The sequence below is a fragment of the Pseudomonas sp. NPDC089743 genome (assembly GCF_044748785.1).
Classification (GTDB): domain Bacteria; phylum Pseudomonadota; class Gammaproteobacteria; order Pseudomonadales; family Pseudomonadaceae; genus Aquipseudomonas; species Aquipseudomonas putida_X.
Map to the genome: position 1 here is coordinate 1 of NZ_JBIVGS010000017.1, position 96,388 is coordinate 96,388.

General features: G+C 59.6%; 93 protein-coding genes, 3 tRNA genes and 3 pseudogenes. 59 read left to right on the forward strand and 40 right to left on the reverse strand.

Translation table 11 applies throughout. The annotated features are described in order from the left end of the window. Positions 1-263: 263 nt before the first annotated feature. Positions 264-668 (forward strand): hypothetical protein, encoded by a 405-nt coding sequence (locus ACIPZC_RS22150; RefSeq protein WP_400629561.1) that lies wholly within the window; start codon positions 264-266, stop codon positions 666-668. Positions 669-685: 17 nt separating this feature from the next. Here ACIPZC_RS22150 and ACIPZC_RS22155 read toward each other — a convergent pair whose 3' ends face one another. The 5 genes from ACIPZC_RS22155 to ACIPZC_RS22175 form a co-directional block, all read right to left on the reverse strand. Then, a complete protein-coding gene (locus ACIPZC_RS22155; protein WP_400629563.1) occupies positions 686-973 on the reverse strand; it encodes a hypothetical protein in 288 nt (95 codons plus the stop codon). A gap of 163 nt (positions 974-1,136) precedes the next feature. After that, positions 1,137-1,433 carry a hypothetical protein gene (locus ACIPZC_RS22160; protein WP_267817010.1) on the reverse strand — a complete coding sequence of 99 codons (297 nt, stop codon included), beginning with the start codon at positions 1,431-1,433 and terminating at the stop codon, positions 1,137-1,139. A 335-nt stretch (positions 1,434-1,768) separates the two neighbouring features. Beyond that, entirely contained in the window at positions 1,769-1,978 is a 210-nt protein-coding gene (locus ACIPZC_RS22165; RefSeq protein ID WP_267817012.1) for a hypothetical protein, read from the reverse strand. Beyond that, positions 1,972-3,246 (reverse strand): translesion error-prone DNA polymerase V subunit UmuC, encoded by a 1,275-nt coding sequence (umuC, locus tag ACIPZC_RS22170; RefSeq protein ID WP_400629565.1) that lies wholly within the window; start codon positions 3,244-3,246, stop codon positions 1,972-1,974. Before umuC ends, ACIPZC_RS22165 begins: the two co-directional genes overlap by 7 nt. After that, the gene (locus ACIPZC_RS22175) at positions 3,236-3,664 is read right to left on the reverse strand and encodes a LexA family transcriptional regulator (protein WP_241805353.1); all 429 of its coding nucleotides are present in this window, start codon (positions 3,662-3,664) and stop codon (positions 3,236-3,238) included. The genes umuC and ACIPZC_RS22175 overlap by 11 nt, the downstream gene beginning before the upstream one ends. A 102-nt stretch (positions 3,665-3,766) precedes the next feature. Between ACIPZC_RS22175 and ACIPZC_RS22180 the strand changes: the two genes are divergently transcribed. Next, the gene (locus tag ACIPZC_RS22180; RefSeq protein ID WP_400629686.1) at positions 3,767-4,456 is read left to right on the forward strand and encodes an SOS response-associated peptidase family protein; all 690 of its coding nucleotides are present in this window, start codon (positions 3,767-3,769) and stop codon (positions 4,454-4,456) included. 239 nt (positions 4,457-4,695) lie between these two features. On the opposite strand, the gene ACIPZC_RS22185 is transcribed toward ACIPZC_RS22180, so the two are convergent. Together ACIPZC_RS22185 and sohB are read right to left on the reverse strand one after the other, a co-directional pair. Next, a tRNA-Cys gene (locus ACIPZC_RS22185) sits at positions 4,696-4,769 on the reverse strand. A gap of 152 nt (positions 4,770-4,921) precedes the next feature. Further along, on the reverse strand, positions 4,922-5,941 hold the full coding sequence (gene sohB, locus ACIPZC_RS22190; protein WP_400629567.1) for a protease SohB: 1,020 nt from the start codon (positions 5,939-5,941) through the stop codon (positions 4,922-4,924). A 197-nt stretch (positions 5,942-6,138) separates the two neighbouring features. Between sohB and ACIPZC_RS22195 the strand changes: the two genes are divergently transcribed. From ACIPZC_RS22195 to ACIPZC_RS22210, 4 genes are all read left to right on the forward strand, one after another. Beyond that, positions 6,139-6,849 (forward strand): histidine phosphatase family protein, encoded by a 711-nt coding sequence (locus ACIPZC_RS22195; protein WP_241805355.1) that lies wholly within the window; start codon positions 6,139-6,141, stop codon positions 6,847-6,849. 55 nt (positions 6,850-6,904) lie between these two features. Beyond that, positions 6,905-7,222: an SCP2 sterol-binding domain-containing protein gene (locus tag ACIPZC_RS22200; RefSeq protein ID WP_241805356.1), complete on the forward strand. Its 318-nt coding sequence runs from the start codon at positions 6,905-6,907 to the stop codon at positions 7,220-7,222. 192 nt (positions 7,223-7,414) lie between these two features. Then, positions 7,415-8,482, forward strand: a complete 1,068-nt coding sequence (locus tag ACIPZC_RS22205; protein WP_400629570.1) for a phosphotransferase family protein — start codon at positions 7,415-7,417, stop codon at positions 8,480-8,482. A 23-nt stretch (positions 8,483-8,505) separates the two neighbouring features. Beyond that, positions 8,506-9,273 (forward strand): SDR family oxidoreductase, encoded by a 768-nt coding sequence (locus ACIPZC_RS22210; protein ID WP_267817049.1) that lies wholly within the window; start codon positions 8,506-8,508, stop codon positions 9,271-9,273. Here ACIPZC_RS22210 and ACIPZC_RS22215 read toward each other — a convergent pair whose 3' ends face one another. Both ACIPZC_RS22215 and ACIPZC_RS22220 read right to left on the reverse strand, forming a co-directional pair. Further along, on the reverse strand, positions 9,274-10,095 hold the full coding sequence (locus ACIPZC_RS22215; RefSeq protein ID WP_400629572.1) for a class I SAM-dependent methyltransferase: 822 nt from the start codon (positions 10,093-10,095) through the stop codon (positions 9,274-9,276). Between the two features lie 91 nt (positions 10,096-10,186). Then, positions 10,187-10,537 carry a hypothetical protein gene (locus tag ACIPZC_RS22220; protein ID WP_267817053.1) on the reverse strand — a complete coding sequence of 117 codons (351 nt, stop codon included), beginning with the start codon at positions 10,535-10,537 and terminating at the stop codon, positions 10,187-10,189. 112 nt (positions 10,538-10,649) lie between these two features. On the opposite strand from ACIPZC_RS22220, the gene ACIPZC_RS22225 reads away from it, so the two are divergent. Further along, on the forward strand, positions 10,650-10,952 hold the full coding sequence (locus ACIPZC_RS22225; RefSeq protein WP_241805361.1) for an RcnB family protein: 303 nt from the start codon (positions 10,650-10,652) through the stop codon (positions 10,950-10,952). A 1-nt stretch (position 10,953) separates the two neighbouring features. Here the strand turns inward: ACIPZC_RS22225 and ACIPZC_RS22230 are convergent, their stop codons facing one another. After that, positions 10,954-12,114 (reverse strand): GGDEF domain-containing protein, encoded by a 1,161-nt coding sequence (locus ACIPZC_RS22230; protein ID WP_400629575.1) that lies wholly within the window; start codon positions 12,112-12,114, stop codon positions 10,954-10,956. Positions 12,115-12,338: 224 nt separating this feature from the next. On the opposite strand from ACIPZC_RS22230, the gene ACIPZC_RS22235 reads away from it, so the two are divergent. The 4 genes from ACIPZC_RS22235 (at position 12,339) to ACIPZC_RS22250 (ending at position 16,527) form a co-directional block, all read left to right on the forward strand. Next, positions 12,339-12,518, forward strand: a complete 180-nt coding sequence (locus ACIPZC_RS22235) for a hypothetical protein (protein WP_241805453.1) — start codon at positions 12,339-12,341, stop codon at positions 12,516-12,518. Positions 12,519-12,569: 51 nt separating this feature from the next. Continuing rightward, the gene (locus ACIPZC_RS22240) at positions 12,570-12,956 is read left to right on the forward strand and encodes a glycine zipper domain-containing protein (RefSeq protein ID WP_267817057.1); all 387 of its coding nucleotides are present in this window, start codon (positions 12,570-12,572) and stop codon (positions 12,954-12,956) included. A gap of 191 nt (positions 12,957-13,147) precedes the next feature. Further along, positions 13,148-14,977 carry an SLC13 family permease gene (locus tag ACIPZC_RS22245; RefSeq protein ID WP_400629577.1) on the forward strand — a complete coding sequence of 610 codons (1,830 nt, stop codon included), beginning with the start codon at positions 13,148-13,150 and terminating at the stop codon, positions 14,975-14,977. A 125-nt stretch (positions 14,978-15,102) separates the two neighbouring features. After that, positions 15,103-16,527, forward strand: coding sequence for a GGDEF domain-containing protein (locus tag ACIPZC_RS22250; protein WP_241805364.1), 1,425 nt, complete (start codon positions 15,103-15,105; stop codon positions 16,525-16,527). A gap of 1 nt (position 16,528) precedes the next feature. Here the strand turns inward: ACIPZC_RS22250 and ACIPZC_RS22255 are convergent, their stop codons facing one another. Further along, complete coding sequence (locus ACIPZC_RS22255; RefSeq protein ID WP_400629688.1) at positions 16,529-17,290, reverse strand: sulfite exporter TauE/SafE family protein; 762 nt, start codon at positions 17,288-17,290, stop codon at positions 16,529-16,531. Between the two features lie 100 nt (positions 17,291-17,390). On the opposite strand from ACIPZC_RS22255, the gene ACIPZC_RS22260 reads away from it, so the two are divergent. Then, on the forward strand, positions 17,391-18,311 hold the full coding sequence (locus tag ACIPZC_RS22260; protein ID WP_400629580.1) for a LysR family transcriptional regulator: 921 nt from the start codon (positions 17,391-17,393) through the stop codon (positions 18,309-18,311). Positions 18,312-18,427: 116 nt separating this feature from the next. Here the strand turns inward: ACIPZC_RS22260 and ACIPZC_RS22265 are convergent, their stop codons facing one another. Beyond that, on the reverse strand, positions 18,428-18,622 hold the full coding sequence (locus ACIPZC_RS22265) for a hypothetical protein (RefSeq protein ID WP_196996614.1): 195 nt from the start codon (positions 18,620-18,622) through the stop codon (positions 18,428-18,430). A gap of 194 nt (positions 18,623-18,816) precedes the next feature. After that, a complete protein-coding gene (locus ACIPZC_RS22270; protein WP_400629582.1) occupies positions 18,817-19,077 on the reverse strand; it encodes a hypothetical protein in 261 nt (86 codons plus the stop codon). Positions 19,078-19,396: 319 nt separating this feature from the next. On the opposite strand from ACIPZC_RS22270, the gene ACIPZC_RS22275 reads away from it, so the two are divergent. Then, positions 19,397-19,582, forward strand: coding sequence for a hypothetical protein (locus ACIPZC_RS22275; protein ID WP_241805367.1), 186 nt, complete (start codon positions 19,397-19,399; stop codon positions 19,580-19,582). A 159-nt stretch (positions 19,583-19,741) separates the two neighbouring features. Here ACIPZC_RS22275 and arfB read toward each other — a convergent pair whose 3' ends face one another. The 5 genes and pseudogenes from arfB to vasI all read right to left on the reverse strand — a co-directional run bounded on the left by arfB (position 19,742) and on the right by vasI (position 28,133). Continuing rightward, positions 19,742-20,155 carry an alternative ribosome rescue aminoacyl-tRNA hydrolase ArfB gene (gene arfB / locus ACIPZC_RS22280; protein WP_400629584.1) on the reverse strand — a complete coding sequence of 138 codons (414 nt, stop codon included), beginning with the start codon at positions 20,153-20,155 and terminating at the stop codon, positions 19,742-19,744. Positions 20,156-21,534: 1,379 nt separating this feature from the next. Beyond that, complete coding sequence (locus ACIPZC_RS22285; protein ID WP_400629586.1) at positions 21,535-22,407, reverse strand: hypothetical protein; 873 nt, start codon at positions 22,405-22,407, stop codon at positions 21,535-21,537. A gap of 35 nt (positions 22,408-22,442) precedes the next feature. Further along, positions 22,443-26,048: a type VI secretion system membrane subunit TssM gene (gene tssM / locus ACIPZC_RS22290; protein ID WP_400629588.1), complete on the reverse strand. Its 3,606-nt coding sequence runs from the start codon at positions 26,046-26,048 to the stop codon at positions 22,443-22,445. Next, a pseudogene (tssA, locus tag ACIPZC_RS22295) lies at positions 26,045-27,513 on the reverse strand (type VI secretion system protein TssA). Before tssA ends, tssM begins: the two are co-directional and overlap by 4 nt. Further along, the gene (vasI, locus tag ACIPZC_RS22300) at positions 27,501-28,133 is read right to left on the reverse strand and encodes a type VI secretion system-associated protein VasI (protein ID WP_400629690.1); all 633 of its coding nucleotides are present in this window, start codon (positions 28,131-28,133) and stop codon (positions 27,501-27,503) included. The pseudogene tssA and the gene vasI overlap by 13 nt, the downstream one beginning before the upstream one ends. Positions 28,134-28,468: 335 nt before the next feature. Between vasI and tssB the strand changes: the two genes are divergently transcribed. The 24 genes and pseudogenes from tssB (at position 28,469) to ACIPZC_RS22420 (ending at position 51,474) form a co-directional block, all read left to right on the forward strand. Then, positions 28,469-28,972 (forward strand): type VI secretion system contractile sheath small subunit, encoded by a 504-nt coding sequence (gene tssB / locus ACIPZC_RS22305; protein ID WP_241805372.1) that lies wholly within the window; start codon positions 28,469-28,471, stop codon positions 28,970-28,972. Between the two features lie 17 nt (positions 28,973-28,989). Further along, positions 28,990-30,480 (forward strand): type VI secretion system contractile sheath large subunit, encoded by a 1,491-nt coding sequence (gene tssC, locus ACIPZC_RS22310; RefSeq protein WP_400629591.1) that lies wholly within the window; start codon positions 28,990-28,992, stop codon positions 30,478-30,480. Beyond that, the gene (tssE, locus tag ACIPZC_RS22315) at positions 30,477-30,887 is read left to right on the forward strand and encodes a type VI secretion system baseplate subunit TssE (RefSeq protein ID WP_241805374.1); all 411 of its coding nucleotides are present in this window, start codon (positions 30,477-30,479) and stop codon (positions 30,885-30,887) included. The genes tssC and tssE overlap by 4 nt, the downstream gene beginning before the upstream one ends. Before the next feature lie 3 nt (positions 30,888-30,890). Then, positions 30,891-32,657, forward strand: coding sequence for a type VI secretion system baseplate subunit TssF (gene tssF, locus ACIPZC_RS22320; protein WP_400629593.1), 1,767 nt, complete (start codon positions 30,891-30,893; stop codon positions 32,655-32,657). After that, on the forward strand, positions 32,621-33,637 hold the full coding sequence (gene tssG / locus ACIPZC_RS22325) for a type VI secretion system baseplate subunit TssG (protein WP_267817111.1): 1,017 nt from the start codon (positions 32,621-32,623) through the stop codon (positions 33,635-33,637). Before tssF ends, tssG begins: the two co-directional genes overlap by 37 nt. Continuing rightward, the gene (locus tag ACIPZC_RS22330; RefSeq protein ID WP_400629596.1) at positions 33,634-34,191 is read left to right on the forward strand and encodes an FHA domain-containing protein; all 558 of its coding nucleotides are present in this window, start codon (positions 33,634-33,636) and stop codon (positions 34,189-34,191) included. Before tssG ends, ACIPZC_RS22330 begins: the two co-directional genes overlap by 4 nt. Beyond that, a complete protein-coding gene (gene tssJ, locus ACIPZC_RS22335; RefSeq protein ID WP_400629598.1) occupies positions 34,188-34,982 on the forward strand; it encodes a type VI secretion system lipoprotein TssJ in 795 nt (264 codons plus the stop codon). Before ACIPZC_RS22330 ends, tssJ begins: the two co-directional genes overlap by 4 nt. A gap of 52 nt (positions 34,983-35,034) precedes the next feature. Continuing rightward, positions 35,035-36,372 (forward strand): type VI secretion system baseplate subunit TssK, encoded by a 1,338-nt coding sequence (tssK, locus tag ACIPZC_RS22340; protein WP_241805379.1) that lies wholly within the window; start codon positions 35,035-35,037, stop codon positions 36,370-36,372. A gap of 1 nt (position 36,373) precedes the next feature. Further along, positions 36,374-37,222: a type IVB secretion system protein IcmH/DotU gene (icmH, locus tag ACIPZC_RS22345; RefSeq protein WP_400629601.1), complete on the forward strand. Its 849-nt coding sequence runs from the start codon at positions 36,374-36,376 to the stop codon at positions 37,220-37,222. Positions 37,223-37,357: 135 nt separating this feature from the next. Beyond that, entirely contained in the window at positions 37,358-37,882 is a 525-nt protein-coding gene (locus ACIPZC_RS22350) for an Hcp family type VI secretion system effector (protein ID WP_267817120.1), read from the forward strand. Between the two features lie 72 nt (positions 37,883-37,954). Continuing rightward, positions 37,955-39,940, forward strand: a complete 1,986-nt coding sequence (locus ACIPZC_RS22355) for a type VI secretion system Vgr family protein (RefSeq protein WP_400629603.1) — start codon at positions 37,955-37,957, stop codon at positions 39,938-39,940. A gap of 46 nt (positions 39,941-39,986) precedes the next feature. Next, a complete protein-coding gene (locus ACIPZC_RS22360) occupies positions 39,987-40,418 on the forward strand; it encodes a DcrB-related protein (protein ID WP_400629605.1) in 432 nt (143 codons plus the stop codon). 53 nt (positions 40,419-40,471) lie between these two features. Continuing rightward, a complete protein-coding gene (locus tag ACIPZC_RS22365; protein WP_400629607.1) occupies positions 40,472-45,055 on the forward strand; it encodes an RHS repeat-associated core domain-containing protein in 4,584 nt (1,527 codons plus the stop codon). 6 nt (positions 45,056-45,061) lie between these two features. Continuing rightward, positions 45,062-45,556 carry a hypothetical protein gene (locus ACIPZC_RS22370; protein ID WP_400629609.1) on the forward strand — a complete coding sequence of 165 codons (495 nt, stop codon included), beginning with the start codon at positions 45,062-45,064 and terminating at the stop codon, positions 45,554-45,556. Between the two features lie 1,126 nt (positions 45,557-46,682). Continuing rightward, a complete protein-coding gene (locus ACIPZC_RS22375; protein ID WP_400629611.1) occupies positions 46,683-47,267 on the forward strand; it encodes an imm11 family protein in 585 nt (194 codons plus the stop codon). Positions 47,268-47,531: 264 nt separating this feature from the next. Continuing rightward, entirely contained in the window at positions 47,532-47,648 is a 117-nt protein-coding gene (locus ACIPZC_RS22380) for a hypothetical protein (RefSeq protein ID WP_400629692.1), read from the forward strand. Between the two features lie 154 nt (positions 47,649-47,802). After that, complete coding sequence (locus ACIPZC_RS22385) at positions 47,803-48,264, forward strand: hypothetical protein (RefSeq protein WP_400629613.1); 462 nt, start codon at positions 47,803-47,805, stop codon at positions 48,262-48,264. Between the two features lie 26 nt (positions 48,265-48,290). Continuing rightward, positions 48,291-48,782, forward strand: a complete 492-nt coding sequence (locus ACIPZC_RS22390; protein WP_400629615.1) for a hypothetical protein — start codon at positions 48,291-48,293, stop codon at positions 48,780-48,782. After that, on the forward strand, positions 48,739-49,287 hold the full coding sequence (locus ACIPZC_RS22395; protein WP_400629617.1) for an RHS repeat-associated core domain-containing protein: 549 nt from the start codon (positions 48,739-48,741) through the stop codon (positions 49,285-49,287). Before ACIPZC_RS22390 ends, ACIPZC_RS22395 begins: the two co-directional genes overlap by 44 nt. A 21-nt stretch (positions 49,288-49,308) precedes the next feature. Beyond that, positions 49,309-49,881, forward strand: coding sequence for a DUF4303 domain-containing protein (locus ACIPZC_RS22400; RefSeq protein WP_400629619.1), 573 nt, complete (start codon positions 49,309-49,311; stop codon positions 49,879-49,881). Positions 49,882-50,096: 215 nt separating this feature from the next. Further along, positions 50,097-50,279 (forward strand): annotated as a pseudogene (locus ACIPZC_RS22405) (RHS repeat-associated core domain-containing protein); the annotation flags it as partial. Between the two features lie 38 nt (positions 50,280-50,317). Next, complete coding sequence (locus ACIPZC_RS22410; RefSeq protein WP_400629621.1) at positions 50,318-50,611, forward strand: hypothetical protein; 294 nt, start codon at positions 50,318-50,320, stop codon at positions 50,609-50,611. A gap of 35 nt (positions 50,612-50,646) precedes the next feature. Then, on the forward strand, positions 50,647-51,114 hold the full coding sequence (gene imm9 / locus ACIPZC_RS22415) for an Imm9 family immunity protein (RefSeq protein ID WP_400629623.1): 468 nt from the start codon (positions 50,647-50,649) through the stop codon (positions 51,112-51,114). A gap of 117 nt (positions 51,115-51,231) precedes the next feature. After that, positions 51,232-51,474, forward strand: a complete 243-nt coding sequence (locus ACIPZC_RS22420) for an RHS repeat domain-containing protein (RefSeq protein ID WP_400629625.1) — start codon at positions 51,232-51,234, stop codon at positions 51,472-51,474. A gap of 291 nt (positions 51,475-51,765) precedes the next feature. Here the strand turns inward: ACIPZC_RS22420 and ACIPZC_RS22425 are convergent. From ACIPZC_RS22425 to ACIPZC_RS22465, 9 genes are all read right to left on the reverse strand, one after another. Further along, a tRNA-Gly gene (locus tag ACIPZC_RS22425) sits at positions 51,766-51,841 on the reverse strand. A 63-nt stretch (positions 51,842-51,904) separates the two neighbouring features. Next, positions 51,905-52,465, reverse strand: coding sequence for a CDP-diacylglycerol--glycerol-3-phosphate 3-phosphatidyltransferase (gene pgsA, locus ACIPZC_RS22430; protein ID WP_174142233.1), 561 nt, complete (start codon positions 52,463-52,465; stop codon positions 51,905-51,907). 33 nt (positions 52,466-52,498) lie between these two features. Further along, complete coding sequence (gene uvrC, locus ACIPZC_RS22435) at positions 52,499-54,322, reverse strand: excinuclease ABC subunit UvrC (RefSeq protein ID WP_241805391.1); 1,824 nt, start codon at positions 54,320-54,322, stop codon at positions 52,499-52,501. Between the two features lie 5 nt (positions 54,323-54,327). Then, positions 54,328-54,966 carry a UvrY/SirA/GacA family response regulator transcription factor gene (gene uvrY / locus ACIPZC_RS22440; protein ID WP_012315215.1) on the reverse strand — a complete coding sequence of 213 codons (639 nt, stop codon included), beginning with the start codon at positions 54,964-54,966 and terminating at the stop codon, positions 54,328-54,330. Between the two features lie 63 nt (positions 54,967-55,029). Further along, positions 55,030-55,419 (reverse strand): helix-turn-helix domain-containing protein, encoded by a 390-nt coding sequence (locus ACIPZC_RS22445; protein WP_241805392.1) that lies wholly within the window; start codon positions 55,417-55,419, stop codon positions 55,030-55,032. A gap of 179 nt (positions 55,420-55,598) precedes the next feature. Then, positions 55,599-56,030, reverse strand: a complete 432-nt coding sequence (locus tag ACIPZC_RS22450) for a GNAT family N-acetyltransferase (protein ID WP_400629628.1) — start codon at positions 56,028-56,030, stop codon at positions 55,599-55,601. Positions 56,031-56,157: 127 nt separating this feature from the next. Continuing rightward, positions 56,158-56,853 carry a glutathione S-transferase N-terminal domain-containing protein gene (locus ACIPZC_RS22455; RefSeq protein ID WP_400629630.1) on the reverse strand — a complete coding sequence of 232 codons (696 nt, stop codon included), beginning with the start codon at positions 56,851-56,853 and terminating at the stop codon, positions 56,158-56,160. Between the two features lie 73 nt (positions 56,854-56,926). Then, positions 56,927-57,427, reverse strand: coding sequence for a PaaI family thioesterase (locus tag ACIPZC_RS22460; protein WP_400629632.1), 501 nt, complete (start codon positions 57,425-57,427; stop codon positions 56,927-56,929). A gap of 99 nt (positions 57,428-57,526) precedes the next feature. After that, the gene (locus tag ACIPZC_RS22465) at positions 57,527-58,909 is read right to left on the reverse strand and encodes an amino acid permease (protein WP_400629634.1); all 1,383 of its coding nucleotides are present in this window, start codon (positions 58,907-58,909) and stop codon (positions 57,527-57,529) included. A gap of 254 nt (positions 58,910-59,163) precedes the next feature. Here ACIPZC_RS22465 and ACIPZC_RS22470 point away from each other — a divergent pair, with 254 nt between their 5' ends. Together ACIPZC_RS22470 and ACIPZC_RS22475 are read left to right on the forward strand one after the other, a co-directional pair. Beyond that, on the forward strand, positions 59,164-60,060 hold the full coding sequence (locus tag ACIPZC_RS22470; RefSeq protein WP_267817167.1) for a LysR substrate-binding domain-containing protein: 897 nt from the start codon (positions 59,164-59,166) through the stop codon (positions 60,058-60,060). A 105-nt stretch (positions 60,061-60,165) separates the two neighbouring features. Further along, positions 60,166-61,410 (forward strand): aspartate aminotransferase family protein, encoded by a 1,245-nt coding sequence (locus ACIPZC_RS22475; protein WP_400629636.1) that lies wholly within the window; start codon positions 60,166-60,168, stop codon positions 61,408-61,410. A 3-nt stretch (positions 61,411-61,413) separates the two neighbouring features. On the opposite strand, the gene ACIPZC_RS22480 is transcribed toward ACIPZC_RS22475, so the two are convergent. Next, positions 61,414-61,716, reverse strand: coding sequence for a hypothetical protein (locus ACIPZC_RS22480; RefSeq protein WP_241805399.1), 303 nt, complete (start codon positions 61,714-61,716; stop codon positions 61,414-61,416). A 139-nt stretch (positions 61,717-61,855) separates the two neighbouring features. Between ACIPZC_RS22480 and ACIPZC_RS22485 the strand changes: the two genes are divergently transcribed. Further along, positions 61,856-62,281, forward strand: coding sequence for a hypothetical protein (locus tag ACIPZC_RS22485; RefSeq protein ID WP_349975098.1), 426 nt, complete (start codon positions 61,856-61,858; stop codon positions 62,279-62,281). A gap of 73 nt (positions 62,282-62,354) precedes the next feature. Next, on the forward strand, positions 62,355-64,466 hold the full coding sequence (gene fusA, locus ACIPZC_RS22490; protein WP_241805401.1) for an elongation factor G: 2,112 nt from the start codon (positions 62,355-62,357) through the stop codon (positions 64,464-64,466). A 178-nt stretch (positions 64,467-64,644) separates the two neighbouring features. Here fusA and ACIPZC_RS22495 read toward each other — a convergent pair whose 3' ends face one another. Both ACIPZC_RS22495 and ACIPZC_RS22500 read right to left on the reverse strand, forming a co-directional pair. Continuing rightward, positions 64,645-66,087, reverse strand: a complete 1,443-nt coding sequence (locus ACIPZC_RS22495) for a SulP family inorganic anion transporter (protein WP_400629639.1) — start codon at positions 66,085-66,087, stop codon at positions 64,645-64,647. A gap of 103 nt (positions 66,088-66,190) precedes the next feature. Beyond that, a complete protein-coding gene (locus tag ACIPZC_RS22500) occupies positions 66,191-67,345 on the reverse strand; it encodes a hypothetical protein (protein WP_267817175.1) in 1,155 nt (384 codons plus the stop codon). A gap of 141 nt (positions 67,346-67,486) precedes the next feature. Between ACIPZC_RS22500 and ACIPZC_RS22505 the strand changes: the two genes are divergently transcribed. From ACIPZC_RS22505 to ACIPZC_RS22525, 5 genes are all read left to right on the forward strand, one after another. Further along, entirely contained in the window at positions 67,487-68,221 is a 735-nt protein-coding gene (locus ACIPZC_RS22505) for a secretin N-terminal domain-containing protein (protein WP_400629694.1), read from the forward strand. Positions 68,222-68,714: 493 nt separating this feature from the next. Next, positions 68,715-70,040, forward strand: coding sequence for an isocitrate lyase (aceA, locus tag ACIPZC_RS22510; RefSeq protein ID WP_012315229.1), 1,326 nt, complete (start codon positions 68,715-68,717; stop codon positions 70,038-70,040). A 393-nt stretch (positions 70,041-70,433) separates the two neighbouring features. Then, entirely contained in the window at positions 70,434-72,191 is a 1,758-nt protein-coding gene (locus tag ACIPZC_RS22515; protein WP_400629642.1) for an OPT family oligopeptide transporter, read from the forward strand. 394 nt (positions 72,192-72,585) lie between these two features. Beyond that, positions 72,586-72,828 carry a hypothetical protein gene (locus ACIPZC_RS22520; RefSeq protein WP_349975102.1) on the forward strand — a complete coding sequence of 81 codons (243 nt, stop codon included), beginning with the start codon at positions 72,586-72,588 and terminating at the stop codon, positions 72,826-72,828. 151 nt (positions 72,829-72,979) lie between these two features. Continuing rightward, positions 72,980-73,279, forward strand: a complete 300-nt coding sequence (locus ACIPZC_RS22525; RefSeq protein ID WP_400629644.1) for a DUF3077 domain-containing protein — start codon at positions 72,980-72,982, stop codon at positions 73,277-73,279. 97 nt (positions 73,280-73,376) lie between these two features. Here ACIPZC_RS22525 and ACIPZC_RS22530 read toward each other — a convergent pair. Next, positions 73,377-73,464: transfer RNA gene (locus ACIPZC_RS22530), tRNA-Ser, on the reverse strand. A 133-nt stretch (positions 73,465-73,597) separates the two neighbouring features. Between ACIPZC_RS22530 and ACIPZC_RS22535 the strand changes: the two genes are divergently transcribed. From ACIPZC_RS22535 to ACIPZC_RS22570, 8 genes are all read left to right on the forward strand, one after another. Beyond that, the gene (locus ACIPZC_RS22535; protein WP_241805411.1) at positions 73,598-74,269 is read left to right on the forward strand and encodes a Bax inhibitor-1/YccA family protein; all 672 of its coding nucleotides are present in this window, start codon (positions 73,598-73,600) and stop codon (positions 74,267-74,269) included. 223 nt (positions 74,270-74,492) lie between these two features. Next, a complete protein-coding gene (locus ACIPZC_RS22540) occupies positions 74,493-75,872 on the forward strand; it encodes a nucleobase:cation symporter-2 family protein (protein ID WP_241805412.1) in 1,380 nt (459 codons plus the stop codon). A gap of 85 nt (positions 75,873-75,957) precedes the next feature. Next, positions 75,958-76,350: a sulfurtransferase complex subunit TusD gene (gene tusD / locus ACIPZC_RS22545; protein ID WP_400629647.1), complete on the forward strand. Its 393-nt coding sequence runs from the start codon at positions 75,958-75,960 to the stop codon at positions 76,348-76,350. A gap of 1 nt (position 76,351) precedes the next feature. Beyond that, positions 76,352-76,711 (forward strand): sulfurtransferase complex subunit TusC, encoded by a 360-nt coding sequence (gene tusC, locus ACIPZC_RS22550; protein ID WP_241805414.1) that lies wholly within the window; start codon positions 76,352-76,354, stop codon positions 76,709-76,711. After that, positions 76,711-77,007 carry a sulfurtransferase complex subunit TusB gene (tusB, locus tag ACIPZC_RS22555; protein ID WP_400629649.1) on the forward strand — a complete coding sequence of 99 codons (297 nt, stop codon included), beginning with the start codon at positions 76,711-76,713 and terminating at the stop codon, positions 77,005-77,007. The genes tusC and tusB overlap by 1 nt, the downstream gene beginning before the upstream one ends. Next, complete coding sequence (locus ACIPZC_RS22560) at positions 77,004-77,339, forward strand: TusE/DsrC/DsvC family sulfur relay protein (RefSeq protein WP_400629651.1); 336 nt, start codon at positions 77,004-77,006, stop codon at positions 77,337-77,339. The genes tusB and ACIPZC_RS22560 overlap by 4 nt, the downstream gene beginning before the upstream one ends. After that, positions 77,336-78,340 carry a glycosyl transferase family protein gene (locus ACIPZC_RS22565; protein WP_400629653.1) on the forward strand — a complete coding sequence of 335 codons (1,005 nt, stop codon included), beginning with the start codon at positions 77,336-77,338 and terminating at the stop codon, positions 78,338-78,340. Before ACIPZC_RS22560 ends, ACIPZC_RS22565 begins: the two co-directional genes overlap by 4 nt. Positions 78,341-78,432: 92 nt before the next feature. Next, positions 78,433-79,389, forward strand: a complete 957-nt coding sequence (locus ACIPZC_RS22570) for a glutathione S-transferase family protein (protein ID WP_400629655.1) — start codon at positions 78,433-78,435, stop codon at positions 79,387-79,389. 31 nt (positions 79,390-79,420) lie between these two features. Here the strand turns inward: ACIPZC_RS22570 and cysG are convergent, their stop codons facing one another. The 6 genes and pseudogenes from cysG to ACIPZC_RS22600 form a co-directional block, all read right to left on the reverse strand. Beyond that, positions 79,421-80,815 carry a siroheme synthase CysG gene (gene cysG, locus ACIPZC_RS22575; protein WP_400629657.1) on the reverse strand — a complete coding sequence of 465 codons (1,395 nt, stop codon included), beginning with the start codon at positions 80,813-80,815 and terminating at the stop codon, positions 79,421-79,423. Further along, on the reverse strand, positions 80,816-82,096 hold the full coding sequence (serS, locus tag ACIPZC_RS22580; protein ID WP_267817204.1) for a serine--tRNA ligase: 1,281 nt from the start codon (positions 82,094-82,096) through the stop codon (positions 80,816-80,818). 41 nt (positions 82,097-82,137) lie between these two features. Next, positions 82,138-82,287, reverse strand: a pseudogene (locus ACIPZC_RS22585) (fluoride efflux transporter CrcB); the annotation flags it as partial. Between the two features lie 47 nt (positions 82,288-82,334). Then, positions 82,335-83,660, reverse strand: a complete 1,326-nt coding sequence (locus ACIPZC_RS22590; protein ID WP_400629659.1) for a replication-associated recombination protein A — start codon at positions 83,658-83,660, stop codon at positions 82,335-82,337. A 12-nt stretch (positions 83,661-83,672) separates the two neighbouring features. Further along, entirely contained in the window at positions 83,673-84,308 is a 636-nt protein-coding gene (gene lolA / locus ACIPZC_RS22595) for an outer membrane lipoprotein chaperone LolA (RefSeq protein ID WP_241805422.1), read from the reverse strand. Between the two features lie 63 nt (positions 84,309-84,371). Continuing rightward, positions 84,372-86,837 (reverse strand): DNA translocase FtsK, encoded by a 2,466-nt coding sequence (locus ACIPZC_RS22600; RefSeq protein ID WP_400629661.1) that lies wholly within the window; start codon positions 86,835-86,837, stop codon positions 84,372-84,374. A gap of 382 nt (positions 86,838-87,219) precedes the next feature. Between ACIPZC_RS22600 and aat the strand changes: the two genes are divergently transcribed. The 3 genes from aat (at position 87,220) to infA (ending at position 88,985) form a co-directional block, all read left to right on the forward strand. Further along, positions 87,220-87,900, forward strand: a complete 681-nt coding sequence (gene aat / locus ACIPZC_RS22605; protein ID WP_400629663.1) for a leucyl/phenylalanyl-tRNA--protein transferase — start codon at positions 87,220-87,222, stop codon at positions 87,898-87,900. A 56-nt stretch (positions 87,901-87,956) separates the two neighbouring features. Continuing rightward, positions 87,957-88,664, forward strand: coding sequence for an arginyltransferase (locus ACIPZC_RS22610; protein ID WP_046788264.1), 708 nt, complete (start codon positions 87,957-87,959; stop codon positions 88,662-88,664). Positions 88,665-88,766: 102 nt separating this feature from the next. Next, complete coding sequence (infA, locus tag ACIPZC_RS22615; RefSeq protein ID WP_002553999.1) at positions 88,767-88,985, forward strand: translation initiation factor IF-1; 219 nt, start codon at positions 88,767-88,769, stop codon at positions 88,983-88,985. Positions 88,986-89,066: 81 nt separating this feature from the next. On the opposite strand, the gene clpA is transcribed toward infA, so the two are convergent. Together clpA and clpS are read right to left on the reverse strand one after the other, a co-directional pair. Beyond that, the gene (gene clpA, locus ACIPZC_RS22620) at positions 89,067-91,337 is read right to left on the reverse strand and encodes an ATP-dependent Clp protease ATP-binding subunit ClpA (protein ID WP_400629666.1); all 2,271 of its coding nucleotides are present in this window, start codon (positions 91,335-91,337) and stop codon (positions 89,067-89,069) included. Positions 91,338-91,367: 30 nt separating this feature from the next. After that, the gene (gene clpS / locus ACIPZC_RS22625; RefSeq protein WP_241805425.1) at positions 91,368-91,730 is read right to left on the reverse strand and encodes an ATP-dependent Clp protease adapter ClpS; all 363 of its coding nucleotides are present in this window, start codon (positions 91,728-91,730) and stop codon (positions 91,368-91,370) included. A 230-nt stretch (positions 91,731-91,960) separates the two neighbouring features. Between clpS and cspD the strand changes: the two genes are divergently transcribed. Beyond that, positions 91,961-92,212: a cold shock domain-containing protein CspD gene (gene cspD / locus ACIPZC_RS22630; RefSeq protein ID WP_241805426.1), complete on the forward strand. Its 252-nt coding sequence runs from the start codon at positions 91,961-91,963 to the stop codon at positions 92,210-92,212. A gap of 69 nt (positions 92,213-92,281) precedes the next feature. On the opposite strand, the gene icd is transcribed toward cspD, so the two are convergent. After that, positions 92,282-93,538 carry an NADP-dependent isocitrate dehydrogenase gene (gene icd, locus ACIPZC_RS22635; protein WP_241805427.1) on the reverse strand — a complete coding sequence of 419 codons (1,257 nt, stop codon included), beginning with the start codon at positions 93,536-93,538 and terminating at the stop codon, positions 92,282-92,284. Between the two features lie 416 nt (positions 93,539-93,954). On the opposite strand from icd, the gene ACIPZC_RS22640 reads away from it, so the two are divergent. After that, positions 93,955-96,180, forward strand: a complete 2,226-nt coding sequence (locus ACIPZC_RS22640; RefSeq protein ID WP_241805428.1) for an NADP-dependent isocitrate dehydrogenase — start codon at positions 93,955-93,957, stop codon at positions 96,178-96,180. Positions 96,181-96,388: the final 208 nt, after the last annotated feature.

The window sequence follows — 96,388 nt, forward strand, 5'->3', positions numbered from 1 at the left end:
AAACTCAACGTTAGCCAAGAACCACGATGACCATCCTCTTTCGCCCGCAGGGCGCCTTCGGCTGGTTCAGTTACACCACTTCCCGGGACACGATCGTTTTCTTTTTCTGGCGGGCCTAATACCGCCGGACGCTGAATGCCAACCGTCACGCATCCTCACCCTCACTCCGTAGCTGCTCGGTTTCGGAAATCTTTGGCCCCGAGGAAACAACCGACTCCCAGGCCGTCGCGCGCCACAGCGGGTGATCAGCTAAGGTACGACCCTTGGTCATCTTTTTGTACTACTCAGTACATTTCATGGGTAAAATCCGCTTCCGCCCGGGAATTGCCCTACAAACCTACGATCTGGTTATGGAGTGTATTGAGACGATGCAAACGGATTCAAATCGCCTGATGACCGCTCTGGAGCGCAAAATGCTGCTTGAGAGTTTCAGCATCAGCGCTACCCGGATTGAGGAGCAGTTGAAGTACATCGTTTGCGGGCAATCCACATCAGCCGAGCTAGAACGACTGCTTGGCCCGTATGAGAACTGCGAGAGCCGGGGGGAGCTGAGATTGCTTCGGTGGGCGTTTGTCTACACAGAAGAGGGCCTGGGCCTGAGCGACCCTCAAGTGCTCACGGTGGCCATCGACGCAAAGGGCTGTGTCACTGATTTTGCACTCGTGTAGCGCCAGACCTTAAGGACTTATTCACGAACGCCCTGACGCTCTGAATGATATCTACTTCTCAATCGCGGGTTCAATTTATTGCTCGCGCCTCTCAACTGGGGCGCCTCCAGAACCCTGAGATTCTGGGCATCGGCGAACTCCATCCAGTAATCGAACGCCTCACGGTGGCTGCGGCAGGTATCGTACCAATCGATGCTATCGATTTGCCCATAGGCGATCTTGGTCATCGTATCAGCCGTCAACTCGCTGAGCCTTTTGAGCGCTTGGTACGCATGATACTGGCGCTCTTGATTATCAGTGTCCATGAGAATTCACCCGCAAGTCCATGTTTCTTATCAGTACTACTTACACCGACTAGCACACCTGTCTGGTGTTTCTTACTGCTGGTGAAATCCCGACGAACGTATCACTTCTCCTCTCGCTCGAACTGACTCTTGACTGCCAACGTAAGCACCGCAGCGGGAGGCCTTACCCGGTCTTTGAGCGCTCCGACTGACTAATCTCTCCGGCCGCGATCCGACGGGCGCGCCCCACACCCCAGGCCAGCGCTCTGGTCATGGATTCACCGGGACGTGAATCGAATGCCTCCTCATGAAGGGCCATGCCGCCTGAGGCATACACCCCGATGAACATCTGCGTGTTACCTGTGCGCGACAGTCGCACCTGCACATCTATGAATGTTCCGTCATCGAGTCTTTCGTCATGAGTCCTACTGTGAAGCGTCGGGTCAGCCCAAGCCCAGAAAACTTCACCGCGTATCCTCATGGCGCTCTCCTAATACTTTGGTCTTATTCGGATGGTGTATTGCCACCATAGCCAAAGCCCGGCGCTAAGCAACCGAGTACCACCGGTTTGTGATTTGAATCGGACAATCGGTTGTAATCGTCTCCCCGCCATTCACTACCGTGATATGGCGGGCACGGAGCATCAGGCATAGACCGTGCGATCGACCTGGGCATGGAGGCGCTCAAGCCTTGGCGCGGCATCACCTGCCACCTGCTCAAAGGGGGTCGGCATCGACTGCATCACCATCGAACGGGCGAAGACGGTTTGCAAACCGATACAAGAACGGCCTATAGCCCCCAGTCGCTTCGAGCGCCTCACGCTACCTCTTCACGCTCAAACAGTGCCCATAGCCGAGCAGACTCGGCGAACTCCAGCATCTCGACGAGCTGGTCTGCATCAACGTCGCTGCGCCGGTGCGCGGCAATCGCGAGTTCAGCAAGCACAGCTGCTCGACCATCGGGATCGGCCACCAGAGCCGATTGGTCATTGAGTTCGGCCAACCAGGCCGTTGGCAGCCTCAACATTTGACCGTCCACAACTGGTCGATCCGCGTCGTATAGGATTGGCTCATCATCTCCCTCCTCATTGCCCAGTCCGGTGTCGCCGGCACACTGGCGGCGCGCATCGTCCCCCTCCCCCAGCGCTCGTTGATGCCATCCATCACCTGCATCAACCGGTCACATGCCACCGATTGCTTCAGCGCAAACAAGTCCCCTGAAAACTCACCTGATTGCCGCAGGTCCATCAGCAGCACCTCTGCCTTGCTGTAGCGAAAACCGGGCCTGAAGATACGGCCAACCGCTTCTGTGGCTAATCGGGTCATCAACAGCGTGTCGCAGGTGGGGTATGGAAGTTCAACCAAAGCCCCCTGTGCGTGGTGCGCCTCATCCGGGTTGAACATGCCGGTGCGGACGCTGACGCGCATGCGCTTGCACACCGAACCCTGGGCCCGAAGTTTTTCTGCAGCCCGACCGACATAGGTGGCCACCGCCTGCTTGATGGGCGCCAGCTCAGTCAGCCGCTTGCCGAACATCCGGCTGCAGCAGATCTCCTGCTTCGGCGGCTCAGCCTCATCCAACTCCAGGCAAGGCGTGCCAGCCAACTCGCGGGCAGTTTTTTCGACCACCACACTGAATTTCTGTCGCAGCGTCCAGGCATCAGCCTTGGCCAGATCCATCGCCGTGTGAATGCCCATCGCTTCAAGGTGGGCAGTCATACGGCGGCCCACTCCCCACACCTCTTTCACCTTGGTATTGCGTAGCACCCAATCGCGCTTGAACGGCTCGGTAATATCGACCACCCCGCCAGTCTGGGCTTGCAAGCGCTTGGCCATGTGATTGGCAAGCTTGGCCAAGGTCTTTGTGCCGGCGATTCCAACCCCCACAGGTATGCCGGTGCACTGGAAGATCCTGGACCTGAGCTTTCGCCCGAACTGGGTCAGGTTTTCCTGAATCCCGGACAGGTCAGCGAAGCACTCGTCGATGCTGTAGATCTCGGCGGCAGGCACCATCGACTCGATCAGGGACATGACGCGCTCGCTCATGTCGCCGTAAAGCGCGTAATTACTGCTAAAGGCCATGATGCCGTGCCGACGCAGCTTGTCCTTGGCCTGAAAGTACGGCTCGCCCATCTTCACGAATGGCTTGGCGTCGTATGACCTGGCGATCACGCACCCATCATTGTTGCTCAACACAACGATCGGGGTCTTGGCCAGGTCGGGCCGGAATACTCGCTCGCAGCTCGCGTAAAACGAGTTGCAATCGATGAGTGCGAAAACTTGGTCACTGCGCATGGTCGCGAACGCTGTAACGCACAACGCCCCATATGACCAGATCATCGCCTTCCATGATGTACCGCGGCGGGTAGGCCGGGTTTTCCGACTTGAGGATCACCACGCCGTCGCGACGATGCAGGCGCTTGCAGACCGGCTCGCTGTTTACCGCGGCAATCACCACGTCGCCGTGCTCGGCCTCACGGCCGCGATCTACGATGACAATGTCGCCAGAGTAAATCCCCGCCCCTTGCATGCTGTCGCCCTCCACTTTCACCAGATACACATGGGGCGCGCGGAGGTCGAACAGCTCATCAAGGGAGATATGGCCTTCCAGATGGTCCGCTGCCGGGGATGGAAATCCGGCCGGCACATGAAATGAATAGAGCGGTAGCGGCTCGGTAGTGCCAGATGGCGTACCCAAAATTGTGATGGTCATAATGGTGAGCCTGATGAATACTGTATGTGTATACAGTAAATCCGGCATCGGCCGCTCGGTCAATCCTGGGCGATGAAAATTCTGACGGGCGAGAGGTGGGCAATGTGCGGACGGTACTCGATCTACGAATCGATGGATCACTACCTGCGCCAGCTATCGCTGGACCTGGTCGTGATAAATGGCTATGACCACGAGCCAATAAGCCGTTACAACGTGGCGCCCTCCACCCGCGTCGAGGTCATACGCCAGGTAGACGGGGGGCTGAGCGTGGATCGGGTGAAGTGGGGGTGGTCGCCATTTTGGGCGAAGGGGAAGCGCCCCGACCCGATCAATGCTCGTGCTGAGACGGTCGTGACGGGGAAGTTCTTCAGAGACCTGTGGCCAGCCGGTAGAGCCCTGGCGCCAGCGAACGGGTGGTTCGAGTGGATACCCGACCCAGCAGAGCCAAAGCGGAAACAACCGATGTACATCACGAGCGCGGATGGCGCCCCGCTTTACTTCGCTGCGCTCGCTGAAGTGCACCAGGGCACTGAGCCGGACGAGCGCGACGGGTTCGTGATCGTCACGGCCGCGGCAGACCAGGGGCTGATCGACATCCATGACAGAAAGCCCTTGGTGCTGACGCCAGAGACCGCTCTAGAATGGCTGGCCCCTACCACGTCGCCTGAGCGCGCTGCAGCGATCGTGAAGACAGGATGCCGCCCGGCTGAGGATTTCAGGTGGTACCCGGTGGGCAAGGCCGTGGGGAATGTACGTCATCAGGGCGCTGAGTTGATACGGCCGATTCAGTGAAGAGGCGGTAAATTCTTTGCGCGGGCTTTAGCTGTCGCGCGAAGGTGGTGGTCGGTTACTGTCTGAAACAACGACTCGCAGACCTTGGTCAGTTTATCGAGGCGCTGCTGGAACGGCGAAAGCTGCACGGTGTGCGTAACTCATGCCTCATCACCATGACTCAAGCCTGCGGAAACGATCAGGTTTCTAACGCCCAAAGAAAAACCCCGCAGACGTTAATCTGCGGGGCTTTCGAATGGTGGAGGCCGAGGTCGGAATCGAACCGGCGTAGACGGATTTGCAATCCGGAGCATAACCACTTTGCTACTCGGCCTCAAAGTTCGGATCTAGTTGCTTACGCTTCTATCTCCTTGAAACGTAGAACCTTTTTCAAAGTTTGCTGCGTTTCGATGGGCGCCATTATGTCTGCATTCATTCAACCTTGCAACCCCCTGAACAGAAAAAATATTCAAGAGGTTCAAGGTGTTAGCGCAAGCGGCCAAGTTTGCTCCACAACCCTACCACGGCGTTCTCCACCGCACCGCTCGCCGCCATGCCGATTCGCTCCTGAAGGCTTTTGCGTTCGGCATAGTGCACATGGAACAGGTTGGCGTTGCGAGCGCGCTCGCTGAGGTACTCGTCGCTGGTCTGCAACTGGTCCACCAGCTTGCGATTCAGCGCGGCGACACCCAGCCAGACTTCGCCGGTGGCCACTTCGTCGATGTGCAACTGCGGGCGATAGCGGGCGACGAAATCCTTGAAGAGCTGGTGGGTAATGTCCAGGTCTTCCTGGAACTTCTCGCGCCCCTTCTCGGTGTTCTCGCCGAACACGGTCAGGGTGCGCTTGTACTCACCGGCAGTCAGCACTTCGAAATCGATATTGTGCTTCTTCAGCAGGCGGTTGACGTTGGGCAACTGCGCCACCACGCCGATCGAACCGAGCACGGCAAACGGCGCGCTGACGATTTTCTCGCCGATACAGGCCATCATGTAACCACCGCTGGCGGCCACCTTGTCGATGCACACGGTCAGCGGGATGCCGGCCTGGCGGATGCGCGCCAGCTGCGAGGCCGCAAGGCCGTAGCTGTGCACCAGGCCACCACCGCTTTCCAGGCGCAGTACCACCTCGTCACGCGGCGTGGCGAGGGTCAGCAGTGCCGTGATTTCGTTGCGCAGGCTTTCGGTGGCGGACGCCTTGATGTCGCCATCGAAGTCGAGCACGAACACCCGGCCTTTCTCTTCGACCTTGCCTTTTTTCTGCTGTTTTTCCGCTTTGGCCTGCTGCTTGCGCAGGGCATTGAGCTGGGCCTTGTCGAGCAGGCCGGATTCCAGACGCTCGCGCAACTCTTTGTAGAACTCGTTTAGGCGGGTAACCTGCAACTGCCCGCCAGCCTTGCGCCGCCCCTTGCCGCGCAAGCCGGCGATGGCAGACAGCACCACCAGGATGGCAATCACCAGGGTGGCGGTTTTAGCGAGAAAGCTTGCGTATTCGGCAAGAAACTCCACGTTGACTCCTTATGAACCTGCGCCTGTACGGCGCGAAACTTTAGCAAGCATACCGGTGCGCCCGTGGCGCTGCCAGCTGCGGTAAACGCTGGCAACACAGTTCAAACGACCTTTTCAAACGCTTGTATGTTTTTTCGTTGACAGCCCGTGTGGCGCATCCTAACCTCGCAGCAACCTTCAAGCGGCCGGATACCTTCGTGGGCAACCTCTACCTCATCCGACATGGCCAAGCCTCATTCGGCGCAGACGACTATGATGTGCTGTCGCCGGTGGGCGTGCGGCAAAGCCAGGCACTGGGTGAGCACCTTGCCCGGCTGGACCTGCGCCTGGACCGATGCGTGGCGGGTGACCTGCGCCGCCAGCAAGACACTGCGCGGCTGGCGCTGGAGGCGTTGCACGCCAATGGCTGCGCAGTGCCCGCCATTGAGACCGACCCTGCGTTCAATGAGTTCGATGCCGACGGTGTTATCCGTGCCCTGCTGCCCGGCTTGCTGGCCGAAGAGCCACAGGCCCTGCACATCCTGCGCAATGGCGCGCAGAACCGCAGCGAATTCCAGCGCCTGTTCGCCGTGATGGTGCAGCGCTGGCACGACGGCGAACAGGCCGACGACGGTCTGGAAACCTGGCAAGCGTTCACCACGCGAGTCCAGGGTGGTTTGCAACGTGTGCTGGACAGCGCCGGCAGTGGTGACAACATCGCGGTGTTCACCTCAGGAGGCACCATTGCCGCCCTGCTTCACCTGACTACTGGAATTACCCCCAGCCAGGCCTTCTCGCTGAACTGGCAGATCATCAACACGTCGCTCAGCCAGCTGAAGTTCCGCGGCCGCGACGTGGCACTGGCTTCCTTCAACAACCAGGCCCACGTGCAGTTGTTGAAGGTGCCGGAGCTCATTACCTACAGATGAGCCCGGCTTGTTGTGTCCCGATCAGGGACGTAAATCACTCAATAAGGAATACGCCATGACCTCCGTAGCTGATGCCGTGAAAAAGATGCAAGAGAAGTTCAATCCGTCTGCAGCCGAAGGCCTGGACCTGGTGTTCGGCTTCGACATCACCGACGAAGACAAGAAATACGCCCTGATCGTCAAGGACGGTACCTGCGACCTGCAGGAAGGCGAGAACCCGAACGCCAACTGCACCCTGGTGATGGACAGCGACACCCTCAAGGGCATCGTCAGCGGCGAGACCGACGGCATGCAGGCGTTCATGAGCGGCAAGCTTCGCGTTGAAGGCGACATGATGCTGTCGATGAAACTCAGCGAGCTGTTCCCTTCCTGAGTGATGGGCGCACCGCGCGAGACGAAAACCGAAGCCAGACCGGCTTCGGTTTTTTTTTGCCCGCCGTGGCGTATTCGGTGCAGTGATCGGCCGGCAACACGCAAACCTATAGGGCACCTGGCACGCTTGTTCCAATGCCTCGAGGCCATTAGATTAGCCAATAATCCTTGCGATCGATAATAAGGTAAACGCATGACGCTCACCGATCAGTCCACTCAGGTACGCCCCGGCGAAGAACTCGACGCGGCCGTCATCGATCCTTATCTGAAGGCCAACATCGCCGGCCTCGAGGGCACACCACGCATCAGCCAGTTCCCCGGGGGAGCCTCCAACCTGACCTATCTGGTGGCTTACCCAGGCCGTGAGTTCGTGCTGCGGCGCCCGCCTTTTGGCCAGAAAGCCAAGTCGGCCCACGACATGGGCCGTGAGTTCCGCATCCTCAACCAGCTCAACAGCGGCTTTCCTTATTGCCCCAAGGCCTACGCCCACTGCACCGATGAAACGGTGATCGGCGCCGAGTTCTATGTGATGGAGCAGGTGAAGGGCATCATCCTGCGTTCGGACATTCCCGCCGAACTGAACCTGGATGCCAGCCGTACCGAGGCCCTCTGCAAAAGCTTCATCGACCGCCTGGTAGAGCTGCATCAAGTCGACTACCAGGCCTGCGGCCTCGCCGACCTGGGCAAGCCTGAGGGCTACGTGCAGCGCCAGATCGAAGGCTGGACCAGCCGCTACGAAAAAGCCCTGACACCCGATGCGCCGCGTTGGGAGCAGGTCATTGCCTGGCTGCGCGAAAAGATGCCGGCCGACCACCCTCGCCCAGGCATCGTGCACAACGACTACCGCTTCGACAACGTGATCCTCGATGCCGAAAACCCCATGCGCATCATTGGCGTACTGGACTGGGAGATGGCCACCATCGGCGACCCACTGATGGACTTGGGCAACAGCCTGGCCTACTGGATCGAGGCGAGCGACCCGGCGCCGGTGCAACTGATGCGGCGCCAGCCGAGCAATGCCCAGGGCATGCTGACCCGCCGCCAGTTCGTCGATTACTACGCCGAGCGTGCGGGCATCCGCCTGGACAACTTCGATTACTACTATTGCTATGGCCTGTTCCGCCTGGCGGGCATCGTGCAGCAGATCTACTACCGCTTCTACCACGGCCAGACCCAGGACAAGCGCTTCGCCCAGTTCATTCACATGAACCGGCTGCTGGAGCAGATGAGCCTGCAGGTAATAGCCAAGTCCACGCTCTGACGACAGACAACAAGGAAAACAGCATGTCCAAGACCCACCTGTTCGACCTCGATGGCAAGATCGCTTTCGTCTCCGGCGCCAGCCGCGGCATTGGCGAGGCCATCGCGCACCTGCTGGCCCAGCAAGGTGCTCACGTGATCGTTTCCAGCCGCAAGCTCGAGGGCTGCCAGCAGGTGGCCGATGCGATCATCGCCGCAGGCGGCAAGGCCACCGCAGTGGCCTGCCACATCGGCGAACTGGAACAGATCCAGCAGGTTTTCGCCGGTATCCGCGAACAGTTCGGCCGCCTGGACGTGCTGGTCAACAACGCCGCCACCAACCCGCAGTTCTGCAACGTGCTGGACACCGACGCGGGCGCCTTCCAGAAGACCGTCGACGTCAATATCCGTGGCTATTTCTTCATGTCCGTCGAAGCCGGCAAGCTGATGCGTGAAAACGGCGGCGGCAGCATCATCAACGTGGCGTCGATCAATGGGGTTTCGCCAGGGCATTTCCAGGGGATCTACTCGGTGACCAAGGCTGCGGTGATCAACATGACCAAGGTCTTCGCCAAGGAGTGCGCGCAGTTCGGCATCCGCTGCAATGCCTTGCTGCCTGGCCTGACCGACACAAAGTTCGCCTCGGCGCTGGTGAAAAACGACGCCATCCTCAACGCCGCACTGCAGCAGATTCCGCTCAAACGCGTGGCCGACCCCAAGGAAATGGCCGGCGCCGTGCTGTACCTGGCCAGCGATGCCTCCAGTTACACCACCGGTACAGCGCTTAATGTCGACGGAGGCTACCTGTCCTGATCAGGCCTTGATCGCCTGCAGGGTGTAACTCAGCGGCAAGCGCTCAGGCTCCCGGCGCAGGCGCCATTCGCCGTCGGCGCCTTTGTCCATCTGGCCCGGTAACGCCTCCCAGGGGATGCTCTGGTGCTCGACCAGTGCCGTCAGTTGCAGCCCTTGCGCCAGCAGGGCACTGACGACTTCGCCCAGACCATGGTTCCACTCATGGGTTTCGGTCTGGGTGAGGCGTTGATCGCTGTCGACGTAAGTCTGGTCGCTGTGACAAACCGTCGGCGCTTCGTGCTCGAAGTAGGAATATTCCAGTTGCAGCCGGTCCTGATGGTCTTCATTGACGGCCATCAGCATCGGGTGGCCATCGCGCAGAAACAGCCGACCGCCAGGTTTGAGCAAGGCCGCCACTGCCCGGGCCCAAGGCTCGATGCGCGGTAGCCAGCACAATGCACCGATTCCGGTGTAGACCAGGTCGAAGGTGCCTGCCTGCAGTACCTGATCGGCCTCGTAGACATCGGCTTCTACGTAGTCGATGGCTGTGTTGCAACGCCCGGCAAGGCGCCGCGCCTGCATTAGCGAGGCTGCCGAATAATCCAGCCCGCACACCAGCGCGCCCAAACGCGCCAGCGACAAGGTGTCGGTGCCGATATGGCATTGCAGGTGAGCGGTGCGCAGGCCCTGAATATCGCCAAGGCGTGGCAGGTCGAAGCGTACAGTTTGGGAAAGGTGTGCCGGCTGCTGGACCAACTGCTCGACCTCGTAGTCCTTCGAGGCAGCATGCAGCGGCGCGCGCTCATCCCAGCTGGCGCGGTTGAATTGATGTGATCGGTCCATGCTGTACGTCCTTGTCGTTTGAGTTGCGGCCATCGGCACCTTGCCGAGCGTGCCCACGCAGGCGCCGGCAAAGCCCCTAATCCTGCAAGCGTTACAGGCAGGTAGCCGCCGCCGCCCGCCGCTGCAGGGCCACGCCGTCATTCTTCTGCGCGTAGTAATCCACCCGCGTGCCGCCCGCTTGAGGATAGACATCCACGAACGACTCCGCCTCGCGGGTATACACCGTCAGCCCACCTTGCTTGCGCGGCTGCAGATAGCCGCTGGCGTCGTCCCCGAACACATCCTCTTTCTGCCAACTGAACTGGATGCACTGGGCCACCAACTCCGGCGCCTTTTGCGAATCGAGCTGTGCAGTCGGCTTGCCACCACGGGCCGTATCCATGGTCGCTGAAGCACAACCGACCAATACCAGCGCCGCAGCCATCGGCAGAATTGCTCGCATGTTCCATCCTCGGGACAAAAAGAAGGCGACTCTAGCACTGCGCAGCATCGCGAGTGAATTGTCGGATGGGAGCTGTTGTCGCAGATAAGGCATGCCATCTCAGGAGATTGAAATGAAAGTCCCTCGCCTTTTGCCTTCGCTGCTACTCGCCACCCTGCCCTGCCTGCCAATGATGGCGTCAGCCGCACCCTCGGCTCAAGAGAGCGTTACCGCACCAGAAACCCATAACCGCGAACTCAAAGTGGGCGACAAGGCCCCCGACCAGTACAAACGCGACGAAGCAGCCGTGGCCGACTGGAAAGCCAAGGGCCTGCCAGCACCGGAGAAAGAAAGCCACTGGGTACGCATGGGCGACCACTATGTGCTGGTGCAGATCACCAATGGCGTGGTGCTGGCCATCCACCCGGCGTCCTGACTCAACTGGCAGCGGTCAACGCCGCCATGTACACCGTGTTGCGCCCGGCTGCCTTGGCCTGATACAGCGCCGCGTCAGCCTGGGCAAGCAGGCTCGCGGTAGTGTCGTGCGGGCCAGGCACGCCGCACCACAGCCCCACACTGAAGCGCAGCGTGATCTGGTCCCCGGCGAAGTGCGCCGGGCTGAGGGCAATGGCCTCCCTCAGGCCCTGCAGAGCTGCCATCGCGGCATTACGATCGGCTTGCGGCAACAGCAGCAGGAACTCCTCCCCCCCATAGCGGCCCAGACTGTCGCGGTGACGCAGGCGCTGCTCCAACTGCCGAACGCAATGGCATAACACCTCGTCCCCGGCCAGGTGCCCGTACAGGTCATTGATACGCTTGAAATGGTCGAGGTCGATCATCGCCACGGCCAAGCTGCTGCGCTCGCCACGGGCGCGGTCCAGCTCGACGGCAAAGCGCTCGAGAATCGCCCGACGGTTATAGGTGCCCGTCAGTACATCGCGCAAAGCCAGTTGCTTCAACCGCGATTCGCTGCGTTCCTTGGCCATCAGCACCAGGCCAATGGAGTACATCATCACCGTTACCGTACCGATAGCGACGGAAATGCTCTGCTTGAGGTTACTGCTGTCGTAGCGCATTTCCACGGCAGTGCCATTGATCACTGCCACCGCCCGCATGCCCAGCCCCACCAGGCTGACAAGGGCGCCAATCTGAAGCAACAGGTGCGCCCTGCCCGGCCGCTCCACATGGCGCCGCACCCAGTACAGGATCAGCGTGCACTGCAGCATCAGCACCAGCGTCGCCAGCAGCATGCGCGGCTCCACGGTGTCGAGCAGCAGCATCAGGCCCACCAACATGCAGACGGGAATGATGAAGACCTGCCGCCAGGGCACAGCCTGCTCGCGCACGCGAAACAGGCTGGCCGAATAGAAAGCCAGGGCCAATGAAAGCAGGCTGTTACCCACCCCATAGCTGAGCCACAGCGGGGCGTGACCATAGACGGTGTAGCAAACGTAGGCCAACGCATGGGCGAGCAAGCCGCAAGCGGTAAGCCAGAGGTTGTCGTGGCGATTGGACCGGCCGACCAGCAACAGGCAGAACGCCAGGATGGTCGCGACCAGTGCAACGGCGGCGAACAGCGTGGGTGTATGGGCGATCATCATGATTCACCGTGTGGCAGATGGCCGTCTTCTTTGCGGCCTGTGCGCAAGTCTAAGCGCGCTGCCACAGCCGAGCCATGACCGAGCGGGACAGAACAGCTGCCGGCAAGCACGCCATTGATCGTCACCGCAGCAAAAAATTGTCCGCTCAGGAAACCAAACGGATCGATCGCAGTCTCAGCATGTGCCCCGTAAACCTAAGCGGATCAAGGACCTATATCGTGATGACCCGCCTTGCAAGTTTTTCTCTGATCGCCACTTTTCTATTGGTTGCCGGCTGCCACCATCATCACTACCACGATGACGAGGGTGGATGGCGCGATGGCGACCGTGATCACCGTCACCATCAGCGGCATGACCGAGACGATGATGATCGCCGCTACCGTGACCGCAACTACCGCTGACACTACTTTGCACCCCATTCTTAACCTGATGAATTTCCGAGGCTCCCTATCATGCGTCTGACTTTGCCTTCCCTTGCCCTTGGCCTGATGCTGTGCCAAGGCGCTTTCGCCGGTGACGGTACTGCCGCCATTGGCGGTGGCCTGGGTGGCGTCCTGGGTAATGTCGTCGGCCAACAGCTCGGTGGCAGCACGGGTGCAGCAGTCGGCGCAGGCCTTGGCGGCGCCGCGGGCAGCGCGGTGGCTGCGCGCAAAGGCAATCGCACCGAAGCCGCCATCGGCGGCGGCCTGGGCTCGGCGGGCGGTTCGCTGTTGGGCGGCAAGGTCGGCGGCTCGGCCGGCTCGACCATCGGCGCCGGCCTGGGCGGCGCGGCAGGTGGCGCCATTGGCAACCACCTGGGTGACAACAACGGCAAGAAGCATCGCCGGCACCGTCACTGATTCAGCACAGCCTTTGCGGGGCCGGCTTGCCGGCTCCTGCTTTCCGGGCCTCATCGTTCCCGCAAGCTCCAGCGCCTGAACAAGGCAGCCCCCTCCACGCTGACCCTCATCAACACCCTCTTCACCACAAGCTGCCACACTGAATGCTACTGTCTTTCGTGCCCCCTTGAGTGAAGGAACACCCCCGCCCCATGAACCAGGAACTGCTCTGGGTCCTCGGCCTGTTGGCTGTCGTCATCGTGCTCTTCGTCATCAACCGACCACGCATGGACGTCGTCGCGCTGATGGTGATTCTCGCCCTGCCCCTGTCGGGCATCCTCACCGTGCAGCAGGCCTTGGCCGGCTTCAGCGACCCCAACGTGGTATTGATCGCAGCCTTGTTCGTGATCGGCGAAGGGCTGGTGCGGACCGGCATCGCTTACCGCATCGGCGAATGGATGAGCGACCGGGCCGGCAATAGCGAGGCACGCCTGCTGGTGTTGCTGATGGTATCGGTGGCCGGGCTGGGCTCGGTGATGAGTTCGACAGGCGTGGTCGCGATCTTTATCCCGGTGGTGTTGAGCATCGCCGCACGCCTGCAGATTTCGCCCAGCCGCCTGATGATGCCGCTGAGCTTTGCAGGCCTGATCAGCGGCATGCTCAGCCTGGTGGCCACACCGCCCAACGTGGTGGTGCACAGCGAGCTGGTGCGCCACGGCGAGCAAGGTTTCAGCTTCTTCAGCTTCACGCCCTTCGGCCTGGTGGTGCTGGTGCTGGGGATCGGCTACATGCTGCTGACACGCCACTGGCTCAATGGCGAAATACGCAAGGACGGCCGAGTGGAAAGCCGCCGTACCCTGCTCGACCTGGTGCTGGACTACAAGCTCAACGGCCGGGAGCGGCGCCTGCGTATTCGCCCGCGCTCCCCGCTGATCGGCCATACCCTCGGCGAGTTGGAGCTGCGCACCCGGCATGGCGCCAACGTGATTGGCATCGAACGCCAGCACAAATTCACCACCAGGGTGATCGCCGCCGATTCGAGCACCGTCCTGCAGCAGGGCGATGTGCTGCTGCTCGACCTGTTCGCCAATCGCGACGACCTGCGCAACCTGTGCCAGACCATGCAGCTGGAACCGTTGCACTTCAAGGCCGCGTATTTCATCGACCAGTCCCAGGAGCTGGGCATGGCCGAAGTGTCCCTGCCGCCCGGCTCGCAACTGGTGGGTAAAAGTATCCTCAGCCTCGCCTTTCGTACCCGCTACGGCCTTAACGTGGTGGGCTTGCGCCGTGAGCAGAAGGCGATCGACGAGCGCCTGGTAGAAGAGCCCCTGCGCCTGGGCGACACGCTGCTGGTTGTCGGCCCGTGGAAGGCGGTGCGCCAGTTGCAAAGCCAGCCAAAGGACTTCCTGGTACTGAGCTTGCCTGCCGAAATCGACCAAGTGGCACCGGCCCGTACCCGGGCACCCTATGCCCTGATCAGCCTGGCGGTGATGGTCGGGCTGATGGTCAGCGGCGTGGTACCCAATGTGATCGCCGCGTTGATCGGCTGCCTATTGATGGGGGCCGGGCGTTGCATCGATATGAACAGCGCCTACCGCGCCGTTCACTGGCCAAGCCTGATATTGATCGTCGGCATGCTGCCCTTCGCCCAGGCGCTGCAGCAGACCGGAGGCATCGACCTGGCAGTGGGCGGGCTGGTCAGCCTGTTGGGCGACGCCGGGCCGATCGCCATGCTCGTCTGCCTGTTCATGGTCACAGCGGTGATCGGCCTGTTCATTTCCAATACGGCGACCGCAGTACTGATGGCACCCGTGGCGATCAGCACCGCGGCCCAGCTGGGCCTGTCGCCGTATCCGTTCGCCATGATCGTGGCCCTGGCCGCATCGGCGGCGTTCATGACCCCGGTTTCCTCGCCGGTGAATACCCTGGTGCTCGGCCCGGGCCAGTACCGCTTCGCCGACTTCGTCAAGGTTGGTGTGCCCTTCACTGTGCTGGTGATGCTGGTAGCAGTGGTAATGGTGCCGTGGTTCTACGGTCTATGAAGCGAGAGGTTATTGGCCGTTATCCTGCGTGATCGCGGCAGATTGACATGAAGCGGCCCCTGGAAACACACTGACACGTTATCGCTCCAGGTGCCCTAGGCCGTTGTCCTGGATTTCGTCTCCGCTTGTCGGTCGAGCCTATGGTTTATTCAGCCAAATCGCGCGTGTTGCCCTATGTCGCTCTGTTCGGCCTGACCTTCGCCCTGGCCCTGGGCGGCATCCTGGCGCGGCCGATCGAGTCCTTGTCGTTGTTCTGGCCCGTCAATGCAGTACTGACCGGCGTGCTCTTGCGCTACCCGCGCCAGGCCACCCTGCTGGGGTTCACCTTGGTCTGGCTGGGCATGGTCGCCGCCGACCTGGCCTGCGGCAGCGCCTGGCCGCCTGCGCTGTGGCTCAACCTGTGCAACCTGAGCGTCATAGTGACCGTGTGGCTACTGCTATCACGCTTGCCGCGCCTGCACCGGCGCATGCGCAGCCCGCGTGGGGTGCTCAGTGTATTCGGCGCCTGCGCGGCCGGTGCGACGGTGGCAGCGAGCCTGGCCTGTGCCATGGCTACCCCCTGGTTCGAGCAATCGGTGCGCGCCACCTGGCTGGCCTGGTTCAGCGAACAATTCTCGACGGCGGTGCTGCTCCTGCCGGTCCTACTGACGGCACCCTCCACACGGGCACTGGTGCGCAGCAGCGCCCAGGCGGTAGCCATGGCACCTTTATTGGTGCTGCTGGCCTCGCTGGCCTTCAGCATCGCCTTCGGCGGGCCGGGCGCGATTGCCTTCCCGATCGCGGCACTGCTGTGGTGTGCATGGACCTACTCACCGTTTCTGGTTTCGCTGCTGACCCTGATTGCCGGGAGCACGCTGATCGTCGCGGTGGCGCAGAACCTGATGCACTTCAGCGTGCCGCAAAGCGAGCTTGGGGTCACCACACTGATGTCGGCTCGCCTGGGCATCGCCATGCTGATCCTCGGGCCACTGGTGGTCGCCTGTGTTAGCCAGACCAATCGCAGCCTGCTTGCGCGCCTGGCGCATCAGGCCACCATCGATCACCTGACCGGCGCGCTGACCCGCAGCGCCTTCAGCCGCCGCGCCAACGCCCTGCTCGACAGCCGGCAAAAACATGCACAGGCGCTACCGCTGACCTTGATGATGCTCGATATCGACCATTTCAAGTCGATCAACGACCGCCACGGCCACGGCGTGGGCGATCAAGTGCTTCGCCTGTTCGCCCGGACCCTGCAAGACCAGTTGCACGGTGGCGAGCTGCTGGCGCGCATGGGCGGTGAGGAGTTTGTGGTACTGCTGCCAGGCCTGGCACCGGAGCGCGCCAGCTTCACCGCCGAACGCCTGCGCAGAGCAGTCCAGGACCTGCACCTGGCACAGGGCGACGGGCGCCTGCAGATCACCGTCAGTATCGGCCTGGACGGCTGCGCCGGGCACGAGCCGGCGCCGAACCTGGACGACCTGCTGGCCCGTGCGGACCAGGCGCTGTACCGCGCCAAGGCCTACGGCCGCAATCGTGTCGAAGTGGCGAAGGCGCAGCGCCAGGTGATTTGACTCAGCCTATCAGCAAGTCCCAGGACAGCTTGGCGATCAGCACGCACAGCAAGACCAGGAACAGCCCGCGCACAAAGCCTGCGCCCTTGCGCACGGCCAGCCAGGTCCCGGTCAGCGCTCCAAGCACGTTGCATGCGGCCATGGGCAAAGCAATGGCATAGAGCACATTGCCCGAGGGCACGAAGAACACCAGCGCCGCGAGGTTGGTGGCGATGTTGACCACCTTGGCCGATGCCGAAGCGTGCAGGAAGTCCAACGCGAAAAAGCGAATGAACAGGAAGATCAGGAAGCTGCCGGTACCCGGCCCGAACAGGCCGTCGTAGAAACCGATGGCGCCACCGATCAGTACCGCCAGGCATTGCTCCTTGCGGCCGATCTTTGCCGGCGCGTGCAAGGTGCCGAAATCTTTCTTGCAAAAGGTGTAGATCGCCATCAGCACGATCAGCACCAGCACGGCTGGCCGCATCACGCTGGGCGGCACCAGCGACACCGTGGCGGCCCCTGCAAACGACATGATGAACGCACTGAGCGCCGCCGGCACGATCAACCCCCAGTCCAGGGTGACCTTGCGAATGAACGAGCGCGCCGCGAACGCCGTGCCGCATACCGATGCCAGTTTGTTGCTGCCCAGCAAGGCCGCAGGGTGCGCCGTGGGCAGTACATTGAACAGTGCCGGAATCTGAATGAGCCCACCACCTCCGACCGCAGCATCGATGAGGCCGGCGGCAAAAGCGAACAGGGAGAGTACGGCGATATCCATGATGGCGCGGGTTCCAGGCAGTGAAAGCAGACTGCAAGGCTAATCAAAATGGCGCGCCTGTGTTGAAATGCCACATTGCGAAAACTGCAACCAGGAGACACCCATGGCATTGAACATGCTGCGCGAAATTCAGGCGTTCGTCAGCGTCGCGCACAAACGCAGCTTCGTCGCCGCCGCGCGCGCCCTGGGCCGCTCGCCCAGCGCCGTTACACGGGCGGTGCAGGCCCTGGAAGACAACACCGGGTGCAAGTTGCTCAACCGCAACGCCAACGCGGTGACCCTGACCGATGCCGGCGAGCGACTACTCCCCCATGCCGAGCGCTTGCTTGATGTGCAACGTGATGCCGCGGATGAATTGGCCGCACTCAGTGGCAGCGCCCAAGGCTGGATCCGCTTCGGCGTGCCGCAACTGCTTGGCGAACACGTGCTGCCCGGTGTGCTGGCGGCGTTTTCCCAGCGCCACCCACAGGTAACGCTGGACGTGCACTACCGTGACGAGGCGCTCGACCCATTGCTGGGCAAGCTTGATTTCGTGGTGCGCGGCGCGTTTCCACAATCAAGCGAGCTGATCGGTTATCCGCTGTGGCGCTACCAGCGCCATCTCTATGCCAGCCCGGACTACCTGGCGCGCCATGGCATGCCCAAGCGGCCAGAGGATCTGGCTGACCATTCGCTGATCCTGCATACCGCCCCGCGTATTCTCAAGGCCTGGCACTTTTCCCGCGACGGCCGAATTACCAGCCTGCGCCCCCATCCAAGGCTGCGACTGAGTTCAGGCGATGCGGTCTATCACAGTACGCTGGCCGGTGCCGGCATTGCCCGCTTGGCCGACTGGGTGGGCGAAGCACAAGTCAGCGCCGGCCGTTTGGTACGTGTTTGCGCTGATTACCGGCTGACATCCAGTACCGGCCAAGACCCGCAAATGCACGCCGTGTATCCTGCCGGCGAGTTGCCAGCGCGGGTCCGTGAGCTGCTGCTGGCACTGCGCGAGGCAGGCAACGGGGGCAGCCGGCAGGCACGCTGACATCTGTTCAAAATCTGCTCAATTCAACAGAAGCCGCAAACGGCTTGGCTTACAGCATTTTATCCACAGACCTACCCACGTTTTTTGTGGACAGATTTCCCCGCGTAAAGAAGGACTTATCGCACGCGCAGTAGTGCTGCATTCGCCGCCTTGACCAGTTCGATCCACTCAACCGCACTGATCACGCCAGATTGTTCCAGCGCATCGGCACTGCGCAACGCCTGGTCGTATTCGTTTTCTTCGAGAATACCTGCGGCCAGGAAACGGCTACGCCACTCCAGCAGCGCTGAAGGGTCCTTCTTGCATTCCATCTATCTATCGACTCCAAGGTAAAAGGCCGGCCCACTGCCGCGACTCATTATGACGCGAGCGGGAGAGTACACGAGGCCTTTTCACTTGAGAATGACTTGCAGCTACCGCCAGTCTAACGGTATACCAAGGACCACTGCCGTGGCGGCACGACGCGGGCCCGCGCGAGGAAATAGCCGGGCCGCAGGGAACGGTGTCAGCCGGGGGGGATGGTGCCCAGCAGGCCTACCAAAAGGGTCAGCAGCAGAAAACCACCCAGAAACAGCGCGAGCTTGCCCATCAGAACCTCTTCAATGTGATAGCGGGAATGAAGGCATTGTCGGCGCAGAGCTGATATGGATACAGATTCAGCTCGGAAGAAAAAAAGCGTATCAGATGCGCTCGCGGTCACCGCGACGCAGATACGCGCCCGGTCGAACGTGATCGCCAAGGTGGCGGTGGCTTCGTAGGCGTTCACAAGAGCGAGTTCGCCCTGCCCGCCCCGCACAATTGCAACTTTAAGTTTCAGCGCATGACTGGCCAGCCTGCCAGCACCATCGTGCCTACTTGAACGGCTTGGTCATCGCCGGCTCAGCAATTACGGGCATCCGCCGCACGTCTGATCTACACGAATAGAAACAGCCCCTCGTTAATTTGTAGGAAGTTTTCCCCTCGGCTGTAGGCTGCATCTTGCTGCTGAGTATGTGCTGTATGAAACCTCAGTTTCCGCTGCGATATCGAACTGCTAGGGTCCATTTTTCCTACAACGGCACGGAAGCCTTCAGCATGAGGGAAACATGGACCAGTTCAATACTTCTGGCCTGGGTCTGCAAAAATGCCTGCTCGCATTACGCAAAGAGCGGGATCTTCTGAAAGCACAGGGCAAAGATGAGGAGGCGCAACGGCTTACGCGTAAAATCGCGGGGATGGAGGCGACGCTGGCAGGGATGCCCCTGGAGATGAGGCCGGTGACACTGCAGTAGCGTACCTGTCCGTGTGCCAATGCTCGCTCGTCACCACTGCGGGCTGGATATCGAGCGCCGCCCGCGCGGCGCTCGATACTTGAGTGGGTGGCGGACAGCTTTGGCCGCCTGGCCATCGACCACTAGCTTTTGGCGCAGCGGGTGCTGGAGACCCCAGCACTAAAATTCCACTTTGCCCCGCCCCGCCTTGACATTGCTCCGCCTGGCTTTGCCTTCCAGGCGACGGGTCTTCGAACCAAGGGTCGGCTTGGTGGGACGGCGTTTCTTCTCGGTCTTGCCGGCATTGATGATCAACTCGGCAAGGCGCGCCAGTGCGTCAGCACGGTTCTGCTCCTGCGTGCGGTACTGCTGCCCTTTGATGATCAACACCCCCTCGACGGTGATGCGGCTGTCACGCAGCGCCAGCAACCGTTCTTTGTAGAACTCGGGTAACGAAGAGGCCGGGATGTCAAAGCGCAGGTGCACGGCGCTGGATACCTTGTTGACATTCTGCCCACCCGCGCCCTGCGCACGGATGTAGGTCAGTTCGATTTCGGCATCCGGTATCTGTACGTTGTTGGAGATGGTCAGCATGATCAGGCCCTTGCAATTGCCCCCGATTATCGCAGGGTTCTCGCGAGAAGAAATGAGTGAATAGTCCTTCTGCATCATCTCCCCTGTCACACTCGGATTAACGAATGCCGGCGGGGCATGAGGACTGTGGGGGCGACATTGAATTTTCGTTGCCTGGAACAGCTAGGATCCACCTCCAGCAACCCGTCGCTGGCCAAGCGGTCCACCACTATCGCTTCCTCACGCACATAGTCGGCCACCTCGTTCTATGGGGAACGAACACACCACCTATAGGCAGGGTCCAGCGGCTCGTAGCGCCATTCCAATACAGCGGGTACACCACCATCCCACCTTGTGCCTCTTCCAGGAACCGCTCAGTGTCGGGTAGCAAGCCGGCCAGATCAGGCTCCAGAGTGACGCATAAAGCGATTCGCTTCGTTGAACGGTGGCACCCCTGGCGTAGGCACAAAAATTCAGCGCCTTTACTCGCTCTTCCGTTTGCATGAACTCCCTCTTTATAAACCAGCCTGCGTGCTAGGCCCCAGCTTGGGCGACTGTTGCAATAGCCCTCGTGGCAACTGGAAACCTTTATGAGGTGGAATACCTCGGCCAAGCTTATCGAATAAAAGTAATATCGCTCCGGCTTGAGACTGATTAACCAGCCTCGCCGCTAAGCACGGTGATAGCACAAAGCAACTGATCGGCAATTTCAGGAATAAGAAAGAAGACCCTGAAATTTTTGCTCAGCGATAATCACAGTACAAAAGCTGCAACCGTTTTCAACAGAACCACGGTGCGCACAATACGTATTGTCCATCGACCGCGCCTACCTGCAAATTGAATGGTCCCAACCCTTATAATCATCATAGTCAATCACGATAACTTCTTTTTCAGGCTTCAGACAAAAGCGCCTGGAAAAACCAGAAACCGAGCTGTATGGATCTGAATAGCGAGCATTTATAAATACTTCGTAGACGGTCCCAGCGCTTAGCGCTTCTGCATCTTTTTCGCTGATCGCATCATTAGGGAGAACCCCATAACTCAGGCACTCCGAACTAAGCGCCGGCCTCCCCAGCGTCGGCGGAAAATAGAATGACCAAACGAGCACAGAGGGAGATTCGGAAACATCATAAACCTCTACTGCATGTAGAAGTGGGACCTCGCCGCCCCGCTCGCTTGGAGCGAAACATACTCCTCCAGCGCTACCCCATACAGACGCGTTATTAACACGCACGTCACCTAGACATGACATCAAAAAAAATGGACGAACAAATAACCGAACTACGGCAAATGAATCGCCAATCGCGGATCATTAATAAATTCACCAAGAACATCCTCGTACAACCATAGCGAGTCGGAATAATTACCCATATTGATTGAGCCTGGAGCCTTCAAAAACTTCAGCACAAATAGTCCGCCAGCACATCCCCTTGCGCCTCCATATTGTAGTCACTTAGCCTCCGCCCCTCAGCCAACTCATGCCTATAAGGCAGGCCAAAGCGGATTAACACTCGCCATAGTACTGGATACCCAAGTTGATGCTGCCACACATGTGTCATTTCGTGGATAAACCACCGCTTAAGCCTAGTCCTTTCGATCGAGAAGTCTTCTTTGAAGTCCGCAGGATGACCATTAGGCGCGATGGCCATCTCCTTAGGATGAAATGCAAAATATTTTTTATTATAGACCCTTATAGACCCATAATTTATTGAGTCCTTGAATAGTAGTCTGGCGAGACCAATTTCACCTTCGATCAATGGTCTATAGCCTTTCTCGACAGTGACATGCTTCTCAGATTGCCCAAATCCTTCTTTAGATGTATGGACACCGTTCAAATCCACCGAAAGCAAAACCTCTTCTATATGTCCATCGCCGCAACATGGACTTAAATCGTCTACAAATATCTCAATTCTTTCAAAACCGATAGGTTCTGAGCTCTTAATTCTCTCCGTGCATCCTGCATCATCGGTACAGCCGGAAACGATACGCCCATCCGCCAGTGTAATTATGTATTTACTACCGGCAGGCAGCATTTTACCCTCAGAGGTCAGCCTGATTTTTTCATCAAACAGCCTACACTGACACATCCAGCCCAAACCTTGCCGATCAAGTATCTCACACCCGCTAATAGCGCCATTAAAATCTGCACCTACAATAGATTGGCCACTACTGGTTTGGAAGGGCAGCTTGTCAAACTCAGTTCCAAACGACTGCTTAAATTTATTAATCACATCGAAATATATAGCGCAGTGACTACCACGTTGTTCACTCATCTAGTATCCCTCTGATCAACGAGAGCCTTCGGTTCTCACATGGAAACGTCATGCGCCTGTGCCATCTTCGGTATCTGCTGCAACAACCCACGAGGTAACCGAAAACCTTTGAACGGTTCCTGAGTAATGGGGTTGAATGCTTTTTCAGCGTTGAGCCTGTAGCGCATCACGCCATCGCCGGCCCTGAAGCTCAGGTCCACGCTGGCCGCCGTGCGTCCATTGAGCGAGCCACGGCTGAGCAAGCGGAACATCGACCAGGGACCACGGTATTCAAGGCTGCTGCTGTTGCCGTTCTGCCTCAGCAAGGTCAGGTTGCTGCGCACCTGCTGCCCCAGGGTGTTAGGCCAGACGATACCGGTGATTTGGCTCGGGCCATGGGTGTAGGCAATCAGTTGGCCGTCCAGGTCCAGCAAACTTGTACGCTGATTGGCACTCAGGCCCAACGGCTCGATGCTGAACTGCACGCTCAGGTTGCCGCGCTGATCGAAGAAGGTCTCACGGATACGGTCTGCCCGTTCCAGCTGTTCGATCACATCGCTACGGATCAGTGATTGCCCCTGATGGCCGGCTTGCAGGCTTTCGAGGTTTTCCTGCAGGAAGACCTTCAGGTATTGATCATGGAATCGCTGAAGCCGCCCCTTCGGGCCAAAGAATGCCTCGAAGTCGTCCAAGGAGGCATCGGGCGCACGCACCACGAAGGGGTAGCGTCCGGCCAGGCGCTGCTGGAAGAAGCTATAGACCTCAGCGTCCCAGCGCCGCTCCAACTCACGCAGGGCTTCGACATTCAGCACTCGCGCCGTTTGATCGGCGACCTTCCGGACCTGATGGTTGATGGGTTCCGGCAAGCCAGTAGCCACCCGCTGCAGGGTGCCTATCGGGTCCTGCCCCGTCATCGAGAATCGCTGATGCACGGCCTGCAGCGCCGCCTTGCCTCTGTCAGGGCTATCCTGCACCGACTTGGCATAGTCGTGCACGGCCGCGATCGCATCGAGGGTCTCATCGTAATAGCTGGGTTTCTCACCGGCTGCTTGCAGCATGGCACCCAGCCCAGCAAAGGCCCGTTGAATAGCCAATGCCTGTTGCTGCTCAGGTTTGCTACTTGCGGGCCGCAACGCTTCGGCTTGCGCAAGAGACTCTGCGCCCACGGCCGATGAAAGCGACGTATTGTCCTTCACAGCATCCAATAGCCGATGCAGAGGCGCCGCAGGCCCGGTCAGTTGCTGCAGGATCGCGACCCCATGATCCAGATCACGGAAGTCAGCCACCGCGAAGGCATTCAAGGCACGCCGCCAGCTGTCAATGAAATCGGCGCTGTACAAGTTACGCAGCCGTTCGCCTAGCGCCTCCCGGTCGGCATCCGAGTAATCAAGCTGACCGCGCTCACCCAGCGCCCACTGGTCGATCATCGCCATTTCCGCAAACCGCTGACTACGGGGTTCGAAGTACTCTTTGAAGCCTTTGGCGGTGAGCATGGGTGCTATCAGTACCCCCTCACCCTGCCCGGCGCGAGACGACAGCTGATACACCACATCGAACGCTGGCCCCACCTGATGACGCAGATCCAAGCCAACATGCAGCTGTTCCCCAGCCTGCTGTTTCAGGCTCGCATAGACTCGCTCTGGCAGGGGAATCTGGCGCAGCGTCTGCTGCACCTCGGCAATGCGCTGGCTGTACTGCGGCAGATCGGTATCGGCATAGGCCAAGGCATAGTTGAGGTGCCGCATCAGGTCGCGTTGCAGTTGCCCCTGGCCGGGATACTTCTGTTGCCACTGATGGGCGAACCAGTCCTCGACCCATTCGGGCCGGCGATTCTGGCGGTCCTCAAGCATTCGGTAAACGCGAAGAGCAGCCATTTGCTGTTCACTGCCAGGTGGTGCAGCGTCCATTGCATCGATCACGCCACTTGCCAGGGCGGGCAAGAAACGCTTGGAAAGCAAAGCCAGGTAGGCCTCATCGACGCGGGGGCCGATGGCGCGCCCCTGGTACAAACCAAGGTCGGAAATACCCGGCCACGCATCACGGTAGTTGCCAAACACCGACACGGCATCGCGAATCTGGTCCAGGGGCTCCAACAGGTTGCGCCCGGAGGGGTCCAGACGCTGGTCCACTTGGTGATGGCTGTACTCACTGCTCTTGGCAAGCACGTTGGCGGCCTTGGCGCCATTGATGTCAAAGTAGCGCTGCCAACTGGCGATGGCGACGCAGAAGGCAAGCCCGCCTACTGCAGAACCCACCCACAGCAACCGCCGTTTGCTGCGTGCCACTTTGATGTTGTCTCCGGCAAGCCCGGCTTCCTGGTAGATGACACGTCGGAAGGCATGCTGAATGAAATAGACCAGCGCCGGCCCCTGCGACTTGCCCTCACGCAGCGGAAACTCGGTGTTGTAGGGCTGCGCCGCCTCACGCACGAACGCGTTGAGCATGTCGCCCTGCTGCACGACCGAGGACCAGTAAACACCGCGCACCAGAGCCGGGGTGGTGAAGCGGTCACTCGCGAGGGCTTCTTTCAAGAAGCCAAGCAGTATCGGACGCAACCCGATCAGCTGACCATGCAGTGTGAACAGACGCGAGCGCTGTGCTGCACTGTTCAGAACGTCCAGCCGTTCGACCACCTGTTCGAACAGATCGTTGATCAACCGACGGTAGTGTTCACCATATTCCTCCAGCCAATCGTCGAGCGTGCCGGCAGCCTCCAGCTTGAAGGTGAAGCCCAGCATTTTTTCCCGTGTGGCGGCAGGCAGCGCGGCGTATAGCTGGTCAAAACCGTCCAGCAGGTCGAATTTGGTCAGCACCACATACACTGGCAGGCGCGATCCCAGCTGATTGCTTACCTCATACAATCGCGCGCGCAAGACATGCGCCAGCGCAACACGGTGCTCAGGTGCCCCCTGCAGCAGAGCAGGCAGGTCGACAACCAGCAAGAGGCCGTTGAGGGCTCTTTGGCTTCGGTTACGCACCAGCCAGCCCAACAGGTGTTCCCACAACCTGGCCGAGGTTGCAGGGGGTGGGTTCGATGTTTTCGATGCTTCGGACAACCCCGCCAACGCCCCCTGACGAATGAAGGCGCCCGGAGGGTCGATGATCACGGCGTCGTCACTGACCCACCAGCCTATCGGGTGTGCCAGTGCTTGCGCCTGTCGGCCCCGAGCTTGTGCTTTGTCGATACGGGTCAGGGAAAAGCTTTGTTCAGTACGGTCGATAAAACTGGTCTTGCCGGCCTGTTCGTCACCCACCACCAGATACCAGGGCAGCCGATACAACGCACGTCGGCCACCGGCGTTGTCCAGATAACGCGCCAGCCCTTGGTCTAATGCCTTTTCTTGTGCCTGGACGAAGGGCAATACATCATCCAGCTCAGCGGCCACCGCCTGCTGCTGCTGCGCCTGCAGGCGGCGCGAACGCCCGTGCAAGACCACCAGCCAGCAGAGCAGCGGCACCAACACAAGTGTCAGGCTAGCCAGCGCGCGATGCGCCACGCTCGCCAGCGGCTGCTGCTCGCGCCATGTCCATTGCGGGCCGAGCCACCAGATCGCAGCCAGTAGCAAGACGGCGCCCAGCCCAAGCAGCAGCGGCATGGCCAGGCCGACACCCGTCAGCAGGGGCAGGCCCCAACGTTTAAGATGCTTCCACACTCGACTCATCGTGACTCCCGTTTCTTGTTGCAATCAGCCCGCGAGGGATGGTGGATGCATACTGCTGAAGGCGTTGAAACACCTCAGGCTCCCAGGCGCTGGCGGAGGTTTCCTGCATCGTTCGAGCAACGCCTGCGCACAAATCCTGGGCCAGCCAGGACACACCCCGGGCAGCCAACAGATCAGCCGCGATCACGGTGGTATGGCAGCGCTCACGCAAACTACCGAAGTCCGCCTGCATTCCCTGCAGCCTGAGCAATACCGCTTCAACGCCGCTGGTTTCCAGCTGGCAGGCCAGTTCCTCTCGAAGCGTTGCGAATTCCTGCGAAGCTGCGCCCGAATCGGACTGCCCTTGTGCACCCCGGAGCCACGCCAGACATTGGTCGTCGACAAATACCCTGCCGTCGCTGAAGCACAGCTGCTGCAGCGCAGGTATGCGCTGTACGAACCGCGCGCTCGCTGCGCGGATAGCCTCAGCCACCTCGCCCATCGCCAGGCGCGTGGCAGCGCTCGCTGCGAGAAAACTGCCACGTATCCAGTAGGGACTGGCCGTCACGCTCTTTTCGATCCGCTGGAGGATGGCCACGTCAACTGCAGTGCCGGCGATGGCATCTTCATAGTCCCCGGCGATCTCCTGCGGCACCGCCATCAGCTCAGTACGATGGCCGTGCCTGGTTTCAGGCGCCGTCTGGATGTGGGCCCACAAGCCGAAACGACGCAACTGGTAGCCAGCAGGATCGTAGGGGTCCTGCTGGTTGATCAGCTCAGCCATGGTGAGCATGGCTCTTCGTGATTCACGCTCGTTGGCGAACGACACACGGGGCATTGGCGTGGCGATGACCTCGGCCAACGACGCAGACTTGCCGCCTTTTGCAGGGGGCTTTTCCGTGGGGGGCTCAGTGAGCCCGTTAGCAAGCTCCATGTGCTTGCGTAGTAACCGATCCAGTTCGCTCAGGGGGGCTTCTTCGAGCTGCGCTGCATCGCGCTGCTGTTGCAGCCTTTGCAGTGCGCCCTGAGCCGCCGCCGCATGCGCGGGGCTGAAGGTGAAGCGATCCAGGCGCGGTAATGCCTCGGCCAAGCGGATCAGTGTCAGGGCAACCAGCTTACGCTTACCGAGAAACCCTTTAGGGCCCGGTTTAGGATGTGCACTTTCCCAATAGGCTTCGACCATGCCGGCCAACAAGGCCAGGGTAAAACCCCAGCGTTCCCAGCATCGGCTACGTAGCCAAGCGACACTCAGGTGCGCGACGATGCGATAGTGCTTGCACGCTTGGCCCAAGTACTGGCGGGACGCTTCTTCGATGAATGCCCAATCGATGGAGGGCTCCTGCAGCCCACCCAGCTTGACCATCTCCTGGTCAATGGCCTGGTAGGTTTCGTCCTCCACGTCGAACAGGCCGGCAGGGTTCTGTGCGTCGATGGGGGCAAGCAGCCGGGCAATGTCCTGTGCGGTGACCTCTGCTACCAGCGACATGCTTTGCGCGCCTCATCGATGAGTGGGTCCAGCCCATGGGCATCGAAAAGCAGCCCGTCAACAGCCGGGCTATCGCTCTGGACCTGAATGCGATAGGCCTTTATCAGCTTTTTGATCTGCTCGATGGCCGGCAAGCCTCTGCCAGCGTCAAGCACCTGGCCGTTTTCCGTCACTTGCCAGAGGGTAGGGACAGTTGAACCCCGCTCGCCCTGCAACTGCACGTTCACCCGGCTGGCCTCGATGGGTTGTGCGGTAACCAGTTGCAACCTGGAAATGTTTTGCACGCAGCTGATGACCAGGTAGGTATGCGGAGCGACCGAAGCAATCGCCGGCGCCGAGATCATCAGCCCATCATCTTCAGCCTTGAGGCGAAACGTCAGGTCCTCTGGGGGCCGCCCCACCTCGTTGGTCAACACACGACGCAACGTGGGCGAGTCTTGCTCCGGCGCGGACCATTGCACAGGCACAAGATGAGCAGGCGTTCTGGCCGATCTATCGAAACAGGCCAAACGCTCCAAATTGGAAACGATGCGCCGACAATCCTGATCGGAATACACGGACATCGATAGAAAGCTGAGCACCAGTGCAAGACTTACTATGTAAGAATTTTTACCAGCCATCGCAAGTAACTCCCTTTCAACAGCACACACTCCTTGATCACCAACGAATCCAAATAACCATCAGGCACTTCTGAATCCGGAAATCGACAACAGCCTAGCTGATAAAATTCCTGTGCGACAAACAAATATTTTTTAACACTTTTGCACTCGACCAAACATGCAAACCAAGCGCATGTTTTTTTTGGGCACCCCATACAGCCCGCCAGCTTGTTTAAACCACCGTTGTTTTTTGTTTATACCGCAGACCAACATCAGGGAAATTTCCTACAAAACATACTGACGCACACCACATAACTTTTACGCACGCCCACAATTAACAAGGGAGATATTCGGCGATGGCAAAAGCCACAGGGTCAGTTGCACCTAAAGAACGCATCAACATCAAATACGTACCCGCCACTGGCGATGAACAGGCCGAAGTAGAGCTGCCGCATAAGATGCTGGTGCTTGGTGATTTCGGGTTGAAAGATGCCCGCGCCTTGGAGGACCGCTCGGTCATGCGCATCGATAAACACTCCTTCAACAATGTGTTGAACGATGCCGATGTCAACCTGGTGATGTCCGTGCCCTCCGTGCTCAGCACGGCCCCCGACGCAGAGCTCGCGGTCAGCCTGCGGTTCAAGTCCATCAACGATTTCGGGCCCGACAGCATCGCGCGACAGGTGCCGGAGCTGAACAAGCTGCTGGAGCTTCGCGAAGCGTTGGTCGCCCTGAAAGGCCCCCTGGGCAACGTGCCCACGTTCCGCAAGCAACTGCAGCACCTGCTGAATGACGAGCAAGCGCGCAAACAACTGGCCCAGGAACTGGACCTGGTGCTTGAAGCGCCGAAAGAAGACTGAGACAACGGAGCGTCCCTATGCCAAAGCAAAACAACACGACTGTCGCGGTTGAAACAACGACCGAAACGCTGAGCAACGCTACCCTGCTCGACCAGATCATGGCGGAAACCAAATTGGTTCCCAGCCAAGAGGGTTATCAAGTCGCTCGCCAAGGCGTGTCTGCCTTTATTACCGAAATCCTTAAAAGCAATGACCCAGATCAACTCATCAACAAACACCGGGTCGATCAGATGATTGCGGAGCTGGATCGAGTACTCAGCAAGCAGATGGATGCCATCCTGCATGAACCCGAGTTCCAGCAACTTGAATCCGCCTGGCGAAGCCTCAAGCTTTTAGTCGACCGAACAGACTTTCGCGAGAACATCAAGCTTGAAGTTTTGCACGTCAGCAAAGGTGATCTGCTCGACGACTTCGAGAACTCAGCCGACATCACCTGCAGTGGCATCTACAAACATGTCTACACCGCAGGTTATGGCCAGTTTGGCGGTGAACCGATTGCCGCGATGGTCGGCAACTACAACTTCGGCCCCTCCTCTCCAGATATCAAACTGCTGAGTTACATGGCCTCGGTGGGCGCCATGGCACACGCGCCATTTCTCGCGGCGCCGTCTCCTGAGTTCTTCAATCTCAGCAGCTTCGAAGAGCTGCCAAACCTCAAGGAGGTCAAGGACATTTTCGCCGGCCCACGGCATGCCAAGTGGCGCGCCTTCCGTGAAAGCGAGGATGCCCGGCATGTTGGGCTGACCGGCCCACGCTTCATGCTCCGCTCGGCCTATCATCCGCAGGAAAATCCGGTCCAGAGCTATCACTACCGCGAGGACATCGACGGGCAGCACGACAACTACCTGTGGGGCAACTCCGCCTTTCTGCTGGCCAGTTGCATCAACGACAGCTTCGCCCGCTACCGCTGGTGCCCGAACATCATCGGCCCACAATCGGGTGGTGCAGTCGAGGACCTGCCGGTGCACCTCTATGAGTCCTTAGGCCAGCTTCAGGCCAAGATCCCTACCGAAGTTTTGATTTCCGACCGCAAGGAGTTCGAGCTGGCCGAAGAAGGCTTCATCGCCCTGACCATGCGCAAGGACAGCGACAACGCCGCGTTCTTCTCAGCCAACTCGGTACAAAAACCAAAGAACTTCCCCAAGACCCCGGAAGGCCTGCAAGCGCAGACCAACTACAAGCTCGGCACCCAGCTGCCCTACCTGTTCATCGTCAACCGGTTGGCTCACTACATCAAGGTGCTGCAACGCGAACAGATCGGCAGCTGGAAAGAGCGCAAGGACCTTGAGTCCGAGCTGAACAAATGGATCAAGCAATACGTCGCCGACCAGGAAAACCCGTCTGCCGATGTGCGCAGCCGTCGCCCGTTGCGCGCTGCAAAGGTCGAAGTTTCGGACGTTGCCGGTGAACCGGGTTGGTACCAGGTTTCTCTCGCCGTACGACCGCACTTCAAGTACATGGGAGCGAATTTCGAAATCTCCCTGGTTGGCCGGCTTGATACCCAATGAGTGGATTTTTCGATGACTTGGTGACGAACCCGTTCGCAGGCCGGGCGCTGTCCAGGCAAGAAAACGCTACCCAGAAGTTCGCCGCCATCAAGCGCCACCTCGAAACGTTGCTCAACGCTCGCCAGGGTTGCTCACAAAGCAGCCCTGAGCTGGGCCTGCATGACTTCAACCGGCACGACGCAAGCAGCGGCGACCTCCTGAAGCAAGTGAGCGCAGACATCCGCCGCACCATTGAGCGCTTCGAGCCGCGCGTGCACGTGCGAACGCTCAAGGCAGTACCCGATTGTCATGCCCCCTTGGAACTGCATTTCCGGCTGGACTGCCACGTGCAGGTCAACAACCACACCGAGCAGCTGCAACTGGAGCTGCTGGTCAACGGCCATAACCGCCACACCCGCGTGAGGTGACCCATGTCACTCAAGGATCGATTCAGCGAAGAGTTGCGTTATCTCCATGAACTGGGGAACGATTTCGCTCAGGACAACCCACAACTTGCCCGGCTGCTCGGCAAGGGTGGTAGCGACCCGGATGTCGAACGCCTGATGGAAGCCTTTGCCTTCCTGACCGCCAAGCTGCGGTTGAAGCTGGAGGACGAGCTGCCGGAGCTGACGCACCCGATGCTGCAGTTGCTTTGGCCCAACTACCTGCGGCCTCTGCCGAGCGCCACGATCATCCAGTTCACCCCACGCAAGCAAGCGCTCAGCCAGTCGCAGCGTATTACCAAGGGCTCGCGGTTGTTCTCCAAACCCGTGGATGGCGTGCACTGCGAGTTTCGGACCTGTACGGCGGTGGACATCCATCCGTTCGAGATCGACGCGGTGAGTGCTACGCAGACGCTCGACAGTTCGGTGGTTCGGCTCGACCTGCGAACCTTGGTCGATCGGCCGTTGAACACCTTGGGCTGCGCCAGTCTCGATTTTCATTTGAGCGGTGATACGCAAACGGCCCGCACCCTCTATCTGTGGATTGCTCACTACCTCAAACATGTCGCGGTGACAGTCGACGGCGAGGTCCGCCGGCTGCCGGCCAGCAGCATCGTGCTCCGAGGGTTCAGCCCGGATGAAGCCTTGCTGCCCTACCCACCGAACGTGTTCGACGGCTACCGGATTCTGCAGGAGTACTTCATCTTTCCCGAGCGTTTCCACTTTTTCAGCGTTGCCGGCCTGGAGAAGGTCTGGCCCGCTGAGGCGGCTCAGGAGGTCTGCCTTGAATTTCACTTCACCCGGCAGTTGCCTGATTCGCTGCGGGTCGGCAGGGCAGACTTCAGCCTGTTCTGCACCCCCGCGGTAAACCTGTTCAGCCACAGCGCCGAGCCCATCGACCTGTCCCAACGGTTCGCCCAGGCTGAGCTTACGCCCCGAGGTGAGGAGCGCCACGCGTATGAAATATTCAGCGTCGATCGGGTCATCAGCACCCGCACGACAACAGACGGCAGCGCCGGCAAACACCTGCGAACCTTCCAAGCCTTCGAGTCGTTCGCCCATGAAATCGAGCACGTGCAGGGGCGCACAGCGCTGTATTACCGCTACATCATGGAACCGTCCCTGCGGGACGATAGCGTCACCCACCGTATCGCATTCGTACGCGCAGACGCCAACGCCTACATCGGCGAGCTGGAAACAGCCTCCATCGACCTGACCTGCACCAACCGAGATCTGCCGCGGGCGTTGGCTGTCGACGACATCAATGTGATTTCCGAGATCACGCCTCCCCTGGCCACCTACACCAACCTCTGTGCGCCAAGCCGCCCCTGTCGGCCGGTGCTGGACGGCCAGTTGCAATGGGCCCTGATCTCCAACATGTCGCTGAACTACCTGTCGCTGCTCTCGGCCGAGCCGTTGAAAGCGGTCATCAATGCCTACGACTTCGCCGCCCTGCATGACATCCAGCAAACCCGTACCACCCGCAAACGCCTGGACGGCATCCACGATGTGCGCACAGCCCCCCTGGACTGGCTGATCAAGGGCCAGCCCATTCGCGGCCTGCGTACACGGCTGAAACTGGACCAAAGCGCATTCCTCTGCGAAGGCGACCTGTATCTGTTCGGTTGCGTGCTCGCGCACTTCTTCGCCCTGTACGCCAGCATCAATTCCTTCCACCAACTGGAAGTGATCAACACCACCAACAACGAGCACTACACATGGCCAATCCAGACCGGCAAGCAACCGCTGATCTAGCCGACAAACTGCTCGCCGAGGCGCACCAGTACAACTTCTTCCAGTTGCTGGAGCGCTTGCACGGTTTGCACGGGGACAACCTGGAACCACGCTGGCCCGACCCGGCCACACGGCGGCGCGTGCGGCTTGCGAGCGACCCGCGGCTGACCTTTCCGGTGGCCGACGTGTACAAGGCCGAACGCATGCCAGACGCAGGCGACCGCTATCGCGTGTGCACCACCTTCATGGGGTTGCACGGCACTGACTCGCCCTTGCCAACCTATTACTTGGAAGAAGTGTCGTACGAGCATGCCCACGGCATCGGTGTGCGGCCGGCCTTCTTCGACTTTTTCAATCACTACCTGCTGAGCCTGTTGCACCGCATCTGGCGCAAGTACCGCTATTACATCCGCTTTCAGCCGGGTGCTACCGATGGCTTCTCGCAGTACATCTTTGCCCTGCTCGGGTTGAACGACAAACAGCTGCGCGGCCACACCGCTCTGCCCTGGAGCAGGCTGCTCAGCTTCGCTGGGGTCATTGCCAGCCGCAGCCGTGCACCGGGTACCGTTGCCGGCATCATTGCCCACTGTTTCGACTTGCAGCAGGTGCAGATCCGCGAATTCGAAACGCGCTCGGTCCTCACTGAGGCCAAGCAACTGGTACGCCTTGGCCGCAGCAACGGCGAGCTTGGCAACTCCTTCATGGTCGGCAGCCGCACGCGAACCCGCAGCAGCAAGTTCACCATCGTGATCAGCGAGCTGGACCAGGAACAGTTGCGTGACTTTTTGCCCAGCGGCCTCAATTTCAATCGCTTGCGTGCACTGATCGATTTCCTGTTGCGCGACGGGCTGGCCTATGACTTGGAGCTGCGGATAAAGCGCAACGCGCTGTCGTCCTTCTGCCTGCACCGTAGCCAAGGCGCCTATCTGGGCTGGACCAGCTTTGTCGATGACCGCCATGGCCAGATCAGCCCTGTGGTGCGGTTCCGGGGGCGCTCATGAGCACATTGACCTTGAGCATCACCAACCTTGATCAGCTGCACCACAACGTCACCGCCCGCCATCAGTTCGACTGCGCGGGCGGCACCATCGGCAGCGCCGGCTGCACCTGGTTTATCAATGATCGTGAGCAGACCGTTGCACCGGTCCACTGCGAGATTCGCTGGATCGAGGGCAGCTTCTGCGTCATCGACCGCTGTCAGCGTACCTACCTGAATGACAGCCGCGAGAACTTGGGGCCACTCGCCCCCAGGCGTCTGGTTGAGGGTGACCAACTGGGGGTTGGTGCCTATCGCCTGCACGTTCAATTTTTACAGGCCGATTCACATTCCCTGGAGGAGTTGTTCAGTTCTAAACAGAACCTCCTTGATCGCTGGTTGCTAGAGGCCCCAGGCACCGCCTGGCAAACCGATTCAGGCGCCGCGCAGGTTGCCGCCGATATCTGCTCGGCCTTCGCGCCAGGTATCGGCAACGACCCCTTGACGGCGCTGGATACAGCGACAAGCCCAGCCAACGAGCCCCCGCTGGACCATTTGATTGCAGGAGATCGCCCATGATGCGTCATTCACTCGTGGCCGGCCTGGTGGTTGCGCTGCTCGGATTTTCGGGGTGCACCTCCCTGGGCAAAATCGGCCAAGTGGTGATGGACCCCTCGGTACCCGTCGGGCCACCCAATGAACACCCCACTCAAGTCGCGTTCAGCATCAATGCCAGCCCAACACTCAATGGCAATCCGCACAGCCTTGAAGTGGTGTCCGAGTTGGAGCCTGTGATCGAGCCCAGCCCGTACGCCGTTAGCCTGAGCGCCGGTGACCCTTACGTGCTGACCGAAAAAGTCGGGGCCTTGCATGAGTACCTGCAGGAACACTTCCCCGCCCTGTCGCCCGTCGACATGCCACTGGACGATGGCGACGATCCAGCGCGCTCCCCCCTGGAAGAAAGTACCCCCGGCAGCTACGAGGACCCGACCGTAGCCCTGACCTTGCCTCGCACCACCACCGTGGCTGCCGAACCCATCGCTACGCCCATGGCCATCAAAATCCTGCAACTTCGCGACGACTCGCTCATCCGCAACAGCGTGTACGAACTGCTGGACAAGGACCCTGCCAAGGCGCTGCGAAGCACCTACATACGCGATGACGATTACTTGCTGCGCCCTGGCCAGTTCAAGTTCATCCCCTTTACGCCCATCGAGCCGGAGACACGCTTCGTTGCGGTGATCGCCGACTACCGGAACCAGGAAAACGCCACCTGGAGCCAGGTACTGCGCATTGCGCCCCGTGGCCACCAGATCATCTTGTCGGTATTGCTCAACGACACGCAGGTCCTGCTCAAGGAGGAGGACTGATGGTACCTGCAGCCCTGCATTTCTCGCTTACTCACGCTGACATGGAGCGCTCATGAGTTCACGCAACCCCGTCCTGTGGCCTGAGGGCCTGTTCGTCAAACCGCAGCATTTCCAACAGGCTTGCCGTGCCGCCGAAGCGGCGTTGCATCAACGTCTTGGTAGCCTGAACGCCGCCTTCTACGGCTTCAGCGAGCTGCAGTTGAACGATGAATACCTGAGCCTGGGCAAGGTCGCCATCACCCGTGCACGAGGCATCATGCCGGACGGCACAGTGTTCGATATCCCCGCAGACCTGCCACCACCCCCACCGCTGGAAATCGAGGACGACGGCGCCAACGACAGCGAGATCTACCTGTGCCTGCCGCTGCGTACCGAAGGTGGCCGGGAGGTGAGCTGGCCCGACAATGCCGCCAACTTCCGTTACCGTGCCCACGCAGAGGAAATCAAGGACACCCACAGCGCCGACGGAGACTTGGTGCAAGTCGACCTGGCGGTGCCGAATCTACAGCTCAAACGCAAGGCCGAAGACAGCAGCGCTTATACACGCTTGGCTTTGGCCCGCATTCTGGAACGCCGCCCCGATGGCAGCCTGCAGCTGGATGAGGGGTTCTACCCCACCAGCGTTTCGGTGCGTGCGGTGCCAGCGCTGCAGCGTTTCCTTGAAGAGATCACCAACTCCCTTCGCGAACGTGCGCGCAGCCTGGCCGCCCGCATTGGCGCCTCAGGGCAGTCCGGTATCGCCGACATTCGCGACTTCAACCTGCTGCAGGCCATGAACCGCTGGTGGCCGTGCTTCCAGCATCTGGCTCGGCAAGGGCAGACCCACCCCGAGCAGCTCTACCTGTGCATGAGCCAGGCCTGCGGTGAGTTCGTGACCTTTACCGACGAGAGCCGGCTGCCGCAGGAATATCCCGCCTATCACCATACCGCGCTACGCACCTCCTTCAAGCCGCTGGAAGAGACGCTACGCCGGGCACTGAGCACAGTCTTGCAACCGCGCGCCGTTTCGCTGCCATTGGAGACGCTGGAGTACGGCGTTTTGACAGCCGCGTTGGAGGACCGCCGACTGATCGATGGGGCCACGTTCATCCTTGCGGTGCGCGCCGATCTGCCACCCCAGGCGTTGCGCCAGATGTTCATCCAGAAAGCCAAGATCACTTCACTCGAGGCACTGGAGGAGTTGGTGCAGTTGCAACTGCCCGGCATTCCCTTGAACACCTTGCCGGTGGCGCCTCGCGACCTGCCCTTCCATGCAGGCTTCAGCTACTTCGAACTGGATCGACGTGCCCCTGCCTGGGCGTGCATGAAAACAGCCAATGGGTTCGGGATTCATATTGCAGGGGACTTCCCTGGGCTAGAGCTGCAGTTCTGGGCGATTAGGAGTGAATGAAATGAAAAATGACACTCACAACAGTCAGGGTCACGATAAAAAGTTCTTCGGGGCGATAGAGAATGCTGATAGCGGGGCGAATACATCGCCTGCCGATCCTCAATCAGAAGTACAGGCCCAGCCTGCTTCTGAAGGCTACCCCGCCGACCCGGAATTTCAACTGCGCGGTGGTTACGTAAACCTGATGCTGGACGCCGCCGCCCCCTTGTTTGGCCTGGTGATACGCCTGCGCACCTTGGATGCGTTGCCCAACATCCAGGAGGTGCACCAGCAGGTAAGCAACACGATCGTCAATATTCGCGAGGAGCTACGCCAGCACGGCTACGAGCCCGCTCAGTTGCTGGCGTACTCCTACGGCCTTTGCCTGTTCATCGATGAAGCGGTCATGGAAAGGCCCTGGGGTAAAAACAGTTGCTGGAGCCAGAAACCGCTGCTGAGCATCTTCCATGACGAAACCTGGGGTGGGGAGAAATTCTTCACCGTACTGTCGCGCTTGATGCAGGAACCCAAGCGCTACCAGGACGTTTTGGAGTTCATGTACTTCGTGCTGTGCCTTGGCCTGAAGGGCAAATACGCCATCGCGCCGAAAGGCGAAGAGTCACTGAACGGGCTTATTCACCAGCTCCACGGGATCATCCGGGAACTGCGCGGCCCCGTGCCGGAATCGGTCTGCGACCCCTACACCAACGTGGCCCCGCGCAACTTCCGCATGAACCGGCAATGGCCGTGGTGGAGCCCGTTAGTGATTTCCGCGATCGCCATGGCGGTGGCCTACGGCATCTACAGCTACCGGCTGCACTTGATAACCACCGAAGTGCTGGAGTCGCTCAACAGCATTTTGCAGCAGTAAACAGCCGACAACCGACGCAACTGAATTCAACGGATTGACGAGGCGATTTGCTTCGTTGACAAGCCCATCACTCTCGATGGCCACGCCGCCTTTGGCACGCGTGTTTTTATCCACATAGATGCAGGAGTCATTGTTATGCCAACACCCGCTTACATTTCTATCGAAGGTATAAGCCAAGGAAACATCACTAAGGATGCCTTTACTGCCGACTCGGTGGGCAACGTTTATGTTGAAGGTCACGAGAATCAAATTCTGGTACAGGAAGTCAGTCACCGCATCACCGTGCCCACCGACCCTCAAAGCGGTCAACCGGCAGGACAGCGTGTTCACGGCCCACTGGTGTTTACATGCGCTCTCAACAAAGCCGTACCGCTACTCTACAGCGCTTTGTCCACTGGTGAGATGCTGCCAAATGTCGAGCTCAGCTGGTATCGCACTTCTATAGAGGGCAAGCAAGAACGCTTCTTCACGACCAAGTTGACCGATGCCGTAATCACCGATATCGACTTGACGATGCCGCACATTCAAAACCAGCAGAACAAAGACTTCACACAGTTCTTCAAAGTTTCAATGTCTTATCGCGGCATTGAATGGGAACACATTACAGCCAGCACTGCGGGTTCGGACGACTGGCGTAAACCAATAGAAACAGAAGTTTAATTTAACACTGCAGCAACCGGGCAGGCTTACTGCCCGGACTGTGACGTGTAGGCCAGCGAAATAGGATTTCAAATGCCTCGCCAATCTGACTTGCGTTACAGCTTCCAGCCTCTAATTGGCAAAGCTGAATTCGAAGTGGTGTCGTTCGAGCTTCGAGAAGGGATCAGCATACCCTTCGAGCTGGACCTGAAATTGGTCAGTTTTGAAAACGATATCGACTTCGGCCACCTGCTCGACCAACCCGTGCTCTTCACCCTCTGGGAAGGCGAACGCCCGGTGCGCTACGTGCACGGCCTGGTCAGCCGTTTCAGCCAGGCGGAAAGTGGCTTCTACCGCACCTACTATGACGCACTGATCGAGCCCCAGCTGGCCCGTGCCAACCTGCGTTCGAACTGGCGCATCTTCCAGCAGAAGACCGTGCCGCAGATTCTTGAATTGATGCTCCAGCGCCAGGGCATCAACCAATACCAACTGCGCGCCAGCATGGACCATCAGGTCCGCGAATTCTGCGTCCAGGCCGGTGAGACGGACTTGGCGTTCATCGCCCGCCTGGCGGCCGAAGAGGGCTTCGTCTACCGCTTCGCGCACAGTGAAAAGCTGCACAAGCTGATCATCACCGATCGGCTGCAGTCCCTGGGCCAGATCAGCCATGGCGCCATCAAAACCGACGATGAAGATGAAGGGTTCTACGATGACGACGAGCCTATAGACCCTAACCGCGTGCTGTACCACACCAACAGCGGTGGTGACCAAACCAAACCCTGCCTGCGCCGCTTGCGCTACAGCGAGCAGGTGCGTACTGCCCGCCAAGTGCAGCGCGACTACACCTTTACCAACCCGGCCTACCGCCAGGAGCACAGAGCCGCCGGGCCCTTCCTGGAGCATCAGTCCAGAGAGTACGAATACTTCGATTACCCAGGCCGCTATAAACGCGATGCCGTGGGCAAACCGTTCACTGAAAACCGCATCACTGCGCTGCGCCATGATGTCCGTATTGCCGAGGTCCAGGGCGATGACGTGCGCCTGCAACCGGGCCTCAGTTTCACCCTCACCGGTCACCCACGTGACGATCTCAATACGCATTGGCGGGTGAACACCGTTACCCATAGAGGCCACCAGTTCACCAGCCTGCAGGAAGAAGCCGCCGGCGCCGATGCAAGCACGCGCTACGAGCAGACCGCAGTGCTGGTCCCCGGCAGAACCGAGTGGCGCCCTGCCCCATTGGCAAAACCGCGAATCGACGGGCCGCACATGGCGACCGTCGTCGGCCCACCGGGCGAAGAAATCTACTGCGATGAATGGGGCCGGGTAAAAGTCAGTTTCCCCTGGGACCGCGAAAGCCAGAACAACGAGTTCAGTTCGTGCTGGCTGCGAGTATCTCAAGGCTGGGCGGGTGGCAGTTGGGGCTCGATGGCCATCCCTCGGATCGGCCAGGACGTGATCGTGCAGTACGTCAACGGTGACCCCGACCAGCCGATGATAACCGGGCGCACCTACTGCGGTGATCAGCTGCCGCCTTATGACCTGCCCGATCACAAGACGCGGATGACCATCAAGAGCCAGACACATAAGGGCGATGGTTTCAATGAGCTGCGTTTCGAGGATGAACTGGGCAAAGAGGAAGTGTTCATCCATGCCCAGAGAGATCAGAACACCTTGGTCAATAACAACCAGTCCCTCTCGGTGGGCATCGATCGCACCCAACAGATTGGCCAGGACGAATCGGTCGCCATTGGCCGCAATCGTCTGCGCACCGTGAAGGCCAACGACACCCTGAAAGTGGGGGGTGGCAAAAACGACCTCATCGCAGGCGACTACGAAGTCGAAGCGGGCAACACGCTACGCCTCAAGTGCGGGAAGACCCTTATCGAAATGCATGCCAATGGCACGCTGAACATCACATGCGAGACCTTCAACTTCACCGCACAGCAGACCGGGCAAATCAACACCCTGGCGGCAAAGCTGGACCTCAACCCAACGGGCGGTTCGCCAGGCGCGGTAGCAAACGGGCGCGACAGCAGCTCACTCAAGGCCGACGTGGATGGGCATTTCGAATAGCGCTGGCACAGCCACCCTGCACTGAACTCAAAAAGGACTACCTGAGATGACCCAATTCCTGACGCACGATGTAATCCTCAATCTGGGTGATGAAATCCCCGAAGACTTGACGCTGAACATGCTGCGCTTTGCCAGCAGACAAACCACCTTGGTAATAGCGCGCAGCGCAGTTGCAGACAACAAGACTCTGGATGAGGCCTTGGAGGACCAACTAACAATATTACGGATACAGTCAAAGGCGATGACTATCACGCCCACACAAGTGACTCGCCTTGGAAGAAATGAGCATGCCGTGGAAGGCCGGGAAATAGCTATTCAGTTCATGGTCGGCGACAAGCCCAATTACCAGCTCCAGGCGGCCTGCCTGATCCCCGGACAGCAACGGATGTTGGTGCTCAACTACAGCAAACCCGGACCTTTGAGCGACGACGACATCAACCACTGGCACGCCATCAAAGCCGAGCTCCGATTTGCCTGAGCCCCTTCGCGGCCCAGGACAAAGACTTTCGGATAGCTAGGAGCTTGAAGCCAATGGCACAGACCGTTCATGCCGCCCGAATGGGTGATGCAATTCTTCATCCATCGCTTGCCGCTGAAATGATCAGCGCAGTTGCCGAGGCTGTTATTTACCCAGCGGCCACCGCAGCCGTCGCCGCAGCCATCAGCTTGGCCGTAGTTGGCACCGTAGCCACTGGCGGTGCGGCTGGATTCGCCATCGCCGCAGTCGCGGGTGTAGCAGTCGGTGCAATGAGCACCCTTCCCGTCGGCGAAGACCAGACTGTCGGCGATGCCATTTCCAGCTTTTGCGACAGCCTTGGTAACAGCGTGGACGCCCCCGATCCCTACGGAAAAATCGAGAGTGGGTCGGGCAATGTTTTCATTAACAGCGAGCCCGCTGCTCGCGCGGCCGGCACCACCGGCCCACCTGGAGGCGGCGCAGCCGATGCTGATCAGGAGCCCTCCATCCTGGAGAACGTTGGTTCCATGGCCATGGCTGCGGTGCCTTATCTGGTCCCGTTTGTGGGGCTGGGCATGGCGATACGTGACATCTTCAACCCGCCAGTGACCACGCCGGCCGACCCAGGCTCAGAATCCAAGGAAGAGGACAAAATCACCTGTTCCCGCCACACGCCCCTGCCCGAGAATTTCATTGCGCAGGGCTCTGATAGCGTATTTATCAATGGCCAACCCGCCGCACGCTCAGGGGACAAGACCACCTGCGATGCCAAGATTGATGTGAATGAAAACGTATCACCCAATGTACGCATTGGTGGCGGTACAGCGACGGTCAGGGACATTCGCAACGGCAAGAGCAAAATTGCGATGTTTACCGGGATTATTGCGGGGATGCTTGTTGCACGGAGAATCAGGCTGCCCCGTAGACGCCCCACAACCTCACCGGTACCAAGACCGAAATCCAAAGCTTGCCCATATAAGGGTAGCCCCGTGCTCGTTTCTGCAGGGAGCAAGGTCCTTGTAGGGGCCGAGGACGTTGACTTCAGTCTTCCCGGCTTGGTGGGTATTGAATGGTCACGAAGCTACGACAGCAATGATCGACGTCCCGATGGACTGTTAGGCATGGGATGGAGCGTACCGTATGAGGTTGAGCTCATACGTGTGCCACATCCTCATGGGGGTGAACTGTGGATTTACATTGACGAGGAAGGTAACCGACTGGAACTGGGACGCCTCAGTGTTGGTGACGCTTTTGTCAGTGTCGTGGACGGCTTGGCCTTCTTTCAGCTGGAGGACGGTCAGACCGTTGTCGAAGATATCGATGAAGGGCTTTATCGGCTCTTCGATACCGACCCGCTAAACCCGAAACGCTCACGGCTGATCAGGCTCGGCGACCGTAATCTCAATCGCATAGACCTGCTGTACGACGAGCAAGGGCGCTTGAAAGGGCTCTACGACAAGTACGGCCAAACGGTCGTGCAGCTTCATTATGGCGCTAGGCATCCCCAGCGTGTCAGTGAGATATCGCGGGTGTTCTTGAAGAACGGTGGAACACCGACTATAGAACGCAGCGAACTGCTGGTTAGCTATCGCTACACCGCCAGCGGTCAATTGCACGAGGTACTGGATGCGACGGAGCAACGGATCCGCCGCTTCACTTACACGCCCGAGGGCTATCTCAATAGTCATCAACTGGCTAGCGGTGCTGTCCGTGAATACGAATGGACCCGCTTCGACACTCCGGCAAAGCGCCCTACTCCCAGGCGCTTAGAAGGTACGCCCTACCGCTTGCCACCACTGCTGGAACCCCAACCCGATCACGAGTGGCGGGTGGTTCGACACTGGGGCAGCGATGGAGAAGAGTACCGGTTCGAGTACGACCTGGAAGCCGGTGAAACCCTCGTCACGGACAATCTCGGCCGCCGTGATCACTACTATTGGGGGCCATTGTACGAGGTCTATAAACACATCGATCCACTCGGCAATTGCTGGCAAGAAGAGACTGTCGCCGGCCAACTGCTGAAAAGCATCGACCCTCTAGGAGGCGAATGGCGCTACAGCTACGACGATATCGGTCGCTTGATTGAAACCCGCGATCCCCTCGGCCGCAGCGAGCACATCAAGTACTTGCGCCACTGGGCATTGCCGGTCCAAGTAACCGATACAGCCGGGCGAACCCAGCAATACGGCTACGACAAACACGGCAATCTGCTTTGGCAGCAAGACCCGCTGGGCCGCAAAACACAGTATCAGTACAACCCAGAAGGCCGCGTTACCCAGATCACTGATGCCCTCGAAAAGATTAAGTACCTGACTTGGAACACTTGCGGTCAGTTGCTCAGCTACCGCGACTGCAGCAATGCCCAGGCGCTGTATCACTACGACGCCCATGGCCGCTTGCGCGAAAGCATCAATGCCCGCGGTGAACACGCCCACTTTCGCTACGACGCACGTGGTTATCTGGTAGAAAGCGAACGCACGGACGGTCGCATCGATCGCTACGAAATTGATGTTGCTGGCCAACTGACGCGCTACATCGACCCTGCGCAAAAGAGCCTGCAGTTCCGCTACGACCGCAGCGGCCGGTTGGTCGAGCGTACGGATGCCATGGGTTACAGCGTGAAGTTCCGCTACGACGCCTATGGTCGGCTACTGCAACTGACCAATGAGAACAACGAGTCCTATCGCTTCGGTTGGGATGAATTGGATCGGTTGGTCGCGCAACAGGACCTGGATGGCAGCGGCCGCGTCTATGCCTACAACGTGCTGGATGAGGTCACTCACCTTACCTATGTGCCCTCGCCTGAAGAACAGCCGCCGCTGTCCGACAACGCTCCGCCGACGCGGACGATCCCCATCCGTCATGACTTCGAGCGTGACGCAATCGGCCGTCTTATCAGCAAGCGCACTGAAGATGGCACCACCGACTACCGCTACGACGCCGCCGACAACCTGCTGTCCATCATCTTCACGGACAACAAAGGTGAAAAACAGCAACTCGACTACACCTACGATGCCAACGGGCAATTGCTCAGCGAAACCAACAGCGCTGGCCTGCTGCAGTACCGCTATGACGAACTGGGCAATCTGCAGACCCTGGTCCTGCCCGACCAACGCGAACTCAACCACCTGTACTACGGCAGCGGGCACCTGCACCAGATCAACCTCAACGGCCGGGTCATCAGTGATTTCGAGCGCGATGCGGTGCATGACGAAGTCCTGCGCACTCAAGGCAAGCTGGTCACGCGCACGCACTACGACAGCAGCGGTCGCCTGAGCGGCAAGGCCATCCATTACCGCGACGCCTCTGTTGACGTGCTGCCGCTGCTGGACAAGGCCTATCGCTACGATGCCAGCGACAACCTGGTTGCCGAGGTACTGACCCAGACCCAGCGCCGTGGCATGACCAACGCTGCCAACGATGAGAGCGCGCATCTCGAACGGATCATCGGGTGCTTCAATGACCTGCCACACACCGGCAAGAGCTACTCGGGACGCAACCGTTACGGCTACGACCTCAACGAGCAACTCCAAACCGTCCAACAGTCACGCCCCCACTGGCAAGCCACGCAGGTCGAGGATTTCAAATACGACAAGGCCGGCAATCTGTTCGACGGGCCAAAGCTCAATGGCCTGATCAAGCACAACCGGGTGTTGGTGTATCAGGACAAGCGCTACCGCTATGACCGCTTTGGGCGATTGTGCGAGAAGCGGATCGGCAGCAACTGGGTGCAGTATTTCGAGTATGACGCCGAGCAGCGGCTGGTATGCGTGGAGCAGTACCGCAGTGGGGAGCGGGAGCGTGTGGTGTTTGCCTACGACCCGTTGGGGCGGCGGATTAGCAAGGAGGTTTATCAGAGGGACTATCCAGAGCCGCGTCGGCGGGTGTTGTTCCACTGGCAAGGGCTGCGCTTGTTGCAAGAGGTACAGAGCGGGCTGGCCAGCTTGTACGTGTATGCCAATCTGGATAGCTATGAACCGCTGGCTCGTGTCGACGGCAAATCGGGCAGTGAGGCGATTTACTACTTTCACACCAACTTGGCAGGCCTACCAGAGCAGCTAACTGACACTGGTGGCATGACTATCTGGCAGAGCAATTATCAAGGTTGGGGAAAAGCACATACAGAGTGGCGCAGCCCGCAGCAGGCACAAGAGCAGAATTTGCGGTTTCAGGGTCAGTACCTTGACCGGGAAACAGGGCTGCATTACAACACGCTCAGGTTCTTTGATCCAGATGTAGGGCGATTCACTCAGACGGATCCGATTGGCTTGGTAGGGGGAGAAAATCTCTATAGATATGCTCCCAACCCCCATTTATGGATCGACCCTTGGGGATTGACTTGCGATCCGACGGACAAAGTCAACTGGAAAAGCGTCAAACAATTTGGGCATACGTTTACTGTACATGGCGCTGGAGCCAAGAACACGCAACGCTTAGCTGACAGAGCTCGAACCGGAAACAACCAAGGACAATGGTTAAACAACGAACAGGCAGCAAAAATAATTGCCAAAGTTAAAAATAACGAACCAACAAAAATCAAAATCCCTGAGGGACTTGGGCAAGTGATCACACCCCTTGGAGATATAGTTCCAGCAAGAGCGGCGATTGTAGTACCTAAAAATGGCGGAATTAGAACCGCTTACCCGATATTGGAATGAATTCAAATGAAAATCAAGATATCAATCAAATCGTCAAACTTTGAAAGCTTTACTCTCCGCAGCTACAACCCAGAGGAAGATGATGTCCGATCCATATTAATGGATATATGCCAATTTATTGACAAACATGTAGACTTCAAGGTTTCCGGATTCGGACAGGATAATTGGCCAGTGGACAGCGGAATTGATCTAGCCGTCTTCCTAGAGCAACTTCCGGACGCAATAAATGCGGTAAAACAAAAAAAGAATTTAGCAATAGACTTCTATGAACAAGGCATTGAAAGGCACTTGAAATTTTCTGCCCCAGACATTAACGGCATACATCAGATTGTCTGCACTAGCCACACCAATTGGGAACCCTACCCTGAAGTCGAAAAAATCCACAACTCCGAGCTATTGGAAATGCTAAACAATGCCAAAATAACCTTCATTAAAATCCTCACAGAACTATCACCAAGCATAATTGAGCATCCATGGATCGTGGAATGGAAGAGCAATTAAAACCCCCGAGCAATGCCAGGCACTGTATCACTACGACGCCCATGACCGCTTGCGCGACTTTCCTTCCATAGGCGGGAATGTTATTCATCCGGGGTCAATTAACCAAGGTAATCCAGAAGGGATTTATAAAATCAAAGCTACTGGAAATTATGCTGTTGACAAAGCAGCCCTCTCCAAAAAGGCACAATAAATGAACCAATATCTTCACAATCGATCGACCACCACACTGAATACCACTGAAAACCCAACAAAATGCCTAGGAAACTGTAGCCCCAAAGTTTCATAGCCACCCCACCTAGGTGGCGCACATGAATTCAACTTTATTACTGGCTTCAAAAATTTAACGCTCGAAGCCATAGCTGAGGCAACAAAGAGAAACACCACCGACGCCAGGGCGGAAGGAGCACAACACGGTACAACCAAAAATATCTGCCCTTAATAAACTTACATTTAACGACTCTTACGCAGGAATAGATGCCAACACAATTAAATCAATGCTACCCTCAAAACTAAAAGGCAGGGAGCATTTCATAGACTTCTACTCAAGATACAATGGAGGGCACTTTGATGAAGGAGCATTCATATACAGGGATTTATTTTATAAGATCACAACTAAAGAACACAATCTTTTAGAAATAGAGTCTTTCTATTATATTGACACACCAGGCAACACCCAAGACCCTTATCGATAAATAAGGTGATTAGCAACAAAATAATCAGCTATCCAAAGACCCCGGTATTTTCCAAAACAACACGCCGGAAATTGTGGGGACAATGACTTCTGGCTTGACACTGTAAACGGCAGCCTGAAATACACCGCAATGCAAGACAACATAGCCCCCAACAATGCAATATTAGTAGCACCGAGTTTTCAGATTTCCACACGCAAATCCAAGGCAGTCGCAGAAATTAGTAAATATGCCGCGAGTTAGTCTTCCACCCAGGACACCAATAGCCTTGAAAAGGGCAGGCACTCGAACTGGAACCCAAATTGATGCGATTCATGCAAAAAGTGCATCACCCGAGATCAAAAAATTACAAATCAATGCACTGATAGATATACTTGGCGAAAAGCTGAGGTCCGGACAAATCAAGCTAAATTCTGCGTGCTAGGTTGGAGAACCTCATGAGCTATATTATGATGCCAGAAAAAAATACATACAGCTTTCTACAATACGATTACGCTGCATCGGCGGACCCATCAATATTCAATAAGGGAGTGTCTTTAGCTGGATTCAAACCCAAACTCAACTACAAAGTCAAAAACAGAGCAAAATTCAAAACAATTACAGACCTACATCTTCTGCAGTGCACAGGCCCGGATTTAGTAAGCACGAAATTACGCAGAATCCTGGAGAAAGCAGCACCAGCAGAGATAGAGTTCTTTGAAGCCAAAATTTCATTCGATAATGCTGACACCCAAGGATTTTACGCAATAAATATAATCAACAAACTAAACTGTTGCGACATGCAAAAAAGCGAGTACGACACCACTGATTTTGACCCTAACAATCCATGCTATTTATTCTTATACACAGTCCTCCTTAACAACACCCCAAACAACTTGAGCATAATCCGCTGCCAAGAGCAACCAACCAGTATAGTAGTGAATAGCTCACTCAAGGCAACTATTAAAGATGAAAAACTGCCCGGACTTAAGTTCTGCAGTTCACTCGACTTAACACCAAAAAATAGAAGCCATTGTGAATAGAGCGTGATCGACCCGCCTCGCGAGGGAGTCTACTGCGATGATGGGCCAGGTAAAGTCAGTTCACCTGGTCCAATCCTAGAGGCTGGGTAAAGGTGAGGCAACTAGAGGAATACGCTCACTTAATGATACCTAAATCCGGCCCGCACCCACGCAAAGCCGTAAAGGAAAAGTTGGCACTCAGCCCATTTCGGGGCATGTATAAAATGCTCAAAACGAACGATCCCCATCCGTCATGACTTCGAGCGTGACGCAATCGGCCGTCTTATCAGCAAGCGCACTGAAGATGGCACCACCGACTACCGCTACGACGCCGCCGACAACCTGCTGCCCATCACCTTCACGGACAACAAAGGTGAAAAACAGCAACTCGACTACACCTAAGCCAAGAGTGGGCTATTATGATCCTGACAGTGGATTATTTACTGCAACCAGTCAAACAGGAAAAGGCCCTATTATTTTAACTCACTTCCCTGAATCATGGCCAAACTTAAGGCGCCTACCAGGATTCAGCACAGCAAATTAGAGGTCTCAAACCATGTCCCCTGAGCAAAAGATTATGACCAGCATTAGAAAAGGTTATAGAAGACCTCATGACATTGAAATACTGGCCAGCGAAATTTACACCTGGCTTTGCAGCAACAAACTAGCAGACAGAGAAATTGTAACGGAATTTGTCTCAAGCGTTGATAACTCAAAATTCCCCGACGTCATTAAACTAACCTTCGAATACCTAAAGCGCCTGTCCACGTATAAAGGGGATCTATTATACGAGGAGAGCGAAAAAATAGGCCATTTATTTGAATCCATAAACATCATGACAATACTCGACCTCCACCATGAGGACAACATAATAAAGGAGTCTGACGACTTAGTAATTAAGGCTTTGGAAAGCAAACGAATTACCAACCTACCCGAACAAATAAACACCAACAAACCATGGTGGAGTAGAGTGTCAGCCAAGCATCTCAAAGCTGACAGTCCCAACAAAAAACTCTGAACAACTTTGTTATATCCCACGCTGCATTGGCGTACTTAACCCATCAGAATCTATCTGTCCAACAGTCACGCCCCCACTGGCAAGCCAAGCAGGTCGAGGATTTCAAATACGACAAGGCCGGCAATCTGTTCGACGGGCCCAAGCTCAATGGCCTGTTCAATCACAACCGGGTGTTGGTGTATCAGCACAAGCGCTACCGCTATGACCGCTTTGGGCGGCTGTGCGAGAAGCGTATCGGCAGCAACTCGGTGCAGTATTTCGAGTATGACGCCGAGCAGCGGCTGGTTTGCGTGGAGCAGTACCGCAGTGGGGAACGGGAGCGTGTGGCGTTTGCCTATGACCCGTTGGGGCGGCGGATCAGCAAGGAGGTTTATCAGAGGGACTATTCCGAGCCGCGTCGGCGGGTGTTGTTCCACTGGCAAGGGTTACGCCTGCTGCAAGAAGTACAGAACGGGTTGGCCAGCTTGTACGCGTATGCCAACCCGGATAGCGCCCTACAACACATTCAGGTTTTTTGATCCGGATGTGGGGCGGTTTACCCAGCCGGACCCTATTGAATTAGCGGGGGGAGAAAATCTATACGAATATTCGCCTAATCCGTTAGCTTGGACTGACCCGCTCGGGTTAGCTAGCTTTGGAAATACTGGTGGCGACAAAACCAACTCTGGAAACGCTAAAGAACTTGATCGAAATCTGGGCCTTGAGGGAAGACCTGTTGGGCCTGGCCAAGCCGCTGGCCATATCGTGGGCTCAAAGGGAAGTCAGAGGCACTGGGCCTCTTCAATTGAGTCCCGAAAAGTCCTCTTCACTTATGAAATCCATATAAATGATGCTGCAAATCGGATTCCTATAGGCCATCCTCGCCCCCACAACGCAATGTATACAAGGTCATTCCATGATAATCTTCGGGATAGACTAACATCACTTGTAGAGCAAATGCGAGACGCCAATCACGGAAAAAACGCTATACGCACCGCACTAAGGCGAGAGCTTCGCAAAGTTGGAGCACGCACATTAAGCTAAGGACAAATAATTGGAGACCAAATGAGCACCATATCAACGGAACCATTAGCCGATGAAATCATGAAAGCCACCCACATGGCACTAATGGAACTATTCTCCACAAACGAACACTTTTACTATTGCTCACTAATTACAACAGGGGAGGCACTTCCACCACTTATATCCGCTTGGTCATATGAAGCCCTGGAGCGCTTTGCAAAAAACAACAAATACGAGGATGATGACAAAGAACTAATAAAATGGTCATATGCAGAATCCCCATATTTGGATTTTGGATCAAGACATTTCGATAAGGTTAGAAAACTGTTCGAGCAACGCCCCCCAATGGATCAAACGAGATCAGAAATGGAATGGCAGCATGAGTTTGACTGCCGAATCGAAGCAATGGAAACCGCGATCAGGAAACTTGATCAGCTTGGCATTTTTGGGATGGATGAGGACAGGGACAAGATAGTAATTAACGTGGAGGTTATGCCACCTGATTACAGCAATACACAAAGAGCAATCCGGCTAAACCCCATTAGCGCCCTCTCAGAATGGTTACTCGAGGCAGCTGAGCCACCACCAAGCACATCAACAACAGGAGAAAATTGAACTGCAGATTATTAATGGTCATTGTGAATCCTCTCAGGCTGGTGATCCAAGCCGCCATCATTACGGTTCCCACGACGTTGCGTTTTTTCTCATCATCGCTTCCTATACAACTTGGAAAAGTCCGGGCCCGAGTCGTTATTCCACTGGCAAGGGCTTCGGCTTTTGCAAGAGGTGCAGAGCGGTTTGGTCAGCATGTACGTTTATGCCAGTATGGAGAGCAGAACCTACGGTATCAAGGGCAGAGTCTTGATCGAGAAACGGGACTGCACTACAACACTTTTAGATTTTATGATCCAGATATAGCTCGGTTTATACAGACAGATCCGATAGGACTAGCGGGCGGCACAAACCTATACTTATACGCATCAAACGGCCTCACTTGGATCGATCCATGGGGGAGGAATAAGAACAGTCACAGCTCTATCGGGGACTGGTATTGTACGACGTAATCGACCCGGTGGGTGGTCATGCCAAAACTGGCATCGGCAATGCAGAGGATGTCATGGCTAATGAGGCAAATAGAAGAGCTCATGCAAGCGCAAGGAAAGTGCGAAAAGACCCTACCTTCGAGAAGGCATACGCGAAAATCATCAGCACGCACCAAAGCATCACCAATGGCGAAATGAAAAAAATTGAAGCAGAAAGAGTTCGCACCCTTAAAAATCAGGGGCTTGCGTCACCAAACAACAAAGAGCGAGATAACCGCTACAATCCTAAACCGTGCCCTTAGTTGAACCAAAATCTGAACAACCCCAGAGGACAACCATGCGAAACTCGATAAAATGCATTATCTCCAATGAGGTACCATGCATTAACAATTTAATCAACATCAAGGACATTACTGACCGAACCAATCAATACATAGCAAAAATGCGACCAACCATAAACATCGAACAGCTTAATGGGTGGAACATTTTAATCTCCGCAACCATTAGAACCACTGATAAGATTGGCATTTACAAGCGCACAACAAGATACCCATCTGATAACGAATTTGAAATCTCAATCTCTATACCAGCCCCAAGCCTTGATAACGCATCATATGGCCTACCCCCAAAGGAGCTCGGTTACTTACTAGCTATAGACGAGAAAAAATTTATAGCAATTACACCTCAATACTCAAATTACACAAGCCTTGACGAGTTCATCACAGACAGCATCGAACTAGCAATACGAAAAACATTTGAAACAGGCGTAACATGTCACGCCGTCAAAATTCAATTTGAGGAATAAGGTTAAAATCAGTTTTGCCACCCGACCCGGCACCTCGAGTACGGCAAGATCTTCGTCATCGATAGCCTTGGCCAACACCCTTCGTTGTTATTGGAGGGCGATGTTCGAGGTGTCCAAATGCATCGCCCTTTCGGCGATTGCTGGCAAGAGGAGACCGTCGCCGGCCAACTGCTGAAAAGCATCGACCCACTAGGAGGCGAATGGCGCTACAGCTACGATGATATCGGCCGCCTGATTGAAACCCGAGATCCCTCGGCCGCAGCGAACACATCAAATACTTGCGACACTGGGCATTGGCGGTCCGGCTCACCGATACAGCCCGACGCACTCAGCAATATGGCTACGACAAACACGACATAGCGTTCCAACCGACTCTAGTTGCTCGCCAGGTACTGCATCGCCTTACCCCGCACGCTGGGGCTGTCCATGCTCTTTCCGATCAACTGGGTAGGCTTGTCGGCTGTGACCGGCGCGGGTTCACAACGATCCACCGCCGTAGACCTTACGCACATGTTTGAGCGCACGTCAGCAGAGGCTGGGCGCAGCTGATGTCCCTGGTTTGACCGTGGCTTTGACTGAAACGAAAAAAGACGCCGAAGCGTCTTTTTTCGATGACTTACAGACTTCGATCGAACTCTGTAGATCTATAACTGGAGCGGGAAACGAGACTCGAACTCGCGACCCCGACCTTGGCAAGGTCGTGCTCTACCAACTGAGCTATTCCCGCGTCGTGATGGGTGCCATTCTAGCGATATCTAAAACGGCGTCAACCCCTTGATTCAAAAAAGTTTTATTTTTGTTCCGAACCTTCACGCAGGTGCGGCCAGGCGGCCAGCAGGTAGTGGGCCATCGACCACAGCGTCAGCGCCGCAGCAACCAACAGCAACCCGTAGCCCAGAATCACCCAGAAGGTCACCAGCGGCGGATTGCCCAGCAGGATGATCAGCGCCAGCATTTGCGCTGCGGTTTTCCACTTGCCGAGGTTTGACACGGCCACATGCGCCCGCGCCCCGAGCTCAGCCATCCACTCACGCAGGGCCGAAACCACGATCTCGCGGCCGATGATCACGGCGGCCGGCAGGGTCAACCAGAAGTTGGCGTGCACCTGCACCAGCAGCACCAGGGCTACGGCGACCATCAGCTTGTCGGCCACAGGGTCGAGGAACGCGCCGAACGGCGTGCTCTGCTGCAGGCGACGCGCCAGGTAGCCGTCCAGCCAGTCGGTGGCGGCGGCGATGGCGAACACCGTGCTGGCGGCCATATAGCTCCAGTGATAGGGCATATAGAACAGCAAGATGAAGATCGGAATGAGCAGGACGCGTAGAACGGTGAGCAGGTTTGGAATATTCATCGGTACGACTGGCTGCGGGTTGAGCCCGGCATTCTACTCGCTATGCAGGCTGGCATAAATCGACTCGGCAAGCTTTTTACTGATGCCGGGGGCTTTGGCGATTTCATCGATACTGGCGCGGTTGAGCTCTTGTAGGCCGCCGAAATGTTTCAGCAGGTCGCGGCGGCGCTTGGGCCCTACCCCGGCAACGTCTTCCAGGCTAGACACTCGGCGGGCCTTGCCACGGCGAGCGCGGTGCCCGGTGATGGCAAAACGGTGCGCTTCGTCGCGGATCTGCTGGATCAGGTGCAGCGCCGGGTTGTCACCCTTGAGGGTGAACTCGTGGGCCACGTCATTGAGGTAAAGGGTCTCGAAACCGGCCTTGCGGGTCACGCCCTTTGCCACACCGAGCAGGGTCAGGTCGGTGAAGGCCAGCTCCTGCATCACTTCGCGGGCCATGTTCAGCTGGCCCTTGCCGCCGTCCACCAGCAGCACGTCGGGCAACTTGCCCTCGCCGTCCTTGATGCGCCCATAGCGGCGCGTCAGGGCCTGGTGCATAGCGGCGTAGTCATCACCGGCGGTCACACCTTCGATGTTGAACCGACGGTAATCAGACTTGAGCGGGCCTTCAGGCCCGAATACCACGCAACTGGCGACCGTTGCCTCGCCGCTGGAGTGGCTGATGTCGTAGCACTCCAGGCGCTGCGGCACTTCGTCCAGGCCCAGTACCTCGGCCAGGGCCTCGAACCGTGCCGCCATGTGTTGGCGGTTGGCCAGGCGGGCGTTGAGCGCCTGTTCGGCGTTGGTCACCGCCAGTTGCTGCCAACGCGCGCGGGTGCCGCGCACGCGGTGGCTGATGGTCAGCTCACGGCCGCGCAGGGTTTGCAATGCCTCGCTGATTGCGGCGAAGTCCTCGTGCACCACGTTGACGATCAATTCGCCCGGCAATTCGCGCTCGGCATTGCCCACATAGAACTGGGACAGGAAGGCGGCCATCACTTCGGACACCTCTTCCTCGATGCCTACCTGCGGGAAGAAGTTCTTGCTGCCCAGCACCCGGCCACCGCGCACGCTGATCAGGTGCACGCAGGCCCCACCGGGGTTGATGAATGCGGCGACAACGTCGACATCGCCGGAGCCGCCTTCCATGTATTGCTGGTCCTGGACCCGGCGCAGCAAGGCGATCTGGTCGCGCAGTTCGGCGGCCTTCTCGAAGTTCAGGGCCATCGCGGCCTTTTCCATCTCGGCATTGAGCTCATTGCCCAACTGCTGGCTGCGGCCCTCGAGGAACATCACCGAATGGCGCACGTCTTCGGCATATTCCTCTGCATCGACCAGCCCCACACAAGGCCCCTTGCAGCGCTTGATCTGGTATTGCAGACAAGGGCGGGTGCGGTTGGCGTAATAGCTGTCCTCGCATTGGCGTACCGAGAAGGCTTTTTGCAGCAGGCCGAGGCTTTCGCGAATGGCCCCGGCGCTGGGGTATGGCCCAAAGTAGCGCCCCTTGGCTTTTTTCGCGCCGCGGTGAATGCCCAGCCGTGGGAATTGGCCGTCGGACAAAAACACGTACGGGTAGGATTTATCGTCGCGCAGCAGGATGTTGTAAGGCGGCCGCCACTGCTTGATCAGGTTCTGTTCTAACAGCAGCGCCTCGGTCTCATTGGCGGTGATGGTGGTCTCGACCTGGGCGATGCGCCCCACCAGCGCGGCCGTTTTAGGCGCCAGGCCGGTTTTGCGGAAATAGCTGGCCAAACGCTTCTTGAGGTTCTTGGCCTTGCCCACATAGAGCAGCCGAGCCTCGCTGTCGAACATCCGGTAGACGCCCGGGCGAGCGCTGCAGGTTGCCAGGAACGCGCTGGCATCAAAAGCTTGGGACATGAGGTTCAGAGGCTTGCGTCGACCATACCGTGGCGAACGGCCAGCAACGTCAGTTCGACGTCGCTGGTGACCGAGAGTTTTTCAAAGATCCGATACCGGTAAGTATTGACGGTCTTGGGCGACAGGCACAACTTGTCGGAGATGAGCTGAACCTTCTGGCACCCAACGATCATCAGGGCAATCTGGATTTCCCGCTCCGACAGCGCGTCGAACGGCGAACCTTGCGGCTGGAACGACTTGAGTGCCAGTTGCTGAGCGATCTGCGGGCTGATGTAACGCTGCCCGGCAAACGCCAGGCGGATGGCCTGGACCATCTCGTCCAGCCCCGCGCCCTTGGTCAGGTAGCCGGCCGCGCCGGCTTGCATCAGGCGCGTGGGGAACGGGTCTTCCTCGCACACGGTCACGGCCACCACCTTGGTATCAGGGTGGCTGCGCAACAGTTTACGGGTAGCCTCGAGGCCACCAATGCCAGGCATCTTGACGTCCATCAGCACGACATCCGGCTTGAGCTCCCGGACCAGCTTGAGCGCCGACTCGCCCGAATCCGCCTCCCCCACTACCTGCAAGCCGTCGATGTCGGCCAGCATGCGTGTAATACCGGTTCGCACCAGATCATGGTCGTCGACCACTAGGACCCTAATCAAGCAGACACCTCGTCAACAGGGCGATTGGATCCCGCCACCTTAACAAAATTTTTCAAGACGGGCCTAGCGTAAAACTTCCTTAGGGAAGGCCCTACGCTCACGCCACTGCGGCCGCATCGCATCACTGCGCCCTCCATCGCCCAACAGGCGCTCCAGCAAATGCCCGAACGCGGCTTTGTCGTCAGCAGCCAGGCGCCTGAACGCAGCCACTAAACCGGTTTCATCCGCCGTCAGACTGTCCAGTTGCGCGGGGGTGCGCACACCGCTGAGCACATAGAGCGCGTCCACGCCTCTGGCCGCCAGCGCAGCTAGGTAATCGAGCCTTGGCGTGCGCTCGCCACTTTCATATTTGCCCTGGGCATTGGGTTCGACGCCGCCGATATCACCAAACACCCGCTGGGTCATCCCCAGCCGTTCACGCTCTTCCTTAAGACGCGGACCGAGCCCATTCATACTGATGTTTCTCCTGCTTCCCTAGCCATCATCAAATACTGCTCACAACCCTGTGGGCCTTTGCAGACTACTCGGTCACTATGCCCATCGCACGCCGGAGTCGCAAGCCAGTATCATGCCTCCACCAAGCGCCGTAAGTCTTGATCTGCATGGCTTTTACAACACACATATGACGCGGATCAGCCAATCACCTTCTGCATACGCACAAAACACTCATCCTCGCCCATTTCGACAAACCCTTGGCGCTGGTACAGCCGCCGCGCCGGGTTGCTCTTGAACACCATCAAGCGCAGCAATGGCAGCCTCTTCTGCGCCGCCTTATCGGCCAGCGCTTGCAGTACCCAACTGCCAACCCCTCGCCCGCGATGCTCAGGCAACAGGTGCAGTTCGCGAATGAACAATGCCTGGCGGTCCTTGCTAAGGCTGCAGAAGCCCAGCACGGATCCCCCTTCCACGATCAGCCACTGCTCCCGCCAATCCCAGGCCTGATCGAACGCCTCTTCGATCCACAACAGATCGAATTCTCGATAGTAGGCCAGCATGGCCCGGCGCGTGAGGTCACGGGCGAAGGTGCGGTGGGCATCGGTCGCAGGTATCAGCTCAATGGGCATCACACACCGCCTTGCTCAACCAACCGTGGCCGTGGCACCTCGCGCTTGCAGCGGATCATCGACGCCTCCTGCATTGGCCCGCAGCCTTTCGACAGGCTTGGAAATTCACTGACCGGGTCACAGCGCATCAACCCGGGATTTTCAGGCCCCGCTGAACGGCTGGGCGCTCGAGAAAACCGCTCAGCACGCGCTGCACGTTCTCGAACTGATCGAAGCCGACCAGCTCACTGGCGTTATAGCGTTCCACCAGGTTACGCACCCAAGGGAAGATGGCGATATCGGCGATGCTGTACTCATCGACCATCCACTGCCGCCCTTGCAGGTGCCGGTCCAGTACGCCTAGCAGGCGCTTGGATTCGTTGACGTAGCGGTCCCGTGGGCGCTTGTCTTCATACTCCTTGCCAGCGAAGAAGTGAAAGAAGCCAACCTGGCCGAACATCGGGCCGATGCCGCCCATCTGGAACATCAGCCACTGCAGCGTCTGGTAGCGGGTCGCCGGATCATGGCTGAGCAATTGCCCGCTCTTTTCTGCCAGGTACTGCAGGATCGCGCCCGACTCGAACAACGGCATAGGCTGGCCGCCAGGGCCATCGGGGTCGAGGATCGCCGGGATCTTGTTGTTGGCGCTGAGGGAGATGAACTCAGGGCTGAGCTGGTCGTCGGTTTCGAAGCTCACCTTGTGCGGCTCGTAAGCCAGGCCGATCTCCTCCAGCATGATCGACACCTTGACGCCGTTGGGCGTAGGCAGCGAGTACAGCTGCAGGCGCTCGGGGTGTTGCGCGGGCCATTTGCGTGTGACGGGAAATGCGCTGAGATCGGTCATGGTCAACCTGTGCCAAGGGAATGGACCTGTCACTTTAGTAACATCACGGGCGGCTGACCATCACCTGCCGTTGTCAGCTCACTTGGCCATGGGCCTTGAGCTTGAGCTTTTCGGTATCCACACGGACGAACACCGAATCGGCGCTGACTGTCAGCACATCCCCCGCCCAGACTTCGCAGATGACCCGCGTCTTGCGCCCGACTTCGCCTTCCACACGCGCCTTCAGCAGCAGCTCGACACCCAGGGGTGTGGGTTTGAGGTAGTTCAGGCCCAGGCTGCCGGTGACACAATCGATACGTGGCAGACTGCCCGGCGTACGCCCCTCGGCCCGGTAGTGGTAGGCCATGGCAGTCCAGTTGGAATGGCAATCGACCAGCATCGCCAGCAGGCCGCCGTAGACCAGCCCCGGCCAGCCGGTGAACGTGCCGTCGGGCGTGTGGCGGCACACCAGGTGGATACCGTCGGCGTCCCAATGGCTTTGCATATGCAGGCCGCTGGGGTGGGCAACGCCGCAGCCGTAGCAAATCCCGTCGGGTGCGGCCAGTGCCTGCAGGCAGAGCGCTTGTTCGTTCATACGCGTCCTTTACGTGTGGCAATGGGTGGGGATGCAAGCTGCATGGTAGCGCCGCGCCTGGCATGCGCCAATGCAAAGGGGCGCAAAGCGCCCCAATGTTCAGGCAGGCTGCGCCACCGCCCTGGCACCGCGCTGAGTCAGCGAAACCAGCAAGATGAACAAGGTCACCCCGGCCGTCATCAGGGTCTCGTAACGGTACGCATCACTGAACAGCATATAGCCCAGCACCATCACGATAGTGCCGATCACCAGCCAGGTCAGCCAGGGGAACAGCCACATCTTCAGTTCCAGCGCACGCCCCTCTCGATCGGCACGGGCCCGCATGCGCAATTGCGATACGGCAATCACCAGGTACACCAGCAAGGCAATCGCACCGGTGGTCGACAGCAGGAAGCCGAACACCTTGCCGGGGAACACGTAGTTGACGAAGCAGCCGGCAAAGCCTGCCAGGGTCGAGAAGACCACCGCCACGGTCGGCACGCCGGCACCGGAAATACGTTTGGTCATGCTCAGCGCCTGGCCACGGGCACCCAGGGAATACAGCATGCGCGAAGCGGTATACAGGCCGGAGTTCATGCAACTGGTGACCGCCACCAGCACCACCAGGTCGACCAGCAATTTCGCACCGGGCACATTCAGCACCTCAAGCACCCGCTGGAACGAACCCACCGCCTTGAGTTGCGGATCGTTCCAGGCCACCAGCGACACCACCAGGAAGATCGAGGCCAGGTAGAAGATGGCGATGCGGTACACCACCAGGTTGGTGGCGCGGCGGATCTTGTCTTTCGGGTTGGCGGTCTCGTCAGCGGCAATGGTGACGATCTCGGCGCCGAAGAACGAGAAGATGGTGATCAACACGCCACCGAGCACGGTACCGAAGCCATTGGGCATGAACCCACCGCTGTCCCAGAGCCGGCTCACCCCTGAGACCTCGGCCAGTGGCCAGAAGCCGAACACAGCCAGGCTGCAGACCACGATGAAGGCAATGATCGCGATCACCTTGACCAGGGCAAACCAGTACTCGAACGCACCGAAGTTCTTCACGCTGACCAGGTTGGTGCCCGACAGCACGAACATGATCAGGAAGGCGAATAACCACGACGGTACCGCCGGGAAGTAGGCGTGCAGGATGTCAGCGCCGGCGATGGCTTCGACCGGGATGATCAGCACCCAGAACCACCAGTAGAGCCAGCCGATGGTGAACCCTGCCCAGGGGCCGATGGCCTCGGAGGCGTAAGTCGAGAAGGAACCGCTGTTGGGGTTGGCAATGGCCATTTCGCCGAGCATGCGCATCACCAGCAACACCAACAGGCCCGTCATGGCGTAGGAGATGAGAATGGCCGGGCCAGCGGTGGCAATGGCATTTGAGGAACCGATGAACAAGCCGGCGCCAATGATGCCGGCGATGGAAATCATCGACACCTGACGGGAGGTCAGGCCGTGCTGCAGGGAACGCTGTTTCTTGTTTTCTAGCGAAGCCATGGAGAACCCTCGAATGGGTCGGCCGTCGCAGGGACGGCTGAAAAAGTTGGAGCAGAATTCATCTAAGTCGTGATGCTGTTTTTCTTGTTTTGCAGTTGCCGGCGGTGCACTTCCCTCCTCTTCGCAGTACCGGTTGTCATCGTTGATCCAGGTCAGTATTAATCTATAGGGCGAGGTCAACAAACGACCTTTTCGAAGCACATGATTCCAGTATGGAATGAACTCTTTCCTTTTTTGCTCGGTACGCGCCTGCCATGTCCAAACGCCTGATGCCCTCGACTACCGCCCTGCAGTGTTTCGAAGCGGCCGCCCGCCACCTGAGCTTCACCCGGGCGGCGCAAGAGCTGCACCTGACCCAGAGCGCCGTCAGCAAGCAGGTCGCGCAGCTTGAAGAACTGCTTGCACACTCGCTGTTCCAGCGCGTTCGTCGACGCCTGCACCTGACCCCGGCCGGCGCCCTGTACCTGACCGAAGTGAACAAGATCCTCAACCAGATCGACATTTCCAGCCGCTACATCCTCAGCTATGGCGACGAAACCGAAGTGCTGCGCATCGCCACCCAGCCCACCTTCGGTGCTCGCTGGCTGGTGCCCAGGCTCAGGGGCTTCGGTGACCGCTACCCGCGCATCCACCTGGACATCCGTAACGAGCTGGAGCCCTTCGACCTGGTGCAGGCCAAGGCGGACATCGCCTTCTTTTTCGGCCAGGGCACCTGGCCGGGGGCGACCTGCATCGAACTGTTCAGCGAAGAAGTGGTGCCGGTGTGCGCACCGCAGCTACAGGCCAGGCACCGCTTCGACAGTGCCCAGGCCCTCACCGAGCACCGCTTGCTGCAATGCGCATCTCGCCCGGAAGCCTGGCACGAATGGTTTCTGGGGCTGGGCCTGCACAGCCAGAACAGCTACCACGGGCCACGGTTCGACACGTTCTACCTGTGCATCCGTGCGGCCATCGCAGGTTGCGGCATCGCCCTGATCCCGCGCTACCTGGTGGCCGAGGAGTTGAGCGAAGGCAAGCTGGTAGTGGCCTGGGACCACCCGGTGGCGAGCAATGGGCGGCACTTCATCGCCCATGCCGAGCACGCGGCAGAGGTACCGAAGATCAGGGCCTTCGTGCAGTGGATTGGTGAACGCGTGGCAGAGGGAGACTGACCAAGTTCGCGAATCCATGGAATGATCGCAATCGAATAATTCGTTTGTGGAATAGCACTTCGACGCGCTTCGATAGTAAGAAACTCGAACAAGGTCTGCGTGCCCATGAATCTGGAAAGTATCAGCCAATCCATTGCCATCGTTCATCCGATTACACTTTCCCATGGCCGTAATGCCGAAGTCTGGGATACCGACGGCAAACGTTACATCGACTTCGTCGGCGGCATTGGCGTGCTCAACCTGGGCCACTGCAACCCGGCCGTGGTCGCGGCCATCCAGGCCCAGGCCACGCGCCTGACCCACTATGCCTTCAACGCGGCGCCTCACGGCCCTTACCTGGAGCTCATGGAGCGCCTGCGCGCGTTCGTGCCGGTCAGTTACCCGCTGGCCGGCATGTTGACCAACAGCGGCGCCGAAGCAGCAGAAAACGCCCTCAAGGTCGCCCGCGGTGCCACCGGCAAGCGCGCCATCATCGCCTTCGATGGCGGCTTTCATGGCCGCACCCTGGCTACCCTGAACCTCAACGGCAAGGTCGCGCCCTACAAACAAAGGGTCGGTGAACTGCCGGGGCCGGTCTACCACCTGCCCTACCCCAGCGCCGACACCGGAGTCACCTGCGAGCAGGCGCTCAAGGCCATGGACCGCCTGTTCAGCGTCGAGCTTGCGGTCGAGGACGTGGCGGCGTTCATCCTGGAGCCCGTGCAAGGGGAAGGCGGCTTCCTCGCCCTGGACCCGGCCTTTGCCCAGGCGCTGCGCCGGTTCTGCGACGAGCGCGGGATCCTGATCATCATCGACGAGATCCAGTCGGGTTTCGGCCGCACCGGGCAGCGCTTCGCCTTCCCGCGGCTGGGCATCGAGCCGGATTTGCTGCTGTTGGCCAAGAGTATTGCCGGTGGCCTGCCGCTGGGGGCGGTGGTCGGGCGCCAGGCGTTGATGGCGGCGCTGCCCAAGGGCGGTCTCGGCGGGACCTATTCAGGCAATCCGATTGCCTGTGCGGCGGCGCTGGCAAGCCTGGCGCAGATGACGGATGAGAACATTGCCACATGGGGCGAGCGCCAGGAGCAGGCCATCGTCAGCCACGTAGAACGCTGGCAGCAACGCTTTCCGTTCATCGGGCGCCTGACAGGCGTCGGTGCGATGCGCGGGATCGAGTTCGTCAATGCCGACGGCAGCCCTGCCCCCGCTCAGCTGGCCAAGGTCATGGACGCGGCGAGGGCCAAAGGCCTATTGCTGATGCCCAGCGGCAAGGCGCGCCACATCATTCGCCTGCTGGCCCCACTGACCATCGAAGCCGAGGTGCTCGAAGAAGGGTTGAACATCTTCGAGCAGTGCCTGGCGGAGTTGAACTGAGGCTTACAGGCCCAGCTCCTGCGGGGTCAGCATGTCGGACTCGAAAGCGATCCAGCCGCCTTCGAGTTCGGCGTGGCCGTTGACGATCGGGCCGTAGTAGGTCAGGCCGTTCTCAAGCGTCACGCAGATATGCGTGGCCGGTTTTTCCGGGGCCGCGAGCGTGCCGACGAAATGCACCTTCTTCAGGGTTTCGGTCACGGCTTCCAGGCCAACACGCATGCTGGGGTTTTCCGAGGCCTCGACATCGCCCCCACGGTCTTCGGCGCTGATGGTGACGGTGGCGGTGTACGGGAACTGGGTGCTCAAGCGGGGTTACCTCGGTATTGGATGCAGGCTTGCGGGCGCGTAGATTACGGCAGCTGTACGCTGTTGTCTCTAATGGCCTCCCCCGGCTTGATCTGTTAGGGTGCGCGCCGATGCACGCCACACCACACGAGGACACCGAGTGAGCGCCGAAGAACCCCTGATCGCCGACCTGTTCGAGGTCGACAAACGCCTGACCCTCAAGCCCGTCGTGGACTTCAACAGCTACCTGCGCAACGCGTTTGGCGAAGGCCCGTGCCGCTGCCACCGCTGCAGCGAAGGTGGCGACGAAAGCACCTATACCCACGCCCACAGTTTCATGTTCGAGGGCGGCCAGTGGCACCGACGTTTCGCCAGCACCGCCGGCAGCGACGTCGCGCAGGTACTGAAAAAAGCCTGGCTGTCGTACACCAAGGCTGACCTGCCCTTGGTCGGGGCCCTGGACCTTGCCACTCTCAAGACCTTTACCGAGGCGGCGTTGCATGAGCGCCTGCTGGCCCTGCTGCCCGCCAGCGGCCTTGCCCGCGAAGTGGACGGCCAGTGGCTGCTGCAAGCCCAGGCCGACTGACGGCCCGGCGGTAAAGCAGGATTCTCCCGCTCTGCTACCTTGGGAGAATCCGCTCATCCGCAGGTAGTCCGTCATGGCCCGTACAACGCCCATCGAGCTGTACCGCAACATTGGTATCGTCGCCCACGTGGATGCCGGCAAGACCACGACCACCGAGCGCATCCTGTTCTACACCGGGGTCAACCACAAGATGGGCGAGGTGCATGATGGTGCCGCGACCATGGACTGGATGGCCCAGGAGCAGGAGCGCGGCATCACCATCACTTCGGCGGCGACCACGGCCTTCTGGCAGGGCTCGACCAAGCAGTTCGCCGACAAGTACCGTTTCAACATCATCGACACCCCCGGCCACGTCGACTTCACCATCGAGGTGGAACGTTCGCTGCGCGTGCTCGATGGCGCCGTGGTGGTGTTCAGCGGTGCCGACGGGGTGGAGCCACAGTCCGAGACCGTGTGGCGCCAAGCCAACAAGTATCACGTCCCGCGCCTGGCCTATATCAACAAGATGGACCGCCAGGGCGCGGACTTCCTGCGCGTGGTCAAACAGATCGACAAGCGCCTGGGGCACCACCCGGTACCGATCCAGCTGGCCATCGGCAGCGAAGAGAACTTCATCGGCCAGATCGACCTGGTGAAGATGAAGGCGATCTACTGGAACGACGCCGACCATGGCACCACCTACCGCGAAGAAGAAATCCCGGACGAACTCAAAGCACTGGCTGACGAATGGCGCGCGCACATGGTCGAGGCGGCGGCCGAGGCCAATGACGAGTTGACCACGAAGTTTCTCGATGGCGAGGAACTGAGCATCGAGGAGATCAAGGCCGCCCTGCGCCAGCGCACCATTGCCAACGAAATCGTGCCGACCATCCTTGGCTCTTCGTTCAAGAACAAAGGCGTGCCGCTGATGCTCGATGCGGTGATCGACTACCTGCCAGCGCCCTCCGAGATCCCGGCAATCAAGGGCACCGACCCGGACGACGAAGATAAGCACCTGGAACGCCACGCCGACGACAAAGAACCGTTCTCGGCCCTGGCGTTCAAGATCGCCACCGACCCTTTCGTCGGTACGCTCACGTTCGCCCGGGTGTACTCCGGCGTGCTCAGTTCCGGCAATGCAGTGCTCAATTCGGTCAAAGGCAAGAAAGAACGCATTGGCCGGATGGTGCAGATGCATGCCAACCAACGTGCTGAAATCAAGGACGTATGCGCCGGTGACATCGCGGCCTTGATCGGCATGAAGGACGTGACGACCGGTGACACGCTGTGCGACATGGACAAACCTATCATCCTCGAGCGCATGGACTTCCCGGACCCGGTGATCTCCGTGGCCGTAGAACCCAAAACCAAAGCCGACCAGGAAAAAATGGGCATCGCCCTGGGCAAGCTGGCCCAGGAAGACCCCTCGTTCCGCGTGCGCACCGATGAGGAGACTGGCCAGACCATCATCTCCGGCATGGGCGAACTGCACCTGGATATCATCGTCGACCGCATGCGGCGTGAGTTCAACGTCGAGGCCAATATCGGCAAGCCCCAGGTGGCCTACCGCGAGAAGATCCGCAACACCTGCGAGATCGAGGGCCGCTTCGTTCGCCAGTCCGGCGGGCGCGGGCAGTATGGGCACTGCTGGATCCGCTTTGCGCCGGGTGATGAAGGCAAGGAAGGCCTGGAGTTCATCAACGAAATCGTTGGCGGCGTGATACCGCGCGAGTACATCCCGGCGATTCAGAAAGGCATCGAGGAGCAGATGAAGAACGGCGTGCTTGCCGGCTACCCACTGATCAACCTCAAGGCTGCGGTATACGACGGCTCGTATCACGACGTCGATTCCAACGAGATGGCCTACAAGATCGCCGCCTCCATGGCCACCAAGCAACTGTCGCAAAAAGGTGGGGCGGTGTTGCTGGAGCCGGTGATGAAGGTCGAGGTGGTTACGCCCGAAGAATACCAGGGGGACATCATGGGCGACCTTAGCCGGCGCCGGGGCATGATCCAGGATGGCGACGAGACGCCCGCCGGCAAGGTGATCCGTGCCGAGGTGCCACTGGGAGAAATGTTCGGCTACGCCACCTCGATGCGCTCGATGACTCAGGGGCGGGCCAGCTACACGATGGAGTTCACCCGTTATGCCGAGGCGCCGGCGAGCATTGCAGACGGGATTGTGAAGAAGAATCGCGGGGAGTGAACCGCCCGAGGGCTGCGCCCTCGATCGCCGGCAAGCCGGCTCCCACCCCGACCGCGCAGCGCTTCAGGGCTGCGCTTTACCTGTGGAAGCAACCGTCTTGCCCAACTTCTAAAAATTGGCGCAAACCAGGTGGGAGCCGGCTTGCCGGCGATAGGGCCGGCACTGCCCCATCAAGAATTCAGTGGTGTTCGCCAGCCCGCTTCAACAGCTTCTTGCAACGCTCGGACAGGTGCACCACCCGCAGCTGCTTGCCCGCCTTGGCATAGCGCTCGCGCAAGGTCTTCAATGCGGCAATTGCCGAGTAATCGACAAAGCTCACATGCTGGCAATCCAGGGTAACCTTGGCCGGGTCACCCGCCGGGTCGAACTGGTTGAGAAACGGCGTGACCGAGGCGAAGAACAGCGTGCCATGCACCTGGTAATGCTTGATCCCCTCGGCATCTTCATGGCTGTCGGCATACAGCTCCCGAGCATGCTGCCAGGCAAAATTCACCGCTGCGATGACGATACCGAACAATACGGCCGTGGCCAGGTCGGTGAACACCGTGACCACCGTCACGGCAATGATCGCCAGCACATCGCTGACCGGCACTTTGTGCAGCACGCGCAAGGACGCCCATGCGAAGGTCTGCTGGGCGACCACGAACATCACCCCGACCAGCGCCGCCAACGGAATACGCTCGATCAGCGGCGACAGGAACAGCACGAACAACAAGATCATCACCCCCGCCACCACGCCGGACAGCCGGCCGCGGCCATTGGAGCTCAGGTTGATCACCGTCTGGCCGATCATCGCGCAGCCGCCCATGCCACCGCACAAGCCTGAAACCATGTTGGCCGCCCCCAGAGCCACGCACTCACGGTCCGGGTAGCCGCGGCTCTCGGTAATCTCGTCGGTGAGGTTCAGGGTCAGCAGGGTCTCCAGCAGGCCGACCATGGCCATCAGCACCGCGTATGGGGCAATGATCTTCAGCGTTTCCAGGTTCCACGGCACGTCCGGCAGGGCCAGCGCCGGCAGCCCACCCGCGATGTGTGCCATGTCTCCGAGGGTGCGGGTCGGCAGGTCAAGCAGGTACACCAACACGCCAACGCCGAGGATCGCCACCAGCGCTGGTGGCACGGCGCGGGTCAGCTTGGGCAGCACGTACACCACCAGCATGGTCAGCGCCACCAGGCCGATCATCAGCCACAGCGGCATGCCGCTGAGCCACTGCTCACCCGCCTTGAAGTGCTCCAGCTGGGCCAGGGCGATGACGATCGCCAGGCCGTTGACGAAGCCAAGCATCACCGGATACGGCACCAGGCGCACCAGTTTACCCAGGCGCAGCAGGCCGAACAGGACCATCACCACTCCGCCCAACAGCACGGTGGCCAGCAGGTACTGCGCACCGTGCTGCACCACCAGGGCGACGATGACCACCGCCATCGAGCCGGCAGCACCGGAGATCATGCCCGGGCGGCCACCGAACAGCGCAGTCAGGGTGCAGATGATGAAGGCGCCGTACAGGCCCATCAGCGGGTTGAGGTGCGCCACCAGGGCGAAGGCGATGCACTCGGGCACCAGGGCGAATGAAGTGGTCAGGCCGGCGAGCAGGTCGGCGCGAAGTCGGGCGGGTTTCATGACTATCCTGTGATGCAGGGCCAGGCGGCCGATACTGAAAAACAAACGAAGGGCGGGATGTTACGGAATTTGTCTGGCTGAGACCACCGCAAGCAGGCCAGCCCTAGCCGCGCGCCAGCCACTCGGCCATTGCCACATCTTCCAGCGCGTACTCGCCACGATTGGCCTTCCACACCAGCTCCTTTTCCCGCAAGGCATCCAGGGCTTTCTGCACATTGGGTGTGGTGGCATTGGCTTGAGCAGCGGCCTGTTCCAGCTTTCGATTGACGTCGATGAAGGTCTGCTCGGTGAAAGGCGAGAACGGCTGCCGGGCCAGCGTACGTTCGGCCATCACCGCCAGCACCGCCTGTTGTAACGCAGACAGCTCGTTCCAGGCACTTTCGTAGTCGCTCCACACCCCGGCCTGATGGTTCAGCGCGCCGGTGCGCAGCAGTTCGCCAAGGTTACCTGCCTCGCCCAGCCCGATACTCACCTCGGTCAGCAACTTACCGAGCATCTCCGGGCGCCGGCCCACACGTTCGAAGGCATACTCCAGGTCCTCGGCCTTGAACTGGTTGCTGGCCGCCAGACGGCCATTCCAGACAGCCGTCACGAAGTCGACGAAGTCCCGCCCCAACAGCGGAAACGCTGTGATGCTGGCACCATAGAATGGCTGCTTGCTCTTGAGCACCAGGTTGGCCAGCTTGTCCCGGCTGGAGCCGGTAAACACCAGGCGCAGCCCATCCGGGCCGTCACCCCGGTTGAGGTGGTCGCGCGCCGCCTTGAGGGCGAACATGGCGTTCAGCCCACCCTCGCTGTTGAGGGCATGCTGCGCCTCGTCCACTACCAGCACCACCATTTGCCCACACACCTGATGCAAGACCGCAAGCGCCTGGGCCAGTGTGGTACCGGCGGGCAGTTGCGGCCGGGTGAAATCCCAGCTGAGCGTGCGCAGCAGGTTGATCTTGTCGATACCCGCCTTCTTCGCGGTTTTGGCCAGGGTGCTTTCAAAACGCGCCAGAGCGCTGCCGATGGCACCACTGATCAACTCGGCAGGGTCGGCATCACGGTCAGACCACAGGTCGACATACACCGGCAGCCAGCCACGTTCCAGGCAGGCTGGAATGAAGTCGTTGTTCAGGAATGTACTCTTGCCCGTGCGCCGTGGCGCTGCGAGGAACATCCCCGAGCTGTAGTCGACGAACGACTCGCCAGCCAGGTCCCTTACCAGGGCTTTAGCCAGCTGTTCGCGGCGGAAGATCGGGCGGGCAAGGCTCATGGCACTATCCTGAATTATCCAGACGACTATAATTTATGTTTTATAGAATAAATTCAGGATAAAAGACAGCGTGTGATGCACGACAGGCACGAGTCGCGCAATTTTGCCATCATGTTGATTCCACCTGCGGAGATCATGGACATGGCGCTACGCCCCCTTTTAACTTCCCTGCTGCTGGCCGCCAGCCTGGCCGCCCACGCCGCCACCGAAGTGCTGCCGCTGCAGCACCGCAGCAGCGCCGAGCTGCTGCCCGCCGCCCAGTCGTTCATCGGCAAGGACGGTAGCGTCAGCGCCTTCGAGAACAAGTTGATCGTCAATGCCAGCCCCGAACGCATCGACGACCTGCGCACCCTGCTGCAACAGCTGGACACCGCGCCCAAGCGCCTGATGATCAGCGTCGACAACAACGACAGCAACTACCAGGACAACCGTGGCAATGCACGCATCATCCATTACGGCACCAGCAACCGGGATGGTGGCCTGCAGCAGGTCCAGGCCAGCGAAGGCCAACCCGCGCTGATCCAGGTCGGCCAGAGCATCCCGGTCACCAGTACCAGCACCGACGGCTACGGGCGCATCCAGAGCACTACCGAATACCGCAATGTCACCCAGGGTTTCTACGTGACTCCCAGCCTGATCGGGGAAACGGTTCGTCTGCAAATAAGCACCAATAATGACCGCATCAGCCATGAACGTGCTGATGTAGTGAAAGTGCAAAGTACCGACACGACGGTGACCGGCAAGCTCGGCGAGTGGATTACCCTGGCAGGATTCAACCAGCAGAGCCAGGCCGAGCTCAATGCGTCAAGCCGCACATACAGCACCCAACGGGGTGAAAACATGACTTTACGTGTCAAAGTCGACCTTCTCGACTGAGCCCAGGCGAATCAAGGCCTCGACCAAAGGCCTTGAAACTGACCGACAAGTCGCATTAGACCAAAGATGTAGTAAGCACAAAAAAGCACTACAAAACATTTGACAGCTTCTTTTTCCCAAGGGCATGATGGCCTCGCTCCCGCTAATCAGGGGCCCTGGCAAGGGCCTTCGAGGCGCCCTCCTCCCACCCTTGGAGGCACTCGTGTCTATACGGCCCACAAGGCGGTTCGACGGGATTGCGACTGCAACGAAGAAGTTGTCCCGAGGGACGGAAGCGCATCACCGCAGTTCTGGCAATCGCGTAGCACCGCAGCAAGGCATCCACGAGCCGACCTGCCGGCGCATGCCCTCGCCCGGCCTGCAACCCCTTCCCCCCTCCGAACCTTCCCGTTCGCCGCCGCACTCCCCCGGACAGGACAGCCGCCTCGCCCCTGATTCGCTTCGTGAGCATCAGCACAATTACCCCAAGATCGATGCGACGAGGTTTATTTCCATGGCACTGACACGCGAACAGCAAATTGCAGCCCTCGAGAAAGACTGGGCCGAAAACCCGCGCTGGAAAGGCGTGACCCGTACCTACACCGCCGCCGATGTCGTTCGCCTGCGTGGCTCCCTGCAGCCGGAGCACACCCTGGCCCGCCTGGGTGCAGAAAAACTGTGGAAGCTGGTCACCGAAGGTGCCCACCCGTCCTTCCGCCCTGAAAAAGATTTCGTCAACTGCATGGGCGCCCTGACCGGCGGCCAGGCAGTGCAGCAGGTCAAGGCCGGCATCCAGGCCATCTACCTGTCTGGCTGGCAGGTGGCCGCCGACAACAACTCGGCCGAGTCCATGTACCCTGACCAGTCGCTGTACCCGGTCGACTCCGTACCGACCGTTGTCAAGCGCATCAACAACTCGTTCCGCCGCGCCGACCAGATCCAGTGGAAAGCCGGCAAGAACCCCGGCGACGAAGGTTACATCGACTACTTCGCGCCAATCGTGGCAGACGCTGAGGCCGGTTTCGGCGGCGTGTTGAACGCCTACGAGCTGATGAAGAACATGATCGAAGCGGGCGCTGCCGGTGTGCACTTCGAAGACCAACTGGCCTCGGTGAAAAAGTGTGGCCACATGGGCGGCAAAGTGCTGGTACCTACCCAGGAAGCCGTGCAAAAGCTGGTGGCAGCTCGCCTGGCCGCTGACGTATCGGGCGTACCGACCATCATCCTGGCCCGTACCGACGCCAACGCCGCCGACCTGCTGACCAGCGACTGCGACCCCTACGACCAGCCGTTCGTGATCGGTGAGCGTACCCGTGAAGGCTTCTACAAGGTACGCGCCGGCCTCGACCAGGCCATCGCCCGCGGCCTTGCCTACGCGCCGTACGCCGACCTGATCTGGTGCGAAACCGCCAAGCCGGACCTGGACGAAGCCCGCCGCTTCGCCGAAGCGATCAAGAAGGAATACCCGGACCAGCTGCTGTCGTACAACTGCTCACCTTCCTTCAACTGGAAGAAGAACCTGGACGACGCCACCATCGCCAAATTCCAGCGCGAGCTGTCGGCCATGGGCTACAAGCACCAGTTCATCACCCTGGCCGGCATCCACAACATGTGGCACGGCATGTTCAACCTGGCGCACGACTACGCCCGCAACGACATGACCGCTTACGTGAAGCTGCAGGAGCAGGAGTTCGCCGACGCCAGCAAAGGCTACACCTTCGTGGCGCACCAGCAGGAAGTGGGCACCGGCTACTTCGACGACATGACCACCGTGATTCAGGGTGGCGCATCGTCGGTAACGGCACTGACCGGTTCGACCGAAGAAGAGCAGTTCCACTGATAGTGGCTTGCTGTTGAACAAAAGCCCGGGGCTTGTGAAAGCTCCGGGCTTTTTTTCATACAAGCTTCTGGTTGTTTTCAGAGAAAGAGCGCACGCAGGCCTGAGTTGTTCATGCCGGCGAAAATTTGGCTGCCATGCTGGCCCCGTCACGTCGCACTGACTTTTCTTTCACTCAATTTTCACGGCAACGCGCGGATACTGCAGCCATCCCTACGTGATAGACGCTCCTTTGCCCGCCCCTCCCGGCGGGCTTTCTTTTGCTCGCGATTTGCCATGGCCTGCCTCGTCCATGGCACCATCCATTCCAGAACGCTGCCCATCGGCGTGAACCTTCAGGGCTTTGCGGGCTCAGTTGTGCAGACAGCGCTTGCACCATCGAGAAAGGGATTTGTAATGGGACATGCTCCACCCGCCGCTCTGCCAAAGGTTCGCATCGAACGTGAGCTGAGCCCGCGGGCCGTGCTCACCGGCGCGCTGCTGGGCATCTTGCTCACGCCGTCGAATGTGTATGCGGGCCTCAAGATCGGCTGGTCATTCAACATGTCGATCATCGCGTTGCTGGTCGGCTTCGCCTTGTGGCAGGGCATGGCGGGCCGCACGAAGGGCCGGCCCGCGTGGACACTGCACGAAAGCAATATCAACCAGACCATGGCGTCGGCGGCTGCTTCCATCATTTCTGGCGGGCTGGTGGCACCGATCCCTGCCTATACGCTGCTCACCGGCAACCAACTGGACCCAGTGCCGATGATCGCCTGGGTGTTTTCCGTAAGCTTTTTGGGCATCTGGATCGCCTGGTATCTACGCCCCGCCTTGCTCAACGACCGTGACCTGAAGTTCCCCGAAGGCATGGCGACCCTGGAAACGCTGCAGCAAATCTACAATCATGGGCGCGAAGCCATGGCTCGCATCAAAGTGCTATGCAGTGCAGCGCTGCTGTCAGGGCTGGTGAAGTGGATGGATGGCTTCGTCTGGGCCATACCGCGCTGGGCCCCCACGCCTGCGCTCGAACGCCTGACCTTCACCGTCGACCCTTCGCTATTGCTCATCGGCTTTGGCGGCATCATCGGCATTCGCGTAGGCCTGACGTTGCTGTTAGGCGCCGCGCTGGCCTGGGGTGGGCTAGCGCCGTGGCTGATCGACCACGCATTGGTAGTGATCGCCCCTAACGCCAGCGGCCCCCAGTTCGCCGCGCTGGTGGAGTGGCTGTTGTGGCCGGGCGTAAGCCTGATGGTCTGTGCGACCCTGACTTCATTGGCAGTTCGTCTGTTGCAAGTGCCACGGCGGTTGCTTGCGAATGAGCCAGAACGTCGGGCGCCGCGTGTCAGGGCACGGTTTTCGCCAGGGCCTGCATCGGGCCTGCTGCTGTCCATCGCTCTGGTCGTCGCCCTGCAGGCGCTGCTGTTCGGGATCGATTGGTGGATGGCGTTGTTGAGCATTCCTTTGGCGATTTGCCTTGCTGTCGTCGCCGCACGCGTCGTCGGTGCCACCGGCATTGCGCCGATTGGCGCGATTGGCAAGCTATCGCAACTCAGCTTCGGCCTGATCGCCCCGGGCCAGGTGGCCATCAACCTGATGAGCGCCAACACGGCAGGTGGCGCGGCCGGACAGTCCACTGACCTGATGAACGATTTCAAGGTTGGCCTGGCGATTGGCGCCACCCCGCACAAGCAGCTGGTTGCCCAATGCATCGGTATTTTCATCGGCAGCGTGGTCGGCGTACTGGTTTACCTGATGCTGATCCCGGACCCGCAAACCATGCTGCTTACCGAACAGTGGCCTGCGCCGGCTGTCGCGACCTGGAAAGCAGTGGCCCAGACGCTGACACATGGCTTGGGCGCGCTGTCGCCGGAAATCCGCTGGGCGATCTTGGTCGGCAGCGCCGTTGGCGTACTGCTGGGCATGCTGGACAGCCTGCTACCGCAACGGGCGGCACGCTGGCTGCCGAGCACCGCCGCACTGGGGTTGGCATTCATACTGCCAGCGTCGATCGTAATGATGATGGGCTTTGGCGCAGTGCTTACCTGGCTGGTCAACTGCCGATGGCCGAGAGTCACAGAACGCTTTGCGATCACAGCGGCCGCAGGGTTGATTGCCGGTGAAAGCATCACGGGCGTTGGGGCATCGTTCTGGGAGATGCTTAGGGCGTTGTAGCTGCAGGAAACAGCATTGCACACACGGCAGCGCCAGTGCTTTTGCCTGCCGTGAGTGAATGTCAGCTCTGGGTCTAGGTAGTTACTGATTGTGGTCGGAAAATCAGACTTTTTCCCTTTCTTGTAGTCCATTTCCCAAACATACTGCAGCCGCCTGATTTCCGTTGCGGTCGCCCTGCTCGCGCTCTAGTCTCGGCCTGTTGCTGCACAACAGCGACACGGCTTTGACAGGCCGTAACGGTATGTAGGTAGGCAGCGTCTTCAATGGCGGCTGTGTGTGGGGCACGCTTGCGTGCGCCGGAACTTCCTATGTCCGCCGGTCTGTCAACCTGCACACAGCTGCCACCCAACCTGTTTGACAGCAGGATAGGTGTGCTCCCTTTGGAGATATAGGAATGTTAAAGATAGTCCCCGATCCACCCCACGCCCTCCACAATCTCGAAGACACTCTCATCCAGGCCGCAGACTTCGCTAACTGCGCGCTAGCCGTTGCGCATCAGGCGATGCTTGTTCAGCCGCGGTCGCCTGCGTCGGCTCTGATGAGGGCGTCGACACATGAACTCGAGTCGCTGCGTGTGCTGCTTGAGGCGGCATTGATTCAGGTCCAGATGCCGGCCGAGCCGCGAACCCTGCACTGAGTCGACAACACTGTGTTGTCTGGGCGGGCCCTGACGCCTGCAAGCCTGCTACCGAAGCGTGCGCGGCATTGCGTGAGGCTGGTGTCGCGACACCGGGCGCAGCTTACCCGCGAAAGGGCCCGCTCAGACCCTGGATGCTTCGGAGAGATCAATGCCTAGCGACGAGCCGGACGTAAAAACCACCGTGGGCAAGACCACGTTCTTTCAAGGTGAACACCAGACCCACCCCCTGTTTCGCGTCGAGGCCGGCATCCCTTGCCAGGCTGCCCGGGAGCAGGCTTCGGAACTGATGGGTTATGTGCGGGAATTGACGATCATCGGCGTGCTGGATGAGAAACCGATGATGGTCTGGGCAGCGCATTACCTGAGTGCCTTGGCCAAGGCGCTGATGGATGATGCCGAGTTGGGCATGATGCGCCGAGAAAGAGGCCCGGCATCAGCGTGCAGATGAAGCATTGCCGGCTTTGAATCAAAGGCCGCCACCTGCTTGCATCCCTGACACCAGAAACGCAAAAGCCCCGAATAATCGGGGCTTTTGCTGAAGAAAGTGGCGGAAGCGTAGAGATTCGAACTCTAGGATAGTTGCCCATCGACGGTTTTCAAGACCGTTGCCTTAAACCACTCGGCCACGCTTCCAGCTCGTTTGCGGCCGCCATAATACCGTAATGAAACACGCTGTCAAACTCTCTATGTCGCCGGTTGCAGGAGCTCTGATAGACTCCTAGCATCTGAACGTTCCAAAACCACAGGTTTACCAAGGAGTGTCGCCATGCGCGAACAGGATTATGCCGTACACAGCGGCCAACAGGTTGAGCAGCGCGAGGTCAGCAAGGTCCTGCGCAACACCTACAGCCTGCTGGCACTCACCCTCGCCTTCAGCGGTGTCATGGCCTTCGTCGCCCAGCAGATGCGTGTGGGCTACCCGAACATCTTCGTTGTGCTGATCGGCTTCTACGGCCTGTTCTTCCTCACCAACAAACTGCGTGATTCGGCGTGGGGCCTGGTTTCCACCTTCGCCCTCACCGGCTTCATGGGCTTCATCCTCGGCCCAATCCTCAACCGTTACCTGGGTATGGCCGGTGGCGCTGAGGTGGTCAGCTCGGCGTTCGCCATGACGGCCCTGGTGTTCGGTGGCCTGTCGGCCTATGTGCTGATCTCGCGCAAGGACATGAGCTTCCTCAGCGGTTTCATCACCGCCGGCTTCTTCGTCCTGCTGGGTGCCGTAGTGGCTAGCTTCTTCTTCCAGATCAGCGGCCTGCAACTGGCGATCAGCGCTGGCTTCGTGCTGTTCTCGTCGGTCTGCATCCTGTTCCAGACCAGCGCGATCATCCATGGCGGTGAGCGCAACTACATCATGGCGACCATCAGCCTGTATGTATCGATCTACAACCTGTTTGTCAGCCTGCTGCAACTGTTCGGCATCATGGGGCGCGACGACTAATAGCGGTTGCTAGAAACCCGTTCAAAAAGCCCGCTTCGGCGGGCTTTTTTGTGTATTCGTGCAGGCCTGTATCTTCAAGCCAGCTCTCGGCGCGCAAACTGACCCAAAAGTCAGGTTATTAGCGGCATACTCGCCGATCTTGCCGCCATCGTGCATGCCACTACCGCAATCCCCCTTCACCCCGTAGAATGCGCTCCTTTTTTCTTCCGGGGCAGCTTCACCGATGAGCTCACACGAACACAGCCCGGGCGCGGATGCGCCTGCCAATGAATTGGTGCTTGGCCTCGAGGACAAGCCACGGCTGCTGATCGGCCTGCTGGCGGCACTGCAGCACCTGTTGGCGATCATCGTGCCGATCGTGACCCCAGGCCTGCTTATCTGCCAGGCGCTAGGTGTTTCAGCGCGTGATACCAACCTGATCGTGTCGATGTCGCTGGTGATCTCGGGTATCGCCACCTTCGTGCAGTGCAAGCGGTTCGGGCCGTTCGGCGCGGGGTTGCTGATCGTACAGGGCACCAGCTTCAACTTCGTCGGCCCACTGATTGCAGGTGGTGCGCTGATGGTCAAGCAGGGCACCCCTGTCGAAAGCGTGATGGCAGCGATCTTCGGCGTGGTGATCGCCGGCTCGTTCGTCGAAATGGGCGTGTCGCGCATCCTGCCCTTCGTCAAACGCCTGATCACGCCGCTGGTGACGGGCATCGTGGTGTTGATGATCGGCCTGACCCTCATAAAGGTAGGCTTGATAAGCATGGGCGGCGGCTTTGGCGCCATGGCCAATGGCACCTTCGCCAATGGTGAAAACCTGCTGCTGTCGGGCGTGGTGCTGGCAATCATCGTCATCCTCAACCGCATCCCGGTGGTGTGGATGCGCAGCTGCGCGATCGTCATCGCCCTGGCGGTGGGTTACGCCCTGGCGGGTTACCTCGGCCGGCTGGACTTCACCGGTATGCATGAAGCTGCACTGTTCCAGGTGCCGACGCCGCTGCACTTCGGCCTCGGTTTCTCGTGGGCGCTGTTCATCCCGATGCTGGTGATCTACCTGGTGACCTCGCTGGAAGCCATCGGTGACGTTACGGCAACCAGCAAGGTCTCACGCCAACCGGTCGAAGGCCCGGTGTGGATGCAGCGCATCAAGGGCGGCGTGCTGGTCAACGGCGCTAACTCGCTGCTGGCGGGCCTGTTCAATACCTTCCCCAGCTCGATCTTCGCGCAGAACAACGGCGTGATTCAGCTGACCGGCATCGCCAGCCGCCACATTGGTATCTGGATTGCCGTGATGCTGGTGGTATTGGGCCTTTTCCCGAGTGTTGCCGGTGTGATTCAGGCTGTACCTGAGCCTGTGCTGGGCGGCGCGGCCATGGTCATGTTTGGTGCCGTGGCCGCTTCGGGCATCAACATTCTGGCCAGCACGCGCCTGGACCGCCGTGCACTGCTGATCATCGCCGTGTCGTTGGCGTTGGGCCTGGGCGTGGCCCAGGTGCCGGAGTTCCTGGCGCACATGCCGGCGGCTATTCGCAACGTACTGGAGTCAGGCGTTGCCACCGGTGGTATCTGCGCCCTGGTGCTGAACTGGTTCCTGCCAGAGCGCAACGAACACGCCTGACAGCCCTGCCCCGGCCAGCCAGCCCGCGCCTACTCGCGCGGGCTTTTTGCTTTAGAATGGCCGCATTCCTTTGCACGAGTTGCCCATGAAATTCGCTATCGCGGTTTTTTCCCCGGCCCACGCACCCTCCTCGCGGCGCGCTTTACGCTACGCCGAGGCGGTGCTGGCCGGCGGGCATGAGATTGCCCGGTTGTTCTTCTATCAGGACGGTGTCCACAGCGCCTCGGCCAACGTGGTCGCGCCCCAGGACGAACAGGACATCGCCGCCCAGTGGCGCGCCTTTATCGAGCATCACCAGCTGGACGCCGTGGTGTGCATCGCCGCTGCCTTGCGCCGCGGCGTGCTCGATGAGGCCGAAGCCAGCCGCTATCAGCGCCAAGCGGTGAACCTGCCCAAGCCGTGGGAGCTCTCCGGCCTGGGTCAACTGCATGAAGCGGCACAGCTCGCCGACCGCCTTGTCTGCTTTGGAGGCGATTGAAATGGCCAAATCCCTGTTGATCATCAGCCGCCAGGCGCCCTGGAGCGGCCCGTCTGCCCGCGAAGCGCTGGACATCGCACTGGCCGGCGGCGCTTTCGATCTGCCACTGGGCATGCTGTTCCTCGATGACGGCGTGTTCCAGCTCGCCCCAGCCCAGCAACCAGCGGCGGTGCAACAAAAGAACCTCGCCGCCAACCTGCAGGCACTGCCGATGTTTGGTGTAGAGGAGCTGTTCGCCTGCCAGCACAGCCTGGCCCTGCGCGGGCTTGCTGCCGACAGCCTGGCCCTGCCCGTTGAGGTGCTGGACGACGCGGCCCTGAAGGCCCTGATTGCCCGTTTCGACCAAGTGGTGACGCTCTGATGCCGACTTTGCATGTGATATCCCACTCGCCTTTTGGCGACGATCGTTTGAGCAGTTGCCTGCGCCTGCTTGCCGGCGAAGATGCCCTGCTGCTGTGCGGCGATGCAGTGTATGCCCTGCGTGACGGTAGCGAACCACAGCGCCTGCTTCAGGCGGCAGCGTTGGAGCAGCGCCTTTTTGCACTCGACGAGGACCTGCAAGCGCGCGGTATCCGCAGCGAGTTGGCCAACACCGTGGACTATCAGGGGTTCGTCGCGTTGTCACTGCACTATGACAAGGTCAACAGCTGGCTATGAAAACCCTGACCGTAGACGACCAGGCAATCGCCCTGGACAAGGACGGCTTTCTGGTCGACCTGCAAGACTGGTCCCACGCCGTCGCCGAAGCGCTGGCCGCGCGCGAAAGCATTGCCCTGACCAACGACCACTGGGAAGTGCTCGAACTGCTGCGCCAGTTCTATGAGGAGTTCCAGCTGTCTCCGGCAACGCGCCCACTGATCAAGTACACCGCGTTGAAGCTGGGCCCTGAAAAGGGCAACAGCCCGCACCTCAACCGCCTGTTCAACGGCACCCCCGCCAAACTTGCCGCCAAGCTGGCGGGCCTGCCCAAGCCGACCAATTGCATATGACAGACGCTCGCCCACTCACCCTGCAAACCCCGGCCGAACACCCGTTCGCCGAATTCGTACGCATCCTTGGCAAAGGCAAACGCGGTGCTCGCAGCCTCACCCGCGAGGAAGCCCGAGCCGCCATGGCCCTGCTGCTTGAAGGCAAGGTTGAAGACACCCAGCTCGGCGCCTTCCTCATGCTGCTGCGGCACAAGGAAGAAAGCGCGGAGGAGCTGGCGGGCTTCACCGAGGCCCTGCGCGCACAACTGAATGCACCACGCATCGCTGTCGATCTGGACTGGCCCAGCTATGCCGGCAAGAAGCGCCACCTACCTTGGTTCCTGCTGGCCGCCAAATGCCTGGCCGCCAATGGCGTGCGCATCCTGATGCATGGTGGTGGCGCCCACACCGCCGGGCGCATGTACACCGAGCAGCTGTTGGCCCTGCTGGAAATTCCGCTTTGTCGCCATTGGTCCGCCGTGGAGCAGGCGCTGGACCAGCAAAGGCTGGCGTTTTTCCCGCTGCACGATTGGGCCCCGCAACTGCAGCGCATGATCGACCTGCGCAACATACTTGGCCTGCGCTCCCCCATCCATTCGCTGGCCCGCGTGCTCAACCCGCTGAGCGCCCGCTGTGGCCTGCAGAGCATCTTCCACCCCGGCTACCAGGCCGTACACCGTGAGGCCAGCCGGCTGCTGGGTGACCACGCGGTAGTCATCAAGGGCGATGGTGGCGAAATTGAAGTTAACCCGGATGTGATCAGCCACCTGTACGGCACTAGCGCAGGTGAAAACTGGGACGAAGAGTGGCCAGCGCTGAGTGAACGGCGCCATGTAAAACCTGCAAGCCTGCAGCCCGAACAACTGCTGGCGGTTTGGCGCGGGGAGGCTCAGGACAGCTATGGGGAAATGGCCGTGGTGGCGACCATGGCCTTGGCGTTGCGCGGCTTGGGGCAGGACCGCGACCAGGCCTTTGCGACCGCACGCAGCTATTGGAGCGCCCGGAACCAATCGAATAAATAGATCATTTCTCCGCAGTCTTTGCGCTATTTATTCGAACGCTTTGCCCTAGACTGGGCTCCAACGACAAACACCTTTGTTCCGAGGAGCTCATCATGGGCCTATTGATCGACGGCCGCTGGCACGACCAGTGGTACGAAAACGGCAAGGATGGCACTTTCAAGCGCGAGAACGCCCAACGCCGCAATCCATTGCCCGACCCTGAAGCCGGTCGCTACCACCTCTATGTGTCGCTGGCCTGCCCATGGGCTCACCGCACCCTGATCGTTCGGGCGCTCAAAGGCTTGGAGCCGTTGATCGATGTGTCTGTGGTCAGTTGGCTGATGCAGGAAAACGGCTGGACTTTCGACCAGCAACAGGGCTCCACCGGCGATCACCTTGACGCCCTCGAATTCATGCACCAGCGCTATACCCAGGACGACCCGCACTACACAGGCCGCGTGACCGTGCCCGTGCTGTGGGATAAAAAGGAAAAGCGCATCGTCAACAACGAGTCGGCGGAGATCATCCGTATCTTCAACAGTGCGTTCAATGAGCTGACAGGCAACACCCTCGACCTGTATCCGCAGCCATTGCGCCCGACCATCGAGGCGCTCAACGCACGTATCTACCCAGCCGTGAACAATGGTGTTTACCGTGCCGGCTTCGCCACCACGCAAGAAGCCTACGAGGCTGCGTTCGACGAAGTGTTCAACGAGTTGGACTACCTGGAAGCACTGCTGGATCGCCAACGTTACCTGGCAGGCGAGTATCTGACTGAGGCCGATGTGCGCCTGTTTACCACGCTGGTGCGCTTCGATGCGGTGTATCACGGCCACTTCAAGTGCAACCTGCGCCGGTTGAGCGATTACCCGAACCTGTCGAACTGGCTGCGTGAGCTGTACCAGTGGCCGGGTGTAGCGCCGACGGTGAACATGGAGCACATTCAGAAGCACTATTACATGAGCCACAAGACCATCAATCCAAACGGGATCGTGCCCAAAGGCCCGCTGCAGGATTTCAACTTGCCGCATGATCGGGAACGGTTGCCTGGCAAAGGGATTTGGGGCTGAGGAAAGTTGGGGCTGCTTGCAGCCCCCGCTATTACTGGTCCTGCTGCGCACCCTCGAACCAGGCCAGCTTGTCACGCAACTGGACCACTTCCCCGACAATCACCAGGGTCGGCGCATGCACTTCATGCTTGGCCACCAATGCTGGCAGGTCAGCCAAAGTACCAGTGAACACCCGCTGATTGCGGGTAGTCCCCTGCTGCACTAACGCCGCCGGCGTGCTCGACGCACGGCCATGGCGAATCAGCTCAGCGCAAATGGTCGGCAACCCTACCAGGCCCATGTAGAACACCAAGGTCTGGTTCGGCGCCACCAGGTCATTCCAAGGCAGGTTGCTGGTACCGTCCTTAAGGTGGCCGGTGACGAAGCGCACTGACTGAGCATGATCACGGTGGGTCAACGGAATGCCGCCGTAGGCAGAGCAACCACTGGCTGCGGTGATACCGGGCACCACCTGGAACGGGATGCCATGCTCGGCAAGCTCTTCGATCTCTTCGCCCCCACGGCCGAAAATGAACGGGTCACCGCCCTTCAGGCGCAACACACGCTTACCCTCGCGGGCCAGGTCGACCAGCAGACGGTTGATCTGATCCTGCGGCACGGCATGCTCGGCACGACGCTTACCGACGTAGATACGCTCGGCGTCGCGGCGGCACATTTCAATGATCGGCGGTGCCACCAGGCGGTCATACAGCACCACATCGGCCTGCTGCATCAGGCGCAAGGCGCGGAAGGTGAGCAAGTCCGGATCACCCGGCCCCGCCCCTACCAGATACACCTCCCCCCCCTGCTGCACCGGGGCACCATCGACCATCGCCTGCAACAGCCGCTCGGCCTCGGCACCCTGCCCGGCCAGCTGACGCTCGGCGATCGGGCCCTGGAACACGGTTTCCCAGAAGCCGCGACGCTGGTTGACATCCGGGTAAAGCGACTTGACCTTGTGCCGGAAGCGCGCTGCCAAGGCGGCCAGCTCGCCATAAGTGGACGGGATCCAGGTTTCCAGCTTGGCACGAATCAGGCGCGCCAGCACAGGGGCGTCACCGCCGCTGGATACCGCAACCACCAGCGGCGAACGGTCGACAATGGCCGGGAAGATCACCGTGCACAGCGCCGGCGCATCCACCACATTGACCGGCACGCAAAGCGCCTGCGCCTGCGCCGACACCTGAGCATTGAGCTCAGGGTCGTCGGTGGCCGCAATCACCAGGCGACAGCCAACCAGATCAGCCCCCTGATAGCCACGCACCAGGACCTCGCCGCCACCTTCGCGGGCCAGCGCAGCCAGTTGGCCGTCGACCTCAGGCGCCACCACCCGCAGCGCGGCGCCGGCATCGGCCAGCAGGCGCGCCTTGCGCAAGGCGATCTCGCCGCCGCCGACGACCAGCACACGGCCGCCCTGCAGCTTGTGGAACAGCGGCAGGTAATCCATTTAGCGGATGACCTCGACACCGCCCATGTAGGGCTTGAGCACTTCCGGCACGCGGATGGAGCCATCGGCCTGCTGGTAGTTTTCCAGCACAGCGACCAGGGTACGGCCTACGGCCAGGCCCGAACCGTTGAGGGTGTGCACCAGCTCTGGCTTGCCGGTTTCCGGGTTGCGCCAGCGGGCCTGCATGCGGCGCGCCTGGAAGTCACCGCAGTTGGAGCAGGAGCTGATCTCGCGGTACTTGTCCTGGCTCGGCACCCATACTTCCAAGTCGTAGGTTTTCACCGCGCCGAAGCCCATGTCACCGGTGCACAGGGCCAGTACGCGGTAGGGCAGCTCCAGCAGCTGCAGTACGCGCTCGGCGTTGGCAGTGAGGCCTTCCAGCGCCTCCATCGACTTGGACGGCTCGACCACCTGGACCATCTCGACCTTGTCGAACTGGTGCTGGCGGATCATGCCACGGGTATCACGGCCCGAAGCGCCGGCTTCACTGCGGAAGCACGGGGTATGGGCGACCAGCTTGAGCGGCAGCAGCTTGGCATCGATGATCTCGCCGGCTACCAGGTTGGTCAGCGACACTTCAGCGGTCGGGATCAGGTAGAAGTCGGCTTCGCCTTCACGGGTGATCTTGAACAGGTCTTCCTCGAACTTCGGCAGCTGGCCGGTGCCCTGCAACGCTGGCGCCTGTACCAGGTACGGGGTGTAGTGTTCTTCGTAGCCGTGCTCAGCGGTGTGCAGGTTGATCATGAACTGCGCCAGGGCGCGGTGCAGGCGGGCAACCGGGCCGCGCAGCACGGCAAAACGGGCGCCCGACAGCTTGGCAGCAGCTTCGAAGTCCAGGCCACCGCTGATTTCACCCAGGGCGACGTGGTCCTTGATTGGAAAATCGAACGCCCTCGGGGTGCCCCAACGGCGCACTTCGACGTTGTCGTCTTCGCTGGCACCGACCGGCACACTGGCGTCCGGCAGGTTGGGGATGGTCAGGACAATGCCATCCAGTTCGGCCTGGATGCCATCGAGCTCGACCTTGCCAGCGGCCAGTTCATTGGCCATGCGCTCGACGTCAGCCATCAGCGGTGCGATGTCCTCGCCCTTGGCCTTGGCCTGACCGATGGATTTGGAGCGGGCGTTACGCTCGGCCTGCAGCTGCTCGGTGCGGGTCTGCACCGCCTTGCGGCGCTCTTCCAGCGATTCGATGCGCGCGACATCCAGGCTGAAGCCACGGGAGGCGAGGCGGTCCGCCACTTCCTGAAGTTGGCCGCGTAACAGTTTGGAATCGAGCATATCGTTCTCTCGTTATGTGTGTAGGTTGGTTCAGAGTCGGGTCAGGGGCAGGCCAGTAGCCCGCCCATCACGCTAATACCGGTATAGCCCACGGCCAGGGGCACTTGCCCACTTTCCACCGGGCGCACGGTATCGAGCGAAAAAGAGGAAAACGTCGCCGTGACGCCGACGATAAGGCCGGCGCGCTGTCCGAAAGGCGCCAGCGACTTGTGCAGGGATGGACCATGGCACAGAGCGATCACGGCTTTCTCCGTTGACGCGGGCTGCTGCGATCGAGGTCGGCCAAGTGGCGCAGTTTCTCGCCGATCTTCAGCTCAAGCCCCCGGGGCACGGGCTGATAATACTGACGTGGCTCGAGCTGGTCCGGGAAGTAATCTTCACCTGCGGCATAGGCATCGGGCTCGTCGTGAGCGTAGCGGTACTCCTCGCCGTAGCCAAGCTGCTTCATCAGCTTGGTCGGGGCGTTGCGCAGGTGCAGCGGCACCTCCAGCGAGCCATGCTCGGCGGCTTCGCGCAGGGCAGTCTTGAAGCCCATGTACACGGCGTTGCTCTTCGGCGCACAGGCAATGTAGGTAATGGCCTGAGCCACCGCCAGCTCGCCCTCGGGGCTGCCCAGGCGCTCCTGCACGTCCCAGGCCGCCAGGCATAGGCTCAGGGCCCGTGGGTCGGCGTTGCCGATGTCCTCGCTGGCCATGCGCACCACACGGCGGGCGATGTACAGCGGGTCGCAGCCGCCATCGAGCATGCGCGCGAACCAGTAAAGGGCGGCGTCCGGGTTGGAGCCGCGCACCGATTTGTGCAGGGCGGAAATCTGGTCATAGAAGGCCTCGCCGCCTTTGTCGAAGCGCCGGCGGCTGTCACCGAGCAGGCTCTGCAGCAGGTCTACGCCAATCTCGCTGCCATCTTCGGCCAGGTCCGAGGCGTTTTCGAGGAAGTTGAGCATGCGCCGGCCATCGCCATCGGCGGCGGCCATCAGCATCTTGAAAGCGTCGTCGCCCACGCTCAGGTTGCGCTTGCCCAAACCGCGCTCTTCGTGGAGTGCGCGGTCGACCAGCTTGCGCAAGGCGGGCTCGTCCAGGCTCTTGAGCACGTACACCCGCGCACGCGAGAGCAAAGCGTTGTTCAGTTCGAAGGACGGGTTCTCGGTGGTGGCGCCGATGAAGATCAGCGTGCCATCTTCGACGAAAGGCAGGAACGCATCCTGCTGGGACTTGTTGAAGCGGTGCACCTCGTCCACGAACAGGATGGTCCGGCGGCCATACTGGCCGGCCTGCTGCTTGGCCACCTCGACGGCCTGGCGGATTTCCTTGACCCCTGCCAGTACCGCCGAAACCGTCTCGAAGTGCGCATCGCAAAACTGTGCCAGCAGCCGGGCGAGCGTGGTCTTGCCCACGCCCGGCGGCCCCCAGAAAATCATCGAGTGCAGCGCACCCTGCTCCAGCGCCTCACGCAGCGGTTTGCCGCGCGCCAGCAGGTGCTCCTGGCCGACATACTCGTCCAGGTTGGACGGGCGTAGCCGGGCAGCCAGGGGCTGGGCAACGGGTTCGCTTCGAAACAGGTCCATGGTGCGCTCTGCTTACTCCTTGATGACGTCCGCGCCTTTCGGGATGTCGAACTTGAACCTGCTGTCCGGCACCGGCTGGTTGGCTTTGACGCCATTGAACAGGATATTGGTGCGCTGGCCGACGCTGTCGATCAGCTGCATGTCGTTGATCAGGCCACGGCGGAACGATACGCGCAGCGAATCGAACAGGGTGTCCTTGGTGGTTGGCTTGAGGGTGAAGTCCATCACTTCGCCCTGCTCCTTGGAGGTGATGTCGAAGCTCTGGCTGATCTTCGACACGTCACCGGACAGCAGCAGCGCCGGGGTCTGGTTCAGGCGCACATCGAGCTTCTTGATGGTGGCCTGCTCCAGGTCAGGGTCCCACAGGGTGACGTTCTTGCCGTCGGACACCACCACCTGCTCCTGGGGTGCATCGGTGTGCCAGTAGAACAGGCCCGGGCGCTTGACCGTCATCTTGCCGGTTGTCTCCTGCAGGCTGGTGCCACCGGCATCCAGGGTCAGCTGGGAGAAATTGGCCTCGATGGTCTGCGACTTTTCCAGCAACTGGGTCAGGCGCTGTACGTCCTGCTCACCAGCGTGAGCCGACAGTGTGGCCGTTACCGAACCCAGGGTCAGGGCAGAAACCAACAGCATGCGAATCGCGCGCATGTTAATCCTCATTGAGCATTTATGAATGCCGGGCGCCACCGTCGGCGCCTGGCAAGGTGTTCATCAGTCGCGCGGGCCGCCCGGGGCAATCACTTCCCGCGAACCGTTGCTGTTCATGGGGGTGACCACACCGGCCATCTCCATCGCCTCGATCATGCGGGCGGCGCGGTTGTAGCCGATCTTCAGCTTGCGCTGCACGGCCGAAATCGACGCCCGGCGGCTTTCGAGGACGAACTGCACCGCCTCATCATACAGGGCGTCACTTTCCGAATCCTCGTCGCCGCCACCGCCACCGCCACCGCCGCCTTCGAAGCCGCTGCCGGCCTCCTCGACGCCGTTGAGGATGTCGTCGTTGTAGTCCGGAGCACCACGCAGCTTCCAGGCTTCCACCACGCGGTGCACTTCATCGTCGGAGACGAATGCGCCATGTACCCGGATCGGCAGGCTGGTACCTGGCGGCATGTAGAGCATGTCACCGTGGCCCAGCAGTTGCTCGGCGCCACCTTGGTCGATGATGGTGCGCGAGTCGATCTTGCTCGACACCTGGAACGCCATGCGGGTCGGGATGTTGGCCTTGATCAGGCCGGTGATCACGTCCACCGATGGGCGCTGGGTGGCGAGGATCAGGTGAATACCGGCTGCCCGAGCCTTCTGGGCGATACGGGCGATCAGCTCTTCGACCTTCTTGCCAACGATCATCATCATGTCGGCGAATTCGTCGACCACCACCACGATGGTCGGCAGGGTCTTGAGGGCCGGTGGCTCGTCTTCCATGCTCTCGCGGCGGTACAGCGGATCATGGATGACCTCGCCGGCCTCCTGGGCATCCTTGATCTTGCGGTTGAAACCGGCCAGGTTACGCACGCCCATGGCCGCCATGAGCTTGTAGCGCCGCTCCATCTCGGCCACGCTCCAGCGCAGCGCGTTGGCGGCGTCTTTCATGTCGGTGACCACCGGGCACAGCAAGTGCGGGATGCCTTCGTAAATCGACAGCTCGAGCATCTTCGGGTCGATCATGATCAGGCGCGCGTCTTCAGGGCCGGACTTGAACAGGATCGACAGGATCATCGCGTTCACACCCACCGACTTACCGGAACCGGTGGTACCGGCTACCAGCAGGTGTGGCATCTTGGCCAGGTCGGTGATCACCGGCTTGCCGCCGATATCGTGGCCCAGGGCCAGGGTGACGGGCGACTTCTGCTCATCGTACTGCGGTGTCGACAGCACCTCGGAGAAGCGCACCATCTGCCGGTTTTCGTTGGGGATCTCGATACCCACGGTGGTCTTGCCGGGGATGACCTCGACCACCCGCACACTGGTCACGGCCAGCGACCGCGCAAGGTCCTTGGCCAGGTTGGCGATGCGGCTGACCTTGACCCCGGCCGCGGGCTGGATTTCGTAGCGGGTAATGACCGGGCCCGGGTGAATGGAGTCCACCGAGACTTCGACGCCGAATTCCTTGAGTTTGATTTCCAGCAACTGACCGACGCCGGCCAGGGATTCTGGCGAGTACTCGATCTTCTTCTGCTCGGCTGGGTCGAGGATGGAGATGGACGGCAAGGTGCCTTCCACGGCGCTGTCGACGAACAATGGCGCCTGCTTTTCCTTCATCACCCGCTTGCTCGGCTCCACTGCCTTGGCCGGCGCGGCAGGCGGCATGATGACAGGGGCAATCGAAGGCTCACGGGGGACCACAGGCTCGCGTGGCACAACCGGTTCGCGCTGGGCGACGACGGGGCGCGCTGGGGGCTCATCGCGCTCACCGATGCGCTCGCGCAGTTGCGTCTTGGCCGGCTCGCGTTTCTCGGCAGCCGCTGGCGGCGCATCGAACCTTGGCTCGTCCACCTCACGCAATTGCGCTTCCAGGCGTTTGCGCTCGTTGCGCGCCTCCCACCAGCGGTTGGCCGCGCCTTGCACGAGCTCGAACAGGTCCAGGGTGATCTTGCCGGTCATGTCCATCACCTTGAACCACGAGAGGTCGGTGAACACGGTCAGGCCGAACAGGAACAGGGCGATGAACATCAGCGTGCTGCCCTGCACGTTGAGCAGGTTGCGCGCCAGATCGCCGAGGCTTTCGCCCAAGGCACCACCGGCGGAGAACGGCAGGCTCGCCGGGGGATGGAAATGGATATGCGCCAGTGCAGCTCCCGACAGCACCAGGAACACCAGGCCGATCAGGCGCCAGGAGAACAGCCAGCCGCTCCATTGCCAGGGTTGATGGCGCTCGCGGAAGATCTGCCAGGTTTTGATCGCCAGCAGCAAAGGGAAGATGTAGGCGAAATAGCCGAGCACCATGAACATGATATCGGCGAAATACGCACCGGCACGCCCGGCAGCGTTCTGCACCTGGTCGACGTTGCTGGTGTGGCTGAAGCCTGGGTCGGAGGTATCGTAGGTCAGCAGCGCCATCCACAGGTACAGGCACAGGGCGCCGACAGCGATCAACGCACCTTCTTTGAGGCGGTAATGCAGCTGCTGGCGCCACAGGGGCACAGGCAATGGAGCTGGAGTTGCGGTGGATTTCTTCAAAACGCGTCTATTCCTGCGCGTGCTGCGCGTCCAGTAGTGATTGGCCGATGACAGGCCAATGAACCCCTACTTTTAACATTACTGCCCGCCGGCCGCCATGGCGGCACGCCCTATGGCGTTTGGGTGGGGGCGACTTTCGTATAGCTGCAATTTGAGCATGCATTTTCTTTTGTGACAAAGGCTTATGCTGTGTTTTTGCACAGGTGTGACAGCAAATGTGCCAGATGGTGCCTGCAGCCTCACGAATGTGTAGGAAATTGCCGACCCTATCGCCTGATTGGACGCTCCTGCGGGCAGGACTTGCCCCGCGCGGGCCAAGCATTGACCGCAGGCGCCCTCCTTGCCATGCTGCCGGCTCCCCTCCCCCACCGCACGATAGACCATGCTCACCTGGCTGACTCGCGACTCGCTGACCTTCCCACCCCTGGAAAAAGCCCTGCAGGACCCTAACGGCCTGCTCGCCGCTGGTGGCGATCTGAGCCCCGAGCGCCTGGTGCAGGCCTATCGCCATGGCTGCTTCCCGTGGTACCAGGACGGCCAACCCATCCTCTGGTGGTCGCCCGACCCACGCACCGTTCTGTTCCCGGACGAGCTGCATGTCTCGCGCTCGCTGGCCAAGCTGTTGCGCCAGGCGCGTTATCAGGTCAGCTTCGACACCGACTTCCCCGCCGTGATCGACGCCTGCGCGGCGCCGCGCGACTACGCGGACGGCACCTGGATCACCGACACCATGCGCAACGCCTACTGCGAGCTGCACCGGCGCGGTATCGCCCATTCGGTGGAGGTACGCCACAACGGCGAACTGGTGGGCGGCCTGTACGGCCTGGCCATGGGGCGGTTGTTTTTCGGCGAGTCGATGTTCAGCCGCGCCGACAATGCGTCCAAGGTCGGCTTCGTGACCCTGGTCAACCACCTGCGCGATGCAGGCTTCGTGCTGATCGACTGCCAGATGCCAACCGATCACCTGCACAGCCTGGGCGCCCGCGCGATCAGCCGCGCGAGCTTCGCCGATTACCTGGCCCTTCACCTCGACCAGCCCAACAGTGCCAGCTGGCGCACCTAGGCGAGTTTCGAGAGCTGGCTTACACTTAAAGCAAAGTCTCACCGAAGGGGTCAATCATGACAGAGTTGGCGCGGTTGAAGTTCTATGCCACTCAGCCCCACTCCTGCAGCTATCTGCCGAACGAGCAGGCGACCACCCTGTTCCTCGACCCCAGCCAGCCGATGGATGTGCATGTGTATGCCGACCTCTCGGAGATGGGCTTTCGCCGCAGTGGCGACCACCTGTACCGCCCCCATTGCCAGAACTGCAATGCCTGCGTGCCGGCGCGCATCCCGGCCGCGCGCTTCATTCCCAACCGCCAGCAACGGCGCATCCTCAAGCGCAATGCAGACCTCACCGTGACAGCTGCACGGCCGGCGTTCAAAGAAGAATATTTCGACCTGTACCGTCGCTACATCGAAACCCGTCATGCCGATGGCGACATGTACCCGCCAAGCCGCGATCAGTTTTCAACCTTTCTGGTGCGCGACTTGCCGTTCTGCTGGTTCTACGAATTCCGCCTGGCCGGTCGCCTGCTGGCAGTTGCCGTCTGCGACCTGCTACCCAACGGGCTGTCTGCGGTGTACACGTTCTATGAGCCCGACGAAGAACGGCGCAGCCTGGGGCGTTTTGCCATCCTCTGGCAAATCACCGAAGCCCTGCGCCAGGACCTCGAAGCGGTTTATCTTGGCTACTGGATCAAGAACTGCAAGAAGATGAACTACAAGACCCAGTATCGCCCCATCGAGCTGCTGATCAACCAGCGTTGGGTCACTCTCAACTGAAAGCATTGGCTTGACACACTATTTTCCGGCATAATCCACGCCACTTTTTTGCCCGGTGCGGTTATGCGTCGGGCCAACACTGGACACCGAGGGCTCAACTGCATGTCGAAAGAAGACAGCTTCGAAATGGAAGGTACTGTCGTCGACACCCTGCCCAACACCATGTTCCGCGTGGAGTTGGAAAACGGGCACGTCGTAACCGCGCACATCTCCGGAAAGATGCGCAAGAACTACATCCGTATTCTCACTGGCGACAAGGTCCGCGTCGAGCTGACGCCTTATGACCTGAGCAAGGGCCGCATCACCTACCGTGCGCGCTAAGCTCCAGCCATGAAAAAGCCCGGCCATGTGCCGGGCTTTTTTGTGCTCGCAAAAATTGGGGCCGCGAAGCAGCCCCTTGCATCACGCGACTTCTGCCGTGGTTTCGAATTCGAACACCAACTCCCCATCGCGCAGGTCGATGTGCACCACACCGCCGTGCTCGGCCAGCTCGCCAAACAGAATCTCCTCGGCCAACGGCCGCTTGATCTTGTCCTGGATAAGCCGCGCCATCGGCCGCGCACCCATCTGCACATCGTAGCCGGAGGCCGCCAGCCAGCCGCGGGCGGCATCGCTGACTTCAAGCAACACGCGCTTGTCTTCCAGCTGCGCCTGAAGTTCGATGAGGAACTTGTCGACGATGCTTTTGATGGTCTCGTGACTCAGGCGGCCAAACTGGATGATGGTGTCCAGACGGTTGCGGAACTCCGGTGTGAAGCTCTTGCGAATGACTTCCATCGCATCGGACGCATGGTCCTGATGGGTGAAACCAATGGAAGCGCGTGCCGCCGTTTCAGCGCCGGCATTGGTGGTCATGATCAGAATCACATTGCGGAAGTCCGCTTTGCGCCCGTTGTTGTCGGTCAGGGTACCGTGGTCCATCACCTGCAGCAGCAGGTTGAAGACTTCCGGGTGCGCCTTCTCGATCTCATCGAGCAGCAATACGCAATGCGGCTGCTTGGTGATCGCCTCGGTCAGCAGGCCACCCTGGTCGAACCCGACATACCCAGGAGGCGCACCGATCAGGCGCGACACAGTGTGCCGCTCCATGTACTCGGACATGTCGAAGCGCACCAGCTCGACCCCCAGCGCCTTGGCCAGCTGCCGCGCCGCTTCGGTCTTGCCCACACCGGTAGGGCCGGCGAACAGGAACGAACCGACCGGCTTGTCCGGTGCCTTGAGGCCTGCACGGGACAGCTTGATTGCCGTGGCCAGCGAATCGATCGCCTGGTCCTGGCCAAACACGGTCAGTTTCAGGTCACGCTCCAGGTTACGCAGCAGTTCCTTGTCGGAGCTGGTGACGTGCTTCGGCGGAATCCGCGCGATCTTGGCGACGATGTCCTCGACTTGAGGTACATCGATACGCTTGACCCGATTCGCCTCAGGCTGCAGGCGCTGATAGGCCCCAGCTTCGTCGATCACGTCGATGGCCTTGTCCGGCATGTGGCGGTCATTGATGTAGCGTGATGCCAGCTCGGCGGCGGCGCGCAGGGCTTCGTCGCTGTACTCGATATTGTGATGGCTTTCAAAGCGCCCTTTGAGGCCGCGCAGAATGCCCACGGTATCCTCGACAGACGGCTCGCTGACATCCACCTTCTGGAAGCGCCGTGCCAGGGCACGATCCTTCTCGAAGATCCCGCGAAACTCTTGGAACGTCGTCGAACCGATGCAGCGAATCTCGCCGGAAGACAGCAGCGGCTTGAGCAGGTTGGAGGCGTCCATCACGCCGCCCGAGGCAGCACCGGCACCAATGATGGTGTGGATTTCGTCAATGAACAGGATGGCCTGGGGGCGTTTGCGCAGCTCACCAAGCAACGCCTTGAAGCGTTTCTCGAAGTCGCCACGGTACTTGGTGCCCGCCAGCAGTGCGCCAAGGTCGAGCGAATACACCACGCTCTGCGACAGCAGGTCGGGCACCTGACCATCGACGATGCGCTTGGCCAGGCCCTCGGCAATCGCGGTCTTGCCCACACCAGCCTCACCGACCAGCAGCGGGTTGTTCTTGCGCCGACGGGCAAGGATCTGCGCCACACGCTCGACTTCCTGCTCGCGCCCGACCAGCGGGTCGATCCGCCCAGCACGGGCCAATTCGTTCAGGTTGCTGGCATACGCATCCAGGGGGTTGCTCGAGGACGACGTCTCGCCGCCCTCCTCATCCTGCATTTCCTGGTCGCTGTCACTGTGCGAGCCGTGGCCCGGCACTTTGGAAATGCCGTGGGCAATGTAGTTGACCACGTCGATACGGGCCACGCTCTGCTGCTTGAGCAGGAACACGGCCTGGCTTTCCTGTTCGCTGAAGATCGCCACCAGCACATTGGCACCGGTCACCTCGCGCTTGCCAGAGCTTTGCACGTGGAACACGGCACGCTGCAGCACACGCTGGAAGCCTAGGGTCGGCTGGGTTTCGCGATCCTCGTCGTTGACGGGAATCAGGGGAGTGGTGGAATCGATGAACTCTTGCAGGTCGTGCTTGAGTTTGTCGAGATTGGCGCCACAGGCGCGCAGAACGGTCGCAGCAGCCTCATTGTCAAGGAGTGCCAGCAGCAGATGCTCGACGGTCATGAACTCATGACGCTTCGAACGGGCCTCCTTGAAGGCAAGATTGAGGGTGACTTCGAGCTCGCGGTTTAACATAGCTTCACCTCATACCCAAGTGGTCGGCGATTAACCGTCCTTCTCGATTTCACAGAGTAGCGGATGCTGGCTTTCCCTGGCGTATTGGTTGACCTGCATGGCCTTCGTTTCGGCGATGTCCCGGGTAAACAATCCGCACACTGCCCGCCCTTCGGTATGGACGGTCAGCATGATCTTGGTCGCCAGCTCGCGGTTCAGATTGAAGAACGTTTCGAGCACTTCGACGACGAAATCCATCGGCGTGTAGTCATCGTTGAACAAAACCACCTTGTACATCGGTGGCGCCTGCAGGATCGGCTTGGCTTCCTGTACCGCAAGCCCTGAGCCGTCGTCCTCATTCGATTGCGGGCGATCCTGATTGAATGTTAGTCGAATCTCGCTACGTGCATGCATGGAAAGAATTTCATCATGATCGACAGGTTAAGGTTGTGAGTTGACCGCACAAGCCGCAGCCCGCGTGTAGACGGGGCGACCTTGACTATCGGCAAAACGGTGTTACAACCAATAAGAACCCACCGTGGTCGATAAAGATCCGCGCAGTCAACCAGATTTTTCGCAAGGTTCGTATGCGGATGAAGTGGATGATACTCCAGTGATGGAGTCCTTTGCAGAGGGACATAGGGATGGCAAGCGGTAAAGTCAAGTGGTTCAACAATGCCAAGGGCTACGGATTCATCAATGAAGACGGCAAAACCGACGATCTGTTCGCCCACTATTCGGCGATCAAGATGGACGGTTACAAAACCCTCAAGGCCGGACAAGCCGTGACTTTCGAGATCGTGCAGGGCCCCAAGGGCCTGCATGCGACCGAGATCGCCAACGCTATCACCAGCACCTCGACGGGGGCCTCGCAATCATCGACCGCAGAAGCCTGACCCCTGCTTTGCGCCGGCACACGAAAAACCGGCCGCCCCGTCATAAGGGGCGGCCGGTTTTCAATTGTTTCACATATGCTTGATCATTTCGTCCCCGAAGCCTGAGCTGCCCACCAGCTTCGCGCCCTCCATCAGCCGCTCGAAGTCGTAGGTGACGGTCTTGGCCGCTATCGCGCCGTTGGTGCCCTTGATGATCAGGTCGGCTGCCTCGGTCCAGCCCATGTGGCGCAGCATCATCTCTGCCGAGAGGATCACCGAGCCCGGGTTGACCTTGTCCTGGCCGGCATACTTGGGCGCCGTGCCGTGGGTGGCCTCGAACATGGCCACGGTGTCGGACAGGTTGGCGCCGGGCGCGATACCGATACCCCCCACTTCCGCCGCCAATGCATCGGACAGGTAGTCGCCGTTGAGATTGAGCGTGGCGATCACGTCATACTCGGCCGGGCGCAGCAGTATCTGCTGGAGCATGGCGTCGGCAATGGCGTCCTTGACGATGACCTCGCGGCCGGTCTTGGGGTTCTTGAACTTCATCCACGGGCCACCATCGAGCAACTCGGCGCCAAACTCATCCTTGGCCACCTCGTAACCCCAGTCTTTGAAGGCACCTTCGGTGAACTTCATGATGTTGCCCTTGTGCACCAGGGTCAGCGACTCTCGGTCATTGTCCACCACGTACTGCAGGGCCTTGCGCACCAGGCGCTTGGTGCCCTCGCGGGAAACCGGCTTGACCCCGATGCCGCAGTCCTGGTCGAAACGGATCTTGGTGACGCCCATTTCCTCCTTGAGAAACTTGATCACCTTGTCCGCCTCGGGCGAGCCGGCTTTCCATTCGATACCGGCGTAGATGTCCTCGGAGTTCTCACGGAAGATCACCATGTCGACATCGCCTGGTTTCTTGACCGGGCTGGGCACGCCCTCGAACCACAGCACCGGGCGCAGGCACACATAAAGATCGAGCTGCTGGCGCAGGGCCACGTTCAGCGAACGGATGCCCCCTCCGACCGGGGTGGTCAGCGGCCCTTTGATCGATACGACATAGTCGCGCACCGCATCCAGGGTCTCCTGGGGCAGCCATGTATCCTGGTCATAGACCTGGGTGGCCTTCTCCCCGGCGTACACCTCCATCCAGGCGATCTTGCGCTTGCCGCCGTAGGCCTTGTTCACAGCAGCGTCAACCACCTTGATCATCACCGGCGAGACGTCGATGCCAATGCCGTCGCCTTCGATATAGGGAATGATGGGGTTGTCGGGCACATTGAGCGAATGGTCTGCATTGACGGTGATCTTGGCACCGTCGGTCGGAACCTTGATTTTCTGGTATCCCATGCTTGCACTACTCCGCTTTCGGGTGTGATTGGACATCATGCGATCCCACTGAGCCTAAACCACATCTGCCGACCTGCAAGCGCTGCGACATCACGCCACATTGCCGCTACGTCTTTGGTCTTATAAATGGCGCCGATGTCACTTCGCCTTGCTGAATAGCCCGATTGGTTTGATATACTGCGCCGCGACCGAAGGGTCATCGGGGCGAATCCCAGGAAAATGCGGCTCGCCCTCGGCCAGTAACTGGCCACAAAGCCTGGGCTGTTACCGCAGCTCAGCACTTGACGCTCGACTGATGCATCCACCATCACCGCTCGCAGCCTCTCGACTTTCCGCTCATGGCGTCGCCAGGGCGAAGCGCCTACCCTGCGCACCTCGAGACTCGAGTACGCTCAGCACATAGAGAGTTAACCCGCATGCCCACCCGTTCCAAGATCATCTATACCTTCACCGACGAAGCCCCCGCCCTCGCCACCTACTCGCTGCTGCCGATCGTCGAAGCGTTCACCGCTTCGGCTGACATCGCCGTCGAAACTCGCGACATTTCCCTGGCTGGCCGCATCCTCGCGGCATTCCCGGAGCAACTGGGCACCGAGAAGCAGGTAGGCGATCACCTGGCGGAACTGGGCCAACTGGCTACCACACCTGAAGCCAACATCATCAAGCTGCCGAACATCAGCGCCTCGGTGCCGCAGCTCAAGGCCGCCATCAAGGAACTGCAAGGCAAGGGCTTCAATATCCCGGACTACGCCGACGAGCCGGCCACCGCGGAAGAAAAAGAATCCCGCGCGCGCTACGACCGCATCAAGGGCAGCGCCGTGAACCCGGTACTGCGCGAAGGCAACTCCGACCGCCGCGCACCGCTGTCGGTCAAGAACTACGCGCGCAAGCACCCGCACAAGATGGGTGCCTGGGCCGCCGACTCCAAGTCGCACGTTGCCCACATGACCCAGGGCGACTTCTACGGCAGCGAAAAGGCCGCACTGATCGAGGCTGACGACAGCCTGCGCATCGAGCTGGTTGCCAAAGACGGCAGCATCACCGTGCTGAAAGAAAAGACCGCCGTCAAAGCCGCGGAAGTCATCGACTGCGCGACCATGAGCCGCAAGGCCCTGAAAGCCTTCATCGCCGAGCAGATCGCCGATGCCAAGGCCTCTGGCGTGCTGCTGTCGGTGCACCTGAAAGCCACCATGATGAAGGTTTCCGACCCGATCATGTTCGGCGTCATCGTCGAAGCCTTCTACGGCGAAGTGCTGGCCAAGCACGCTGCCGCGCTGACCGAAGTGGGCTTCAATGCCAACAACGGCATCGGCGACCTGTATGCCCGCATCAAGGACCTGCCAGCCGACAAGCAGGCCGAGATCGAAGCCGACATCCAGGCCCTGTACGCCGACCGCCCGGCCCTGGCCATGGTCAACTCCGATAAAGGCATCACCAACCTGCACGTGCCGAGCGACGTCATCGTCGACGCATCGATGCCGGCCATGATCCGTGACTCGGGCAAGATGTGGAACACCGCCGGTGAGCTGCAGGACGCCAAGGCGATCATCCCGGACCGCTGCTACGCCGGCATCTACCAGGCCACCATCGAAGACTGCAAGGCCAACGGCGCGTTCGACCCAACCACCATGGGCAGCGTACCGAACGTCGGCCTGATGGCACAGAAAGCCGAAGAGTACGGCTCGCACGACAAGACGTTCCAGGTCAAGGCCGACGGTGTCGTGCGCGTGGTCGATGGCAAGGGCAAGGTCGTTCTGGAGCAGAACGTCGAAGCCGGTGACATCTTCCGCATGTGCCAGACCAAAGACGCGCCGATCCAGGACTGGGTCAAGCTGGCCGTCAACCGCGCCCGCCTGAGCAACACCCCGGCCGTATTCTGGCTGGACCCGGCCCGCGCCCACGACGGTGTGATGATCGAGAAGGTGCAGAAGTACCTGAAGGATCACGACACCGCTGGCCTGGACATCCGTGTCCTGGCGCCGGTCGACGCCATCAAGTTCTCGCTTGCCCGCATTCGTGAAGGCAAGGACACCATCTCGGTGACCGGCAATGTGCTGCGCGACTACCTGACCGACCTGTTCCCGATCATGGAGCTGGGCACCAGCGCCAAGATGCTGTCGATCGTGCCGCTGATGAACGGCGGCGGCCTGTTCGAAACCGGCGCTGGCGGTTCGGCACCCAAGCACGTGCAACAGTTGGTGGAAGAGAACTTCCTGCGTTGGGACTCGCTGGGTGAATTCCTGGCCCTGGCCGCTTCCCTGGAGCACCTGGGCAACACGTACGACAACCCGCGCGCCAAGGTCCTGGCCAACACCCTGGACCAGGCCACCGGCAAGTTCCTCGATACCAACAAGTCGCCTTCGCGTAAAGTCGGTGGTATCGACAACCGCGGCAGCCACTTCTACCTGACCCTGTACTGGGCAGAAGCCCTGGCCGCCCAGACTGACGACGCCGCGCTGCAGGCGCGCTTCGCGCCGCTGGCGAAAACCCTGGCCGAGAACGAAGCGACCATCGTCGCCGAGCTCAACGCCGTTCAGGGCAAGCCGGCCGACATCGGTGGCTACTACGCTCCGGACGCAGAGCTGACCGCCAAGGTGATGCGCCCAAGCCAGACCCTGAACAGCGCGATCGCCGCCCTGTAAGGCTCGCTTGACGTAACAGCACAAACCCCGGCCACGCACCGGGGTTTGTGCTTTTTGAGCTGCAAGCTTCAAGCTGCAAGCTGCAAGAAAAAGCGATGCGCGCACTGCTCTTGCTCTTGCTCTTGCTCTTGCTCTTGCTCTTGCTCTTGCTCTTGCTCTTGCTCTTGCTCTTGCTCTTGCTCTTGCTCTTGCTCTTGCTCTTGCTCTT

What these genes read in the sequence shown, in the direction of transcription:
- ACIPZC_RS22355 (WP_400629603.1), top strand. Translation starts at nt 37,955, where the DNA reads ATGCCTCGCCAATCTGACTTGCGTTACAGCTTCCAGCCTCTAATTGGC.
- ACIPZC_RS22525 (WP_400629644.1), top strand. Translation starts at nt 72,980, where the DNA reads ATGCCTAGCGACGAGCCGGACGTAAAAACCACCGTGGGCAAGACCACG.
- tusB (WP_400629649.1), top strand. Translation starts at nt 76,711, where the DNA reads ATGCCGACTTTGCATGTGATATCCCACTCGCCTTTTGGCGACGATCGT.
- ACIPZC_RS22200 (WP_241805356.1), top strand. Translation starts at nt 6,905, where the DNA reads ATGACCTCCGTAGCTGATGCCGTGAAAAAGATGCAAGAGAAGTTCAAT.
- tusD (WP_400629647.1), top strand. Translation starts at nt 75,958, where the DNA reads ATGAAATTCGCTATCGCGGTTTTTTCCCCGGCCCACGCACCCTCCTCG.
- ACIPZC_RS22465 (WP_400629634.1), bottom strand. Translation starts at nt 58,909, where the DNA reads ATGGCTTCGCTAGAAAACAAGAAACAGCGTTCCCTGCAGCACGGCCTG.
- clpS (WP_241805425.1), bottom strand. Translation starts at nt 91,730, where the DNA reads ATGCATGCACGTAGCGAGATTCGACTAACATTCAATCAGGATCGCCCG.
- umuC (WP_400629565.1), bottom strand. Translation starts at nt 3,246, where the DNA reads ATGCGCAGTGACCAAGTTTTCGCACTCATCGATTGCAACTCGTTTTAC.
- ACIPZC_RS22375 (WP_400629611.1), top strand. Translation starts at nt 46,683, where the DNA reads ATGAGCTATATTATGATGCCAGAAAAAAATACATACAGCTTTCTACAA.
- uvrC (WP_241805391.1), bottom strand. Translation starts at nt 54,322, where the DNA reads ATGTCCCAAGCTTTTGATGCCAGCGCGTTCCTGGCAACCTGCAGCGCT.
- ACIPZC_RS22155 (WP_400629563.1), bottom strand. Translation starts at nt 973, where the DNA reads ATGGACACTGATAATCAAGAGCGCCAGTATCATGCGTACCAAGCGCTC.
- ACIPZC_RS22560 (WP_400629651.1), top strand. Translation starts at nt 77,004, where the DNA reads ATGAAAACCCTGACCGTAGACGACCAGGCAATCGCCCTGGACAAGGAC.
- ACIPZC_RS22220 (WP_267817053.1), bottom strand. Translation starts at nt 10,537, where the DNA reads ATGCGAGCAATTCTGCCGATGGCTGCGGCGCTGGTATTGGTCGGTTGT.
- lolA (WP_241805422.1), bottom strand. Translation starts at nt 84,308, where the DNA reads ATGCGCGCGATTCGCATGCTGTTGGTTTCTGCCCTGACCCTGGGTTCG.
- vasI (WP_400629690.1), bottom strand. Translation starts at nt 28,133, where the DNA reads ATGGCTGGTAAAAATTCTTACATAGTAAGTCTTGCACTGGTGCTCAGC.
- ACIPZC_RS22565 (WP_400629653.1), top strand. Translation starts at nt 77,336, where the DNA reads ATGACAGACGCTCGCCCACTCACCCTGCAAACCCCGGCCGAACACCCG.
- ACIPZC_RS22495 (WP_400629639.1), bottom strand. Translation starts at nt 66,087, where the DNA reads ATGAAACCCGCCCGACTTCGCGCCGACCTGCTCGCCGGCCTGACCACT.
- ACIPZC_RS22245 (WP_400629577.1), top strand. Translation starts at nt 13,148, where the DNA reads ATGAACCAGGAACTGCTCTGGGTCCTCGGCCTGTTGGCTGTCGTCATC.
- aat (WP_400629663.1), top strand. Translation starts at nt 87,220, where the DNA reads ATGCTCACCTGGCTGACTCGCGACTCGCTGACCTTCCCACCCCTGGAA.
- ACIPZC_RS22265 (WP_196996614.1), bottom strand. Translation starts at nt 18,622, where the DNA reads ATGGAATGCAAGAAGGACCCTTCAGCGCTGCTGGAGTGGCGTAGCCGT.
- icmH (WP_400629601.1), top strand. Translation starts at nt 36,374, where the DNA reads ATGAAAAATGACACTCACAACAGTCAGGGTCACGATAAAAAGTTCTTC.
- ACIPZC_RS22330 (WP_400629596.1), top strand. Translation starts at nt 33,634, where the DNA reads ATGAGCACATTGACCTTGAGCATCACCAACCTTGATCAGCTGCACCAC.
- ACIPZC_RS22445 (WP_241805392.1), bottom strand. Translation starts at nt 55,419, where the DNA reads ATGAATGGGCTCGGTCCGCGTCTTAAGGAAGAGCGTGAACGGCTGGGG.
- ACIPZC_RS22240 (WP_267817057.1), top strand. Translation starts at nt 12,570, where the DNA reads ATGCGTCTGACTTTGCCTTCCCTTGCCCTTGGCCTGATGCTGTGCCAA.
- ACIPZC_RS22540 (WP_241805412.1), top strand. Translation starts at nt 74,493, where the DNA reads ATGAGCTCACACGAACACAGCCCGGGCGCGGATGCGCCTGCCAATGAA.
- ACIPZC_RS22385 (WP_400629613.1), top strand. Translation starts at nt 47,803, where the DNA reads ATGTCCCCTGAGCAAAAGATTATGACCAGCATTAGAAAAGGTTATAGA.
- ACIPZC_RS22535 (WP_241805411.1), top strand. Translation starts at nt 73,598, where the DNA reads ATGCGCGAACAGGATTATGCCGTACACAGCGGCCAACAGGTTGAGCAG.
- cysG (WP_400629657.1), bottom strand. Translation starts at nt 80,815, where the DNA reads ATGGATTACCTGCCGCTGTTCCACAAGCTGCAGGGCGGCCGTGTGCTG.
- ACIPZC_RS22205 (WP_400629570.1), top strand. Translation starts at nt 7,415, where the DNA reads ATGACGCTCACCGATCAGTCCACTCAGGTACGCCCCGGCGAAGAACTC.
- ACIPZC_RS22285 (WP_400629586.1), bottom strand. Translation starts at nt 22,407, where the DNA reads ATGAGTGAACAACGTGGTAGTCACTGCGCTATATATTTCGATGTGATT.
- imm9 (WP_400629623.1), top strand. Translation starts at nt 50,647, where the DNA reads ATGCGAAACTCGATAAAATGCATTATCTCCAATGAGGTACCATGCATT.
- icd (WP_241805427.1), bottom strand. Translation starts at nt 93,538, where the DNA reads ATGGGATACCAGAAAATCAAGGTTCCGACCGACGGTGCCAAGATCACC.
- clpA (WP_400629666.1), bottom strand. Translation starts at nt 91,337, where the DNA reads ATGTTAAACCGCGAGCTCGAAGTCACCCTCAATCTTGCCTTCAAGGAG.
- tssC (WP_400629591.1), top strand. Translation starts at nt 28,990, where the DNA reads ATGCCAAAGCAAAACAACACGACTGTCGCGGTTGAAACAACGACCGAA.
- infA (WP_002553999.1), top strand. Translation starts at nt 88,767, where the DNA reads ATGTCGAAAGAAGACAGCTTCGAAATGGAAGGTACTGTCGTCGACACC.
- fusA (WP_241805401.1), top strand. Translation starts at nt 62,355, where the DNA reads ATGGCCCGTACAACGCCCATCGAGCTGTACCGCAACATTGGTATCGTC.
- ACIPZC_RS22610 (WP_046788264.1), top strand. Translation starts at nt 87,957, where the DNA reads ATGACAGAGTTGGCGCGGTTGAAGTTCTATGCCACTCAGCCCCACTCC.
- ACIPZC_RS22500 (WP_267817175.1), bottom strand. Translation starts at nt 67,345, where the DNA reads ATGAGCCTTGCCCGCCCGATCTTCCGCCGCGAACAGCTGGCTAAAGCC.
- ACIPZC_RS22370 (WP_400629609.1), top strand. Translation starts at nt 45,062, where the DNA reads ATGAAAATCAAGATATCAATCAAATCGTCAAACTTTGAAAGCTTTACT.
- ACIPZC_RS22505 (WP_400629694.1), top strand. Translation starts at nt 67,487, where the DNA reads ATGGCGCTACGCCCCCTTTTAACTTCCCTGCTGCTGGCCGCCAGCCTG.
- ACIPZC_RS22365 (WP_400629607.1), top strand. Translation starts at nt 40,472, where the DNA reads ATGGCACAGACCGTTCATGCCGCCCGAATGGGTGATGCAATTCTTCAT.
- ACIPZC_RS22235 (WP_241805453.1), top strand. Translation starts at nt 12,339, where the DNA reads ATGACCCGCCTTGCAAGTTTTTCTCTGATCGCCACTTTTCTATTGGTT.
- ACIPZC_RS22210 (WP_267817049.1), top strand. Translation starts at nt 8,506, where the DNA reads ATGTCCAAGACCCACCTGTTCGACCTCGATGGCAAGATCGCTTTCGTC.
- ACIPZC_RS22475 (WP_400629636.1), top strand. Translation starts at nt 60,166, where the DNA reads ATGAATCTGGAAAGTATCAGCCAATCCATTGCCATCGTTCATCCGATT.
- ACIPZC_RS22230 (WP_400629575.1), bottom strand. Translation starts at nt 12,114, where the DNA reads ATGATCGCCCATACACCCACGCTGTTCGCCGCCGTTGCACTGGTCGCG.
- ACIPZC_RS22175 (WP_241805353.1), bottom strand. Translation starts at nt 3,664, where the DNA reads ATGACCATCACAATTTTGGGTACGCCATCTGGCACTACCGAGCCGCTA.
- ACIPZC_RS22350 (WP_267817120.1), top strand. Translation starts at nt 37,358, where the DNA reads ATGCCAACACCCGCTTACATTTCTATCGAAGGTATAAGCCAAGGAAAC.
- ACIPZC_RS22400 (WP_400629619.1), top strand. Translation starts at nt 49,309, where the DNA reads ATGAGCACCATATCAACGGAACCATTAGCCGATGAAATCATGAAAGCC.
- tssJ (WP_400629598.1), top strand. Translation starts at nt 34,188, where the DNA reads ATGATGCGTCATTCACTCGTGGCCGGCCTGGTGGTTGCGCTGCTCGGA.
- tssK (WP_241805379.1), top strand. Translation starts at nt 35,035, where the DNA reads ATGAGTTCACGCAACCCCGTCCTGTGGCCTGAGGGCCTGTTCGTCAAA.
- aceA (WP_012315229.1), top strand. Translation starts at nt 68,715, where the DNA reads ATGGCACTGACACGCGAACAGCAAATTGCAGCCCTCGAGAAAGACTGG.
- cspD (WP_241805426.1), top strand. Translation starts at nt 91,961, where the DNA reads ATGGCAAGCGGTAAAGTCAAGTGGTTCAACAATGCCAAGGGCTACGGA.
- ACIPZC_RS22395 (WP_400629617.1), top strand. Translation starts at nt 48,739, where the DNA reads ATGCCAACCCGGATAGCGCCCTACAACACATTCAGGTTTTTTGATCCG.
- pgsA (WP_174142233.1), bottom strand. Translation starts at nt 52,465, where the DNA reads ATGAATATTCCAAACCTGCTCACCGTTCTACGCGTCCTGCTCATTCCG.
- ACIPZC_RS22450 (WP_400629628.1), bottom strand. Translation starts at nt 56,030, where the DNA reads ATGCCCATTGAGCTGATACCTGCGACCGATGCCCACCGCACCTTCGCC.
- ACIPZC_RS22225 (WP_241805361.1), top strand. Translation starts at nt 10,650, where the DNA reads ATGAAAGTCCCTCGCCTTTTGCCTTCGCTGCTACTCGCCACCCTGCCC.
- ACIPZC_RS22470 (WP_267817167.1), top strand. Translation starts at nt 59,164, where the DNA reads ATGTCCAAACGCCTGATGCCCTCGACTACCGCCCTGCAGTGTTTCGAA.
- arfB (WP_400629584.1), bottom strand. Translation starts at nt 20,155, where the DNA reads ATGCTGACCATCTCCAACAACGTACAGATACCGGATGCCGAAATCGAA.
- ACIPZC_RS22455 (WP_400629630.1), bottom strand. Translation starts at nt 56,853, where the DNA reads ATGACCGATCTCAGCGCATTTCCCGTCACACGCAAATGGCCCGCGCAA.
- ACIPZC_RS22570 (WP_400629655.1), top strand. Translation starts at nt 78,433, where the DNA reads ATGGGCCTATTGATCGACGGCCGCTGGCACGACCAGTGGTACGAAAAC.
- ACIPZC_RS22420 (WP_400629625.1), top strand. Translation starts at nt 51,232, where the DNA reads ATGCATCGCCCTTTCGGCGATTGCTGGCAAGAGGAGACCGTCGCCGGC.
- ACIPZC_RS22360 (WP_400629605.1), top strand. Translation starts at nt 39,987, where the DNA reads ATGACCCAATTCCTGACGCACGATGTAATCCTCAATCTGGGTGATGAA.
- ACIPZC_RS22165 (WP_267817012.1), bottom strand. Translation starts at nt 1,978, where the DNA reads ATGTTGAGGCTGCCAACGGCCTGGTTGGCCGAACTCAATGACCAATCG.
- ACIPZC_RS22460 (WP_400629632.1), bottom strand. Translation starts at nt 57,427, where the DNA reads ATGAACGAACAAGCGCTCTGCCTGCAGGCACTGGCCGCACCCGACGGG.
- tssG (WP_267817111.1), top strand. Translation starts at nt 32,621, where the DNA reads ATGGCCAATCCAGACCGGCAAGCAACCGCTGATCTAGCCGACAAACTG.
- tssE (WP_241805374.1), top strand. Translation starts at nt 30,477, where the DNA reads ATGAGTGGATTTTTCGATGACTTGGTGACGAACCCGTTCGCAGGCCGG.
- ACIPZC_RS22215 (WP_400629572.1), bottom strand. Translation starts at nt 10,095, where the DNA reads ATGGACCGATCACATCAATTCAACCGCGCCAGCTGGGATGAGCGCGCG.
- ACIPZC_RS22640 (WP_241805428.1), top strand. Translation starts at nt 93,955, where the DNA reads ATGCCCACCCGTTCCAAGATCATCTATACCTTCACCGACGAAGCCCCC.
- ACIPZC_RS22515 (WP_400629642.1), top strand. Translation starts at nt 70,434, where the DNA reads ATGGGACATGCTCCACCCGCCGCTCTGCCAAAGGTTCGCATCGAACGT.
- tusC (WP_241805414.1), top strand. Translation starts at nt 76,352, where the DNA reads ATGGCCAAATCCCTGTTGATCATCAGCCGCCAGGCGCCCTGGAGCGGC.
- tssM (WP_400629588.1), bottom strand. Translation starts at nt 26,048, where the DNA reads ATGAGTCGAGTGTGGAAGCATCTTAAACGTTGGGGCCTGCCCCTGCTG.
- ACIPZC_RS22260 (WP_400629580.1), top strand. Translation starts at nt 17,391, where the DNA reads ATGGCATTGAACATGCTGCGCGAAATTCAGGCGTTCGTCAGCGTCGCG.
- ACIPZC_RS22275 (WP_241805367.1), top strand. Translation starts at nt 19,397, where the DNA reads ATGGACCAGTTCAATACTTCTGGCCTGGGTCTGCAAAAATGCCTGCTC.
- ACIPZC_RS22520 (WP_349975102.1), top strand. Translation starts at nt 72,586, where the DNA reads ATGTTAAAGATAGTCCCCGATCCACCCCACGCCCTCCACAATCTCGAA.
- ACIPZC_RS22160 (WP_267817010.1), bottom strand. Translation starts at nt 1,433, where the DNA reads ATGAGGATACGCGGTGAAGTTTTCTGGGCTTGGGCTGACCCGACGCTT.
- tssF (WP_400629593.1), top strand. Translation starts at nt 30,891, where the DNA reads ATGTCACTCAAGGATCGATTCAGCGAAGAGTTGCGTTATCTCCATGAA.
- tssB (WP_241805372.1), top strand. Translation starts at nt 28,469, where the DNA reads ATGGCAAAAGCCACAGGGTCAGTTGCACCTAAAGAACGCATCAACATC.
- ACIPZC_RS22180 (WP_400629686.1), top strand. Translation starts at nt 3,767, where the DNA reads ATGTGCGGACGGTACTCGATCTACGAATCGATGGATCACTACCTGCGC.
- ACIPZC_RS22590 (WP_400629659.1), bottom strand. Translation starts at nt 83,660, where the DNA reads ATGGACCTGTTTCGAAGCGAACCCGTTGCCCAGCCCCTGGCTGCCCGG.
- serS (WP_267817204.1), bottom strand. Translation starts at nt 82,096, where the DNA reads ATGCTCGATTCCAAACTGTTACGCGGCCAACTTCAGGAAGTGGCGGAC.